We start from the raw sequence: 113837 nt of genomic DNA on the forward strand, positions 1-113837 counted from the left end.
CATGGCTGGCGATCGCGTCGATTTCCTCGGCCGCCGAACGTCGCGCGAGGCGGCTGGAGTACCAGCCGGAGACCAACGCCAAATCATATGGACGCAACACGTCCCCGACGCCCTTGGCATCCTTGGGGAATTTGCCGTTGAGCTCAAAACCTTCGTAGCCGATTTCCTTGCCTTCGCTCAGCGCCGTGCTCAACGGCGTCTCGCCACCCAGGGACGGCAAGTCGTCGTTGCTCCAGGAAATCGGGTTGATGCCAATTCGAATAGCGGGCATGGCTGCACCTTTTTTGTTGTTTTCTCTAATGTTCAACCGATCACCTGTGGCGAGGGAGCTTGCTCCCGCTCGGCTGCGCAGCAGTCGCAAACTTATGGTTGCGGTTTATCTGTTGAATCGGGGTGGCTGACTTTGGGACTGCTTTGCAGTCCAGCGGGAGCAAGCTCCCTCGCCACAAGAGCCGGCGCAACATCCATCAAGCACGGGCGCTGCGCCAGGCCTCGATCAATTCCACAAACCTGCCCTGCACGTCCCGAATCAACGTTTCATCATCGATTTCCCCGGCCAACCAGGCCCGGCTCGGTTCTTGGAAAATCGTCCGGCCCACGGCAAAACCCCGGCACGTGGTGCTTTGGCTGGCTTGCCGAAAACCTTCGGCCAGCGCGGCGGCGGGCGCGTTGAGGCCCAGCAGCACCACGCCCCGGCAATACGGGTCACGCGCCTGGATCAGTTCGTCGAGTTGCTTCCACTCATCGCAGGTCTGGGCTTCGATTTTCCACCACGCCGGGAAGATCCCCAGGTTGTAGAGGCGCTTGAGCGCGCGATAGAGCACGTCCGGATGGGCCGAGGGGTGATCCTTCGGCGGAATGACTTCCAGCAGCAATTCATGGCCGCTAACCTGGGAGGCCTTGTACAAGCCCATCAGTTGCGCCTCCTGTTCCAGGCGCAGCAGCGGCTCGTCATCGGGGTGGAATTGCACCAGGCACTTGATAATTTGTTCCTGCGGCCAGGCGATCAGGTTGCTGCCAATGGACCGTCCATGCTCGAAGGCCAGTGGCCGCGAACCTTGGACCTCCACCGGACGCGCCACCCACCAGCCACGTCCGGTGGCGGCGTTCAACGAGTCCTGGCCGAAACGCTGGTCGGCCAACAGGCCGACGTCGGCATCGATGCCCTGGCGTTGCAGGTCGGCCTCGACCCGCTCCACGGCCTGGATGAACAGTTGTTTGAGCTGGCCGATGCTGTCGAGGTCGCGCCCGCTCTTCTGGGCCAATTCCACCAACTGCCAACGATGGTCGAAGGCAAAAACGAACAGCTGCTTCCAGATCTTGCGCGGTACGCTGACCTGATGCAGTCGTTGCAACACGACGTCCTGGTCCGGCCGGGTGATCGGTACCGGGCTGTCGAATAAGTACTCGAGTTCGGCCCGGGTCGGCATGGCCGGGGCACAGGCGTGGCGCGACACCACCAGACCACCACAGGCATTGGCCAACTGGCAGCAGCGCTCATCGCTCGCGTCCTCCAGCCAACCGGCGAGGAAGCCCGACATGAACGCGTCACCCGCGCCGAGCACGTTCAGCACCTCGACCCGCACGCCGGGATAGATGTCGCCGTCCTCCAGTCGGTTCGCAATCTCGCCGTGGATCACCGTGCAACCCTGCGGGCCGAGCTTGACCACCAGGGTGGCCGCCGTCAGCGAGCGTACGGTGCGCAGCGCGGTCAGCAAGTCTTCGCTGCCGCCGGCAATCAAAAACTCTTCTTCGGTGCCGACGATCAGGTCGAAACGCGGCAGGATGCCTTGGACGTGCTGGCTGACTTTGCGGTCGGCGACAAAACGGGTTTCCCCATCGGCCTTGCTCGCCAAGCCCCAGAGCACCGGGCGGTAATCGATGTCGAGGACGCGCTTGACCTGATGTTTCTCGGCAAAGTCCAGCGCCTGGATACTCGCCTCGTAGACGCCTTCGGTGGAGAAATGCGTGCCGGTGATCAGCAGCGCCTTGCTGGACGCGATGAACGCCTCGTCGATGTCTTCGGCCCGTAGCGCCATGTCCGCGCAGTTTTCCCGGTAGAACACCAGGGGGAAGGTTTCCCGGTCCTTGATCCCCAAAAGGACCATGGCCGTCAGGCGTTCAGGATCGACTTTTATGCCGCTGACATCGCAACCTTCACGCGCCAGGGACTGGACCAGAAAACGCCCCATGTGATCATCGCCTACCCGGCTCAGCATCGCCGACTTGAGTCCCAGGCGGGCCGTGCCGAAGGCGATGTTGGCAGACGAGCCGCCGAGGTATTTGGCAAAACTGCTGACATCTTCCAGGCGCGCGCCGATTTGCTGCGCGTAGAGATCGACGCCCAGGCGTCCGAGGCAGATCACATCCAATTGACGCCCACTGGCAAAACGAGTCTGGCCCATGCTGGCTCCTGTTATTTTTATCAGCCTGCGCTTGGCGCCGGAACCGACGCCAACGCTTTGTTGGAAGCAGACTAAAACGAGCGGGCGGCAATAATCAATATTTATTCCATAAATTTTTATCATGGAATATTTTTTCCAATACGCTACTGCTCAAGCGAGCCAGACGCAGTGCATCGTTTCAGCAGGCGTTACAACGTTGTCTGCCGCTGATTTTCCCAGCGCCTACGCTGTAGACTGCGACCAGCCAACCTATTGTCGAGGGCCTACCCGATCTGCGGGGTGCCCTATAAGAACAAGCCAGAAGGATTTCCTATGACCCGCCCCGATCTGCCGGCGCCGTCCGAGAGCGCGTCCGAAGCCGCCCTCCCCAGCCCACCGGTCAACGCCGAGCGGCTGTTGCAACTGATTACCGAGGAATACGAAAGCCTGCCGCGCCAGCTCAAACGCATCGCCAGCTACATGAGCCAGCAAAGCGACCGGATCATGGTCGACCGCATCAGCGACATCGCCCGGGAGTGCGAAGTACACCCGTCGGCCATCGTCAGGTTTTCGCAACGCTTCGGTTTCAGCGGCTTCAGCGAAATGCAGGCACTGTTTCGCGAGGCGTATACCCACAAGACCACGCCGGTACAGAACTACCAGCAACGCATTCGCAGCATGATCGCCAACAAGTCGCAGAAAGCCAGCGCCGGCGACCTGGCACGCGAATGCGTCAATGCCACACTGTCGGGCATCGAGCGCCTGGGGCTCGAGCTGGACGACGAAGCGTTCGAAAAGGCCGTCGACCTGGTGGTCAACGCCGATAACATCTATGTCGTCGGTGTACGCCGTTCATTCGCGGTGGCCGATTACCTGGTCTACAACCTGCAACACACCAACAAGCGCATCCATTTGGTCTCCGGCCTGGGCGGCAGTTATCGCGAGCAGATGCGCAGCGTGCGGGCCAACGACCTGGTCATCGCCATCAGCTTTACGCCCTACGGCAAGGAAACCCAGCATTGCCTGCGCATCGCCCAGCATCACCAGGCCAAGACACTGATCATCACTGACAGCAACCTGTCGCCCCTGGCCAAGCGGGCCAATGCGGTATTGTTGGTGAATGAAGGCAGCTCGTTCGCGTTCCGTTCCTTGAGTGCCACGTTGTGCCTGTGCCAGGCGTTGTTCATTGCCGTGGCGTACCGGCTGGAACTCAAGGTCGATGAAATCCATGAACAGGTCGGGTTCGAGGATTGACCCCTGACCTGCCAAACCGCTGAAGGGAAAACCATGAAACTGATCGGCATGCTGGACTCACCCTACGTACGACGCGTCGCCATTTCCGCCAAACGCCTGGGAATCGCCTTGGAACATGAATCGGTCTCGGTGTTCAGGCACTTCCAGCACTTCCAGAGCATCAATCCGGTGGTCAAGGCACCGACGCTGGTGCTTGACGATGGCTCGGTGCTGATGGATTCCACCTTGATCATCGATTATCTGGAAACCCTGGCCGGGCCCGGGAACAGCCTGATGCCGACCGAGCCAGGGCAACGGTTGCGATCGCTGCAGTTGATCGGGCTGGCGTTGGCGGCGTGCGAGAAGTCGGTGCAGATCTATTACGAACGCACCCTGCGACCGACGGAAATCCAGCATGCGCCATGGGTCGAGCGGGTATCCGGCCAACTGCTCGCGGCCTATGAGGCGCTGGAACAGGCCCTCGCCAAACAACCGCTGCCCACTGACGGCTCGCTCGATCAGGCCGGTATTACCGTTGCGGTGGCCTGGACCTTCACTAATCTGTTGGTCGCGGACCAGGTGCAAGGCAAAGCGTTCCCGCAGATCAGCGCGTTTACCGGCTATGCCGAAGGGCTGGAAGCGTTTGTCAGCACGCCGGTGGAATAACGAATGGATACGGCGGGCTCCTTGTCGGCGTCCATGAACTTTTTTTCAGAAAGCCGACAGGTATTATTTGGCAGAATGCTGCGCAGTCGCTCCAATTTCCTCACCCGGAACTGCCCATGAACCGCATCCTGACCATCGAAGACGACGCCGTGACCGCCCGTGAGATCGTCGCCGAACTGACCCGCAACGGCCTGGACGTCGATTGGGTCGACAATGGCCGCGAAGGCCTGGAACGGGCCGTCAGCGGTGACTACGACCTGATCACCCTGGACCGCATGCTGCCCGAGCTCGACGGTCTGGTGATCGTCACCACGTTGCGGACCATGGGCGTGGCCACGCCGATCCTGATGATCAGCGCCCTTTCCGATGTCGACGAACGCGTGCGCGGGCTGCGCGCCGGCGGCGACGATTACCTGACCAAGCCGTTTGCCACTGACGAAATGGCCGCCCGCGTCGAAGTGCTGCTGCGGCGCAACAATGGCGCCCGCGAACCGGAAACCGTGCTGCGGGTGGCAGACCTGGAGCTGAACCTGATCAGCCGCGAAGCCAGCCGCAACAGCCAATTGCTGAGCCTGCTGCCCACCGAGTACAAGCTGCTGGAATTCCTCATGCGCAACAGCGGCCAGATCCTCTCGCGCATGATGATTTTCGAGGAAGTCTGGGGTTATCACTTCGACCCGGGCACCAACCTGATCGATGTCCACATCGGTCGCCTGCGCAAGAAGATCGACCCGCCGGGCCTGGAACCGCTGATCCGCACGGTACGAGGTTCCGGCTATGTCATTGCTGAACCCCGCTAAGGGCTGGCGCTCCTCTAGCAGCCGCCTGCTGGCGCTCTACAGTGCGCTGTTCGTGCTCTGGAGCGCGATCCTGATGGGCGTGATGTATTACGAGGTATTCGGCTATCTCGACAGCCTCGCCAAGCATTCCCTGATGCAGCGCCAGCATCTGTTTGCCCGCATCCACGGCGATCAGTTGGAAGACGCGCTGATGGCCAGCCTGACCCTGGATGAGCGCGGCGTCGACGCCTACGGCCTGTTCGATCCGCAACTGCGTCATTTGAGCGGGCCGATCCAGCGCATTCCCGCCGACCTGCCCCTGGATGGCAAGATCCACATGCTTGGTGGCTGCGTCGATTCCGACGATCCGGGCGTGCCGTCCGACAGTTGCGATGCGGTAGCGACCCGGACCCAGGACGGTCGCTGGCTGGTACTGGCACGGGACAACGGCTCGCTGTTCGCGGTGACGCGGATCATCCTGCACGCCTTGTTCTGGGGCGTGTCGCTGACCATCCTGCCAGGCGTTGCCGGCTGGCATCTGCTGCGCCGCCGTCCGCTGCGGCGCATTCGTGCCTTGCAGGCGAGTGCCGAAGCAATCGTCGCCGGCGATCTGAAGCATCGCCTGCCGCTGTCGAGTCGTCGCGATGAGTTGGACATGCTGGCCGCCATCGTCAATGCCATGCTAGACCGCATCGAACGATTGATGAATGAAGTAAAAGGCGTGTGCGACAACATCGCCCACGACCTGCGGACACCGCTGACACGCCTGCGCGCCCAGCTTTATCGCATCCAGCAAGAGGCGGCGGACGGCTCTGCCGAAGCGCTGCAGATGGACCAGGTGATCGCCGAGACCGACACGCTCATGGCGCGATTCCGCGGCTTGCTGCGAATTTCCGAGCTGGAGGATCAACAGCGCCGCTCTGGCTTCGTGCGCCTCGACCCGTTGCCGCTGTTGCAGGAATTGCACGACTTCTACCTGCCGCTGGCTGAAGAAGGCGAACTGGTCTTCATCCTGGAAATACCCGACAGCCTGCCCTTGCTCAACGGCGATCGGGCCTTGCTGTTCGAAGCGGTGTCAAACCTGTTGAGCAACTCGATCAAGTTCACCCCGCCGGGCGGCAAGGTGATCCTGCGAGGCGTCGATCAGGGCGACAGCACGCGCATCGAAGTAATCGACTCCGGCCCCGGTATCCCCGAGGCAGAACGCAAGGCGGTGTTCCGGCGCTTCTATCGCGCCGAGGGCAGCAGCCAGCACGGCGGATTCGGCCTGGGCCTGTCGATCGTCGCCGCGATTGTCAGCTTGCACGGGTTCACGCTGGAGGTGGACCGCAGCGAGTCGGGAGGCGCGCGTCTGGTGCTCGATTGCCGGGCGACGTTGTTGTAGGGTCCCGGCACCTGTGGCGAGTTCAGCTTCAGGCGGGATCGCTGCTGCGATGCAACGGCGTGTTGTGCAGCTCGTACCGCAGTTCATCGATCAGCTTGGCCAAGCCTTCCTCGGACCGGATGCTGTCGACGCTCATACCGCTGACCACCAGGTCAACCTCGCCGCTTTCCCGGTGATACAGGCGGATGGTGAGCGTGCCATCGCCGTTGAGGTTGCACTCGCAGGACAGAGGGGCAAAGTTTGTTTCGAGACGGGCGCGCAGAGGAGCCAGATGGGTCATGGCGTGCACCTCAGCTTCGGCGTCGTAAGAGAGCGGTGGATGCCCCTTGCCTCCTGGCTTGTCCAGACGTCCTTTCGCGCTCGATTTGAAGGGGTTTGCTGTACATCGTGGCGTATTCCTTGACTGTTTCGTGGGGGACGCGGCATCAACAGGAACACCGCACCCTTTCAGCCTAAGGAGGTTACAGTCCGAGCAAAACCCGAATTTGCACCAGCGCGCCAGGTGCATTTGCACTGGCTATCATTGTGCCTTCATCCGCCATTCATTGGCGAACAAGCCGCGTTCCCGCGCCCATACAATCGCCTCGCTGCGGCTGTGGACGTCGAGTTTCGAATAGAGCGTTGCCACATGATTGCGCACGGTATTGGGGGCCAACTTCAAACGCGCGGCAATTTCCTTATCCGCCAGTCCCTCGCAAATCAGCCCCAGCACATCACGCTCCCGGGCCGTCAGTTCGGTGAAAGACGTCGTCGGCGACTGCGCGTTGATGCTTTTTACATTGGCCAGTTTTTCGATCAGGGTCCGGCTGAACCATGAGGCGTCCTTCATCACTTCCTCGATGGCGGCCACCAGCTCCAGCTCCGAGCGCTTGCGTTCGGTGATGTTCATCAGCACCAGCAAGTAGCACGGTTTGTCCTGGATGAGCACGGTGTCGGCCGCCACTTCGCAATCGATCTGTTCGCCGCCCTTCTTGTGCACCTTGACGTCGACGCGGGACACCGTGGCCGTCTTCTCCAGCCGGGCAAAGAGTGTCGCGCCCGCCCCTTTGTCAAGAAACCCGATTTCATCCACGGTCTTGCCCAGCAGCTCCTCGCTGCTATAACCCGTCGTCTGGAGGAACGCTTCGTTGATTTCCAGCAGCTGCTGCTCACCGCTGCAGATCAAGGTCGGCACCGGGGACAGGCGAAACGATTTGGCAAAACGCTCCTCGCTCTGGCGCAACGCCGTTTCCGCCTTGCGCCGCGGTTCCATGTCCATGAAGGAAAACAGCATGCAGTCCTCGTCGTGCAGGTCCAGCGGCTGACCGGCAACGATCACCTGTTTATTGGTGCCGTCAGGCAAGCGCATCTCCGCCTGCATCTGCGGAATGGTCACCCCCTGCCCCAGGCGCTCGATGGCCAGGGCGCGCTTCTCGGCCGCCTCGAGCACATCCAACTCGTACACCGAACGCCCGATCACCTGCTCGCGACTGTAGCCGGTCATTTCCAGGAATCCCGCGTTGACCTTGATGTAGCGCAGGTCACTGAGACGGCAGATCACCGCCGGCGCCGGGTTGGCGCCGAAGGTCTTCTCGAAACGCTGTTCAGCGCTGGCCCACTCGGTGGCGTCGCTGAGAATAAGCACCAGGTATTCCGGTTCGTCGTTACGGTCGGTCAGCACCATGCTGCGGATGCGGTGCACCCAGGTGCGGTCCGGATCCGCCACCGGTGTGACTTCCACCAGCACGTCGGTGAATTCATCGCCGCGCGCCACGCGGGCGATCGGGTAGTTTTCCTCGGGCAGCGAATGATTGTTGCGGTAGCGCAGGTTGAAGCGTTGGGCGTACGCCTTGGCATTGCGACCCAGCTCTTCAAGCTCCTTGACGCCGTGCATGGTCAAGGCGGCTTCGTTGGCCCAGGCGATGGTCTGGTCGACCTCCACCAGGATCACGCCGTCAGACAGCCCGGCGATGATCTGCAGCAATTGGCGGCGATTGGTATCGGTGTTCGGGACGTCCTGATTCATTGGGTCTCCATGGGTCATAACGTTCAAGCACGGATGCGTTGAAGGTTACGACCACATGGGCTGGCGATAGTGCGCCAGGCCCTCAAAGCGCCGAAGCGATAGCCTTGCCGACGTCCTGGGTCGAGCCTTGCCCGCCCAAGTCCGGGGTGATCGGTCCTTGGGCAATCACCTGCTCGATAGCCTGGAGAATCCCGTCATGGGCCGCGCGATAACGTTCATCGCCATTGCCGAGGAAATCGAGCATCAGCGCGCCGGACCAGATCATCGCGATCGGGTTGGCGATGTTCTGCCCGTAGATGTCTGGCGCCGAGCCGTGCACCGGTTCGAACAGCGATGGAAAGCGGCGCTCCGGGTCGAGATTGGCCGACGGCGCGATACCGATGGTTCCGGCGCAGGCCGGGCCCAGGTCGGAGAGGATATCGCCGAACAGGTTCGAGGCAACCACCACGTCGAAACGGTCCGGCTGCAAGACAAAACGCGCGCAGAGGATGTCGATGTGTTGCTTGTCCCAGGTCACCTCGGGGTAGTGCTCGGCCATCAACGCGGTGCGTTCATCCCAGTACGGCATGCTGATGGATATCCCGTTGGACTTGGTCGCCGCCGTCAGGCGCTTGCGTGGTCGAGCCTGGGCCAGGTCGAAGGCAAACTTGAGGATCCGGTCGACGCCTCGGCGGGTGAACACCGATTCCTGCAGCACGAACTCATGCTCGGTGCCCTCGAACATCTTGCCGCCGACCGATGAATATTCACCCTCGGTGTTCTCACGGATCACCACGAAATCGATATCCCCCGCCTCTCGTCCGGCCAACGGGCACGGTACACCTGGAAACAGGCGCACCGGGCGGATATTCACGTACTGGTCGAAATCGCGGCGGAACTTGAGCAACGAGCCCCACAGGGAAATATGGTCCGGGACCTTGTCCGGCCAACCCACGGCGCCGAAGTAGATGGCGTCGAAACCCTTGAGTTGCTCGAACCAGTCGGCGGGCATCATCTGCCCGTGCTCCAAGTAATAATCGCAGTGGGCCCAATCGAGCACTTCAATGTTCAAGTCCAACTGCCACTTCTTCGCGGCCTGCTCCAATACGCGCAGGCCTTCGGGCAGCACTTCCCTGCCAATGCCATCACCGGCAATCGCAGCGATTCGAAAGGGTTTGCTCATCAATCATGACTCCCAAGGGTCCGTTCAAACGATGGCCACATCACAACCCACCGATGTGGAAGGCTTTGACTTCAAGGTATTCATCCAGGCCGTACTTGCTGCCTTCGCGGCCCAGGCCCGACTGTTTGATACCGCCGAAGGGCGCGACCTCCATGGAAATGATCCCGGTGTTGAGGCCGACCATGCCGAACTCCAGCGCCTCGCCGAACCGCCATGAACGGCGCAGGTCCTGAGTGAAGTAATAAGCGCCCAGGCCATAAGGCGTGGCATTGGCCAGGGCCAGGGCCTCTTCCTCGGTGGTAAAGCGCATCAGCGGGGCAACGGGGCCGAAGGTTTCTTCGTTGGCCAGCAGCATCCCGGCATGGGCGTCGCCCAGCACCGTCGGCTCGACAAACTGGCTGTCGCCCTGGGGAATGCCGCCACACAACAATCGCGCGCCCTGGCTCAGCGCATCGTCGATATGCCGGGCGACCTTGCTCACCGCCGCCGGGTTGATCAACGGGCCGATCATGACATCGGCTTCAAGGCCATTGCCGACCTTGAGCTTGCGCACCTCCTGCACCAGGCGCTCGGCGAAGCGTTCGTAGATACCGTCCTGCACCAGGATGCGGTTGGCGCAGACACAGGTCTGGCCGGCGTTGCGAAACTTGCTTTGCATGATACCGACCACGGCCTGCTCCAGGTCCGCGTCGTCGAACACAATGAACGGCGCGTTGCCGCCCAGCTCCAGGCTCAGCCGCTTGATGTGCTCGGCGCTCTGGCGCATCAGCAATCGGCCGACCGCCGTGGAACCGGTGAAGGAAATCTTCCGTACCGTGGGGTTGCTGGTGAGCTCTTCGCCAATACCGACAGGCAGCCCGGTCACGACGTTGAAGACCCCAGCCGGAATCCCGACCCGCTCGGCCAGCACCGCCAATGCCAGCGCCGACAAGGGCGTCAGGTCCGAAGGCTTGACGATGACCGGACACCCCGCCGCCAAGGCCGGCGCGCACTTGCGGGTGATCATCGCATTGGGGAAATTCCACGGTGTGATGGCGGCGCAGACACCCACCGGTTGCTTGAGCGTGAGCAGGCGACGGTCGCCGCTGGGGGCCGGTATGGTTTCGCCATAGATCCGGCGGGCTTCTTCGGCGAACCATTTGACGAACCCGGCGCCATAGCGAATCTCGCCCTTGGCTTCGCTCAGCGGCTTGCCCTGCTCATAGGTCATGATCAGCGCGAGGTCGTCGAAGTTGTCCATCATGGCTTGATACCAACGCTCCAACAGCCCCGCCCGCTCCGCCGCCGGACGCGCCCGCCACGCCGGCCAGGCACGCTCGGCGGCCTCGATGGCGCGCCGGGTCTCATTGCCTTGCATCGCGGGGACGCGGGCAAGCGTTTGGCCAGTGGCTGGGTTGATGACGTCGAGGGTGGCGCCATCGTCGGCGGCGATCCACTGTCCATCGATATAGGCCAGTTCCGCCAGCAGGCTGGGGTCTTTCAGGTGTTGTGTGAGCATGGTCGTGTCCTGTTCCGAGGTAGTTCCAGTCTAGGGAGACGCTGCGGCGCAGGATGCTGAAAGTGGGGGTTGGGCGGTGTTGGATGCTGAAGTTTTGGGGTGGGACGGCAGGCTATACCGAGGGGCTGCGGTTGCGTTTTTTCTGAGCGTCCCCGGTAATTTGGGTGTATATCCGTTTTTTGGTGATGGCTGATTATGGTTTCGCTTTTACAGCGACTCACTTTCGAAGAGCGCGAAAGTAACCAAATGTATGGTCAGCCTACCTTTTGCTACTCAGTCACGATGAACGGTAAATCAGGCTTGCGCTAATGTATCCGGGCTCCATGTGAGCGCGGGTACGCGCTCGGCCCTTGATGAGTATTCGCTCCTGCCTGTCCTTAAAAGCGCTTCAGCTTCGAAAGCTTCTTTGCTTATCAGGTTCTCAGCCAGGATATTTGCCGTTTATCGCCATCACTTACTGACGTCGCAAAAGCCGGTGGTAAAACTGGATCACGCAGTGAAATGCCCGTTGTAGGTGCCACCTTTGGTCAACAGCGCCCAGACGATCCTGGCCATTTTATTAGCCAGAGCACAGGCAACTTTGTTGATTGGTTTTCGGGCCAAAAGGTTTCTAGCCCAGACGCCGAGCGCATCGTTTCGTTTATCGATTCGGTAAAGCAGGGTTTGGGCGCCCTGCATCAACAAGGTTCGCAAATACCGATCCCCACGCTTGCTAATACCCAGTAACGTGGTTTGCCCCCCAGTCGAGTATTGCCGCGGCACTAACCCCAGGGAGGCCGAAAAGTCTCGGGACGATTTGTACATCGAAGCATCCCCGACATCGGCCACCAACGCGCTAGCGATGAGGGGGCCGATGCCGGGGACGCTCTGTAATCTTTTGCCGGCGTCACTCCTGTTTACCTGCTGCTTGATCTCGGTATCCAGCGCTTTGATTTCGCTGGTCAATTGACGAATGTCATCAAGCATCCGATTAATAGCCTGCCTCAGGCGCAGAGGTAGATTGTGTTCTTCCATCAATGTAGGAACCCGATCCAGCGCGGCATAGCCGGCGGGAAAGATAACGCCAAACTCCAATAAGAACCCGTGCACCTGGTTGATCACGCCGGTGCGTCGACTTACCAGTGATTTACGCAATTTATGCACCGTCGACAATACCTGCTGGTCGACCGACTTGACCTGCACAGAGCGCGTTCTGGGGCGTGATGCGGCTTCGCAGATAGCTTCGGCATCAATGAAATCGTTCTTGTTGCCCGTGACGTAAGCTTTTACATGCTGTGGCGCAATCAGTTGGACCTGATGGCCGAGCTTGGTGATTTCTCTCGCCAGAAACTGTGACCCGCCACAGGATTCCATGGCGACTTTGCAGGGTGGTATTTGTGCTAGCCACGGTAGCAACTGGCTGCGATTAAGCTTCTTGCGCAGAACCATGTGGCCTTGCGCATCTTGGCCATGCAAGTGGAAGCTGTTTTTGCCAATGTCGATGCCTAGAAGCGTCACGCTGTTCATGAGAAAGCCTCCTCAGGAAAAGGGAGAACCTCAGAAGTTTAGACCTGAGATTCTCGCCGGGCTGACCATCTCATTAGCGCTTTTGCCCCACCACTCGGCACCTCGCCTCGGCTCGGTGTGCCCTCACTCCGGCATTGCTCCGTGGGCCCGCCGCGAAGGCCCATCCATGGGCCAGCGCGGCTATCCCGGCATCCATGCCGGGATGCCCACTGCGCAATGCCTGCGTTCGGCCAGCGTGGTTAACGGGGCGCCGAGATCAACGTCCACCGCGAGGCGGCCTGATAGCCGACCTGGTTTGGGTGGGATTGCGTTTTTCCTGTGCGGGCCTGCTTGCTGCGGCATTCAAGAAAAACGATACCCGTGGCGAGGGAGCTTGCTCCCGCTCGGCTGCGCAGCGGCCGTAAAACGCAACCCTGCGATTATCCAGATACACCTTGCTGAATGGTTTTGGGTCTGCTGCGCAGCCCAGCGGGAGCAAGCTCCCTCGCCACAGGTTTATCGTTTGCTCTCGAAAGCGGCGTTTGCTTGTGGGAGTGAAGATCAAGGTACTTTCGTCATCCTGCCAACTGCGACTGCCAACTGCCATCGCGAGCAGGCTCCCCCAGAAGAAACGCGGTTCCAACCAAAACCAGGTCGGCTATCAGGCCGCCTCGCGGTGGACGTTGATCTCGGGCGCCCCGTTAACCACGATGGCCGAACGCAGGCGTTGTGGAGTGGGTATCCCGGCATGGATGCCGGGATAGCCGCGCTGGCCCATGGATGGGCCTTCGCGGCGGGCCCACGGAGCAACGCCGGAGTGAGGGCATGCCGAGCCTTAGCGAGGCACCAAGTGGTGGGGCAAAAGCGTTTTGCTTACTTTTGACTGGGCCGGCTTCCGGGCTTCACAAAAGTGAGTCGCTGTAAAAGCGAAACCGCCAGCAGCCGTTACCAAAAAAATGGATATACACACATAGCGCTAGAGCTTTAGAGAACCGAGCACCTGCGCCAAAAACCGCTCCCCCGCCTCCATCTGACTCACCTCGATAAACTCATCAGGCTTATGCGCCTGCTCAATCGAACCTGGCCCACAGACCACCACAGGCACATCCAACCGCTGCTTGAACAACCCACCCTCAGTCCCAAAAGACACCTTCGCCGTCCCCGTACCCGGCGCAGCAAAGTCCTTGAGAAAACGCACCGCCTCAACACTCGGATGCGTATCGAGCCCCGGATAGACATTCAACGTCTGGATCTCGATGTCCGCCACGCTCGAAAGCTTCTTCGCCTCGCGAACGATCACCTCGGCCTGCTCACGCAGGTGCTCCAAAAATTGATCCAGATCATCGGCCGGCAGATTGCGCACTTCGAAATCCAGCGTACACAGGTTCGGCACGATGTTCAGCGCCTTGCCGCCGACGATTTGCCCGACATGCACGGTGCTGTAGGGCACGTCGTAATCCGCATCCTGGGCGCCCTGCTCCTGCAATTGCTGCTGGCTGCGGCGCAACGCCGCGATGAAGTCGCACGCCACGTGGATGGCATTGACCGAGCGCGGCGCCAGGGATGAATGGGCCTCCAGGCCACGGCAGTAGGTGTGGTAGGAGCCCTTGCCCTTGTGGCCCAGTACGAACTGCATGTTGGTTGGCTCGCCGATCACGCAGAGGAACGGCCGCACCGGCGCCAGGTGCAGCACGTCGAGCAGGCGTCGGACGCCCACGCAGCCGATTTCTTCATCGTGGGAAAGCGCCAATTGCAGCGGCCGGTTCAACGAATGATCGGCGGCGTCGAGCATGGCGTCGATGGCCAGGGCGATGAAGCCCTTCATGTCACAGCTGCCACGCCCGTAGACCCGGCCATCGCGGAACGTCGCCTGGAACGCCGGGACGGTCCAGGCCTGCCCCACCGCCGGGACGACGTCGGTGTGTCCGGACAACAGGACACCGGGTAATTCCCGTGGACCGGTGCTGGCGAACAGGTTGGCCTTCTTGCCGCTCTCGTCCTTGACGATCAGCGACTCGATGCCCTTGCCCAGCAGCACATCGCGCACGTATTCGATCAGCGCCATGTTCGACTCCGAAGAGACCGTTTCGAACGCCAGCAGACGTTCGAAGATGGCTTGCACACGGGGTTTCATGAGGCCTTGCTCCGTTGTTCGACGGATGGGGCGAACCGGCGGATGGAGAACGGTTCGATTGACGTGCTGGTGCTGCCGGTGCTGATCAGTTCGGCCATGACGTCACCGACGCCCGGGCCGAGTTGGAAGCCATGGCCGCTGAAGCCGAAGGCGTAGTACAAGCCGTCGACGTTGCCGCTGGCGCCCATGATCGGCAGGTTGTCGGGCAGGTAGCCTTCGATGCCGCTCCACACGCGGATGATGTTGAGGTTGCCGACGCCCGGCAGCAGGCGCCGCATCTGCTCCAGTTGGTTGAGAATACTGCGTGGCTCGACGTAGGCGCGGCGGTTGAGCATGTCCGGCACGCGGCGATAGCCGCCGCCGATGATGATGTTGCCCCGTGGAATCTGGCGAAAATAGATCACTTCTTCAGGGATCTTGGTGAACACCCCGATCACCGTCGGCAAGGCGTAAGGCACCGGTTCGGTGACGGCCATTTGCGGGCCGTTCGGCGCCAGCGGCACCGGCTCGCCGAATTGCTCCGAGAGCTTTTGCCCCCAGGCGCCCGCCGTGATCAACAGCTGCGCGGCGCTGAACCGGCGGCCATCGGTGGTGGTGACGCTGAATTCACCGTTGGCCTTTTGCACCTCGGCGACTTCCGTGCGTTCCTCGATCCGCGCCCCCAGTCGTCGGGCCGCCCGGGCGAACGCCGGTGCCGCGAGGCGCGGGTTGGCGTGACCGTCGTGGGGCGCGTAGGAACCGCCCTTGACGTCTTTGCCGAGGAACGGAAAGCGCGTATGCAATTCGTTGCCTTGATAGATCTGCAAATCCAGCTGCCGGGCTTCGGGCGCATCGGCGTAGGCTTGCAGCTCAGCGACTTCATCCTCGCGATAACACACGCGCAGATGCCCGCTGGGGATGAATTCCAGGTCGTCGTCGATCAGCTCCGGTAACCGCTTCCACAGCGCAAAGGAACGGTTCGCCAATTCAAGCTGGCCAAGAAATCGTCCTTGGCGCCGCACGTTGCCGAAGTTCACACCGCTGGCGTACTGACCGATCTGGTCGCGCTCCAGCAAGATCACCGACTGGCCCCGTTGGCGCAGGAAAAACGCCGACGCCGAGCCCATCACCCCACCACCGACAATGATCACGTCGGCTTTATCAACGGTCATGGTGTCACCTCCCGGGTCGACATCGAAAGCGGTTTGACCGGTGCCTGACCACGCTGACGCCCGACCTGTTGCACCGGCACGCCCGCCGCTGCGGCGATCACTTCGGCCCCGGCCTGGGAGCAATAGCGCCCCTGGCAGCGGCCCATGCCGACCCGGCTGAACGCCTTGGCCCGGTTGACTTCACACGCGCCTTTTTCACTCACGGTGCGGCGTAGCTCGCCGGCGGTGATCATTTCGCATCGGCAGACGATGGCCTCGTCCGGCAACGCCTTGGCCTGCGCCGCCGGCCAGGGAAACGCCTGGGCCAGGCCGAGGCGAAATTCATCCATCACGCCCAAGGCCCGCCGTGCCTCGGCCATCCGTACCGCGTCCACCGGTTGTTGCAGGTCACTGAGCAAGGCCATGGCGACTAGGCGCCCGGCGTGCTCGGCGGCATCCGCGCCACGGATCCGCGAACCATCACCCGCCGCATAGACACCGCTGACCGTGGTCCGGCCCTCATCATCGGTTTCCAGCAGCCATTGCCCAGACGCCTCGTCGAAGCGCAGTCGACACCCGGCCAGATCGGCCAGTTGAGTTTCCGGGCGCAGGTGATAACCGAGCGCCACCGCGTCGCAATCCACCGTCAGCGTCTCGCCGTTCGCGGTGCGCACGCGAACGCCACTCACGCCTGTGGCCGGCTCACCGAGCACCTGCAACGGCGAAACCCCGAGGTGCACCGCGATCTTCGCCCGATACAACTGCGCCAGCAGTTTCATGCCGGTGAACAGCAATCCAGGACGCGCCATGAGTTTGGGCAAGGCCTGGATGCGCTTGCCCAGCGGCGAAGTGTCCAGCACCGCCGCAACCTGGGCCCCGGCTTTCACATACTGGCTCGCCACCAGGTACAGCAACGGCCCGCTGCCCATGAACACCACCCGATGACCGATGGACACCGCCTGGGCCTTCAAGGCGATCTGAGCGCCGCCGAGGCTGTAGGTGCCGCCCAATTGCCAACCCTTGATGGGCATCAAGCGGTCGGTGGCGCCGGTGCAGAGGATCAGCGCGTCGTACTCCACCGTTGAATGCTGGCCTTGGCTGACGCAGCACAGTTGCCCTGGCGTCAGGTTCCAGACCAGCGTGTCCGGGCGGTAATCGATCTGTGGGCGCAGGCGATCGAAGCTCTCATGCAGGTCGCGGGCCTTGTCGGCTTCGGTGCCGTACAGCGTTGCGTAGTCGCGGGTGAACCCTTCAGGCTGGCGACGGTAGATCTGCCCGCCGTCACGCCGGCTCTCGTCGACCAGGACCGGTTTGAAGCCCGCCGCGACCAAGGTCTGGGCGCAACGAATGCCGGCCGGCCCGGCGCCGACGATGACTATCCGCGCAGTGGCCATACTGCCTCCGGTTGTTGAGTGATGATGTCCAGCCCCTCACGGACTTCCTGGGAGCAGGCGCGCAAGCGTTCGCCGCTGCGGGTCCAGACCCAGCAATCCTGGCACGCGCCCATCAGGCAAAAACCGGCACGGCTGCCCGGGTCGAACTCCGACTGGCGCAGCGCCGGGCCGCGGGTCAGCAAGGCGACCATCAACGTGTCGCCCTGCAACGCTTCGATGGGCACGCCATCCACCTGCAAGTTGACGACGGGTCGGCCTTGCTCGGCCAACCTCACAAAACGCGCGTTCATGCGTAGGCTCCCACGATCATGCTGTTCGTATCCTGTTGGCTCTTGAGCAGCTCGCCGCTGTCGTGATGACAGAGCACTTCGCTGCCGCCGTCGATCACCCGTCGAGGTGGCGCGGTGCGGTTGCACAGGCCATCGACCCGCACCGGGCAGCGGTTGAGGAAGGTGCACAGCTCTGGTTCATTGGCCTTTGGCCCCAACGATGGAAGCGTGCCGCAGGTGGTGGCGCCGCAGGTTTCCAGCCAGCCCTGGCGCAACTCCGGGACCGAATGAATGAGCAAATCGGTGTAAGGATGAAACGGCGCCTGGGCGAACGATTGTCGGGTGCCCGCCTGGACCTTGTGGCCGCTGTACATCACCACAATGTCGTCGCACAGGGCGCGGACGGTGGAGATGTCGTGGCTGATGAACAGGTACGAGACGCCCAGTTGCTGGCGCAGGTCGCGCAGCAACTCCAGGATCGCCGCGCCGACCACGGTGTCGAGCGCCGACGTCACTTCATCGCAAAGGATCAGATCCGGCTTGGCCGCCAGCGCCCGGGCCAGGTTGACCCGCTGCTTCTGCCCTCCGGACAACTCGCTCGGGCGGCGCTCGGCCAAGTCCCGTGGCAGACGGACAAGGTCGAGCAACTCGCCGATGCGCTCGCGCAGGGCCGCGCCCTTGAGGCCAAAATACATCTTCAGCGGCCGGCTCAAGATGGCGCTGATGCTGTGCATCGGATTGAGCGCGGTGTCGGCGTTCTGGAACACCATCTGGATGCGCCGGAACTGGTCAGCGGTGCGTTCGGACAGGCTGCCGCCCAGCGGCGCTCCATCAAATGTCAGCCCGCCGAGGGCCGGAGGCAGCAGCCCCGCAACCACTCGGGCCAGGGTCGATTTGCCCGAGCCGGATTCGCCAATCACGCCGATGGCCTGGCCTCGCCGCACGGTCAGGTCAATGCCTTCGAGCACGCGGATCGCCGGCATGCCCTGCGCGTTCTTGTTGCCGTAGCCGGCGGTCAGGCCTTGGATGGTCAACAGTGGCGCATCCTCGGCCACGCCGCAGGGCGGACGGATCGTCGTGTCCGGCCGCGCCGCCGCCAGCAGGCTGCGGGTGTAGGCATGAGCCGGGCCCTTGAGCAGCGGCGTGGTGGCGCTCTGTTCGAAGATCTGTCCGCCGTTGAGCACCACGATCTGATCGGCCATCTGCGCCACGACCGCCAGGTCATGGGAGACATAGACCGCCGTCGCGCCACGCTCGCGCACCACGCGCTTGAAGGCGCGCAACACGTCGATCTGAGTCGTGACATCGAGGGCGGTGGTCGGTTCGTCGAGCACCACCAGCAGCGGATCGCTGATCAGCGCCATGGCCGCCATCACTCGCTGCAATTGCCCGCCGGAGACTTGGTGGGGGTAGCGCTGGCCGATGCGCTCGGGGTCGGGCAACGCCAGGTCGCGGAACAATTCGATGGCCTTGGCTTCGAGCACCGCCCGGCTGCCCAGGCCGTGGATCAAGGCGCCCTCCACCACCTGATCAATGAGTTTTTTCGCCGGGTTGAACGCCGCGGCGGCGCTTTGGGCGATGTAGGAGACGCGATTACCGCGCAGCCGTTGCAGCTCGCCTTCGCTCAGCGCGAGCATGTCATGCTCGCCGATCCGCACCACGCCGCCAGCCAGCCGACAGCCGCGTCGGGCATAGCCGAGCAGTGCCAGGGCGATGGTGGTCTTGCCGGAGCCGGACTCGCCAATCAACGCCAGCACCTCGCCTTTTTCCAGGGAAAAGCTGACGCCCTTGACGATCTCCACTTCACTGCGTTCGCCGCAGGCGACCACTCGCAGGTTTTCGACTCGAATCAATTCGCTCATCTCAATGACCTCCCGAACGTCGATTGCGCCGCGAGGACAGGCGGTCGATAAACAGGTTGACGCCAATCGTCAGGGTGCCGATGGCCAAGGCCGGAATCACGATCGCCGGCGCGCCCTGGTTGAGGCCGCCGATGTTTTCCCGCACCAGCGAGCCCAGGTCGGCGTCCGGCGGTTGCACGCCGAGGCCGAGAAAACTCATGCCGCTGAGCAACAGCACGATAAAACCGAAGCGCAGGCCGAGGTCAGCCAACACCGGGTTGAGCATGTTTGGCAGGATCTCTACGCAGGCAATGTACAGCCGGCGCTCGCCACGGGTGCGGGCCACTTGCACGTACTCAAGGGCCTCGATGTTCACCGCCATGCTGCGAGCGATGCGGAACGCGCCCGGGGTGAAACTCAGCACCGCCGTGCAAATCAACAGCGTTACCGAGGAGCCGAAGGCCGAGACCATGATCAGCGCGAGCATCTTGCTCGGAATCGAGATGAAGGCGTCCATCAGGCGGCTGATCAGCTCGTCCAGCCACTTCGGCGACACCACCGAGAGCAGCGCGCAACTGGTGCCCAAACCGCTCGCCAACACTGCCGCCACCAAAGCCAGGCCGACGGTAAACCGCGCGCCCACCAGGATCCGGCTGAGCATGTCACGGCCCAAATAATCGGTGCCCAGCGGGTAAGCAGCACTGAGGCTGTCAAAGACGTTGTCGGAGACCACTTCGCCAACCGGATGTGGTGCCAGCCAGGGGCCGAAGATCGCCACCAACAACCAGATCAGACACATCGCGGCACCGAGCAGGCCGAGCCAGGCGGTGCCATGGGAAACCTTGCCATAAGCCAGTTCAGGCGCGGCAGGCGGGGCTTTCACAATGAGATTGTTCATTGGTTTCTCAGCCTCGGATTGGACAGGATCGCGCACAGGTCGGCAATCAGCACCAGCATCAGGTACGCCGTGCAGAACAGCATGGTGCAGGCCTGGACCAAGGCCATGTCGCGGTTCGTCACGGCGTCGACCATGAGGCTGGCGATGCCCGGATAATTGAAAATCGTCTCGACGATCACCACCCCGCCCAGCAAGTAGGAAAGGCTCAAGGCGATGGCATTGGCGATGGGACCGATGGCGTTAGGCAAGGCGTGGCGCAAGACCACCCGCATCGGGCTCACGCCTTTGAGGCGGGCCATTTCCACGTAGGGGCTGTCGAGCTGGTCAATCACCGCCGCCCGGGTCATGCGGGCCATCTGCGCGACGATCACGCAGCACAGCGTCATGACCGGCAAGGCGTAGGTGCGCATGAATTGCAGCGGCGACGTGACCTCGCTGGAATAGGACAACGCCGACAGCCAGCCGAGGTTGACCGCGAAGATCAGCACTGCCAGCGTGGCGACCAGAAACTCCGGCACCGCCACCATCGTCAGGGTGAAAAAGCTCAGCACGCTGTCGATGCGCCCGCCCCGGCCCATCGCCGAGCCGATGCCCAGGATCAGCGCCACCGGCACCGACACCAGCGCCGTCGCAGCGGCGAGCATCAGGGTGTTGGGCACGCGTCCGGCCATCAGCTCGCTGACCGGCACGGCGTTGGAAATCGACACGCCCATGTCACCACTGAGCAGGCTGGTCAGCCAGTGCAGGTAACGCAACACACCTGGCTGATCGAGGCCCATTTTCACCCGCAGGGCCGCCACTTGTTCAGGCGTGGCGAACTGTCCGAGGGACTGTTGCGCCGCGTCTCCCGGCAATACCGCCGTGATGGCGAACACCACCATCGAGACGATCAGCAGGGTTACGATCGCGGCGCCGAGGCGCCGGCCGATCAACCACAATGTGTTGCTATTCATCATCCGATCCTCTTGCCAGGTCGCGGAGCCAGACAACGCTCATCAAGCATCCAGCCAGACTTGCTCGGAGAACATGTAGCCCATGAATCCGCCCAGCGGGTTGGTGCCATAGCCCTTGACGCGCTGGTCGACGCCGTCAATGTTGCTGATGAACACGGGGATGCCGATGCCACTGTGGTCATGCACCAGCGTCTGCATGTCGGCGTACATCTTGCCGCGCTTGGCCTCGTCGGTTTCGCCCCTTGCCTGCACCAGCAGTTGGTCGAATTGCGGGTTTTTCCAGCCGGATTCGTTCCACGGCGCCGAGGACTGGAAGAACTGCGAGAACAGCATGTCGGCATTCGGCCGCGGGTTGATGTTGCCGAAGCTCAGCGGGTGCTTGGCCCAATGGTTGGACCAGTAGCCGTCGCTCGGCAGCCGGTTGACGTTGAGCTTGAGCCCGGCTTCCTTGGCCGATTGCTGCAGCAGCACGGCGACGTCCACCGAACCGGTGGCGGCCGGCGAACACATGACTGGCATGCTGATACTTTCCATGCCGGCTTTCTTCAGCAGGAAGCGCGCCTTCTCGGGGTCGTAGGTGCGTTGTGGCAGGTCGGCGTTGAAGAAGCGCGCACCGGGGGCGATCGGGTGATCATTGCCGACCCTGGCGAAGCCCCGGAAGATCGCCGACTTGACCTGCTCGCGATCGAGCAGCAACTTCATCGCCTCGGTGAATTCCGGGCTTTGGCCTGGCATCTGGTCCTGGCGAATGATCAAGTCGGTGTAGTTGCCCGACGGCGAATCGACGACCCGGTGGCCAGCGCTGTCCTTGATACGCGTGGTCGAACGCGGGTTGACCTCGTTGATGATCTGCACGTCGCCGGACAGCAGCGCGTTGACCCGTGACGGCTCGTCGGCAATACCGATGAATTCGATCTCGTCCAGATAGGGCAAGCCGGGTTTCCAGTAGTTGGCATTGCGCGCGCCGATGGAGCGCACACCGGGCTTGAATTCCTTGACCTTGAACGGACCGGTGCCGATGCCCTGGCTGAAATCGCTGGTGCCCTCGGGCACGATCAACATATGGGAAACGGCGAGGATCGACGGCAGCTCGGCATTCGGACCGCTGAGGCGGATCTGTATTTCGTGGGTGCCGTTGGCCTTGACCTCCTCGAACTGCGACGCCAGTGGCAAGACCTTGGATCCGGTGATCGGATCCTTGTGCCGCATCAGCGAAAACACCACGTCCGCCGCCGTCAACCCTTTACCGTTGTGGAACGTGACTTCCTTGCGCAGGGTGATCACCCAGAGCGTGGCGTCGGTGGTATCGATGCGTTCAGCCAGTTCCAGTTGCGGCACCATGTGGCTATCGAAACGGGTCAGGCCGTTGTAGAACATGTAGTGGCGCACATAATCGGTGGACGATGAGCCTTTGGCCGGGTCCAGGGTGTCGGCGGTGGAACTGGTGATGCCGGCAACGCGGATACGTCCGCCGGGCTTGCCCTTGCCGGGGCTTGCGGTGTCATCGGCCAACAGCTTGCCGGCCGCGCCAAACAAGCTGCCGGCACCTGCTGCCGCGACCCCGGCCAACCCCAGCATCTGCAACGCGTGGCGGCGTGACATGCCGCGGTTGAGCCCTTCGAAAACACGCAGACTTTCTGTGCCGGTAATCAACTGGCCGTCGATGCTGTTCTTATTGTCAGTCATGTCAGTTCTACCTTCCGCAAGTGATAGGGGCTCGGTTGCGCACGGTCGACGCAACGGGATGTTGAAACGGCTGTTGAAACGCAAAGCGCAGCCTTGAAATCAGTGTAGGTAGTCCTGCAGGCGGTAATACGCGCCTACCAGCGGCAGGAACCAGGGCTTGCCGAAGTGCCCGGGAATCGCCGGCCAGTCGAGTTCCCGCCAGGGGTTTGCCTCGACATTCCCGGCCATGACATCCGCCATGACCTGGCCCATGTGCACCGACATCTGCACGCCGTGGCCGCTGTAGCCCATGGAGTGATAAACCCCGCCGTGCTGGCCGGCCCTGGGCAGGCGGTCGGACGTCATGTCCACCAGCCCGCCCCAGCAATAGTCGATCTTCACGTCGGCCAGTTGCGGGAACATCTGCACCATCGCCGCCTGCAGCACCTTGCCGCTCTTGGCATCGGAAACACTGTCGGACATGGCAAACCGCGCACGACCGCCAAACAGCAAACGGCTGTCGGGGGTCAGGCGAAAGTAATTGCCGATCATGCGGCTGGTAACGTAGGAGCGGCGTGCCGGCAGCAAGCTGTCGATCAGCGACTGGGGCAATACCTCGGTGGCGACCACGAAACTTCCAACGGGTACGATGCGCCGTCGGTACCAACCGAGCCCGCCTTGCTGGCAGGCGCCAGTGGCCAGCAGCACCTGGGACGCGTGCAGCACGCCTTTGCTGGTATTGACTTGGTAGCCGCTGCCGCTGGCTTTCCAATCCTTCACCTCCACGCCCTGGAAGATCAACGCGCCGTGACGCGCCGCCGCCTCGGCCAGGCCGACACCAAAGCGCCCAACGTGCATCTGCACACCGTTGCGCTGCAGCAGGCCACCGTGGAACTGGGCCGAATTGACCTCGGCGCGAACCTCCTGCGCGGACAGCAATTGCACCTCGGCGTCCACTTCCTTGCGGATCAATTCACAGGTGCGCGCCAACCCTTCGTAGTGCATCGGCTTGGCGGCCAATTTGAGCTTGCCGTTGCGCGTCAGGTCGCAGGCAATCCCCTCCTGCTCCACCAACGAGACCACGCTGTGCACGGCGCTTTCGTAGGCCTGGTAATACGCCCGGGCTTTCTCGGCGCCGAGGCTGGCGGTGAGCGAGGCATAATCCTGGGCGACACCCGTATTGCACTGCCCGCCGTTACGCCCCGACGCCTCGCCGATCACCCTTCCAGCTTCCAGCACCGCCACGCTCGCGCCCTTCAAGGCCAGGGCACGGGCCGCGGCCAGGCCGGTGAAACCGCCACCGACGATCGCGACATCGACCTGCCCGGGCAACCCGCCGAGCTGGGCACCGGTGAAGGCCGGTGCGGTATCGAGCCAATAGGACTCACTGCCCATGTCTAACCCCTTACCTTGAAGAGTGCGCTCAACTCAGAGCCCGACCAGACCGGGCAACCCGCCGATGTCCGGAATCTGGTGGTAGCCATAGACCGCATTGCCTGGTTGCTCGTGACCACGGGCGACGAAGGCCTTGTTCTTGATCTTCATGTCGTGGGCCGGCATCAGGTCGTAGCGAAAGCTCGACGACACATGCAAGACGTCCTCCGGCCCGCAGCCAAGGTTATCGAGCATGAATTCGAACGCCGCCAGGCGCGGCTTGTAGGCCTGGGCCTGCTGGGCCGTGAAGACTTTGTAGAAAGGCGCGCCGAGCTTGTCGACGTTGGACATGATCTGCTCGTCCATCGCGTTGGAAAAAATCACCAGGGGGATCTTGTCGGCGATTTTCGACAGGCCCGCCGGCACATCGGCGTGGGGGCCCCAGGTTGGAACGGCATCGTAATAGAGCTGGCCTTCACCGCGGTATTCGACGCCCCAACGCTTGCAGACCCGCATGAGGGAGGTCTTGATGATTTCATCATACGGCCGCCAGTCACCCATCACTTGGTCCAGGCGATAAGCGGCGAAATCCTTGACGAACTGGTCCATCTGCCCGGCATCGACGCGGTCGGCGAACAGCTCGCGCGTCATGCTGCCCATCTGGAAATTGGTCAACGTGCCGTAGCAGTCGAAGGTGATGTACTTGGGTCGAAGAAAGCTCATGTGTGCGGTCCTGGTTTGTTGTTGAAGGCATGACGAGGCAAACATTGACGCCGTTCGTGAAGCATCGGTGCAACGCTGCATCACGTTTTCATTACAACACCATGAGACCGTGGAAAAACCGTTAAAAAGAGTGGCCGCTTGGTACAAACCACCGTTTTTCAGGGCCCGCTCAGCAGACTTTGCGGGATGCTCCAGACACGGGCGTTGCACCCGTGTTTGTGTGGGTTTGAGGGCAGTTATGGTGCGTAAAACGCCTCATCAGGGCGGCTTTTACGGCAGATTCTGCGCCACCGCGCGAGGGCCCGGCCGCGCGAAACCTCCACTGGGGGACGGTGACGAGTGCGCGCATGGTTCACTCCTGGAAGGGTTGCCTGAGCATGGAGCGGTCATGCGCAAACCCATCAGCCCTCATCAAGATGGCGATACTCAGCCCCCAACTGGCCCGCCAACTGCTTCGCCCGGCCCAGGCGAATCGGCCCGCGCTCGATGTCGATCAACAGGCTGGGGCATTCGAGCAACGGCAGCGACGTGCCTGCTTTCACCCGCCCATCGGTCATCAGCAGCACCCGTTGTTGCTCCGCCGGGAAGCGCTTGCGCCGGGCCGCGAGCCAGCGCCCGGCCTCGTTCACCGCCGCCAGCAACGGCGTGCCGCCACCGGCGCCCAGCGTATCGAGCCAGTCACGTAGGCCAATGGCGGCCTTGAGACCTTGCACATGCCAGACCGGAGCGCCACCGCTGGCCGTCAGCAACGCCAATCGGGCGCGTTGTCGGTAGGCATCGTCGAACAGTTGCGCCAGCAGACCCTTGCCGTCGCTCAAGGCCTGATGGCGACGGGTCGAAGCCGAGGCGTCGACGATCACCAGCCACAGCTCATGGGCTGAGCGCTGGCGCCATGTGAAGCGCAGGTCCGCAGGCAGGCGTGGACGGCCGTTGAGCAAGGTGCCCGGCCAGTCCACCACGCCGCCGGTTGCGGTTTTGCTTCGGCCTTGACGGCCCTGGTCCAACCGTCCCGGACGGGGTCTGGCATTCGCCCCCGCCAGCGAACGGGGGCGAATGCCTAGGGCTTTTTTGGCCAGCTCGGCACATCACGCCGGGCGCCGATGGGCAACGCCCTGGCCGGCAAGTCGCCCCATTGGCCCTGGCCTTCGCTGGGCCTGCTCGCCTCGTTCGGACTCGACTGCGGGGCCTGGGACGGTTCCGGTGCCGGCGCGGTGTGGCCGCGTCGGCGATGACGCAGGGCAAACTCGGCGACCGCATCGATGTCCTCGTCGGCAATGGCATCCGCGCCACGCCAGGCCGCATGCGCGCGGGCGGCGCGCAACCAGACGAGGTCGGCGCGCAGACCATCGACTCCGGCGGCAAAGCAACGCTCGGTAATCTGCCCCAGCGCCGCGTCATCCAGCGGGATCTGCGCCAACCGCGCCCGCGCCTGCTCGCAACGTTCGCGCAGTTGCTGCTGGGCCGGTTCCCACTCGGTGCAAAACGACGCGGGGTCGCTGTCGAAATCCAGTCTCCGGCGAATGATCTGCCCGCGCTCGGAAGGTGCGGTGTGGCCGTCCAGCACTACGTTCAGGCCGAAGCGGTCGAGTAGTTGCGGACGCAATTCACCCTCTTCCGGATTCATGGTGCCGATCAATACAAAGCGCGCCGAATGCCGATGGGAAATGCCGTCGCGCTCGATCAGGTTGGTACCGCTGGCCGCGACATCGAGCAGCAAGTCCACCAGGTGATCGGGCAGCAGGTTCACTTCATCGACATACAGCACGCCCCCGTCGGCCTTGGCCAGCACGCCGGGGGAAAACTGCGCGCGCCCCTGCGCCAATGCCGCGTCCAAATCGAGGGTGCCCACCAGCCGCTCTTCGGTGGCGCCCAGGGGCAAGGTGACGAACTGCCCGCTCGCCAGCAGGTCCGCCAGCCCCCTGGCCAGGGTGGACTTGGCCATCCCTCGCGGGCCTTCGATCAGCACGCCGCCGATCTTCGGGTCGATGGCGGCCAGGCACAGCGCCAGCTTCAGGTCATCGGCGCCGACCACGGCGGAGAGCGGGAAATGGGGGGTATCGGTCATGTGAGATGTCTCATGAAGTATGAAGATCCCCTGTGGCGAGGGAGCTTGCTCCCTCGCCACAGGGGCCCGCGTCGATCATCGATAAGTCAGCCATCTTCTTCAATGTCCAACAACAGATGTTCCAGCGCCTCGCGGTATTCACCGGGATCCTGCCACATCCCCCGCTGCTGCGCCTCGAGCATGCGCTCGGTCATGTCTCGCAGCGCGTCGGGGTTGTGCTGGCGAACGAAATCCCGGGTATCCGGGTCGAGCAGGTAAGCGTCGGCCAGCAAGGCGTATTGGTGGTCGTCGATCAACTGCGTGGTGGCGTCGAAGGCGAACAGATTATCCACGGTCGCAGCCAGTTCGAACGCGCCTTTGTAGCCGTGGCGCTTGACCCCGGCGATCCATTTCGGATTGGCCGCACGGGAGCGGATGACCCGGTTCAGTTCTTCCTTCAGGGTGCGAATCCTGGGCAGGTCAGGCTGGCTGTGATCGCCGTGGTAACTGGCTGTCGGCTGACCGCTCAGGGTTTCGACCGCCGCGAGCATACCGCCTTGGAACTGGTAGTAATCGTTGGAATCGAGCAGGTCGTGCTCGCGGTTGTCCTGGTTCTGCAACACCGCTTGGACCTGGCTCAGGCGCCGGGAGAATTGATCTCGCGCCGCAGTGCCCTGATCGCCTGAGCCATAAGCGTAGCCGCCCCAATTGAGGTACACCTGCGCCAAGTCTTCTCGGCTCTGCCAGAGACGACCGTCGATGGCGCCCTGCACACCCGCGCCATAGGCACCGGGCTTGGCGCCGAAGATCCGCCAGCCGGCCTGGCGCGCGGCGTCTTCCAACGGCACGCCCGATTGCAGCAAGGCTTCGCGCTCGCCACGGACTTTCGCCGCCAACGGGTTCATGTCGTCAGGTTCATCAAGGGCCGCAACGGCTTGCACCGCCGCATCGAACAAGCGGATCAGGTTGGCGAAGGCATCCCGGAAGAACCCGGACACCCGCAGCGTGACATCGACCCGCGGCCGGTCCAGCAGGCTCAACGGCAAGATCTCGAAATCATCGACCCGCTGGCTGCCCGTGGCCCACACCGGGCGCACGCCCATCAATGCCATGGCTTGGGCAATGTCGTCGCCGCCAGTGCGCATGGTGGCGGTGCCCCATACCGACAGGCCAAGTTGGCGCAAGTGGTCGCCATGGTCTTGCAAATGCCGTTCGAGGATCAGGTTCGCCGACTGGAAGCCGATGCGCCACGCGGTGGTGGTGGGCAGGTTGCGCACATCGACGGAAAAGAAGTTGCGGCCGGTAGGCAGCACGTCCAGGCGCCCGCGACTCGGCGCGCCACTGGGGCCGGCCGGGACAAAGCGACCGCCCAAGGCGTCGAGCAAGCCGCGCATTTCCGCTGGGCCGCAAGCGTCCAGGCGCGGCGCGACGACCGAGCGCAGATGCTCGATGATGTCCGCGACAGCTTCCCAGCCCGGCGCGTCGAGCCATGCGACTTCGCCTGCCAGTGCTTGTTCGATCAACCCTGCGGCGAACAGCTCCAGGCGCTCGCGGGTGTCGCCGACGGTGCGCCATGGCTCGTCGCTGACCTCGCGCAACGCCGCGGGACGGTCCGTTTCCCAGGGTTCGGCCAGGGCACAATCGAGCGGATCGAACCCCAACCCGAACGCCTTCGCCAACGCCCGCAGCAAGCTCGATTGAGCGCCCTTGCCGTCGCCTCGGGGGATGCGCAGCAACGCCAGCAAGGTGTCGATGCGCAGCCGCCCGGCGGGCGACTCGCCGAAGATGTGCAGCCCATCGCGGATCTGCGACTCCTTCAAATCGCAGAGGTAAGTGTCCAGGCGCGGCAGCCAGATCGCGGCGTCGGCGTCGCTGTCGAGCGCGGCATCGAGTTGCAGTTCGCGGTCGATGTGGGTCTCGCGCACCAGGTTCAAGATGTCCCGTTGCAGCTCCCGGGCGCGGCGCGGGTCGAGCAGTTGCGCCTCGTAATATTCGTCGGCCAGCAGCTCCAGGTTACGCAGCGGCCCATAGGTTTCGGCCCGGGTCAGCGGCGGCATCAGGTGGTCGATAATCACTGCCTGGGTCCGACGCTTGGCCTGGGCACCCTCACCCGGGTCGTTGACGATGAACGGGTAGATGTTCGGCAGCGGCCCGAGCAACGCATCCGGCCAGCAGTTCTCCGACAGCCCGACGCCCTTGCCCGGCAGCCATTCGAGGTTGCCGTGCTTGCCGACATGAATCACCGCGTGGGCGCCGTAGGTGTGGCGCAACCAGAAATAAAACGCCAGGTAGCCATGGGGCGGCACCAGGTCCGGGTCGTGGTACACCGCGCTCGGGTCGACCTGATAACCGCGCGCCGGCTGGATACCGACGAACGTCAGGCCAAGGCGCAAGCCGGCGATCATCAGTCGGCCGTCGCGGAACATCGGGTCCTGCTCGGGCGCGCCCCAGCGTTCCCACACCGCCTGGCGATTGGCCTCGGGCAGCGCGTCGAACAAGCGTTGATAAGCGTCCAGCGCCAGGCTTTGATGGCAGGGCCGCAGGTCGAGACTGTCCAGGTCGTTACTGACACCGCCGAGCAACTGCTGGATCAACGCAGTGCCGCTGTCCGGCAATTCGGTCGCCAGCGGATAACCTTCGGCCTGCATGGCGCGCAGGATATTCAGCGCCGCCGCCGGGGTGTCCAGCCCGACGCCGTTGCCGATGCGCCCGTCCCGGGTCGGGTAGTTGGCGAGGATCAGCGCCACGCGTTTCTCTACGTTGGGCAGGCGCGCCAAGCAGGTCCAGCGCCGGGCCAGTTCGGCGACGAAGTCCATGCGCTCCGGCACCGCCCGGTAGCAGACCACATCGCTCTGGCTGCGCTCGCTGCGCCAGGCCAGGTCCTTGAAACTGACAGGACGGCTGATGATCCGGCCATCCAGCTCGGGCAAGGCAATGTGCATCGCCAGGTCGCGCGGCCCCAGGCCCTGTTCGCTGGCGCGCCAGCCGGGTTCATTATCCTGGGCGCAGATCGCCTGGATCACCGGGATGTTGCGGCGAAACGGCCGCAGGTGCGGTGCTTCAGGGCTCGATTGAGCGAAGCCGGTGGTGTTGAGAATCACGCCCGCCTCTATCTCTTCCAGCCAATCTTCCACCTGTGCCAGGCAGCCGGGTTCCTTGAGGCTGGCCACGGCAATCGGCAGCGGATTCAGCCCTGCCGCTTGCAAGCGCTGGCAGAACACGTCGATGAACGCCGTGTTCGCTGCTTGCAGGTGAGAACGGTAGAACAGCACTGCCGCGACCGGTTGATCGGCCTGCCAGTCGGCTTGCCAATCGTTCAGGGTCGCGTTGGTTTTCTCGGCATGGTAAATAGCCGTGCGCGGCAGCGGCTGCGGTTCGGCCCACGGGTAATCGCGGCCAAACCATTGACTGCCCAGGTGGTGAAACAAGTTGAGGGCGTTACCCAATCCCCCCTGGCGCAGGAACTGCCAGAGCCGGTCGCGATCCTCGAAGGGCACATTGCTCAGGTCGCTGAGCTCCGGATCGGGGCGATCATCCCCCGGCACCAGGATCAGCTTCACGCCGCGCCCGGCGAGTTCCATCAGCCGCTCGATGCCGTAGCGCCAATAGCCGATGCCACCGTGCAGCGACAACAGAATGACCTTGGCATGACGCAGCACGTCGTCGACGTACAGGTCTACCGAGGCGTGGTTCTGCACCTGCATCGGGTTGGCGAGGCGAAAATCCGGGAAGTCGTCCGGCAACTGTCGCGCCGCTTCGGCCAGCAGCGCCAGGCTGGAATCGCCGCTGCACAGGATCACCAGCTCGGCGGGGGTTTGCCCGAGGTCGGCAATGTTGTCATCCGACACGAAACCGCCGGGCTGGGTCCTGAGCAGGTGCATGGCTTAGGCGCTGAGGGCAGCGCGCAACTGCGCTTCAAGCAACGCGGCATCCAGCGCCTGGCCGATCAGCACCAGCCGGGTGACCCGCGCTTCATCGGCGCCCCACTGGCGGTCGAAATGCTTGTCGAAACGCGTGCCGACGCCCTGGATCAGCAGGCGCATCGGCTTGTTCGGGATTGCCGCAAAACCCTTGACCCGCAGCACGCCGTGCTGGACCACCAGTTGCGTCAGCGCGTCCAGCAGCAGGCTTTCATCGGCCTGGGGCAGCTCGATGGAAATCGAATCGAAGGCGTCGTGATCGTGATCGTGGTCGTCTTCATCGCCGTCATGGTGGTGATCGTGATGACTGTGGCGCCCATCGATGTGTTCTTCGGAGCCGGCGCCCAGGCCGATCAGCACGTCCAGGGGCAGGCGACCGCTGCTGGCCTCGATGACCTTGACCGCTGGCGGCAGTTCTTCAGCGACTTCCAGACGGACTCGGGCCAGGTCTTCGGGGCTGATCAGGTCGGCTTTATTGAGGATCACCAAGTCGGCGCTGGCCAGTTGATCGGCGAACAGCTCGTGCAGCGGTGATTCGTGGTCCAGGTTCGGATCGAGCTTGCGCTGGGCATCGACCTGATCGGGGAATGCGGCAAAAGTGCCGGCGGCCACGGCCGGGCTGTCGACCACGGTGATCACCGCATCGACCGTGCAGGCGCTGCGGATTTCCGGCCACTGGAAAGCCTGGACCAAGGGTTTTGGCAATGCCAGGCCGGAGGTTTCGATGAGGATGTGGTCAAGGTCGCCGCGCCGGGCGACCAACTCGCGCATCACCGGGAAAAACTCTTCTTGCACCGTGCAGCACAGGCAACCGTTGGCCAGTTCATAGACGCGGCCGTTGGCTTCTTCTTCGGTGCAACCGATGGAGCACTGCTTGAGGATTTCGCCGTCGATGCCCAGCTCGCCGAATTCGTTGACGATGACTGCAATGCGCCGGCCCTGGGCATTGTCGAGCATGTGCCGGAGCAAGGTGGTCTTACCCGAGCCGAGGAAACCGGTGACGATGGTGACGGGGAGTTTGGCCAGTGTTTTCATCGGATGCCCTTTGGCAAGGTGGCGGGCAAACGGGACGACAACCGCAGGCAGGCACGCGCGGAAGATTTCGCCACCGGATCACCCCGCCCGGTTGTAGTGAGAATCTGTTGTCGAGGCAGGTCTCCTGGCTTTCGGCGGGCCAGTCCGGGCTTGTCTTGCAAAGCCTTGCACTGGCGTTTCCTGCGCCTTCCCGTGCGCCTTTTTTTAAAGGACTTGCACAGTGGCCTGGCAGGAACGGCACCGTTCACAGTTGCGGGGGCAGCCGCGGCTTGGACCGCGTTCCCTTCTTAGCTTTGGCACACGCCAAAGAACCTCGAAGACGCAAGGCTACGCAGGGTGTGCAGGCGGGTCAATCTCTGGAAGGCAATCTGCCGGCGGCCGAGGCGGCGCGGCGAGATCAACGGGCCGCGACGCGCCAGAGCCGGGCGATGTCCCGCGCCCGCTCGCTCAACAGGCGTGGCGCATCGGTGCAGGCTTCTTGCAACGTCATCGGTCCGTTCGCCAGGGCAAAGGCCGCATCGATGCCGTGCTCGTACAGCGCCTGGTAACCCTCCCCCAGCGTGCCGGCAATGACCAGCACCGGTACGCCGTGGCGTCGGGCGATGCGGGCCACGCCAAAAGGCGTCTTGCCGCGCAGGGTCTGGGCATCGAAACGGCCTTCACCGGTGATGACCAGGTCAGCGCCGTTGATCGCGTCGGCCAGGCCGGTCAACTGCGCAACGACTTCCACGCCGGTACGAAACTGCGCTTGGAGGAACGCCTTGGCGGCAAACCCCAGGCCGCCGGCGGCGCCGCTGCCCGGCTCGTCGCGTACGTCGCGGTTCAACACCTGGGCGCAGTGTCCGGCGAAGTGCCCCAGCGCGCCGTCCAGCCGTTGCACCTGCTCGGCGGAGGCGCCTTTCTGCGGGCCGAACACGGCTGACGCGCCATGGGGCCCACACAATGGGTTATCGACATCGGCGGCGATCTCGAAACGCACGCCGGCCAGGCGCGGGTCCATTTGGCTCAGATCGATGCGCGCCAGGTTGGCCAGGGCGAGGCCGCCGGGCGGCAGCGAGTGCCCGTGTTCGTCCAGCAAGGCGACGCCCAGCGCTTGCATCGCACCGGCACCGCCGTCGTTGGTGGCGCTGCCGCCAATCGCCAGGATGACTCGCTCGGCGCCTTCGTCCAGCGCTGCGCGGATCAGTTCGCCGGTGCCAAAGGTGCTGCTGGAACAGGCGTCGCGCTGCTCCGGCGGCAGCAATTGCAAGCCGCTGGCCTCGGCCATCTCGATGATTGCGGTGCGGCTGTCGGGCAACCAGCCCCAACGCGCGTCGACAGCGGCGCCCAGCGGACCGCGAACCCGAGCCTCACGCCACTGTCCGTTGCAGGCAGCCAGCACGGCTTCCACCGTCCCCTCCCCGCCGTCCGCCATCGGGCATTTGATCAGCTGCGCGTCTGGCCAGATCTCTGCCAGCCCTCGGGCGATGGCTTCGGCGACGCCTTGGGCGCTGAGGCTGTCCTTGAACGAGTCGGGGGCGATGATTATTTTCATTTTTTGTTCTCCGGTTCCGTGCACAGCATGCTGCCAGCTGGCCGCAGCCCTGACGCCGGTCCGCCGCACAAAACGGCTTGGACATTATTGTTCAAATTCACAAAGGCCTGGCTGCGCAGTCCAGCGCGAGCAAGCGTCCTCGCCCACGGGCGGCTACGTAGATGACTGCGGCAATAGCTGCACGCCCAGGTACAACGCCAACATTCCGTCCAGCCTGAGGGGGTCGACGCCGCTGAGCTCAGCGATGCGCTCCATGCGATAACGCAAGCTGTTGCGGTGGATCCCCAGGGCGTCGGCGCAGGCCTGGCTCTGGCCGTCGTGTTCGCACCAGCTTCGCAAGGTCGCCAGCAACTGCCCGTTACTGTCCTTGGCGATCACTTTGCGCAACGGCGTCAGCAGTTCATCGAGTGCATCGTCGCTGCGATGCCGCCAAAGCATCACCGGCAATCGATAACGGTTGAGGATCAGCAAGCGCGATTGCGGCAGGACATCGCGCCCATAGGCGAGCAGGTCCGCCACGCGCCGGTAGCAGCGGCGCAAGCCCGCCAACCCATCGGCCTGGCCACCCACCGCCACCCGCAGGATGTTCCAGCCGAGCCCATCGAGTTTGGCCAGCAGCCGCTCGTTTTCCACCGACGCTGTGACGGGCCGGCACCAGAGCAACGACGATTTCGACGAGGTCAGGCACCAACTGTCCGGATAGCGCGACATCAGCCATGCGCTCAGCGCCTCGACCGTCTGGCCGGGGCCATGCTCCAGGCCCAGTTCAAACAGATAGGGTACCCGCGGCAATTGCGGCTTGAGGCCCATTTGAAGGGCTTCGTCGAGCAGCCGTGGCGAATCCCCGGCGTCACCCAGCAACAAGGCCAGCAAATCATCGCAGCGCTGGCGGCGCCATTGCTGCTCGGCCTGTTGGTTGCGCTGGCCGAGCAGCATTTCGGCGGTCATGCGCACCAGTTCGGCGTAGGTGCGCAGGTGTGCGGGATCGCCGGTGATGCCTAGCACCCCGATCAATCGTTGATCGAGCATCAGCGGCAGGTTGATCCCCGGCTGCACGCCCTTGAGGTGCACCGCGGTGTGCTCGTCGATTTCCACCACCCGACCATTGGCCAGCACCAGCTGCGCGCCTTCATGGCGGGTATTGATGCGCTCGCGCTCGCCGCTGGCAAGGATCAGGCCCTGGTTGTCCATGACGTTGACGTTATAGGGAAGAATCGCCATCGCCCGGTCGACGATGTCCTGCGCCAGGTCGTGATCGAGTTCGAACATGGGCGATGGTCCTTGCAAGCGGCGTGATTGTTGTTTTAGGCGTGGGTTTGGTCAGGCGCACAGGGTCGGCATCCAAACCCTGTGCCCTGGCACAAAGACACAGGACCTTGGCCTGGCCGAGACTCAAGGTGCGGTCAACGTTACCCCTTGGCACGCCAAAATCATAATAAAGAGAGACCCGCCATGTCCCAGAGCGCAGCAGCCCTCCTGGCTACCCCCGACGAAAAAAATACCGTCTACAAGCGCATAACCCTGCGCTTGATCCCGTTCATTTTCATCTGCTACCTGTTCAACTACCTTGACCGGGTCAACGTTGGCTTCGCCAAGTTGCAGATGCTCGACGCGTTGAAGTTCAGCGAAACCGTGTACGGCCTCGGCGCCGGGATCTTCTTCATCGGCTACGTGCTCTGCGGCGTGCCAAGTAACCTGGCCCTGACCAAATTCGGCCCGCGGCGCTGGATCGCGCTGATGATGATCACCTGGGGCACGCTGTCGACCTGCCTGCTGTTCGTCACCACGCCGACCGAGTTCTACACGTTGCGGCTGTTCACTGGCGCCGCCGAGGCCGGGTTCTTTCCTGGCGTGGTGCTGTATCTCTCGCAGTGGTTTCCGACGTTCCGTCGCGGCCGGATCATGGCGCTGTTCATGTCGGCCATTCCAGTGTCCGGCCTTTTGGGCAGTCCGTTTTCCGGTTGGATCCTCAATCATTTCGCCGCCGGTCAAGGTGGCCTCGCGGGTTGGCAGTGGATGTTCCTGTTGCAGGGCGTCCCGACGGTGATCCTCGGGGCACTGGCGTTTTTCCTGCTCAGCGACACCTTCGCCAACGCCAAATGGCTGACTGACCATGAACGCGCCGTGCTCACCGCCGACCACGCGGAAGACTTGGCCAACAAGCCGAAAACCACAACCGACTCCTTGGCGGCGGTGTTCAAGAATCCGGCGATCTGGGCGTTCGGCCTGGTGTATTTCTGCATCCAGAGCGGCGTGTACGCGATCAACTTCTGGCTGCCGTCAATCATCAAGAACCTGGGCTTCAGCGATAACCTGGTGATCGGTTGGCTGAGCGCGATTCCCTATCTGCTGGCGGCGGTGTTCATGTTGCTGGTGGGCCGTTCGGCGGACTTGCACAAGGAGCGTCGCTGGCATTTGGTGGTGCCGATGCTGATGGGCGCGGCCGGGCTGCTGATCGCGGTCAACTTCGCAACCACGCCGGCGATCGCCATCCTCGGCCTGACCATCGCCACGATGGGCGCCCTCACCGGCCTGCCAATGTTCTGGCCGGTGCCCACCGCCCTGCTCAGCGCCGGCGCGGCGGCCGGCGGGTTGGCGCTGATCAACTCCATGGGCCAAATGGCCGGTTTCCTCAGCCCCTATCTGGTCGGCTGGGTCAAGGACGCCACCGGCTCGACCGATGCGGCGCTGTACCTGCTGGCCGGCGTGATTGTCTGCGGCAGCCTGCTGGCGTTGCGCATGACCCGTACGCTTCGGGCCTGACCCCGTTACCCCGTGGGAGCTTGCTCCCACGTTGACCAGAGGATTTGATAAATCAGTTGGATCCAAGCGGCGGTTCTGGTATTTGATTGGACCTTTCCCATCGATAAAAAGGATCTTGTCCATGAGCTATCGCACGCTGGGTCATTCCGGGTTGCAAGTCTCGACGCTGACCCTGGGCACCATGATGTTCGGCGAACAGACCAGCACCGAGGATTCACTGCGGATCATCGGCAAGGCCTGGGACCAGGGCATCAACTTCATCGACACGGCCGACGTCTATACCAACGGCCGCTCCGAGGAAATCGTCGGCGAGGCGATTGCCCGTCATCGCCAGGAGTGGGTGCTCGCCACCAAGGTCGGTTTTGGCCCGCCGGACGGTGTGCCCAACCGCAGCGGCCTGAGCCGCAAGCATCTGTTCAATGGCATCGAGGCCAGCCTGACGCGCCTGGGCACCGATTACCTGGACATCTATTACCTGCACCGCGAAGACCACAACACGCCGTTGCAGGTCACGGTGTCGGCCATTGGCGATCTGATTCGCCAGGGCAAGATCCGTTACTGGGGCCTGTCCAACTACCGCGCCTGGCGCATCGCCGAGGTGATTCGTATCGCCGACGATCTGGGCGTCGACCGGCCGGTGATCAGCCAGCCGTTGTACAACATCGTCAATCGCCAGGCGGAAACCGAACAGATCACCGCCGCGCAGAACTACGGCCTCGGCGTGGTGCCCTACAGCCCCCTCGCCCGTGGCGTGCTCAGCGGCAAATATGCGCCGGACGTGGCGCCGGATGCCAACAGCCGCGCCGGCCGCCAGGACAAGCGCATCCTGGAGACCGAATGGCGGGTCGAGTCCTTGCGCATTGCCCAGCAGATCCAGCAATACACTCAGGAACGCGGCGTGGGTATCGTCGAGTTCGCCATCGCCTGGGTGCTGAACAACCGCGCCGTCACGTCGGCCATCGTCGGGCCGCGCACCGAGGAGCAGTGGGACGCGTATACCAAGGCGCAGGCGGTGCAGATCACGGCGGACGACGAAGCCTTCATCGATTCATTGGTGACACCGGGGCATGCTTCGACACCGGGCTTCAATGACATGAGCCACTTCGTGCCGGGGCGCGTACCGCGCACGTAGTAGTATGCAACCCATATAACCGTGGCGAGGGAGCAAGCTCCCTCGCCACAGGTAAAACGGTAGTCCCAATAACAAGAGGCACCCGTGTCCAAAGGCATCGTTCTATCGGTCTCGGCTTCCGCCCTGTTCGCCGTCATGTACTACTACACCTCGCTGCTCACGCCCCTGACCGGACTGGAGATCTTCGGCTGGCGCATGCTGCTGACGATGCCGTGCATGACGGCCTTCATGCTGATCTCGCGGGAGTGGAAACTGGTCTCGGATCTCGTCCAGCGCCTGGTCGCCACACCGCAACTGCTGCTCGGGGCGATGGCCTCTTCGGCGTTGATGGGCGCGCAGCTGTGGCTGTTCATGTGGGCACCGCTCAATGGCTACAGCCTGGATGTGTCGCTGGGGTACTTCCTGTTGCCGCTGTCGATGGTGCTGACCGGCCGTATTGTCTATGGCGAACGCCTCTCGCGCTTTCAGAAAATCGCCGTGTTCTTCGCCACCCTCGGAGTGCTCAACGAGCTCTACCAGGTCGGCGGGCTTTCCTGGGCGACGTTGCTGGTGGTGGTGGGTTACCCGATCTACTTCATCTTGCGCAAACGCCTGCGCACCGACAACCTGGGCGGGCTCTGGCTGGACATGACGCTGATGCTACCCTTGGCATTGTGGTTCGTGCAGAGCGGTGAACAGGGTTTCGGCGTCTTCGATCAATACCCGTGGCTGTCGCTACTCATCCCGGTGCTGGGCGTCATCAGTGCCTCGGCGCTGGTGGCCTACATCGTTGCCAGCCGGCTGCTGCCGTTCAGCCTGTTCGGACTGTTGAGCTATGTCGAGCCGGTGCTGTTGCTGGGCGTCGCGCTGCTGTTGGGGGAAAGCATCGAGGCGCAAGAGTGGCTGACCTACATTCCCATCTGGATGGCGGTGGCGGTGCTGGTGTTCGAAGGGTTCAAGCATCTGGTGCGACAGCGGCGCAGGGCCTGAAGGCCAAGCACCCACCGGAAATAAAAAACCCGCCAGGCATCACAGCCAGGCGGGTTTTTTCATGGGTCAGGCATCACTCGGTGGCAAGCACGCCACGACGCACCTGGTCACGCTCGATCGACTCGAACAGTGCCTTGAAGTTGCCTTCGCCGAAGCCGTCGTCGCCCTTGCGCTGGATGAATTCGAAGAACACCGGGCCCATCAGGGTTTCCGAGAAAATTTGCAGCAACAGGCGCTTGTCGCCCTGCTCGGAAGCGCCGTCCAGCAGGATGCCGCGCGATTGCAGTTCATCTACCGGTTCACCGTGGTTCGGCAGGCGGCCTTCGAGCATTTCGTAGTAGGTGTCCGGCGGTGCGGTCATGAAGCGCATGCCGATCTTCTTCAGCGCATCCCAAGTCTTGATCAGGTCGTCGGTCAGGAAGGCCACGTGCTGGATGCCTTCTCCGTTGAACTGCATCAGGAACTCCTCGATCTGCCCGGCGCCCTTGGACGACTCTTCGTTCAAGGGAATGCGGATCATGCCATCCGGGGCGGTCATGGCCTTGGACGTCAGGCCAGTGTATTCGCCCTTGATGTCGAAGTAGCGGATCTCGCGGAAATTGAACAGCTTCTCGTAGAAGTTCGCCCAATAGGCCATGCGTCCGCGATAGACGTTGTGCGTCAGGTGGTCAATTATTTTCAGGCCGGCACCGACTGGATTGCGGTCTACGCCTTCAAGGAAGACGAAATCGATGTCGTAGATCGAGCTGCCTTCGCCGAAACGGTCGATCAGGTACAACGGCGCGCCGCCGATGCCTTTGATCGCCGGCAGATTCAGTTCCATCGGGCCGGTTTCGATATGGATCGGCTGGGCGCCGAGTTCCAGGGCGCGCTGGTAGGCTTTTTGCGAGTCTTTGACACGGAACGCCATGCCGCACACCGACGGGCCATGCTCGGCGGCGAAGTAGGACGCCACGCTATTGGGCTCGTTGTTGAGGATCAGGTTGATCGCGCCCTGGCGATACAGGTGCACGTCCTTGGAACGGTGCGTGGCAACTTTGGTGAAGCCCATGATCTCGAAGATCGGCTCCAGGGTGTTGGGTGTAGGGGACGCGAATTCGATGAATTCAAAGCCCATCAGGCCCATCGGGTTTTCGTATAGATCTGCCATGTTGGCGCCTCATCATGCTTAATCAATTAACAAGAAACGTTAGTTGCCAGTGATGCTGAGGGCACGCGGCGGCGCGCAGGAAATACCACGAACGCTGCGGGCGAGGTAGTCGCCGTAGATCAGTTGAAACCCAAGTATCTTCATTGTCGACCCAAGGCTCTTGCGGGCGAGGCTTCTGCTGCCAGAAGACGTTATTCTTATATGCGTAAACGGATTCTACACAGCGTAACCCTGTTTGTCCGTCTTGGGTATCAAATCGCCTTTGCAGCCGAACGCGCAAGCGGTTTGTTGCACAGGAAAATTCCCGTCAGGATCAGCCCCCCGCCCACGCACATCATCGCCGTAAGCCGTTCGTCGAGTAGCAACGCACCGAGCAATACCGCCGTCAGCGGATTAAGCGCGATGAACACCCCGGAACGGGTCGCGCCGATTTTGCGGATACCGTCATACCAGGCGATATAGGCCAGCGCCGAGCCCAGCACGCCGAGATACAGCAGGCTCAGCCATTGCCTGATATCCAGGGCTGACAAAGCACCAAAATGGATATCGCCACTGGCGGCACAGGCCACCCACAACATCAAGGTGCCCAGCAGGATCGACCAGGTGACAGTCTGCAGAGGGCCCAGACTCTCACTCAGGCCCTTGGAAAACAGCGAATAGATCCCCCAGCCCAGCACGCAGCCAAAAATCAGCACGTCACCCATCCAACCCTGTCCCGTGGTCTGCAGCACGGACGGATCACGGTTGACGATCACCAACCCCGCCCCGCCGATGCACAACAGGATGCCGGCGACTTTCAAGCGACCCAGCCGCTCCCCGAACAGGCACCAGGACGCCAACCCGATCACCGCCGGGTTCAACGCCACAATCAGCGAGGCCCGCGACGCATTGATGTGCTGCAAGCCGTAAAAGAAGCACAGGTTGTAGACAAAGATGCCGAAGAAACCCAGCACCGCCAACCAAAGGCCCTGCTTCAGGCTGGGCTTGGCCAGGGGGATGCGGGCCAGGCCGAGAAACATCAGCAACGCGATACTCGCCAGCAGAAAGCGCAGGCTGGCGGCAAACATTGGGGCCAGGGCATCGGAGAGGATCCTGCCGGCGACGAAGGTCCCGCCCCAGATCATGGTCACCATGGCGAGCTTCAAGTAGACCGGCAGATCGGAAGGTGTTGGAACGGCGTGTTCGCCAGAGGTCATCGCTTCACCTAATTTGAGATTTATCCGAGTCCCGTATCACTGGGATGATGTATCGTTACTCTCATGTCTCATCATCGTAAAATGAGCTTTTACTCATGACCCTGACCCAACTGGAAATCTTTTCGCTGGTCGCCGAACTCCGCGGCTTCACTCCTGCGGCAATACGGTTGGGGATCGGTCAGTCCGGGGTGTCGCACGCCATCAAATCCCTGGAACAGGAATTGGGCGTCGAATTGTTCCGACGCCATCAATCCCTTGTGGAGCCCAGCGACATCGGCCAGCAACTGTTGTTGCGAGCCAGGGCGATGCTCGGACTAGCCGATACCTTGCGCCAGGAAGCCGCCGACGCCCGGGGCATGCGACGCGGGACCTTGCGCATAGGCTCGTTCGGCCCGACTTCCTCGATGAAATTGCTTCCGACCATCCTGCGGCGCTACCGCGCCTTGCACCCGGGAATCGAGGTGCATGTCGACGAAGGGCCGGACCGTCAGGTGCTCCAATGGCTGGATGAACGGCGTATCGACGTTGGTTTCGTGGTGCTACCCGAAGAACGCCTCGATACGTTCGCCTTGATGGAGGACCAGATGGTCGCCCTGTTGCCCGCCGCCCACCCCTCGCCGCCCGAACCAGCGTTGAGCTCAGGGATCTGTGCGACGACCCCTTCATACTCACCGAGGCGGGCTCGTCGGAATTGGTCTGGCGGCTGTTCAATAGCGCGCGACTCACTCCGAACGTACGCTATCGCTGCTCGCAACTGCTCAGTACGCTGGATATTGTCAGCCGCGGGGACGCGGTGAGTGTGGTGTCTGAAGGCTCGTTGCCTTCCATCGAGAATCCAGGGTTCGTTTTTCGGCCTCTGTCGCCTCCGATTCCAAGGCAGATCGGCCTGGCGGTGCTCGACCGCCGCCAGTCCTCGCCGGCAACCCTGGCGTTTATCGAGCTGGCCAGGACGCTGCTCCCGGTCTAACGTCAAGCATGCCCGCTGCGGCGAAGCTTGCTCACTTGGCGGGCATGCTTGAGTTATAAATAAATCGAGGGGAACAAGATCATAACTTTCGATAATCTTACCAGCATGAATCTAATAGCCAGATTCCGCCGCCAAGGTCTTGACGTTGGTGGCGTGCCTGAGGTGAATCCGTGCTGTTGTTACATAACGAAAAAGTTACGATTTACACTTTTTGGTTTAACTACTACAATTTTTTCTGCCTGTACCAGATAGCAGGAGAGACATTAGTCACCGAGTCGCTACAAGGCGCTGGGCTTATAGCTTTGTTTGCGGTTGGTATCAGCCATATATTTTGATTGGAGTAATGATATTGTCCAGACTCGCTGAATTTCGCAAAGCCGAAAAGGCCCTTCAAGAGCAGCTCGCGCAGCTGGAAGCCTTGAAGAATGACGCCGGGCTCAAGAAAGAAATCGAATTCGAAGAGAAGCTCCAGGGGCTGATGAAGACTTATGGCAAGGGCCTGCGCGACATCATCGCGATTCTCGATCCGAATCCATCCAAGTCAGGCCTGTCGCCGGCCAAGACGCCGAAGACCCGGCGTGCCCGTGTCGTCAAGGTGTACCAGAACCCGCATACTGGCGAATTGATCGAAACCAAGGGCGGCAACCATCGCGGCTTGAAATCCTGGAAAGAGGAGTATGGTGCGAGCACCGTTGATTCCTGGTTGCGCAGCTGAGAGCCACTACAATGCAAAAGCCCTGACGTAGACTCAGGGCTTTTTTATGGGCTGAACTTCTGGCTTGCTTCGAGCGCATTACGCCGAAGGTCTTATAGTTTCAGGCTATTTCGTACTGACTGTATTTCATCCTGGCTTTCAGCAAATACCTGCGCCTGTCCAGCGTAGGACAACACGTAGGCGCTCCCCTCGCTTAATGCTGCAACCAACGTCTGCGACAATACATGACTGCCGTTCTGCGTGATTGTGCAAGTGGTTTCCAAAGCGTTGACGCCGCCCAACATGGAAGGGTGAATCTTAGTGCATGCACTTTGATATCCGCCTTGAAAAAAATCTTTTTGGATGGATTTGCGCATTTCCAGCAACACGCCTTGCAAGTTGACTTGGTGACCGGCCTCCACGGGTGTGGCGGTCAGCTCCATGACCATTACCGCGTTGCCTGAAGGGTCGTTCTTGGTCGCACGCTGCCGGGTGGTGCCCGGTGGTGTCACGGGAGCTGACGCGTCGCCAGGGAGCGACTCGATGAGCCAGCCCTGGGGCCAGGTAACCTGCGGTTCGGCCGCACTGGCCCCAAGACTTGCAGCGATGACAAACAGCGGGACAACCAGCGAAAGGAACGGTCGAAACATTGCGTTGCACTCACGGACGAATCGTCAAGTCTGAAGCGCGTCGCACCGCGAGGCAATAGCCAGGTTTGGCGATGTCGCCCCCCTTGCGTATCATGGACACACCTGCAAGGAAGCCGTCTGACGCAAGCCCAGGACCGTCGCGCCAAGCGTGCGACGCCGTTTGCCCCACTTATTTTCCGGAGGGCCCATGAGCCTGCACGAACTCAACACTTTCCCTGGCGTCACCGCCCAGCCCGACGCTGCAACGGCCAAGTTCGTCTTCAACCACACCATGCTGCGGGTCAAGGACATCACCAAGTCTCTCGATTTCTACACCCGCGTGCTGGGTTTTTCCCTGGTGGAGAAACGCGATTTCCCGGAAGCCGAATTCAGCCTGTATTTCCTTGCGCTGGTCGACAAGAGCCAGATCCCGGCGGACGCTGCGGCGCGTACCGAGTGGATGAAATCGATCCCCGGCATCCTCGAACTGACCCACAACCATGGCACCGAAAACGACCCGGCATTTGCCTACCACAACGGCAACACCGACCCACGTGGCTTCGGCCACATCTGCATCTCGGTGCCGGACGTCGTCGCCGCCTGCGAGCGCTTCGAAGCGTTGGGCTGCGACTTCCAGAAGCGCCTGAGCGATGGCCGCATGAAAAGCCTGGCGTTCATCAAGGACCCGGACGGCTACTGGGTCGAAATCATCCAGCCCGCACCGCTGTAAACGCCTCGCCGGATAAAAAAACCCCATGGGCCGAAGCCCATGGGGTTTTGTTTTTCCAACGGCTGGCGTCAGGCCGGCGCGGAGGTGCGGATCAGGTGATCGAAAGCACTCAGCGAAGCCTTGGCGCCCTCGCCCACGGCGATGACGATCTGCTTGTACGGCACGGTGGTCACGTCACCGGCGGCGAACACGCCAGGGATCGAGGTTTCACCCCGGGCATCGACGATGATCTCGCCACGCGGTGACAGCTCGACGGTGCCCTTGAGCCAATCGGTGTTAGGCAGCAGGCCGATTTGCACGAAGATGCCTTCCAGCGCGACGTCGCGCACTTCACCGCTTGGACGGTCCTTGTAGCGAAGGCCGTTGACCTTCTGCCCGTCACCCGTCACTTCGGTGGTCTGGGCGTTGGTGATCACCGTCACGTTCGGCAGGCTGTGCAACTTGCGCTGCAACACCGCGTCGGCGCGCAGTTGGACGTCGAACTCCAGCAAGGTGACATGAGCCACGATACCGGCCAGGTCGATCGCCGCTTCGACGCCGGAGTTGCCGCCGCCAATCACCGCCACGCGCTTGCCTTTGAACAGCGGACCGTCGCAGTGCGGGCAGTACGCCACGCCCTTGTTGCGATATTGCTGTTCGCCCGGCACGTTCATTTCGCGCCAGCGAGCACCGGTCGCCAGGATCACGGTCTTGGCCTTGAGGCTCGCGCCGCTGGCGAACTTGATTTCATGCAGGCCGCCATCCTTGCCTGGCACCAGGCCGCCGGCACGTTGCAGGTTCATGATGTCGACGTCGTACTGCTTGACGTGCTCTTCCAGGGCGACGGCCAGTTTGGGGCCTTCGGTTTCCTGGACCGAGATGAAGTTCTCGATGGCCATGGTATCGAGCACCTGGCCGCCAAAACGCTCGGCCGCAACGCCAGTGCGGATGCCTTTACGGGCCGCGTAGATTGCCGCCGAAGCACCGGCCGGGCCACCGCCGACCACCAGCACATCAAAGGCATCCTTGGCGCTGATCTTCTCGGCCTGGCGTTCGATGCCGCTGGTGTCGATCTTGGCGAGAATCTCTTCAAGGCCCATGCGGCCCTGGCCGAAGTTGACACCGTTCAGGTAGATGCTCGGCACGGCCATGATCTGGCGCTCATCGACTTCGGCCTGGAACAGCGCACCGTCGATGGCGACGTGACGGATGTTCGGGTTCAGCACCGCCATCAGGTTCAGCGCCTGGACCACGTCCGGGCAGTTCTGGCACGACAGCGAGAAATATGTCTCGAAGTTGAACTCACCTTTAAGGGAGCGGATCTGTTCGATCACTTCGACACTGGCCTTCGAAGGGTGGCCACCGACTTGCAGCAGGGCCAGCACCAGCGAAGTGAATTCATGCCCCATGGGGATACCGGCGAAACGCAGGCTGATATCGGCGCCCGGGCGATTCAACGAAAACGATGGCTTGCGCGCATCGGTGCCGTTGTCGAGCAAGGTAATCTGGTTGGAAAGACTGGCAACGTCTTTGAGTAACGCGAGCATTTCCTGGGATTTCGCACCGTCGTCGAGGGATGCGACGATCTCGATCGGCTGGGTGACCCGTTCCAGGTATGACTTCAACTGAGCTTTAAGATTGGCGTCCAACATACGGGCGATTTCCATGTTTGAATTTCAGAAAAAACAACGCCCGAGCGAATCTCGCCCGGGCGTTTTTTGGGGCGAAGCGGCTTACTTGGTTAAGAGCGGATCGCCCTCGGATAACGCACTGGCTTAGATCTTGCCGACCAGGTCCAGGGACGGAGCCAGGGTGGCCTCGCCTTCTTTCCACTTGGCTGGGCAGACTTCGCCTGGGTGAGCAGCTACGTACTGAGCGGCCTTGATCTTGCGCAGCAGCTCGGAAGCGTCACGGCCTACACCACCGTCGTTGATTTCAACGATCTTGATCTGGCCTTCAGGGTTAATCACGAAGGTACCGCGGTCAGCCAGGCCAGCTTCTTCGATCAACACGTCAAAGTTGCGGGAGATGGTCAGGGTCGGGTCGCCGATCATGGTGTACTGGATCTTGCCGATGGCTGGCGAAGTGTTGTGCCAGGCAGCGTGAGCGAAGTGAGTGTCGGTCGAAACGCTGTAGATCTCGACGCCCAGCTTCTGGAATTCGGCGTAGTTGTCGGCCAGGTCTTCCAGTTCGGTTGGGCAAACGAAGGTGAAGTCAGCTGGGTAGAAGAATACGACAGACCACTTGCCTTTCAGGTCGGCGTCCGAGACTTCGACGAAAGCGCCGTTTTTGAAAGCGGTGGCTTTGAACGGTTTAACTTGGCTGTTGATGATAGGCATCGTTGACTCTCCGTCAGGGGTTGAAAAGTTGATGAGGTGAATCTTAGCCACTCATTCCGCTGAAGGCTCATTGGCAAACCTCATGCGAATGATTGGTTTTGGCTATCAGGAATCTATATAGATAGAAGAAATCTGTAGGCGCTGCCAAAGGTGGCGATCTGTTGATCGTGGCAATCGACGAACAGTTCACAAGGCTGGACCGATGGATCGCAGCCTTGTATTTGACGACGTTGAGTCAGGCGGTTGGTGTACGCATGGTGACGAATTCTTCGGCGGCGGTGGGATGAACGCCGATGGTTTCGTCGAAGTCGCGCTTAGTGGCGCCAGCTTTCAGGGCAATCGCCAGTCCTTGGACGATTTCCCCGGCATCCGGCCCGACCATATGGCAACCCAACACTTTGTCCGTCTTGGCATCGACCACCAGCTTCATCAGCGTGCGTTCCTGGCATTCGGTGAGGGTCAGTTTCATCGGCCGGAAACGGCTTTCGAAGATTTGCACTTCGTAGCCCTCTTCGCGGGCTTGCTCCTCGGTCAGGCCAACGGTGCCGATATTCGGCAAGCTGAACACGGCCGTGGGGATCATCCGGTAATCCACCAGGCGATATTGCTCGGGCTTGAACAGGCGGCGCGCCACGGCCATGCCTTCGGCCAGCGCGACCGGTGTCAGCTGCACGCGACCGATCACGTCGCCAATGGCCAGGATCGACGGCTCGGCGGTCTCGTACTTTTCATTGACCTGCACAAAACCTTTCTCATCCAGCGTGACGCCGGTGTTCTCCAGGCCGAGGTTGTCGAGCATGGGGCGCCGGCCGGTGGCGTAGAACACACAATCGGTAAGCAACGTCTTGCCATCCTTGAGCTCTACCCTCAGGCTGCCATCCTCCAGTTTTTCGATGCACTTGATGTCCGCGTTGAACTGCAGATCCAAGCCGCGACGCTCCAGCTCTTCGGCCAGATGCTTGCGCACCGCGCCGTCGAAGCCGCGCAGGAACAGGTCACCGCGATAGAGCAAGGAAGTTTGCGCGCCCATGCCATGGAAAATCCCGGCGAACTCCACCGCAATGTAACCGCCGCCCACCACGAGGATGCGCTTGGGCAGTTCCTTGAGGAAGAACGCCTCGTTGGAACCGATGGCATGCTCGCGCCCTGGAATGTCCGGAATCACCGGCCAGCCGCCCGTGGCGATCATGATGTGTTGGGCGGTATGGCGTTGGCCGTTGATCTCGACTTCGTGCGGACCGGTAATCTTCGCGTGGCCTTCATGCAGCGTGACGCCACTGTTGGCCAACAGGTTCCGGTAGATGCCGTTGAGTCGATTGATTTCGCGATCCTTGTTGGCGATCAGCGTGGCCCAGTCGAAACTTGCCTCGCCTGCCGTCCAACCATAGGCTGACGCCTGCTCGAAGTCCTCGGCGTAATGCGCGCCGTAGACCAGCAGTTTTTTCGGCACGCAGCCCACGTTCACGCACGTACCGCCCAGGTAACGGCTTTCCGCCACGGCCACCTTCGCGCCGAAACCGGCGGCAAACCGCGCCGCCCGCACACCGCCGGAACCGGCGCCAATCACATACAGATCAAAATCGTAGGCCATCTTCTATCTCCTTCGGCAGGTCATCAGCATACCTGCTGTTCCTGCATGGGAGCAGCCAGATTGGGCAGCGATGGAAATGATTATGGGGGCGCAAGCGCAAAAGCCAACCGGCATTTTGCAGGTCGCCTTTGTGGCGAGGGCTTGCTCCCGCTCGGCTGCGAAGCAGACGCAATTCAACGGGGCGCTTCGCGCCCAACGGGAGCAAGCTCCCTCGCCACGGGAATTCAGCGCCTGGAACGGCAGGCAAAAAAACGCCCCGAACCAGGCGGGGCGTTTTTTTTCAAGGCATGGCGCAGGCTATCAGTAAGCCTTGCCGGTCTTGTAGAAATTCTCGAAGCAGAAGTTGGTCGCGTCGATGTAGCCTTCGGCGCCGCCACAGTCGAAACGCTTGCCCTTGAACTTGTACGCCATCACGCAGCCATTCTGGGCTTGTTTCATCAGGGCGTCGGTGATCTGGATTTCACCGCCCTTGCCTGGCTCGGTCTGTTCGATCAGGTCGAAGATGTCCGGGGTCAGGATGTAACGACCAATGATCGCCAGGTTCGACGGGGCGTCTTCCGGCTTCGGCTTTTCAACCATGCTGTGAACGCGGTAGATGTCGTCGCGGATCATTTCACCCGCGATCACGCCGTACTTGTTGGTTTCCTGCGGATCGACTTCCTGGATCGCCACGATAGAGCAGCGGAACTGCTTGTACAGCTTGACCATCTGGGTCAGTACGCCGTCGCCTTCCAGGTTGACGCACAAGTCATCCGCCAGCACCACGGCGAACGGTTCGTCACCGATCAGCGGGCGGCCGGTCAGGATCGCGTGGCCCAGGCCTTTCATTTCAGTCTGACGGGTGTAGGAGAACGAGCACTCGTCCAGCAGTTTGCGAATGCCGACCAGGTATTTCTCCTTGTCGGTGCCCTTGATCTGGTTTTCCAGCTCGTAGCTGATGTCGAAATGGTCTTCCAGGGCGCGCTTGCCACGGCCGGTGACGATGGAAATTTCCGTCAGGCCTGCGTCAAGGGCTTCTTCGACGCCGTACTGGATCAGTGGCTTGTTCACCACCGGCAGCATTTCCTTGGGCATGGCTTTAGTCGCTGGCAGGAAGCGAGTACCGTAACCGGCTGCTGGGAACAAGCATTTCTTGATCATATAAGTCCTTGAAAAGGCGGTATGTACGAGTTTCGGCGCAGTCTAATCAGCCAGCAGGCGCCTTACAATGCCTGCACTGGCCAACCGATGCCATCATAGAGAAATAAACCGTCGGATAGTTCAATCCCCTTTCGTTCCGATGGTTCCAGCGGTCCCACTGTACGCCCCTGAGCGCTGTTTGCGAGCATTTGGCGTATCATGGCCGCCTTGATCACGCCAACGAGGCAGCTAGATGTCGGCAACACAGAACGCAAACGGTTATTCGGTCACCCAGGACAAGGACGGCCAATGGTGGATTACCAACTACCATGGTGAACAAGTCGCCGGCCCCCTGCCCAGTAAAGCCATGGCGGTTGAAGTGGCCGCAGTTTTCCAGGACGAACGCTCTGCCCCGGCCCCTCGGGAGCGTGAGCAGGCGCCCGCGCGCAATAATCGCCGCAAGAAGTAATCGATCGATCCCCATCGAGGCCAGGTTGTCTTGATGGGGCGCGTGGTTTAGCTGTACCGGAATGGCCATTCGCTATAATCTCGCGCCATTCCTCCCCTTCTCGATGACGATCCCATGAAAAAAATCCTGGCGCTGTTCGCAGTCCTGGCCTTGGCAGGCTGTGCCTCGGCACAAAAGACCTATCTGGATAACGGCGAACAGGGCCTGACCATCGATTGCTCGGGCGAGGCCAACTCCTGGGCGACTTGTTACGAGAAAGCCGATGCGTCCTGTGCCGGTACGGGCTACCGCATCGTCGGCACCGACGGCACGCCACAGGCCAAGGAAAGCGAGAAAACCCTTGGTGTCGACATCGGCAACTTCACCAGCCGTAGCGTGCTAGTGGTATGTAAATAATCTAGATGTGGATCTCGGCGAACTTGATGCCCAAGCCCCTCAGGGTCTCGATCAGGTCGTCGAGCCGGCTGAAAGATTCGACTTCGTCCTGGTCATCCACCAGGAAATAACTGCGCCCGGCGCTTTTCTTGAAAAATACGATCCACTCGCCCGGGCTTCCAGGGTTCTGGATCACATGGGTGGCGTGGATCAACCCTTCTGCGTGGCGCTCGCGCACCTGCTCGCGTTTCATCGACTCAACTCCATAAATGACAATGCCGCCAACGTTCACCGTGGCGGCATTATTTTTGTCGAGGGCGCAGCTTAACCGATGCCCGGCCTGCTCGTCAGGCCGAGCGTGCTCAGCCGGAGATGCAAGCGTTGGCCGCGTCCTGCACATCACCCGGGCGCACCGGCACGTTGGACATGCTTTCGTGCAACTTGATGCTGCTGCCGCTGGAGCGCTCGTCAATGTCAAATACCGCGGCCGGCAGCGCCGACAGCTTGCCGGGGACGATCATCCGGACACCGTTCTTGTGCGGCTCCATCTGCAGCGGGCCACGGGTCTTCAGCAACTTGTCGGCCACGCACTTGGCGTATTCATGGGGTTTCTTCCCGGAGATGACGCTCATGGTGGGAGGCGACTGGTTGATGTCCGATACCGATGCACATCCACCCAAGGCCAAGGCCAATACCCACACGCTGCGCTTCATATGATTCCTCCGGTAAAGACCCTCCGACAATGCAAACGCCGTTTTTCTCCGGCGCCCTGCGCTTTTTTATCCATCCCGCGCGCAGTAAATGGACGGCACCTGGAACGGGGGACGGATATTAACCCGCGGTGCTGATAAACTGCGCGCCATAATTATTGCTCCACCTTACCGTCTTGATTTGCAAGAAATGCCCTTCTGGAGGCGCCCATGAAATTCATCCACCAGCGCGAGCACCTCAACGAGGACGATATCGTCGTTATCGAATGCTCCCAAATGTGCAACATCCGTTTGATGAACGACGCCAATTTCCGTAGTTTCAAGAACGGTGGCCGGCACACTTACCATGGCGGCGCATTCGACACGTTCCCGGCCAAGATTACCGCGCCTAGCACCGGTTTCTGGAACATCACCATCGACACCGTCAGCCATCGCGCCATCAGCGTCACACGCAAGCCGACCCTGACCCACAAAATCAAGATCATCCGGCGCTCCAGCTCGAAACTGAGCTGAGCCGCCCCGTGCCAAAGACAGGACAGACCGTGGCCCAGACAACCAAATACGTGATCAAGTACAAGCTCAACGGCGAACGCCGCTTCGAGTTCGCGCAGTTGCAAGATGGCACCGAAGAAGAAGCCAAGGCAGAGCTGGAGAAGCTGCATGGCGAGAGCGATGAGATCAGCGAGGTCAAGGTCACCAAGGCGCTTTAAAGACGCAGCCATATGCATCCGTGGCGAGGGGATTTATCCCCTCACCACAAAAGCTTTTCAATACCGCAAGAATCGGGGTGCCCGACAACACAGCACTTTCCAGACTGAGCAGTCCTTCCATCAAGGGTTGCAATAATGTTCCCTACGCTCCCCCTGCCCCGCCCCATCGCCGACCTCGACTGGCCCGCCCTGGAACAAAGCCTCGACCTGGACGGCTGCGCAATCATCCGCAATCTGCTGCCGGCCGCGCTTTGCCTGGAACTCAGTGGCTTGTACGCCCAGCCCGGGCTGTTTCGTTCCCGGGTGATCATGGCGCGTCATGGATTCGGCCGTGGTGAGTACCAGTATTTTCGTTACCCGCTGCCTGAGGCCATCCAACAACTGCGTCAGTCGCTGTATCCGCTGTTGGTGCCGCTGGCTAACCGCTGGAATGAATGCATGGGTTTGCCAGTACGATATCCCGACCAGCACGCCGATTTCGTCCAGCGCTGTCACGCTGCCGGGCAACAACGTCCCACGCCCTTGCTGTTGCAATACGGCCCGCAGGATTACAACTGCCTGCATCAGGATCTGTACGGTGAGCACGTGTTCCCTTTGCAGGTGGCGATCCTGCTGTCGGCACCGGACCTGGACTTTACCGGTGGCGAGTTTGTCTTGACCGAGCAACGTCCGCGCATGCAGTCGCGTCCCCAGGTCATCGATCTGAAACAGGGCGATGCCGTGGTGTTTGCCGTGCACCAGCGCCCCGTCAAAGGCGTTCGCGGTTATTATCGGGTGAACTTGCGCCACGGCGTCAGCCGCGTGCTCAGCGGCCGCCGGCATACACTCGGGATCATTTTTCATGATGCGCAATGACAATACGCCCATCACCTTGGACCTGTTCGCCGACCAGGCGCCCACCACGCCCGGCCAGGCCGAACAGATCGGCGAGCAGTCCTTCGTGCTGCGCGGGTTTGCCTTGCCCTGGCTCGACCGGTTGCTGCCGGCGCTGGATGCAGTGTTGCAGGCCGCACCGTTCCGGCAAATGGTCACGCCCGGCGGCTTTACCATGTCGGTCGCCTTGAGCAGCTGCGGCGCGCTCGGCTGGACCACTGACCGCAGCGGCTACCGTTACACAGCCCATGACCCGCAGACAGGCCAACCCTGGCCGGACATGCCGGCGGTTTTCCGCGAACTGGCGCGCGCCGCTGCCCGGCAGGCACAGTTCGAGCATTTCGAACCCGATGCCTGCCTGATCAACCGCTACGTGCCCGGCGCGAGGATGTCGCTGCACCAAGACAAGAACGAACGCTCCCTCAGTGCCCCTATCGTCTCGATGTCCCTGGGTCTGCCGGCGGTGTTCCAATTCGGCGGCTTCGAGCGCAGCGATAAAAGCCTGCGGATCCCGCTGTTCCACGGTGACATCGTGGTCTGGGGCGGCGTGGATCGGTTGCGTTATCACGGCGTGCTGCCACTCAAGCAGGGAGAGCATCCGCAACTGGGCGCCCAGCGGATCAACCTGACGTTTCGCACCGCCGGCTGAAGGTGCCGAATTCAACCGCAAGACCCGGAGTGTTGCCGCCATGCGGGCTCGCTACTGTAGGCAAAACGGGCCAATGGATAGAACGACCATGAACAACACTTCCAACACCCTCGCCCCTGAACTCGACCCTCGTTGGGCCGCCGTGCTCGCTCGGGACCCGCGCGCCGATGGGCAATTCGTCTACGGTGTGAGAACCACCGGCATCTATTGCCACCCCAGCAGCCTGTCGCGCCTGCCCAACCCGCGCAACGTCGAATTCTTCGATACGCCGGAACAGGCCCAGGCAGCCGGGTATCGTCCCAGCAAACGCATCGCCAGGGACCAGACGCAGATCGCCGCGCAGCAAGCGGCGCGGGTCGCGGCCGCTTGCCGGCAGATCGAGGCAGCTGAAAACCTTCCTGGGCTCAGTGAACTGGCCGAAGCCGCGGGCCTGAGCCCGTTCCATTTTCATCGGGTCTTCAAGGCCGTTACCGGCCTGACGCCCAAAGCCTATGCCGCCGCCCACCGCTCACGCAAAGTGCGCGAACGCCTGGCCGATGCCGGGACAGTCACCGAAGCGCTGTACGACGCGGGGTTCAATTCCAACAGCCGGTTTTATGAAGCCGCCGATAAAGTCCTCGGCATGAAACCCGCCGACTACCGCGCCGCCGGGCAGAACACCGACATTCGCTTCGCCGTCGGCCAGTGCTCCCTCGGGGCGATCCTGGTGGCGCAAAGCGAGCGAGGCGTGTGCGCGATCCTGCTGGGGGACGACCCGGATGTCCTGGTGCGCGACCTGCAAGACAAATTCCGTCGCGCCAACCTCATTGGTGCCGACCGGGAATTCGAGCAATTGATTGCCCAGGTGGTGGGCTTCATCGAAGCACCGGCGCTGGGGCTGGACCTGCCACTGGATCTACGCGGCACCGCTTTCCAGGAGCGGGTCTGGCAAGCCCTGCGGGAGATCCCGCCAGGCAGCACCGCCAGCTACGCCGAGATCGCCCAGCGCATCGGCCTGCCCAAGGCGGTGCGCGCCGTGGCCCAGGCCTGCGGCGCCAACAGCCTCGCGGTGGCGATCCCCTGTCACCGGGTGGTGCGCAGCGACGGCAACCTGTCGGGCTATCGCTGGGGCGTCGAGCGCAAGCGTCAGTTGCTGGCGCTTGAACGCTCGTCCGAAGACTGAACGCCGATGTAGATCGCGACCGAGTCGGGGGCGTTGTACACCTCGAAATCGGTGGTGAAACGACGCAGGGTCTGCGGGTTATCGGCGAAATACGCCCAGATCAAGCCCCAAGCCTCGATCACGCAGTCAGGCATCGGCCCCTTGGCCGAGAACACCAGGTAATCCCCGCCCTCGACGTTAACGGCGGGGTAGCCTGCGCTGGTGGCATCGACCTGCACACCGGCAGTCACGTTGAAGTAGCCGGTGGCGTCGGACTCATAGTCGGAGTACACCCCATAGACGAACGATTCCGACTGCCTGGCCGGGATCTGGTCGAACAGCCCTTCGGTGAAGAACCGCTGCCACATCGGGCCGATCCTGGCCGTGTCGCCCTGTTGCTCCTCGGAGTTGCGGGTGCGCACCTGCAAGCCGGCAACGGTGAACGGTTCGACTGTCTTGAGTTTCACATCCATGGGTCAGGCTCCTTGATGAGTGAAGCCGCATGGTACCCATCCCATCGCCAGGAACAACCCCGCGTACCGATTGAAAAACTCGACTGGCCTCGGCCGGGTCACTCCTGCTAAAAGCGTTGTTTCCTTCTGCCGTCGGAGACCCGTACATGAGCCAGTGGCCAGACACGCGCATTGTTGACCTGCTCGGGATCGAGCTTCCCATCATCCAGGGGCCGCTGGCCGGGGTGACCGGTCCGGCCATGGTGGTCGCCACCTGCAATGCCGGGGGGCTGGGCTCGATGCCGGCGGCAATGCTGGATGTGGAGCAACTGCGCCAGGCGCTGACGACGATCAGCGAACAGACCGACAAACCCTTCAACGTGAATTTTTTCTGCCACCAGCCACCGGCGTTCGACGCGCAGCGGGCCGAGGCCTGGAAGCAACACCTCAAGCCTTATTACCAAGAGCTGGGCGCCGATTTCGAGGCGCCGACACCCGTGTCAAATCGCACTCCGTTCGACGATGCGGCCTGCCGGGTGCTGGAAGAAATGCGCCCCAGGGTGGTGAGCTTTCATTTCGGCCTGCCGGAAAAATCGTTGCTGGATCGGGTCAAGGCCACCGGGGCGAAAATCCTCTCTTCGGCCACCACCGTCGACGAAGCGATTTGGCTCGAACAGCACGGTTGCGACGCGATCATCGCCATGGGCTATGAAGCCGGCGGGCATCGCGGGATGTTCTTGAGCGACGACCTCAACACCCAGGTGGGCCTGTTCGCCTTGCTGCCACAGGTGGTGGACGCGGTGAAAGTGCCGGTGATCGCCACCGGTGGTATTGGCGATGCACGGGGAATCGTCGCGGCGTTTGCCCTTGGCGCGTCGGCGGTGCAACTGGGCAGCGCCTATCTGTTCACGCCAGAAGCCAAGATCAGCGACTCCCATCGCCGGGCGCTGCACACGGCCAAGGAAAGCCAGACCGCCATCACCAACCTGTTCACCGGTCGCCCCGCCCGGGGCATCGTCAACCGGGTGATGCGTGAAGTCGGCCCAATGAGCCCGCTCGCGCCGGCCTTTCCTCTGGCGGGCGGTGCATTGATGCCCCTGCGTGCCAAGGATGACGCGGACTTCGCCAATCTCTGGGCCGGCCAGGCTTTTCCCATGGGTCGCGAGCTGTCGAGCGGCGAGCTGACCCGGCGCTTGGCCGAGGAAGCGCTGGCCCGTTTCAAGGGCTGACTGGACGGCGACGTCTACACGAGCAAGGCCGCTCCCGCAAATGCAGCGTTCCGTTTGTGGTGTATTCGCTATATATTCCGCTATATAGCGATACCGCCCCACGGAGCCTCTTTCATGCGCCTCACCCGCTTTGCGCCGTTGCTGCTGATCCCGCTGCTGGCCATTGGCGCTGCCCAAGCCGAGGAAGTCCAGGTCGCCGTTGCGTCCAACTTCACCGCGCCGATGCAAGCTATCGCCAGCGATTTTGAAAAGGACACCGGCCACAAACTGACAGCCGCCTTCGGCGCGACCGGGCAGTTCTACACCCAGATCAAGAACGGCGCGCCGTTCGAGGTCTTCCTCGCCGCCGACGACACGACGCCGGCCAGGCTGGAAAGCGAAGGCGATACGCTCAAGGGCTCGCGCTTCACCTACGCCATCGGCACGCTGGCGTTATGGTCGGCCAAGGCCGGTTATGTCGACAGCGAGGGCCAAGTCCTGCGCGAGAACGGATTCCAGCATCTGTCCATCGCCAACCCGAAAGCCGCGCCCTACGGCCTGGCCGCCACTCAGGTACTGGAAAAACTTGGGTTGACCGCGCAAGTCAAAAGCAAAATCGTCGAAGGCCAGAACATTACCCAGGCCTATCAATTTGTCTCCACGGGCAATGCCGAGTTGGGCTTCGTGGCCCTGTCCCAGGTGTACAAGGACGGCAAGCTGGCGAGCGGTTCAGCGTGGATCGTCCCGCCCGAGCTGCATGATCCGATCAAGCAGGACGCGGTGATTCTCGGCAAAGGCCGGGACAACCCCGCCGCGCTCGCATTGTTGGAATATCTCAAGGGCCCAAAAGCCGCCGCGATCATCCAAGCCTACGGTTATCAACGCTAAATGCCGCTGACCAGTGCCGACTACGCCGCCATCTGGCTGACCCTGAAACTGGCGTCGCTGACCACGGTCATCCTGCTGCTCATCGGCACGCCCATTGCCCTGTGGCTGTCGCGCACCCGGTCATGGCTGCGCGGGCCTGTGGGCGCGGTAGTCGCCCTTCCGCTGGTGCTGCCGCCCACAGTTATCGGCTTCTATCTGCTGCTGGCGTTAGGACCCAATGGCTGGATCGGCCAGTTTACCCAAGCGCTCGGGTTGGGCACCCTCACCTTCAGCTTTACCGGACTGGTGATTGGCTCGGTCATTTACTCCATGCCCTTTGTGGTGCAGCCGTTGCAGAACGCTTTTTCCGCCATCGGCAGTCGTCCGCTGGAAGTCGCCGCCACCCTGCGCGCCGGCCCCTGGGACACGTTTTTCAGCGTGGTCGTGCCCCTGGCCCGGCCCGGCTTCATCACTGCGGCGATTCTCGGTTTCGCCCACACCGTCGGCGAATTTGGCGTGGTGCTGATGATCGGCGGCAACATCCCGGAAAAGACGCGGGTGGTGTCGGTGCAGATCTACGACCATGTCGAAGCCCTCGAGTACGCCCAAGCCCACTGGCTGGCGGCGGCGATGTTGGTGTTTTCCTTCCTGGTGCTGCTGGCGTTGTACTCCAGCCGCCGGGCACGCGCAGGTTGGAGCTGATCGATGATCCAGGCGAAATTTCAACTCAGCCATGGAGATTTTTCCCTGGACCTGGACGTGCGGCTGCCCGGCAATGGCGTGACGGCGCTGTATGGCGAGTCCGGCTCCGGCAAGACCACGTGCCTGCGCTGCATCGCCGGGTTGGAGCGGCCGGCGCAGGGTTTCATCGAGGTCAATGGCCAGGTGTGGCAGGACAGCGAGCGCGGCGTATTCGTGCCGCCCCATCAACGCGCGTTGGGGTACGTCTTCCAGGAGGCAAGCCTGTTCGAGCACCTTTCGGTAAGCGACAACCTTTCGTTCGGTCTCAAGCGGGTGGCACCGGCGCAGCGACGCGTGGACATGGACCACGCGACGCAACTGCTGGGCATCGGTCATTTGCTCGACCGGCGACCGTACAACCTGTCCGGCGGCGAACGCCAGCGCGTGGGCATCGCCCGCGCCCTGCTCACCAGCCCCCGCTTGTTGCTGATGGATGAGCCGCTGGCGGCTCTCGATACGCGGCGCAAGAATGAAATCCTGCCGTACCTGCAACGGCTGCATGACGAGCTGGACATACCGATCCTCTACGTCAGCCATTCCCAGGACGAAGTGGCGCGCCTGGCTGATCACATCGTCCTGCTCGACGCCGGCCGCGCCCTGGCCAGCGGCCCGATCGGCGAAACCCTGGCCCGGCTCGACCTGCCCCTGGCTCAAGGCGATGACGCGGGCGTGGTAATCCAGGGCAGCGTCAGCGGCTATGACCCCGCGTACCAATTGCTCACCTTGACACTGCCCGGCAGCCAGCTCCAGGTGCGCGTCGCCCATCAGCCAATGGCTGTCGGCCAGCCGCTGCGCTTCAAGGTCCAGGCCCGGGACGTCAGCCTGAGCCTGGCGAACGACGCGCAGACCAGCATCCTCAATCGGTTGCCGGTCACGGTGGTCAGCGAACTGGCCGGCGACAACGCCGCCCATGTCCTGATCCGACTGGAAGCCGCCGGCACGCCGCTGCTGGCGCGCATCACCCGTTACTCCCGGGACCAGTTAAAGCTTCAACCCGGCCAGGTGCTGTGGGCGCAGATCAAGGCAGTGGCGGTGTTGGCGTAGAACCTAGGATTGGGGCGACAGCAGAATCTCGGCACGACCGCAACGGGCAGCGGTCAATGAATTCACAGGCCACTGAATTCGTCGCCAAGGATCAATCATGCCCGACACGCTACTGCCCGATGCACTCCCGGCCGACCTCCACTATGTCGATGACACCGCCCCGGGCATCACCCGCAAGAAATTGCGCGGCAAGTTCTGCTATTTCGACCCGTCGGGCCAGCGCCTTACCGACCCTGCCGAAATCCAGCGCATCAACGCCCTTGCCGTTCCGCCGGCCTACACCGATGTGTGGATCTGCACCGACCCGCGCGGCCATATCCAGGCCACCGGGCGCGACGCTCGGGGACGCAAGCAGTACCGCTATCATTCGCGCTGGCGCGAAGTGCGCGATGCCGACAAGTATTCACGCATGCTGGAATTCGGACGCACCCTGCCCCGCTTGCGCAAACGCCTGGAGGAAATCCTCGCCACACCCGGTTTCAGCCGCGATAAAGTCATGGCGACGGTCATCACCTTGCTCGACGTGACGCTGATCCGCGTCGGCAACACGCAATATGCCCGGGACAACCGCTCCTATGGCTTGACCACCCTGCGCAACAAGCACGTCGAGGTCAACGGCAGCGCCATCGCGTTCCAGTTCCGCGGCAAGAGTGGCGTCGAACACCAGATCACCGTAAAAGACCGGCGCCTGGCGCGAATCGTCAAGCGCTGCCAGGAAATTCCCGGACAAAACCTTTTTCAATACCTGGACGAGAACGGCGAGCGTCACGCCATCACGTCTTCGGATATCAACGCCTACCTCAAGACGCTCACTGGCGCGGACTTCACCGCCAAGGATTATCGCACCTGGGCCGGCAGCGCCGCGGCGCTGGACGGGCTGCGGACGTTGCAATGGGAGACCGAAACCGAAGCCAAGCGCCATGTCGCCGAGATGGTCAGGCAGGTCGCACGGCAGTTGGGCAACACGCCCGCCGTCTGTCGCAAATGCTACATCCACCCCGCCGTGTTGGAAGGATTCATGCGCGGTGTCCTGCGCGAACTGCCTAAACCTCGGGTGCGCAAAGGCCTGAGTGCGCAAGAAGCCGCGCTGACGATGTTCCTGCAACGCATGACCCAAGCGGTCGAAGCCTGTTGAGCGAAGCGCTGGATGAGTGACCGCTCTGGATTTGCCCGCGACACAGTGGAACATCCGACAGCAGGCGAACTCCCAACTGTACAGAGCCGCTGATCCGCAGACTCGTCACCGCGTCAAGCCGAGAGGAGTTTCAGATGTCCGAACACATTGTCCATTTCCATTGCCAGATCGACCAGGGAACCACCGAACGCTTCCGGGACAACTGCCTGGAAGCCATCGAAAAAGGCGCCGACTCGCTGATGCTCAACCTGTCTACGGTCGGCGGCAGCACCAATTTCGGCTTCACCCTCTACACCTTCATCAAGTCCCTCCCCGTGCCCGTACGAGCGGTGAATGCCGGCAACATCGAGTCGATGGGCATCGTCATGTACCTCGCCGCCAGCGACCGCACCACCGCCCCGCACTCACGCTTTCTGATCCACCCGATGAATTGGTATTTCGGCCAGAAATCGGTGGACCATTCGCGCCTGCGCGAATACTTGTCCAGCCTGGACAACGACGTGGCGCGGTATGTGGAAATCTATGTGAAGGAAACCGCCGGCGCCGCCACGCAACTGGATATTTTCAAATGTCTCTGCGCGGAGGAGCGCGTGATCCCGGCCGAAAACTCCTTGGCCTTCGGCATTGCCCACCGCGTGGAACAAGTGGTGTTTCCAGCCGAGGCCAAGCATTGGAAAGTCAGCGGCGGCGAGGATTGAAACAACCCGGGAACGATGAACAAATACAATTTGCCAGCGCCAGGTTTATTAACAAAATCGATACTGTATAAGTTCAAGCGAAACGGCTGTCCAAGTTTTACGTTGCGGTATTTTCAACTCGATGCCATTCGTCGCCAGCGAAACGTTTTTTTTAAACTTCCCTGGGCAGTTTTCTTTCACAGTACTGCGAGGCACGATTTACTCGCTTAACCAAAATGAGGAATCTCGAAATGGCTAATAGCGGAAACAAAAACCCAGGTAACTTCGCAAACGACCGCGAGAAAGCATCCGAAGCCGGCAAGAAAGGCGGACATGCTTCTGGTGGCAACTTTGCCAACGACCGGGAAAAAGCCTCTGAAGCCGGCAAAAAAGGTGGCGAACGCAGCCATGGCGGTGGCAGGAAATCGTAAGCTGGAGAACCGTTGGGGCGCGGCCTGACCGCGCCCTGGCGCTTAACCCTGTCGAGGTCACGCATGAGCCAGGATCGATTCATCGTCAGTTTCATCGCCGACGGCCAACCCGACAACCGGGTGCTGGAGTACGATGCCGAGACTCTCAGCCCCAAAAAAGCCGAGGCACTTCTGAGGGTTACGTTTGCAGAACTAAAGAGCGTCAAGATAACTGACGTTCAAGTTCAGAAAAGAACCAAGCCAAACGAAACGGAACATGATGTGCCGGGGCACTTTAAACAGCCGTAGCCTATATAGACCCGCCCTGACCAACTCCCAGCCTATATATCTCCCGCTGGGCTGCACAGCAGCCCTGATAATTATTCAATAAACACATACATCGATCGTTCCCACGCTCCTGCGTGGGAATATCGCCAGGGACGCTCCGCGTTCCGCTTACGGAGGGTGACGCAGAGCGTCACGGGATGCGTTCCCACGCAGAGCGTGGGAACGATCAACTCATCGGAGTAGTAGTCTGGGGACCGCTTCGCGGTCCAACGGGGATAAATCCCCTCACCACAAAAGCATCCAGCAGATTCGCTTTCAGTGGGCATGCCCCGTCGGATCCTTGATCTGCCACACCTGCCCCTTCTGCCAGGCATCCGCGCCCGGATCGATCGTCGGCGCGTTGATACCAGCGCGGGCGCGTTTTTTCGCTTCGCTGTCGATGCCCATCCGGCGGTCGCGCTCACGGACCAGCTGCGGGTCGATCTGGCCATCGGCGGTGAAGCCCATCATCAACTGCGGAACGCCGTAAGGCAGCGCATTGCCTTGTTCGGTGTGCCAGGTGTGCCAGGTCTTGCCGTAGGTGCTGACGAGGTTTTTCATCAAGCGGGTCTCTGCCACTTCGGGTATGCCCGGCGCAACCAACTGCCCCGACTTCACCTCGTGCACATGGCTGTGCCACAGCTGCTTCTCGCTGGCCGGCAAGCCTTCGAACAGCCGCTTGCTGATGATGTATTCCACGCCCATCAGCTTGGCATTGGCGCTGTTGGCATCGAAGATCGCACACTGGAACACCTCTTCGTTCAACGCCGTGCAGTAGTGATGCGCTTCCATTTGCCCGGACATTCGCCCGTTGTAAAAATGAAAGCCATCCAGATAGGTATCCAACGCCTGCAACGGAGGCTTGTTCTGCATGATCCCCGCCCCCGCTTCCAGCGTCGCGGTGGTCGGACTCTTCGCGGCGCCCGGGGCGTCCACCGCTGAATCGCTATTGCCACCCGCGCAGCCCGCCAGTCCCACCGTCGCCGCGCACAGCATGGCCCAGGTTCCATGAACGATCTTGCCTGACATCTCGACTCTCCTTTCCATGATTGTTCATGAGAAAAGCGGCCAAGGTTCGAGGTTTGATTTTTCCCTTTGGGCAAGCGACGAGCGGCGGTTATTCGCGAGCGCTGTAGGCCTGTTTCACCGTATCGATCCAAGAGGGATCCAGGCGCAATTGCTCCGGGTCCAGGCCCAGCGCCTGCATCTTTTGCTGATGCTCGTCGGCTTCGCGATTCAGGGAGGCCTGCTCACTGGAATTGGCGTCCAGCTGGTGCATCTGGGTCAGGCCCAAATGATAGAACCGCAACAGCTTCATCGCCGCCGGGTCTTGCGCCTGCACGCCGGCTTTCACCTGGTGCATCACATTGGTGATGCTCATCAGGCTGCGCTTGAGTTGCCAGCCGTAGACCGCCGCCGCCATCCAAGGCTGGGACCAGAAATACACGCGCATCAGTCCTGCCATCACCAGCACCGCAGCGAATACCCCGCCCACGTTGAAACGAAAATTATCACCCCCAGGGGTTCCGAACAGCATCACGGCCAGGGTGGACAGCAGCATCGCCAGCGCCAGGAACACCACCGCAATGATGAGGGTGCTGCGCCGCGTCTGCTGCCGGTAGGCCGCCGCGTCCCACGGTTTGATCTCGAACATCGCGTCGCAATTTCCTTGTGTGGCGTGAAAAGACTCGCGCATTATCGCCTGCCCGGTCGATTTAGCTATGCTGGGGCTCATTTTGTGAGGCAACCAACCCGAAGGACCCGGATCAAAGTCCATGGCGATACCGCGAGGATCGTGCGATCTTTCTGCGTGGACGTTTTTTTCAAGATGCCGCTCGTCGTGTGTACGGCATCGTTTTCAAGGAAAGCTGAATGACTCAAAGACATGTAATCAACGCCTCGGTAAGCCCCAAGGGCAGCCTGGAGACTTTGTCCCAGCGCGAAGTCCAGCAACTGAGTGAAGCCGGTTCCGGCAGCATCTATGATCTTTTCCGCCAGTGCGCCCTGGCTATTCTCAACACCGGCGCCCATGTCGATAACGCCAAGACCATCCTGGAAGCCTACAAGGACTTCGAGATCCGGATTCACCAGCAGGACCGGGGCGTGCGCCTGGAGCTGCTGAACGCGCCGGCCGACGCGTTCGTCGACGGCGAGATGATCGCCAGCACCCGCGAAATGCTCTTCAGCGCCCTGCGCGACATCGTCTACACCGAGAACGAACTGGACAGCCAGCGCATCGACCTGAGTACGTCCCAGGGCATCAGCGACTACGTCTTCCACCTGCTGCGCAATGCCCGCACCCTGCGCCCGGGCGTCGAGCCGAAAATCGTCGTGTGCTGGGGCGGCCACTCGATCAATACCGAAGAATACAAATACACCAAGAAAGTCGGCCACGAACTGGGCCTGCGCAGCCTGGACATCTGCACCGGTTGCGGGCCGGGCGTGATGAAAGGCCCGATGAAAGGCGCCACCATCGCCCACGCCAAGCAGCGGATCCAGGGCGGCCGCTATCTGGGCCTGACGGAGCCGGGCATCATTGCCGCCGAAGCGCCAAACCCGATCGTCAACGAGCTGGTGATCCTGCCGGACATCGAGAAGCGCCTCGAAGCCTTCGTGCGCGTCGGCCACGGCATCATCATCTTCCCGGGCGGCGCCGGCACCGCCGAAGAGTTCCTGTACTTGCTGGGCATCCTCATGCACCCGGCCAACCAGGACCTGCCCTTCCCGGTCGTGCTCACCGGACCGAAAAGCGCAGCGCCGTACCTGGACCAACTGCACGCGTTCGTCGGTGCAACCTTGGGCGAGGCCGCGCAGAAGCACTACCAGATCATCATCGACGACCCGGCCGAAGTGGCGCGGCAGATGACCCAGGGCCTCAAGGAAGTGAAGCAGTTCCGCCGCGAGCGCAACGACGCCTTCCACTTCAACTGGCTGCTGAAGATCGACGAAGGCTTCCAGCGCCCGTTCGACCCGACTCACGCCAACATGGCCAGCCTGGGCCTGAGCCGCGACCTTGCGCCCCACGAACTGGCCGCCAACCTGCGCCGGGCGTTTTCCGGAATCGTCGCCGGCAACGTGAAAGACAAGGGTATCCGCCTGATCGAAGAGCATGGGCCGTACGAGATCCACGGCGACCCGGCGATCATGGAACCCCTCGATCGCCTGCTCCAGGCGTTCGTCGCCCAGCACCGGATGAAATTGCCGGGGGGCGCGGAATATGTACCCTGCTATCGCGTGGTGAGCTGACCTGAGTCACGAAGCAAGCCTGTGGGTGCAAACGCCCACAGGTTTTAGCGGAGTGTTGAAAGACGCATCGATCCGTCCTCATCAACTTCGACGCCAATGCCCTGGTAGTCCGCGAGCTGGGAATGTAGCGTCACCACCGGGTGCGTATGCGTGGCGGTGACCACCATCACGTCCGCCCCCGCCGCCTCGCCGGCCTTGATGCCGGCTTCGGCATCTTCAAACACCAGGCATTGCTGCGCGGTCACCTGCAAGCGCTGCGCCGCCAATAAATAACAGCTGGGGTTCGGCTTGCCGGCGCTCACGTCTTCAGCGGTCACCATCACGTCGGGCCGTGCAATCCCGGCCGCTTCCATGCGGCGCAAGGCCAATGCCATGGGCGCCGAAGTGACGATTGCCCATTGCGTCGGCGGCAGGCGCTTGAGGAAGGCCGGTGCACCGGGCACTTCGACCACCCCATCCACGTCCTCGATTTCTTCCCGGGTGAGCTGCTCGGCCTCGGCCTGGGCGTCCACGCCTGGCAGACGCTGGCGGGCCACGGTATCGACGGCGCGCACGCCATGGATCGTCGGCAGGAATTTCGCCACGTCCAAGCCATTGCGCAGGGCCCAGCGCGTCCAGATCCGCTCGGTGGCGGCGATGGAATTGAGCAGCGTGCCGTCCATGTCGAAGAGGAAGGCGCGGTAGCTGGCGGATGGAAGTTCTACAGACATCGAAATCCCCATGAATGACAAGATCAACGGCGGGCACTGTAACACCCGCTAAACCCGCTCAAGGTATCTAGACCAAACGCTCGATCCGCTGATGCTGCCAGACCCGTTTGTAATACAGCGTCTGCAACAACAGCATGCTCAGGTACGCCACTGGAAACGCCATCCACACCCCTTGCAGGCCGAAGTGCGCGTCCAGCAAGTAGGCCGCTGGCACTTGCACGCCGAGGATGCAAAAAATCGAGATCGCCACCGGTACCAGCACCGTGCCGCTGGCGCGCATGATGCCGCCGATGATTGCCTGGAAGCCGAACACCAACAGGCTCCAGAGCATGATATGCAACAAGTGTTCAGCCTGGACCCGCGCCGCCGGATCGGTGATGAACAGCCCCAGCAGCCAATGGGACATCAGGTACCCGAGCAGCACCAGCCCACCCGTCAGCCAGACATTGATCAACAACCCGGTTCGCAGGATCGGCCCCAGCCGCTCCAGACGCCCGGCGCCAATGGCCTGGGCGCCAAGGATCGAGGCGGTGATGGCAATCGACAGCGCCGGGAACTGCACGTAATTGACGATCTGCGTCACCGCGCCGTAGGCGGCCGTGGCCTGGGAGCCGTGGGAGTTGACCAACGCCAGGATCACCAGCTCCGACAGCGAAATCACCACCATCTGCAGCCCCGTCGGCAAACCGATGCGCAGCACTTTGCCAAGAATTACCCGGTCCAGGCGCATCGCGGCGAACAACGCACGGTCCGGCGCCAGGGCATGCTTGCGGCGGTTCAGGCGCCACACGAGCATGCCCATGGCCGTCGCGGTGCCCACCAACCCGGCCCACGCCGCGCTCTGGATGCCCATCTGCGGCAATCCCAGCCAGCCGCGAATCAGCGCCGGCGTCAGCATCAGTCCGACGCTGGTGGACACCAGTAACGCCAGCAGCGGCGACAGGGTGTCGCTCACACCGCGCAGCAGCTGGGTGAAGAGCACGAATACCAGCAACATCGGCAGGATCCACATCATTACGCGCGCATAGGAAATGGCATCTTCGAGCACATCGTCCGGCGTCCCCAGTCCTTGCAAGGCCTCACGGGCGAAGACACTGCCAAGGACTGCCGCCACCAACCCGATGATCGCCCCCAGCAACAGCGTCGAACCGGCAATCGCTTTCACCGTGCCGGTCTCGCCAGCGCCGTAGGCCTGGCCGATCAACACCCCCGCGCCGGCGCCCAGACCGATCACCAGGGCGATGAAGAAAAACACGATGGGAAACATGCCCGACACCGAGGCCAACGCCTGCGTGCCAAGCATCTGGCCGATGTAGATGCTGTTGAACGTGCCGGACATCGATTGCAGGAAATTGGACAGGACCATAGGGGCCAGGAACAGCAGGTAGGTTTTCCAGAGCGGCTGGGCAGACATGAGGGCTCGTTGGCAGGTTCAGAATCCGATGCGGGGTAATTTAGCTCAATCTCCGGATATCGTTTCAGTGAATGTCCGCTTTTGTGGCGAGGGAGCTTGCTCCCGCTGGGGCGCGTAGCGGCCCCCATCCTGATTTCTCATACCATGAAATTTTGGGACTGCTGCGCAGTCCAGCGGGAGCAAGCTCCCTCGCCACAGGGTCTGCGTAGACCTGGCTTTCTCGACATTTCTCCGCTTTCGTCTATTCTTAGATAGCAATGTGCCATTATTTTTTCCAGAACCGGACGACTGGTACTCAAGACCAAGTCGGCATTGCAGATAACCAGTTATTCGCAAATATCCTCTTGGCAACACTGTTCAAGGACCGAACCATGACGTCGTATTCCCACGACCACTCCCTCGCCCAAACCCCGCCGCGCATCGTCTGGCACGCCGTTATCGTGGCCGTTGCCGCCAGCGTCGGCGTGCTGGCAGTCAATGGCACGAGTGTGCAGAACATCGGTTTGAGCGTCGTGCTCCTGATCCTTGGCGTGGCCGCCGGTGTCTTGGCCGCGCGGTCGCAACGGCTTCAGCTTGACGAGGCAGTCGTCGCCGCCATCGCCCGTCGCGAGCAGGAGGCCGCCGACTATGGCGCCCATAAAGCCACCGCGCAACTCAACGAAGTGATCCTCGGCGCGATGCCGATCTGGGCCAAGCAAGTTGAAAGTTCGCGCCAGCAAACCGAAACCGCGATCGTCTCGCTGACCAGCCGCTTCATTGGCATTTCTTCGCGTCTGGAAGAGACCGTGCAAGCCTCTGAATTGGCCGCCGGCGAGTTGACCGGCAACAGCAACGGTGGCGCCGTACAAGTCCTGGCGCAGAGCGAAGGCGAATTGGTCAAGGTTATCGACTCGTTGAAAACGACCCAGGCCAGCCGCGATGAAACCCTGGCCCAAGTGCGCAACCTGACCGCTTACACCGGCGAGCTGCGGACCATGGCCGCCGATGTCGCGGCGATTGCCGCCCAGACCAACCTGCTGGCCCTCAACGCCGCCATCGAAGCGGCCCGGGCAGGCGAAGCCGGACGCGGTTTTGCCGTGGTGGCCGACGCTGTGCGCGCCCTGTCGAGCAAATCCAGCGAGACTGGCCAACAGATGTCGGCCAAGGTCGACGTGATCAATACCGCCATCACCCAACTGGTACAGGCCGCCTCCAGCGGAGCCGATCAGGACAGTCAGTCCGTGGTTGTGTCCGAAGGCAGCATCCAGCGCGTGCTCGAGCGTTTCAAAAGCGTCACCGGGCGCCTCGCCGACTCGGCCGACATGCTGCAGCGCGAAAGCTTCGGCATTCGGGACGAGCTCACCGAAGTGCTGGTCAACCTGCAATTCCAGGATCGGGTCAGCCAGATCCTCAGCCACGTGCGCGACAACATCGAGGACCTGCATGTGCATATTCAGCAGGCCAGCCAGTCGCCCGAACAGGCTGTCTCCATCGACGCCCGGCAATGGCTGGCGCGCATGGAAACCACTTACGCCACTGACGAGCAACGCCGTAATCACCACGGCGGCTCGGCTGCGCAACAAGCTTCACAGGAAATCACCTTCTTCTAGGAGCCCCTCATGGCTAAAAGTGTATTGGTTGTCGACGACTCCGCGAGCGTCCGGCAGGTGGTCGGCATCGCGTTGAAAAGTGCCGGCTACGACGTCATCGAGGCCAGCGATGGCAAGGATGCGCTGGGCAAGCTCAACGGCCAGAAAGTGCACCTGATCATCAGCGACGTGAACATGCCGAACATGGACGGCATCACCTTCGTCAAGGAGGTCAAGAAGCTGGCCAGCTACAAGTTCACGCCGATCATCATGCTTACCACCGAATCCCAGGAATCGAAGAAGCAAGAGGGTCAGGCCGCAGGCGCCAAGGCCTGGGTGGTCAAGCCGTTCCAACCGGCGCAGATGCTGGCGGCGGTCTCCAAGCTGATTCTTCCTTGATGGTCGGAGGCTTCAATGCCGCTGCTGTACGAAATAGACGATGACACTGCGCAGGTGCAGATCGAAGGCGAACTGACGATCTACACCGCCGCCGACCTCGCCGCGCAATGGCTGCCGCGACTGGGGGCAACGCCACGAATGGCGGTGGACCTGTCGCAGGTCACCGAGATGGACGGTGCCGGTTTGCAGCTGCTGCTGATGGTTCAGCGCGAAGCCCCCAAGGCCGGCACCGAACTGACGGTGACCGGCCAAAGCAAAGCTGTCACGGAAACACTCGCCCTGTGCAACCTGGTTGCCTAGAGCCTCCGCAACACGTCGGACACGACAAAGGATATGAGCGTGAGCATCAATCTCGATCAGGCACAACAAACCTTCATCGTCGAGGCCCGGGAACAATTGCAGGCGATGGAAGAGTCGCTGCTGCAACTGGAGAACGACCCCGGCGACGATGACGCCATCGGCGCGATCTTCCGGGCGGCCCATACGATCAAGGGTTCGGCAGGGCTGTTCGGCCTGGAGCCGATCGTCAGCTTCACCCACATCGTCGAAGACGTACTCGATCGCCTGCGCGAAGGCAGCGTCACCGTGGACCCGGGCCTGATCGCGGTGCTGCTCAAATCTGGCGATCATATGCTCGAGCTGATCGACGTGGTTGCCAACCAGGGCTCGACGTTGCAGCCCCCTGCCCTGGCCCGGGAAATCGAATTGTGCCAGATGCTGCAGGAATACCAGGCGCCCACGATCGCAACCGAATCGACGCCGACGCAGCAAACCGAAACGACCGAGCCCGGCGAAGCGAGCCTCTGGCACATCTCCCTGCGCTTCGGCCCGGAGGTGTTTCGCAATGGCATGGACCCGCTGTCGTTCCTGCGCTATCTGCAAACCCTCGGTGAGATCCTCGATATCACTACGCTGACTGACGCGATGCCAGCGACCGAAGCCTGGGATGCCGAATCGTGCTACCTGGGTTTTGAGATCGAGTTTCGCTCGGCGGCCGGTCATGCCGCGATCAACGAAGTCTTCGATTTCGTCCGCGAAGATTGCCTGATCGAGATCGTTGCCGCGCAAGACATCGAGCCCGAAGCCAACACGGGCCTGGTTGCCAGCGCCCAGGCGCAGGTCGACGAAAGCACCGCGATGGTGACCACGGGCGAGCTGATGCCGGACCAACGCAGCAGCCCACGCGTGCCAGCCCAGGTCTCGCCTGACAAACAAGCCGTCACCAGTGACAGCAAAGGCAAAGATGGGACTTATGTAAGAGTCAACGCAGACAAACTCGACGAACTGATCAACCTGGTCGGCGAGCTGGTCATTGCCAGCGCTGGCGCCAGCCTGCTGGCCCGCACCTGCCAGAACGATCCGTTGCAGGAAGCCACCTCGTCGGTCTCCGGGCTGGTGGAAGAAATCCTCGACGGCGCCCTGCGCCTGCGCATGATCCCCATTGGCGAGACCTTCAACCGCTTCCGTCGGGTGGTGCGCGATGTCAGTCAGGAGCTGGGCAAGGACATCGACCTGATCATCAGCGGCGCGGAAACCGAGCTCGACAAGACCGTGGTGGAAAAGATCGGCGACCCGCTCATGCACTTGCTGCGCAACGCGATGGACCACGGCATCGAAACTGCCGAGGCGCGGCGGTCGGCCGGCAAACCGGCCAAGGGGCATCTGCACCTCAACGCCTATCACGACTCGGGCAGCATCGTGCTGGAAATCGCCGACGACGGCGCCGGCCTGAACCGCGACCGCATCCTGGAAAAAGCCCAGGAGCGCGGACTGATTGCGCCGGGCGCGAGCCTGTCCGACCAGGAAATCTACAACCTGATTTTCGAGCCCGGCTTCTCCACCGCCCAGGCCGTGACCAACCTGTCCGGACGTGGCGTGGGCATGGACGTGGTCAAGCGCAACATCACCCTGCTGCGCGGCACGGTCGACTTGGACAGCCAGCCCGGCAAGGGCACCGTGGTGCGCATCCGCCTGCCGCTGACCCTGGCGATCATCAATGGTTTTCTGGTCGGCATCGGCCAGTCCACCTATGTGATTCCGCTGGACATGGTCCAGGAATGCATCGAGCTGAGCGAAGACGATGGCCTGGCCAGTCGCGAGCAAGGCTACCTCGACCTGCGCGGCGAAGTGCTGCCGCTGGTGTACTTGCGCGATCATTTCCACCACGAAGGCCCGGCTTCACGTCGGCAGAACGTGGTGGTGGTGCGCTACGCCGATCTCAAGGCCGGGCTGGTGGTGGATGACCTGCTGGGGGAATTCCAGACCGTGATCAAGCCCTTGGGCAAGCTGTTCGGCGCCCTGCGCGGCATCAGCGGCTCGACCATCCTGGGCAGCGGCGCCGTGGCGTTGATTCTCGACGTACCCGCCCTGCTCACCCAGATCGCCCAAACCGAAATTCGCTACACCCCAACTCAATTACAACAAGCCAACGCTCGCTGACGCTTCAACACTCCATGGAGAGGTATTCCCAATGAAATGGTTCTACAACCTTAGAATCGCCACCAAACTGATCACCTCGTTCCTTGTGGTGTTGGCGCTGACCGCCGTCATGGGCGTGTTTTCGATCATTCAGCTGGGCCAGGTGAACGGCACCACCATCGATATCCGCGAAAACTGGATGGCTTCGATGCGTGCAGCTTCGGGCATGCGCTTCTACGCGGCGAACTATCGCCTCAAGGAAAACCGCCACATTTCCGCTGACTCCGAGCAGGAGCGCACCGCCATTGAGCAAGAAGCGGACGAAGCCAAACAGGGTTTCGAAACACGCTTGGCGACCTATGAAAAACTGATCTCCAGTGCCGAAGATCGCCAGTTGTTCGACGCCGCTCGCAGTGACTGGACCGCTTACCTGGTCGTTAGCAAAGACCTGTTTGCACTGTCCCGACAAAATCTCGCCAACGAAGCCCAGACGTTGCTCAGAGGCGAATCCAAACGTCATTTCGACCTGGTAACCGCTGACCTGCAAAAACTGGTCGAACTCAATGCCGCCGGAGCCGACTTGGCCAGCGCCCACGGCACGGAACTGTATGAGGATGCACGCCTGTCGATCATCGCCGTGCTGGCTGCCGCCTTGCTGGTGGGCCTGGGTCTGGCGCTGTTCATCTCGCGGATCATTTCCCGCCCGTTGAAGCAGGCCGCCGCCGTTGCCGAGCAACTGGCCGAAGGCAACCTGAACGCGAAAATCGAAGCAGGTTCCAAGGACGAAACCGGCATGGTGCTCAGCGCCATGCAGAACATGGTCGGCAAGCTGTCGCACATCATCGGCGAAGTGCGCAACGCGGCGGACAACCTCGCGAGCGCCTCCGAAGAAGTCAGCGCCACCGCACAATCGATGAGCCAGGCCACCAGCGAACAGGCGGCCAGCGTCGAGGAAACCAGTGCGTCCATCGAGCAGATGAGCGCCAGCATCAACCAGAACACCGAGAACGCCAAGGTGACCGACGGCATGGCCAGCAAGGCCGCCAAGGAAGCCACCGACGGCGGTGAATCGGTGCAGCAGACCGTGGTGGCAATGAAGAAAATTGCCCAGCGCATCAGCATCATTGACGACATCGCCTACCAGACCAACCTGCTGGCGCTCAACGCCGCCATCGAAGCCGCCCGCGCCGGCGAACACGGCAAAGGCTTCGCAGTGGTGGCCGCCGAAGTGCGCAAACTGGCCGAACGCAGCCAGGTCGCCGCCCAGGAAATCGGCGAGCTGTCGTCCAGCAGCGTCGACATGGCCGAGAAGGCCGGGAACCTGCTCAACGAAATGGTCCCGTCCATCAACAAGACCTCGGACCTGGTGCAGGAAATCAGCGCCGCCTCCGAAGAACAGGCCGCTGGCGTGGCGCAGATCAACACGGCCATGACCCAGCTCAACCAGGTGACCCAGCAGAACGCTTCCAGCAGCGAAGAACTGGCCGCCACCGCCGAAGAAATGAGCAGCCAGGCCGAGCAACTGCAACAGGCCATGAGCTTCTTCACCTTGGACACGCCGGCCAAGTCCGCCATGCAAAGCGCCAGGGTCGATCACACGCCGGGGCCATCCAGCCGTAAACCGACGCGGGCACCGGCTCCGGTGATGCCCAAGGCGTTTGCCTACAACATGGCCAGCGCGCCGGACGAATCGGAATTCACCCGGTTCTGATGGCCCGGTCCCACAGGCTTGCTTAAAGGAGAAAAGGCAATGGGCGCCATCGCGACCACACGTCAAACCGTCAGCGCGGTCGAGGAAGAAGCGCAGTACCTGACGTTCATGCTCGGCACTGAGATGTTCGCCATCGGCATCCTGTGCATCAAGGAAATCATCGAGTACGGCAACCTCACCGTGGTGCCGATGATGCCGGCCTTCGTGCGCGGGGTGATCAACCTGCGCGGCGCGGTCGTGCCGGTGGTGGATCTGTCGGCGCGTTTCGGCCGACCGAATTCCGCCATCAGCCGGCGCAGTTGCGTGGTGATCATCGAGGCCGCCAGCGCCGACGGACAGGCCCAGGACATCGGCCTGTTGGTGGACACTGTGTCGGCGGTGCTGGAAATCCCGGCTTCGCAGATCGAGCCGCCACCGAGTTTCGGCGCGAAGATCCGCGCTGACTTCATCAGCGGCATGGCCAAGGTCGATGGCAAGTTCGTCATCGTGCTGGAGGTAGACCGGGTGCTGTCCATCGACGAGATGTCCGAACTCGCCCAAACCAGCCCCGCCGCGCTGGAAGCGCCTGCCTCATGAGCACAGCCACTTGCAAGGAACGCACGGTGAATTCAATGGCGCTCAGTGACCGGGAGTTCGGCCAGTTCCAATCCTGGCTGTACCAAGCCGCCGGCATCAACCTGTCACCGGCCAAGAAAGCCCTGGTGGCCGGGCGGCTGTTCAAGCGCCTCAAGCACTATGAGCTCGACAGCTACGGTGAGTACTTCGCGCTGATCATGAACGGCCAGCGCGCCGATGAACTGCAGGTGGCCCTGGACCTGCTTACCACCAACGAAACCTATTTTTTCCGCGAACCCAAGCACTTCGATTTCCTCCGCGACCAAGTACTGCCCCATGCGACGCCGGGCAAGACCTTTCGCCTGTGGAGTGCGGCCAGTTCATCTGGCGAGGAACCCTACAGCCTCGCCATGACCCTGGCCGAAAGCCTGGGCACCACGCCCTGGGAAGTCATCGGCTCGGACATCAGCACCCAAGTGCTGGCCAAGGCCCGTTCCGGGCACTATCCGATGGAGCGCGCCCGCAACCTGCCCCATCCATTGCTGGTGAAATACTGCCTCAAGGGCACCGGCCGCCAGCAAGGCACGATGCTCATCGACCGCGCGCTGCGCAACCGGGTCAACTTCATCCAGGTCAACCTCAACGACACCTTGCCGGAGCTGGGGGAATTCGACGTGATTTTCCTGCGCAATGTGATGATCTATTTCGACCAGCCAACCAAAAGCAAAGTGGTCGCCCGGCTGATTCCTCGGCTCAAGTCCGGCGGGTATTTCATCGTCAGCCATTCGGAAAGCCTCAACGGCGTGTCCGATGCGTTGAAGCTGGTCGCCCCTTCGATTTATCGCAAGCCATGAGCGCCGTGATGAAGGAGGTGGCCGAGGTCTATCTCGGGCCGGGTGAGTTTCGCTTCGCGACCTGCCCGACCCGGCTGCGGACGATTCTCGGATCCTGCGTGGCAATTACCCTCTGGCACCCACAGCGCAAGATTGGCGGCATGTGCCACTTCATGTTGCCCAGCCGGGTGCGTTGCTCCACGGCGCTGAACGGGATGTACGCCGACGAAGCCATCGAATTGTTCATTCGCCAGGCACGGGCCCATCACACCAAGCCCGAGGAATATCAGCTCAAGCTGTTCGGCGGCGGCGAGATGTTCCCTGAGCTGCAACGCCACGTGGCATTCGGCGACGTGGCGCGGTCGAACGTCAACGCGGCGCTGGAAATGGCTGCGCTGTATCGCCTGGACCTGATCGCCCAGGACATGGGCAGCACCGGTCATCGCAGCATCATTTTCGACCTCTGCACGGGCGACGTCTGGGTCAGGCACCAACCGATAAGGACCCTGCATTAACCATGTCAGGCAAAAAGATAAATGTATTGCTGGTGGATGATTCCGCCGTGGTCCGCCAGGTATTGCTGGCGATCCTCAGCGACACGCCGGACATCAACGTCATCGGCGCGGCCTCCGACCCGATCTTCGCCATGGATAAACTGGCGAAGGAATGGCCCGACGTGATTGTGCTGGACGTGGAAATGCCGCGCATGGACGGCATCACCTTCCTGAAGAAAATCATGAGCGAGCGGCCCACGCCGGTGGTGATCTGCTCATCATTGACGCCCAAGGGCGCGGAAACCACGTTGCAAGCCATGGCCGCGGGCGCGGTGGAAATCATCACCAAGCCCACCAGCGGCCTGAAGAACTTCTTGTTGGAGTCGGCGCCGGAACTGGTGTCCGCCATCCGCGCCGCCGCCCAGGTCAACGTCCGTAACCTGGGCAAGCGCCCTGCCCCGGCCCCGCTGACACCCGCGACCAAACTCACCGCCGACGCCATGCTGCCCGCCGCCAACGGCCACGCCATGGCCCAGACCACCGAACGCATCGTCGCCATGGGCACCTCCACCGGCGGCACCCAGGCGCTGGAAGCGGTGCTGACCGCCCTGCCCCGCGTGTGCCCTGGCATCGTCATCGTCCAGCACATGCCGGAGAAATTCACCGCGTCGTTCGCCGCCCGGCTCAACAGCCTGTGCCAGATCGAAGTGCGCGAAGCGAAAAACAACGACCGCATCCACCCGGGCCTGGCCCTCATCGCCCCCGGCGGCAAGCACATGATGGTGACCCGCAGCGGCGCGTTCTACCACGTGCAAGTGGTGGACGGCCCGCTGGTCAACCGCCATCGCCCTTCGGTGGACGTGCTGTTTCGCTCGGTGGCCAAGTTCGCCGGCCGCAACGCCACCGGCATCATCATGACCGGCATGGGCGACGACGGCGCCCGCGGCCTCAAGGAAATGCTCGACGCCGGCAGCGCTACAGTGGCCCAGGACGAAGCCAGCTGCGTGGTGTTCGGCATGCCCAAGGAAGCCATCAAGCTCAACGCCGCACAGCGGGTGATGCCGTTGCACGAGATTGCGCAGGTGATATTGCATCGCTGATCGACGCCTGACACGTGGCGAGGGAGCTTGCTCACTCGCCACAAAAGCTTTCTACACTGGCGAAATCGTCGCCAGCACACCGATCAGCAACGTCAACGCCAGGAACCCACCCAAAAAAATCGCCATCTTCGCCATGAGCTTTCTTCCAATAGAGTCATTGCGCCGTGACCGAATTGTGGAGCGGGAACTGATACCGTTACAGATGCACCTGCCGCCAAAAAATGCGGATCAGCGCATAAACCCAATGACCCGGGAAACCAGGAATGGACAAGTACGCCATGATCCCCGCTATCATGCCGCACGCCCATCCGAGGGGCGTGTTGCAAGCCACCCTAAAGGACTCAGGTATGACCCTTCTGCCGTCACGCGCCACCCTCTTCTTCTCCGGTATTTTGCTCAGTTCCGTATGCCTGGCCGAAGGCGAGCCGGCAGAAAGCGTTATCAAGGACTCGACCAAATCTGCGGTCTCGTCATTCATCACCGCCGGCAAGAACCTCTTGGGCGGCGTCAGCGAAGGCGTGCTCGATGGTCGCGAATCAGTCCAGGGCACCGACGGCGCAGCGATCATCTCCTCCGACGAGCAGATGAAAGATCGCATCAATGTTGAAGTGCTGAAGCTGGAGTCCAGCGATGAAAACGTCACCATCACCCTCGGTTTCAAGAACAGCACCGACACCCAACTGCGCCTGATCAACCTCGGGCAAACCGGTGCGCTGCTGGCCATCGACCAAGCCGGTTACGCCAACCGACTCACCGGGCTGGACAACGCTGACGAAGTCACCGTCCCACCGAAGACCGCCGTGCGACAGAAGTTCGTGTTTGAAGGCATGAACGAGGCGATCAGTTCCGTGCGTGTTTGGGGGAAGGATTATTCGGTGAAAAAGTAGTCCGGTTTACGACGATCGCGCAGAGCAACCATTGCGCCTTCAGGGCAAGGGATCATTGATAAACCCCCTGCCCGATGCGGCTCAGGTAGCCCATCACCGACTCAAAGCCCAGCGAGTTTTTGGTCAGTTCCAAGGGCTCCTGACCGTTCAAGTACTTACAGGGTTTGTTCAGCCAGTCTTCGGCCAATGATTGGCTGCCAAATACCTCAATGGCATGTTCCAAGGCTCGGGCGTATTGAGTCTTCGCATCCTGGCTCTCAGGCATTGATCTGTCCTCACAAATGAGATCACGCCGAATCGTAAGTGCAGTACTTCCGAAGGCCAACCCTAAAAACTCGTCGGAGATTTCGTCCATCTACCGAAAATGCTGCCATCTTCCGTAGGACGCACACCACCGGTGGCGAGGGAGCTTGCTCCCGCTGGGCTGCGCAGCGGCCCCCCTTGAACCCTCTGTATCCACGACACAGAGCAATACAAACACCCTGCTAAATGACATATCCCAGATACACGGCAAGGGCCAAATGGCCCCGTCCGAACAGGCCTGTCCCGCTTGCTTCGTCCCGACGCGCTCAACGCATCGCCGGGTCGCAAGCAGCGTGACAACCGCCACGGCACGCCCCGCGCAACGTTGCCTTGGGGCACACCCCTTCTTATCTGGAGAACTGTCATGACCCGTACAAAAAACTCGAACGCCGCTCGCTTCGCCCTTGCCGCACTCGCCCTGTCCGGCGGCTTGAGCCTGGCCCAATCCGCCTTCGCGGTGGACGCCCTGCCCCAGGGTTATCAGCTGGCTTCGGCGGAAAAAACCTCCGAAGGCAAATGCGGTGAAGGTAAATGCGGTGCTGCCGAATCGGGCAAAAAAGTCACCGACGCGGAAGGCAAATGCGGCGAAGGCAAATGCGGCGCCGACGAATCCGGCAAAAAAATCACCGCGGCGGAAGGCAAGTGCGGTGAAGGCAAATGCGGCGACGCGTCCTTTGCCCGTACCGACATCGACGACGATGCGCGCGTGTCGCTGAAAGAATTCCTCACCGTCGCGCCGACCCAGCAAGCCGAGTTCGAGAAGATGGACACCAACCACGACGGCTACCTGTCCGAGGCGGAAACCTACAAATACCGGACTGGCCAATACACCGCCAACGGCAAGAAAGTGCCCACCGAGCTGTTCATCCACATGAGCAAAGCCAAGGAGTAAATCCTTCGCTCCCGCCCTCCCGGTGGATCACACCGGGAGGCATTGGTTATCCCTGGAGAACAGCGATGAGCACTTTCACCTCACCCAACGGCGCCGGGCTCGGTCTACGCCGAGCCATGCTTGGCGATCTGCTGGAAATGGCCCCGGGGGCCGTGGACTTCCTCGAATGCGCCCCGGACAACTGGATCGGCGTCGGCGGCGTCTACGCCGAGCAACTGGACCAACTGGCCGCACAGCACCCCATCACCTGCCACGGCCTGTCGCTGTCCCTCGGCGGCCCGCAACCACTTGACCTCGACCTGCTGCGCGGCACCCGGCGTTTTCTCGATCGCTACGCCGTGGCGATCTACAGCGAGCACCTGAGCTACTGTTCCGACAGCGGCCACCTCTACGACCTCCTGCCGATCCCCTTCACCGAAGAAGCCGTCCACCACGTCGCCGCCCGCATACGCCTGGCCCAGGACATACTCGGCCAACGCATCGCCGTGGAAAACATCTCCTACTACGCCGCGCCCTTCCAAGCGATGGGCGAAATCGACTTCGTCACCGCCGTGCTCGAAGAAGCCGACTGCGACCTGCTGCTGGACGTCAACAACCTCTACGTCAATGCGATCAACCACCGTTACGATGCCCAGAAATTCCTCGCCGCCCTCCCCGCGCAACGCGTCAGCTACCTGCACGTCGCCGGTCATTACGACGAAGCCGACGACCTGAAAATCGACACCCACGGCGCGGCGGTCAAGCAAGACGTCTGGAGCCTCCTGTACCAGACCTACCAACGATTCGGACCCGTGCCGACACTGTTGGAACGCGACTTCAACTTCCCGCCCTTGTCGGAATTGCTCGCCGAAGTCGAGCAGATCAAACAGCTGCAACAACTCGCCTGCCCGGCCACACCGGAGGCCCGCCATGCCTGAACAACTGCTCGAACAACTCAACTGCATGGCCAATTACGTCCGCAACCCCCATAACCCGCCCCCGCCAGGGCTCGAAGCCCGACGCCTGGCCATCTACCGCCGATTGTTCATCGGCAACATCGAATCACTGCTGGCGGCCAGCTTCCCGGTCATCCACCGAACCCTGCCGCGCGCCGACTGGCAACGGTTGGTCCACGACTTCTACGCCAACCACCGCAGCCAGACGCCCCTGTTCACACAGCTCGCCGGCGAATTCGCCACCTACCTGGAACAATGCCCGGACCTGCACGACTTCCCCGCCTGGCTGCCCGAACTCGCGCAACACGAATGGAGCGAAAGCGCCCTGCTGCTGAGCGACGCGGTGGAGCCGTCCCACAATCCCCACGGCGATTTGATCGACGGCGTGCCCGTGGTGTCCGGATTGGCTTGGGTACAGGCGTATGAATGGCCGGTGTGCGACATCGGGCCGAATTACCAGCCCACCGAAAAGCCTGCGGCTCCGACGTTGGTCCTGCTCCAGCGGCGCGCCGGGCGAGTGACGTTTTCGCGCCTTGCGCCGATGGCTTATGCGTTGTTGGTTTCGCTGATAGAGAACCGACGCAGCGGACGGGAGCATCTGGTGGCGCTGGCTGATGCGGCTGGGGTGACGGTGCGGGAGTTGATGCCGGCGGGGGTGTCGGCGCTTGAGGGGTTTAAGGTGCAGGGGATTGTGTTGGGGACGCGTTGGGGGTGAGCAGCCAGTTTCGAAGAATTGTGACTATTCCTACACAACGCTCGGAATCGGTCACCTATGCGGCTCAGAGGCTCGACCCTATAGTCAGTCGCGTCGCCCCGAACGGCGATCAGGTTTGGCGACCTGAATATCGGATTGCAAAAGTACTGCGTTTTTGACGAAGGCTTTGGCACACTTGCACGGCTGCCCGTTATGGCAGTTGTGCGTGGGAGACCCTCGGGTCTGCCGGTAATCCGATCCCGGTTCGCCAACCTGCGTACAACTGCCACCCAATTGTTTGGCGACGATTGAGTGGTTAACCCTCATTTGATCGGAGTTTCAAACATGGAAAGGTACGTTCCCATCACTGGCATAGACTGCACCCCCGCTTCCCTTCTCATTGATACACAGGCCCCGCTTGATGTTTTGCATGCGACGGCTGATTACCGTATCCGGGTCGTGACACAGGTTCTGGAAAATATTGCGTTTCGTGCTGAGCTTGGTAGCGACACGGTGGTGCTAACGGATTTCGCGCAGTTGCTGGCGATTCCGCTTAGGGATGGGTGTGATTTGTTGGAAGTAATTGGACGGCGGCTTCAGGAGCGGGTTGAGGGTTGATGAGGGAACGGGCGTTTGCAGGCGCCCGTTTTTAGGGCTTCAGATGGGCGCTTTGGAATGGCGTGCCTGAACGTTCTATACGCTTGGTGCTTCGGGCATTTTGGAGAGTACTGAACGGCAGCAATCGGCCAAAAGCGGACGCTCCAGGCCAACCCTTTTTCGACCCAAAGCGGTCATCATCATATTCCAGTATTACTACGCCGATGCTCAGACTGTTCATAGGTAGGTTGATGTATGGCCAGAAGCGTTAGGCTTCAAAAGAAACTTCATTCAAAGTATCTCTTTGAGATAGCGGGAGAGGTGGTGCTTGATGACTGCCTTGTTGAAAAGCTATGGGCCCTCAACAGAGGTGACAGGTTTGAGTTGAACGCACGCTCCTTCAGTTTTGGACCTGTTCAAAAATACCGCTTGGAATACGTGATAACGAGAGGCCCGATTCCTGGGCACAGGCTCTACAAAGAATTTGCCCCAGAGGAACTGACATTATTTTTTACGGCAAAAGACTCGGCATTTGCCATGGCTGGACCTTGTTTGACGAGTGACCGCTTAGCATTAGCCTTCTGGGAGGCAGCTTCTTGCCGATTCTGTTGAAAAAGTCGGTCCTTCCAGACTGACGGGCAGCAATTGGCCGATTTCTGCCTGTCGCCAAGGGCAGGAACGGCCAAAAGCGGTCTCTCGACAACCGCACTCACAGTGTTGAAAATGAGCCGGGCTCTCAGCGCCGTCTATCAACAATTTTCAGGGAAGAACCATGCAACCATCACTCAACCGGATAATGCTGTACGTCAGAAATGTTCAGGAGACTTGCGATTTTTATCAGCACCATTTCGGCTTTGTCAGCACGCGTGATGCTGATGACCGGGTCGTCGAATTGAGGTCTGCGAACGGCGGTGCGATTCTAATGGCCCACCTAGCGGCAAAAAGCGTCAAGACAGGCCAAGTCACCGTCAAACTTGTCTTTGACATCGAGGATGTCGATGGCTTTAAGGAAAAATGCCTGATGCAGGGACTGAAGTTTGGAGCCACACACAAGGCCGACGGCTATACCTTCGCCAATGCCAAAGACCCCGACGGAAATTCAATTTCCATATCTAGTCGAGCGTTTGCCGCACGCTACAACTAGTCACTGCCATCCGGAGTTGAGTCTGCTGGGAACGTTTTCTGCCTCTCGCGACGGGCGGAAACGGCCAAGAACTGTCAGTTGCGAAGGGGCGCTTTGGGTCGATTGCAGCCCTTAACACAGGCCGCTTTTGGCCGAAAGCAGACACTCAAAACAGGTTGATATCATCTCGCGCTACTACCGCGTAGCTAACAGCCGGCGCGTAACGATGAAAATCTACCGCCCTTGCTTTTCATCTCGCAGAATGATGACCAAGTGACGATGCCCGCGAATAGCGGGCACCGCTTCCTATGGGAAAAAGTCTTACACGCCTACCTACCAATTGTAACTCACTTTGGCGGTAATCTCGCGACCCGGGTTGTAGAAGTTCGCTGTGCCGGAACCGACCACGTGCTGTTCATCCAGCAGGTTGCTGACGTTCACCGCAAGGTCGGTGCCCTTGGCGATCTCGTAGTTGAAGGCGGCGTCGAACAGCGTGGTGCCATCACTTTTGCCGGAGTTGGCTGCATCGAAGTAATAAGAGCCGACGTAGCGCGCACCCAAGCCAACGCTGACATCGGTGCCGGGCACGTCGTAGTAACTCCAGAGCGAAGCGGAATGCTTGGGTGCCGTGGTGAACTCATTGCCCTTCAGGGAGCTGCCGTCGTACAACGAACCGCGCAATACCTCGGACTCCATGTAGGAGTAGCCACCAATCAGGCTGAGGTTCTGCGTCACCTGCGCCTTGGCCTCCAGGTCGAGGCCACGCACCTGCGATTCGCCCACTGTCTGTTGCTCAATGATGCCGCTCGGCAGCACCACGGCGATGGTGACGTTTTCCTGGGTCAAGTCATACACGGCTGCGGAGAACAGTGCGTCCATCCCCATCGGCGCATACTTCACGCCCACTTCGTACTGCCTGCCCGTCTGCGGCGTTACGCCAACCTGGGGCGGCGAGACGGATTCCACCATGCTCACATAGGTGGACACCTCATCGTTGACGATATAGGTCAACGCACCTCGGTAGGAGGTTTCGGAGAAGTTGTCTTTCTCAGTGGATTGCAAGCCTTTGCTGGTAAGGTCCATCGAGTCGTTGCGCATACCCGCGGTGACGATGAAACGCTCGTAGAACGACAGGTTCTGCTGAAGGAATACGGCCTTGGTGGTCGCGTCTCGCTTGTTGACGGCATACGGCGCGATTGAGCGTGAGACGCCAGTAAACACCGGATTTGCAATGTCAATCGGGGTCGTCAGGGCGTAGACCGAGCTTTCCTTGGTGGTCGAATCGAGGTACTCCACGCCCACCAGGCTGCTGCTGTCGATGTTCTCGAAGCGGGCATCGTATTGCAGCATCAGATTGCCGTTGAACTGGTCGGCCTCAGTGTCCGTTCCAAACAGAAACCGGTCAACGGTAGTACCGACACGTGCGGCGCTGTCGCTGATGTAAACGTAGCCAAAATCATCGGTCAATTTGCTGTAGCGCAGGTTGCTGCGCAGTACGAAGCCGTTGTCGAAGTCATGGGTGACGTTACCGCTGAGGCTGGTGCGCTCGACATCGTGAAAGTTGTAGCTGGGCTCACCATAAAACTTGCTGCGGTCGTATTCCTTGTCCAGCGGATAGCCGCCACTGTTGGGCGAACTTTCAGTTTTCAGATAGTCCAGGATCACGGTGGCTGACGTGTAGTCCGTGGGTGCCCAGGTGAGGCCACCCATCACCAACTGGTTGTCGTCCTGTGAGTGATCGTACTCGCGGTCGCTGTTTTGGCCTTTGGCAGTAAAGCGGCCAGCCACGGTTTTCTCGTCGTTCAGCGCATCCCCCACATCGATGCCTGTCTCGACATGGTCAAACGAACCGTAGGTCACATAGCCTTGGCCAAACTGCTCGAAGCGCGGCTGTTTGGTCACGAAATTCACCGAGCCGCCCGGGTCCGCTGGCCCAAACAGCGTGGAGTTGGCGCCGCGCAGAATCTCTATGCGTTCATAAGCGAACGGATCTTCGCGTACGCCGCGCATCGAACTCAGGGTCAAGCCGTCACGGTAGGTGGTGGCCTGGAAGCCCCGGATCTGGAAATAGTCGTTGCGGTCATCCGTACCATAGAAGTCACTGACCACGCCCGGCGTATATTGCAGCGCCTCTTCCGTGGTGCTGACGCTGCGTTGCTCCATTTCCTTGTTGGTAACAACCGACACCGAGGCCGGTGTATTGAGAATGCTGGTTGCCACCTTGCCGCCAACCCAGAGCTCCTTGGCGACTACCGAGTTGGCATCGTCGTCGGCACTGACCCTGACCTTGGCATTGATGATGAGGGGTGCAAGACGGTATTCCTCGACGTCCGCTGCGTCGAGCTCCAGCGGGCCGGCGGGCTTTGGTTGAGGCGACAGTAGATAGGCATTCGGGCCTTGCTGTTCGATTTGCAATTCGCTCCCCTGCAGCAACGATGACAGCGCAGCCGACGTATCGAGCGTGCCATTCACGCCAGCCGTGGTGCGGTTCGCTACACTCGACGCGTCGAACGAAAGACTGATGCCAGCCTCGCGGGCAAAGCGGTCAAGCGCCGGCGCCAGTGGGCCGGCAGCGATGTTCCACTGCTTGGCTTGATTGCTGTGGTCAACGCTCGACGTCTGTGCCAGCGATGGCAATGCGTAGCTGCTTACGATCAAACCCAGAATCGCACCCTGCAAGGCACGATTTAATGGATGGCGCTGTGAAACCGGGGACGAACTCATTTTCTCGCTCCAAGAAAGGACATCGGCAGACTGGCCTGTATTCCGGCCTTCCTTAGAGGTCGAACGAGAATGAGAAGCTACCTCATTATTTTTCAGATAACGCGAAGTTTTTGATGGGCTCAGGTGGCAGCGGTCACGGTCACCCAATAACGGGTTCGATAATCAATGTTCAGGTGCAGTGACTGCGCGATCAATGCCAGGACCTGATCGTTGTCGGCGAGCTGGAAGGTGCCGGAAACGCGACGATCAGCGACCTCTTCGGCGCAGCGCAGTACCCCGGGGCGATAACGCGACAACTCCACGATGAAATCATCGAGGCGCATATTGCGCGCACTGATCACCCCGTCGCCCCAGCTCCATAGATCAAGGCCGTTGTCCCTGAACACTCGGGCGCCACTGGATGTGAACAGCAGCTGGTTTCCTGCCTGGACGCTGCGGCTCGCAGACGTTTGACTGGAGCCGGGAAAAACCGTGACTGATCCTTCCTGAGCCGCGACCAGCGTGCCATCGTCAAGCTCGCGTGCCAGAAAGCGGGAACTCTGAGCGCGCATGATCCCGTCACGGGATTGCACCCAGAACGGTCGCGCTTGAGGCGAGTGTCGATCCGCGCCGACATTCACGATGATTTCACCACGTCGCAGGATTATCAGGCGTCGCTGGGCGTCGAAATCGCTGTCGACGGCGCTATCGCTATTGAGTTGGATAAGGCTGCCATCATCGAGTTGGAAGCGTCGCTGCTCGCCGGTACTGCTGCGCTGCTGCGCAAGCATGGCGGGTACGGGCGTATAGTCCCGGCCGAGCCAGGCTGCAGTGCTAACAGTGGCCAATAGGCCCAGTAGCTTCAGGCTTTCCCGCCGGCGCATTCCATGATGGGCGCCGTTAAGGGTTTGTCGAGCCAGTTGAGCTGGCACGCCGGCGAATTCATCCCCAAGCGTTTCCACACGCTGCCACGCCAACACATGCTCCGGGCTCTGCTGCAGCCAGTGCTCAAAAGTGCGCTGTGTTTGTTCATCGGCTTGATTGAAGCGAAGGCGCACCAGCCATTGGATCGCCTGCTCGACAATGGCCGGATTGAGCGCCTGCGGCTCACGCCTCGACATAACGCAAGCGATAGCAGTGTTGCAGGGCCGTGGCCAGGTCGCGTTCCACCGTCGCCCGGGAAACACCCAGCTTTTCGGCTATTTGCGCGCAGGTTAGACCGTCGAGTCGGGCAAATAAAAATGCCTGGCGAACTCTTGGTTTAAGCATGCCGAGCATGCGGTCTATGCGCTCAAGCGCATCAAGAATCATCAGCCGGCTTTCTTCCGAGGGAACCTCGTGTTGAGGCAGCAACATGACGCTTTCCAAGTAGGCGCGTTCGAGTTCGCGGCGACGATACTGATCAATCATCAGTCCGCGGGCGATACTGCTCAAATAGGCGCGTGGTTCACGCAAGGGGCTGGACTGCCGGGATTTGAGCAGACGTACGAAGGTGTCCTGCGCCAAATCCGCTGCGTTATCGCGACATCCAATGCGTCGGATTAGCCAGCCCTGTAACCACGAGTGGTGGGTTCGATAGAGCAGCCCTAGATCGGCAGTACCTAGTGTTTCATCGCTGCGCATCGGAATCCCGGCAAGTACATGATTGATAATTAATCGCATTCTACTCAGGCGATAGGCCTTAGGCAAATACGTGGCGCTCAGGTGTCCGCTTTTGGGCGACCGCTAGCCTTGCGCCCCACCCCAAGACAAAACATCTTTCGATAATCAGAAGGCGACGTTCCCAGATGCATCCCAAAATGCTGCCTCAATGACAATGACGTCCCGAATCCCACCTCCCCTGCGATGCATTCAATAGACAACTCAGTCGTTTCCAGCAACGCCTGCGCTCTAGCCACTCGTTCTGCGGTCACCCATTTGGATACGGTTGTGCCAGTCGTTTCCTTGAACCGACGGGTAAAAGTCCGCCTGCTCATTTTCGCCATCCCGGCCAGAACGTCGAGGGAGAGGTCGCTGGACAGGTTCATGCGGGCCCATGTCAGGACGTCGGACAGATGCGTTTCGCCAGGTAATTGCGGCACCGGATGCTCAACATACTGCGCTTGGCCTCCGGGCCTGTGGGGTGGTGTCACGAGCATTTTCGCGGTGCGATTCGCCACGTCCGCGCCGAGTCGCTCGCGTACCAGGTGCAGGCAGCAATCGATTGCCGCGACGGTTCCGGCGGACGTCACGATGTTATCGGCGCTGACGTAAAGCACCTCGGGTTTGAATCGAACCTTGGGAAAACGTTGCGCAAATTCGTCACGGACGGCCCAGTGGGTGGTTGCCTCCTTTCCATCGAGCAGCCCGGCATCGCCGAGGACGAACGCTCCCAAACACAATCCGACGATGAGCTTGCCTTGCGCGTTGGCGAGCTGCAGCGCTTCCACGAGTTGGGGCGATGCGATGAGGGATTGATCGCCCCACGCGGGGATGATGATGACGTCGCAGGCTTCCATCAGTTCCAGGCCGAGGCTTATCGCCAGGCCGACGCCTTGGTCGGTACTGACCATCCCGGGCAGTTCTGCGCAGTAATTGATTTCATACCGGGGCTCATCGGGCGCGGATTGGACGGTTCCCAATACCATTCCGGGCACGGAAAGGTGGAAAAGGCTGACGCCTTCAAAAGCTAGAACGGCAACGCGTATGGGGAGCATCAGGCAGCCTCAGTTCGCCCCGCAGGGCTCAAGCCGAACAACGTTGATCAGTTGGCCCGATTATATCGAATTATGTCATTTGGGCCACTGTTGGCCCCGGAGGCATTCGGCAAGAATGGATGCCTCGATGCAACCAACAGGATTGATTCCCATGAAACTCATAACTTTACCGCTTGCCTTCAGCATTGCTTGTGCCGTCGCCGCTACACCGTCCTTTGCCAGTTCAAACGCGCCCAAGGCGCCTGACGCCTCCCATAAGTTGGATCTGCAGCAGGTTCGTAACGCCACGGTGAAAATCACTTACGGTGGTACCACGTTCTTGATTGATCCGATGCTGGCAAAAAAAGGCGCCTACCCGGGTTTTGAAAATACTTATCGAAGCAACCTTCGCAATCCCCTGGTTGATCTGACGGAATCGCCAGAGAAAGTTATCGCCGGGGTCGACGCTGTCATCGTCACCCATACGCACCTTGATCACTGGGACGATGCCGCGCAAAAAGCGCTGCCTAAAGACATTCCGTTGTTCGCCCAGCATGAAGAAGATGCGCAGCTGATCCGTTCCCAGGGTTTCAAGAACGTACGCGTGCTGACGGATGAAGCGGAGTTCGGCGGCGTCAAAATCACCAAGACCGGCGGCCAGCATGGCACCGACGAAATGTACGCTGTACCTGCACTCGCAAAACCGCTAGGCAAAGCCATGGGCGTGGTTTTCCAGGCGCCGGGCTACAAGACTCTCTACCTGGCCGGTGACACGATCTGGCGTAAAGAGGTCGACCAGGCCATCAACCAATACCACCCGGAAGTTATCGTGCTCAATGCCGGCAAGGCAAAAATGGCGGGGTTCGACGGCTCGATCATCATGGGTGAGGAAGATGTGCTTCGCGCTTCAAAGGCCGCGAAAAACGCGCAGATAGTCGCGGTGCACATGGACGCAATCAACCATATGTCCCTGACGCGTGAAGAGTTGCGCGCCTACGTCAAGAAGCAAGGGATTGAGGGTCGTGTAGACATTCCGGAAGATGGGGCTTCGCTGGAGTTCTAAAAATCGAAAAGGGACGGGTCTATTTGGCAAGTAAATCCGTCCGCTTTTCCGAATAGCGATTTCACGCTTTCAAGGGAATATTACGCATAGTAACCAAGGCGGTGGCGCAGAGTGTTTCCTTACCTTGTTTTACGGCAAACAAATCGGCGGCCGCAACCGTGGTGCTATTCGATGCGTTGATGACCCTCCCCCTGGCTAGGAGCTTCTCGCCGTCAGCCGGGGCTATTAATTTGACGGTGAAATCCGTAGTCATATTTATCCAGCCCGGCGGCAGCAGGGTCCCAGCGGCCGATCCCCCCGCAAAATCGGCCAATGCTCCGACGATGCCACCTTGAAAATAGCCATTATGCTGGGTGAGCTCTCTGCGCGCCGGCTGTTCGATTTCACAATGACCCGGCTTCAAATAATTGTAATGAAACCCCAATAGCTTTGCCGCCGGCATAGTAAGTACTGCGCCTTGTACGTGCTTATCAAAGTCAGGATTGCTTGCAGCGAAATCTTCCATGGCGTTAATCCTTCAAATAATGACCAGGCCTTTTATTTCGACGCGCAACCTATAACGCTCCTTGGGCGATAAGTCCAAGGCGTTGCGAAATGAATAAGGCAGCTGAATGTCCGTTGATAGGAAATCTGTTCCCGAAAATCCCAATGCAATTGACACTCACGCCTGCGCCGAAAATCGCTCCGCAGCCCGCCTCTCAAACATCGCCTGCTCCGTCTCCCGCGTCGCCCGCTCGCCCTTGTACGCCAGCTGATTGAAAAACAATCCGTCCGAATATTCCTGTATGGACACCGACCCACGGTCTTTCAGCAGCGGGGCCAGATCGATCGTGTTGGCGAAGTTTTCCTTGGTCAGGCTGTAGAGGCCCAGGTAGCTGCCGGACCATGGCGAGTCTGCGTCGACCAAGTCGATGGAGGCGTCGCGGACTGCGATGGCGGCGGCTTTCAGGTCCTTCGAGTCGTTGAGCAAGTCGGTCAGCCGCTGGATATCGGAGGTGCTGAGCTGGCCGGCGCTGTTGAGGACTTTCAGGCTGCCATCGGCTTCGACGGTGAAGCCGTATTTCTTGCCAGCCAAGTCTGGATGGGTCGCCGAAAGCGTGGATTGAAAATCCTCGAACGAGAATTTCAGCGTACTCGTCGCGCCTTTGAGAATCTCGGCGTATCGAGGAAAGTCCGGTGATTGGGATCGACCGACCCAGGTCTCGATCACCACGGGCATTGGCATCGTCGCCTGGGCTTCTTCGCTGGGATGGAAGATGGCCGCTGGGCTTGCGTTGGACAGGGCTAGTTTTGCCGCGTCTGTCGGCGCCTGGGTCACGAGCGGTTGCTCGGAGCGCGTCAGGTTGGTGTTGGCGGGTGGGATATAAGCGGAGCTGACGGAAAGTACCATTTCATCGGTCCATGATTGGGGGATTCAGAAGGTTATCGACGGCAACGGATCCAACTTTAGGAATCGCTCCATTTCGCCTGTTGCAGCTGCGATTCGCTAAATGGCCCCGTCATCCCGCGCCGCACCGACTAAATATGCTCCGCCCCTCTGCACCAATGCTCCCAGAGCGTTTCAAGCTTTATCCCTCAGACAAATCCTGCGAAACTTAAACGCTAATCGTTCTCAACATTATTAGCACCTCAGGATTCGCTCATGCCGACTTGCACCACCGCGCCGCTTCATTTCATCCCTGCCCGCGATCTTTTGGCCATGGCTATCTGCATGGCCACCCTCGCCCCCGCCTACGCCGAGGACAGCAGCGCCAACCCGCAGAATGCGCAACCGGTCACGCTGGAACTGGGCGCGACTGAGGTCACCGGCAATCAACTTTGGACTACCACGGAAGGCACCGAGTCCTACACCACTGGCGCGATGTCGACAGCAACCAAGCTGCCGCTGACGATGCGTGAAACCCCACAAGCCGTCACTGTCATCACGCGCCAACGCATGGACGATCAGGCGATGACCGACATCAACGACGTGGTGGCTGCGACGCCCGGATTGTTCCTGGATTTTTCCGGTGGCCCTGGCCGGCAGACCTACAAGGCGCGCGGTTTTGATATTGATAACCTGATGTATGACGGCATCCCGACGGGCTACGACGGCTATTCCGCCGGCTCCCAGCCTAACCTGGCGATGTTTGATCGGGTCGAGATCGTGCGCGGTGCCACCGGTCTGGTGACGGGCGCGGGCAACCCATCGGCGGCGATCAATCTGGTTCGCAAGCGGCCACTGGCCGAGCAGAAACTCACCTTGACCGGTGCGGCCGGCAGTTGGGACGACTACCGTGGCGAGGTCGATGCCTCCAGCCCGCTCAACGACAGTGGCACGCTGCGCGGCCGGGTCGTGACGTCTTACCGCGACGCCAACAGCTTCATCGATAATGTCGAAGAGGATCACGGCCTGTTTTATGCGGTCACCGAAGCAGACCTGAGCGAAGACACCACCCTGACCCTGGGTTTTTCCCATCAGAAGGACAAGACCAATCACTTCTGGGGCGCCTCGATGATCGGCCAGGACGGCCATCACTTGGACCTGCCGCGTTCTTACAATCCGGGCACCGATTGGGAGAACAAGGATCAGGAGATCAATACGGTATTCGCCGAGGTCCGTCATCGCCTGGCCAACGACTGGAACCTTCAGGTCAACGCCAACTATTCCGAACAGGACGCATTGTTTTCCGGCTCCTACCAATCGCGCTGGGTCAACAACACATTGGCCCGCACGGTCTACCAAGCGACCTACGATGAAAACCAGGCCGGCGTGGATGCCTTTGCCAGCGGGCCCTTCGAGGCGTTCGGGCGTACGCATGAACTGGTAGTGGGCGCCAGCAAGCGCATCAAGGACAAGACTACCCACAACTACAGCCCGTACAACCTCAATTGGCCGATCAACGCGGGTAAACCGGACTTCGTCCACACCAACAACCAGCGCGACGTGACCACTCAGGACGGTGTCTACATCACCACTCGCCTGAGCTTGGCCGACCCTTTGAAGTTGATTCTCGGCGGACGCCTGGACTGGTACGAATACGATAACCGTGATGGCGACGGCGACTTCAAAGTCACTCGCAACGTCACCCGTTACGCGGGTTTGATCTACGATGTGGACGACCATCATTCGGTCTACGTGAGCTACAGCGACATCTTCACGCCGCAGACCGAAAAGGACATCTCTGCCAGCCCGCTCAAGCCAATCATCGGCAAGAACTACGAGATCGGCATCAAGGGTGAGTACTTTGACGGCACGCTCAATGCGAGCCTGGCGGTGTTCCGCATCGACCAGGAAAACCGCGCCGTGTCGATCGTCACGGGAAACTGCCCCCAGGCAACCTGTAGTGAAGCCTCCGGCGAGATCCGCAGCCAAGGCATCGACTTCGAACTGCAGGGCGCCTTGACCGAAAACTGGCAGGTCGGCGGTGGCTATACCTACGCGCGAACCCACACCATCAAGGACGCCGCCAACCCGCAGAAGGTCAACAAGCAGTTCGACCCCGACGTGCCTGAGCATCTGTTCAAGCTGACCACCACCTACAAGTTCCAGGGCCCGCTGGAAAAACTGCGCGTAGGCGGCAACATCTCTTGGCAGAGCCGCCTGTACAACGACATTAAGCTGGCAGATGGCAGCCAACACCGCCTCGAACAGGGCAGCTACGCGGTGACGGACTTAATGGCCGGGTACAGGGTCAGCGAGAACCTGGATTTGCAGGTCAATGCCAACAATATCTTTGACCGCCGTTACTACTCGGCGATTGCCACGTCCGCGGATTATGGAGGGGATTCCTATGGCAATCCGCGGAATATGATGTTGACTGCTAAGTACAGTTTCTAGCGGGCGGCTGGCTTGGCAGGGTTGGTTAGTTCCGATTTTGCCAAGCCTTCGCTGCATCAAGGCTTACCCATTCCCAAGTTACCAACTGTCTCGGTAATCGAAGGCTATTTGATAGTCATAGCGCCCCCAATCAATCGAGTGCTGAAAATGTGGTTGAAGGATTGCTACCCAGTCCACGAGGACATCGAATCCACCATTATTTATATTGTTTTCGAATGGAATACCTAAAGCCTCAACGACAGCGCCGTCGTCACCTAAATCTTCTGAGTACTCCTCCCCCTCGAAAGATTCGGTTTGCTTGCTATACCACTCAAGTCTCAGTTTGAGTCCCATTTGATCCTCACAAGTATTTTTTTATGCTGCGGTTTTTTTTGGCGCCATCGGTCTGCTCGCCAGTAATAGGATCGAATGCCCCTAGATGGCTTCCATCACTCGAGCGATAAGCTTCCAGTTCACCATGTGAAGCGTCCCATTCGTAGATTGTTCTGCCTTTCACATCAAACCAGCGATCCCGTAAGCCTCCACCTCCTTGCATGGGAGTCTTCTTTTTACCCCTCTTCAAGCCAGGAAAGCCTGTAATTTCATGTGTTTTCGGAGCGGGATGATAGCTATGTCCGCTCTCGGCTAGCCCCTTTCGGCGAACACCCAAAACCACATAAACCGGCCGAACCCCAGAATCCGCCGGAAACACCAGGATGAAATCCTTGTACTCCGGCGGATAGATCGGGTTGACGATGATGCTGTCTGCCACTGGCGTCGGCGGGTAGATCCAGATATGCGGGGCTTGGGGCGCGGCCTCCAGGGCGGGGATGCCGAGGGTGTCGGAGGGGTCGATGGCCGGGGTCCAGATCAGTTCGATGCCGTCGCCTAGGTCGGCGACGTATTGGTCGGCGCGAGGCGTGAATTGGACGACGTCGACCATTTCCCAGTCGCGGTTCTGCCCGGTGTAGAAGCCATAGCCCTTGAGGCTGCCGTCGGCCTGTTGCTCGATAGTCAGGCGCATGCGGCTGCGGGCCTGCTTGAGGTTGCGCAGTTGTTCTTCGCTGTAGAGGGCGCTGTCGCCCAGGCTGGACGGCCAGAGCAAGGCAACGATGCCGGTCAACAGTGCCGCGCCGACCGTGCCGCCAACTGCTCCAGTCGTTGCCACAGCGGAGCCGCTTAGCGCGAGTCTGCCCAAGGTAACGGGGATTGCACTTGCGCCGATCTGCTTGAGGGGAATGGTTCCTGCAGCGTCGGGGCTTCTACCGCCCAGCCACGTCAGCTCACCGTACTGCTTGACCAGGTCCGGCGGGATGTAACCGTTGGGGTGGCTGTAATCAATGATCCCGTTGGGTAACGCGCAGCTTTTGGCGAATACGGACCCGATAGTGACGAGGGGCTTTTTATCCACCTTGGCCCAGCGTTCTTGCTCATAGGCGGCTTGGCGGGCAAGCATGGCTTCATGACCGCGTTGGAGCGCTTCGTACTCGGCCACTTCGCTGGAGGTCATGTCTCGATAGGAAGCGGTGTGCCCTTCGCCGGAACGTGGGTTACGGATCCTGGGCAGGTCTTTTGGGCGTGTGGTCACGAGTCGCGAATCTCATCCTGAAAATCCAGGACGGACGCTAACGCAGGCAATAAAACCGGCGATGTAGGAGGTTTCCTTTACTACTAGCTCCGTTTTCATCAAGCGTTGTAGGGCCGGGAATCAGCGCTCAAGACTCGCCGGCGAAAACACGGCCTGCCCCACACGAACATGGCCGGCATGCGGTATCCTGCGTTGCGTAAAACACCATCGCGGCCCGCGGCACGCAATTGCTGTTCACGGCCTTACAAGCAGCCTTAAAGGTTGCTCCAGGATGTCTGCATGTTGATAGGTCATCGGTTCGAACGCACCGCGCGGGATGACCTGCACATCCACTCGATTAACCGGGTGCAGAGCGGGTTCGTGCTGCTGACAAGCGCGATGGCTTTGATCTTTCCAGTGGCGGCCGTCCTGGCGATTGCCACAGCAGATTCGCCACTGGCGAGTGTGGACCCGCTGGCTTCACTTCTGACCGTGCTCGGGCTGCTATTGATTCCTGCCGCTGGCCTGCTCCTACTGATTTACTCCGGCACCCACGAGACCTTGCTGTTATCGCGCCTGGACGCTGAAGGCAAACGCCGCACCCGAAATTTTTTCGGACGTCGCGAGCGAGTGCATTCGGTGTTCAGGATCGATGCCGCCAAATACCTCGAACTTCGCCGCCGCCCCGAGGCCGAGCCAGCCCGCACCCAGTTATGGCTGGTGCTGCGCGATGGCACCGAGCATCGCCTGACGACCGACAACGTTCCGGTAACGCCGGGACGCAAACACACCGACATGTGGTTGAACGAACTGGCCGACTATTTGAAGGTGACAGTCCCCACCGAAGTGGTCATGGGTTCGGCGACCGGCGCGCCGGCTGCCTATAGGCCAGCTCCAACCCCCGCGAAGATCGCCAGGCAGCGCAAAACAAAGACACCCATGCCTTGCGCTGATACGAGTGATCGACTAGGCATCCCCGCACGCGCCCTCCTCGCCTTGCTTGGCACCTTCCTCGCAGTGTTCGAGCTGACCCGGATCATCGCATTGATGAGCGCGCTGTTTACCGGGCGACTGCGCATCGGCATCTCCCGCCCGACGACCTTCTACTGGACCGAGCAACCGATGGCCTTCTCATTCCACGTGCTGATCGGCATAGCCGAGTTGCTGGTTATTGGCGTCATCGCCTGGGGTTGCCTGCGCGTGGCGATCCAGGGGCGGATGAAATCCGATCCTGGATGACGAGCACGCTTACCGACTGCCCTCTTCCACGCCCGGCGACTGCGCCAAAAACTCCGCTATCAGCGACACGACCTGCTGTTGAATCACCTCACGAGCACGACCGTTGTCGCCGTCCCGGCAGATGATGCCATCGCCCGGCACTTCCTCCTCTAGCATTTCCTGCGCGCCAGGTTTGCACCGCGACATGAAGCTGAAATGGCTGGCATCGCTGATCTCCACGTAACGGCTGGATGCCGCCGGCAAGCGTTTGGCGAGGTTGGCCGATTCCAGCTCGGCGGGAAGCTCGTGCGAGGGCACGCCCGCCGCGATCACCAGAGCGGGCACCGGCAATGCGGCGAGGCTTTTGTCGGTCATGCCCCGGGAAAGGCCCAGGTCCAGCGTCACCACGGCAGTGACGCGTTTATCGCGCCAATCGGCGGCCAGTGCGGCCCGTGATTCCGGAGTGCTCGCCGGGTTTATCTGGTCGTAGACGGTGCAACTGGATAACTGCGAATGGGCTTTGCAATCCTGGGCGAAGCGGTCGGGATCGAAACGAGCACCGGCAATCTCCAGGGCAGTCCAGCCGCCAAGCGAATGGCCCACGACTGCAATTCGGCCATTGGCGACCTGGCCAAATTTTTCCGGTTGGGTCGTGATCCCATCAATGGCGCGGCGCAGGTCAATGGGTCGCTGCCAAAGCTGCGCCGCTGCCTGAGGGCTGCGGTCATGGGTGGTGGTGCCTGGATGATTGACGGCGGCGACGATATAGCCCTTATGAGCCAAGGCGCTCGCCAGCCAGGCCTGGTTGCTCCAGTTCCCTCGGTATCCGTGGGAAAGCAGTACCAGTGGATGCTCGCCAGCTGAAGGCGGCGCGTCCTGAACGGCAGAAGCACCGACAAACACCGCGTTATCGGCGATCAGTTGCGGGGCGGCTGCAGTTGCGCTCGGGTACCAGACAACCATCTCCAGGGGACGGTCGTTGGGGGAACCCGACAGGGTGAAAGCGCGGAAGCCGATAGGGTTTTCGCCAGCGAGCGCGGGCGAGGCCAGGCACGCCAACAACAAAGCGCCAAAAGCAATTTTCAATGTCGTTCTTCCTTGATCGGATCAGCAGAAATCTGCGTGAGCATTAAAGCCCACTTTCGGATCGCCGTGGCTGTTGCTCAGAAAACTTAATTCATCCCTCAGACCCGCCACGGCGCAATAGGCGACCCGGAGTAGATCAGATGCACCGCGCGCGCAGTGCATCAGCGCCACTGCGCAGAGAGCTTCGCATCGGCAAACACCTGCTCGCCGGTGGTAACCCGCTAACTGCGTCTAGCGTCTTTCTCCGCCCGCGCCCGACACGCCTCCCCAAACGCGCGAAAAATCGCCCGGTAATCGGCGTTCTCCATCACCTCCCATTCCGGATGCCATTGCACGCCCAAGGCAAACGCTCGACTGCCTTCTACCGAAAGCCCCTCGACCAATCCGTCCTCCGCCACGGCCTCGATGCGCAAGCCCTGCCCCACCCGCGCGATGCCTTGGCCGTGGACGGAGTTGACTTCAATTACGTCCTTGAGGCCCAACCGCGTCAGCACGCCACCCGGCCGCACCGTCAGGGCATGCGTGCGGGCGTACTGTTCCTGGACGGGTTCGTTGCTCGGGGGTTCGTGATCGGCGCCTGGGCCGTCGAGTTGCTGATGGAGCGTGCCACCGAAGGCGACGTTCATTTCCTGGAAGCCCCGGCAGATTCCGAGTACCGGCAAGCCGGCTTCGACAGCGGCGCGCCAGAGCGGCAGCGCCAGGTTGTCGCGGGCCGGGTCGTGCTCGGTGCCCGGTGGGCTGGGCGGGCCGCCGTATTGATGGGGTTCGATATTGGAAGGCGATCCGGTGAACAGCAGCCCATCCAGGCTGGCGATAATCTGGGCCGGGTCAAGCAACGCTGGGAACACCGGCAGGATGACAGGCAGCCCTTCAGCTGCGGTGGCGACGGCCTCGGCGTATTTGTCGTTGCTGAGTTGGACGGTGTGCGGACCGATTTTGCCTGAACAGGCGATGACTCCGATCATGGGTGGACGAGACATGGGACTCCCTGACCGTTTAGGTCTCAGACGTTTATGAATCCGATCGTGGCGCGGGTTCGGTTGTTCCATTTCGATGACGACCACCATGGATCGATCCCAGGGCTGAACGAAGCTCGCGACACAACGGTCGGAACAGCAATCCCCGGCAAAGAAACCTCACTCATGCGCTTACGATCCGCCGCCTTCGTCACGTTGTTCACCCTGTCCGCCAGCACGTTTGCAGTGGCACAAGAACCGTTGCGCCTGGAAAGCCTGAAGCGCTGCGGCGACCTGCTCGAAAGCCAGCACCAGGAATGGTGCCTCACCGCGCGCGGGCTGGGTGACGCAACGCCGCAACTGAAACTGGGTGAAAAAACGATCCCCGCCGAGAGTATCCAACGTGAAGGACAGAACCTGCGCGTGCGCTTGGACAGCGCCGATTACCAGAGCGGCCCACTCTGGCTAGAAGAGGGTCCGCGCGCCAGCAATGCCGTCTGGTTGACCCTGCGCAACAGCCACGTGCTGGCCGCCGGGCCGAATGAAGTGGCGAAGAACATGGACGGGCTGACCACGTACGTGGATCTGGTCAGCGTGCTGATCGAGGAAAGCCACGATGGCCGCCAGGAGGCTGAGCGCCTGGCGGGTAAGTACGGGGCGAAAGTGGTCGGGGGCATCGCGCCGCTGAACGTCTATCAGCTGCGCCTGCCGGCCAAGGACTTGGTAGAGCGTGATGCGCTGGTGCTGCGCCTGGGCGGCGAGACCAGTGTCGATGCGGTGGTGATCGAGGAATCCGCAGCCGAAGAGGCCGAGCAAGCGCCCGCCCAGCCCGAGGAACCGAAAAAACCGGATCAGGACTCTGATGAATGGTCCGCGAACCGCTTCCTCGACGCCGTGCATTATTACCAGCGGCGCGTCCCCGGTCAGCAGGCGCCGATCCGAGCGCAGCCGGTGCGCATCGGTTTGATCGAGCGCGACGTGGATTTCGACACGGCGGATTTCGCCGATTACCTCGGTGCCTGTTCGGTGCCGCGCACCTGCGTCTATGCCCGCGACGCGGACAAGCCGGACAACCATGGTACGACCGTCGCCGGCATTCTCGCCGCACGCTGGAACGACGGCGGCAATACCGGTTTCCTCCGTGGCCTGGACAAGGCCAGCGGCGGTTTCGAAGTAATCGTCGAGCGTAACTCCGATGCCGGTATTACCGCCAACATCGCGGCCTCGGTCAACCTCGTCGAAGACGGCGTGCGTGTGCTCAATTGGAGCTGGGGCATTCACCGCGTTGGCGCCAAGGACGTCAAGGGCGATGACGTGGATTCGCTGTTGCGTTCGGGCATCGCCATGGGCGGCTACGAAGAACTGCTGGAGGAATTTTTCCTGTGGCTGCGCAAGGAGCATCCCGACGTCGTGGTGGTGAATTCCGCCGGCAACGGCTCATCATTCTCCGGCACCGACGAGTACCGCCTGCCCTCCTCGTTCATCACCGAGCAACTGCTGGTGGTCGGCGGGCACCAGCGCAGCGAACGCGCCGGGGTGGCCGTCGACGACCCAGGCTATGCGGTCAAGCGCAACTCCTCGAACATCGACATGCGCGTCGACATCACCGCCGCCGCGTGCACCCATGCCTCGACGGTCAATGCCGGCCAGGACGGCGCGGTGCATTGCGGCACGTCCTACGCCACGCCGATGGTCACGGGCTTGTTGGCCGCGATGCTGTCGATCAATCCGCAACTTCATCCCGAGCAACTGCGCATGCTCCTGCGCCGCAGCGCCATGACCATCGGCGACAATCACGACTTCGAGCAAATGGATGGCGAAGACCTCACCGCGCCCATCTTGCCGTCGGAGCGCAACTACCAGCTTAACGATAAGGACGTCGGCCGTTCGGCGCGGCTGGACATGCAAAAGGCCTTGGACCTGTCAGTGCAGAGTCGCAGCCGGGTGCGTTGAGGCGGCAACTGGCGGTATGATCCGCCCTACATGACTTTCGCGGAACCACGCCTATGCCGGCCCCACACGTGCGACCTACAATCGCGCCACTGCTCGAACCCGGCGAAACGGTGGTTCTGTTCGACGGCGTGTGCAAGCTCTGCAACGGCTGGGCGAGGTTCCTGATACGCCATGATCAACAACGGCGGGTGCGGCTGGCGGCGGTGCAGTCGCCCGAGGGCCAGGCCCTGCTTGCCTGGGCTGGTTTGCCGGTGGACCGGTTCGACACCATGGCAGTGATTCGCGACCAGCATTATTGGGAACGTTCCGAGGCTTTTTTCGAAGTCGTCTCGCAGTTGCCCACCCGCTGGCGTCCGGTGAAATGGCTGCGCCTCTTCCCGTGCCGGCTTCGGGACTGGGTCTATGATCGCATCGCGCTGAATCGCTATCGGCTCTTCGGCAAATACGACACGTGCCTGCTACCCAATGCCGACCATGAAAAGCGTTTCTTGAAAATGCCTGCAACCGAGGGTTAAATCCCTCAATTCCCAGCGCCTGCGAGCCCGAGTAGACAACATGAATCGCCGTAAAAAAATAAACCAGTTGCTCAAGGCCAACGCCAAGAAGGCCAGCGCCAAGTTGGCGCCCAAGAGCAAGGATAAATACATCAGCAAAGCCGACCGATTGAAACTGGCGGCTGAAGACAATCCAGACACGATCGTGTCCCCTGAGAGCTGATCACGACCTGTGACAGCTCAACAGCAGCCTGTCAGACCTCCCTCAAATGGACTTACCGGAGACACCCGTGAAACGCCTCATCCTGTCTATCGCCTTCATGGCACTGGCCGCTTGCGCCAGCCAGCCAACGCACACACGCCCTGTCAACGCGCCGGTATTGAAGTTCCGCGCCGTACCGGTAACGGCCGATGGTCTTCCGGTCATCAACCCGGACGTCTTGAAAAGTATCGAGCAACTCAACATGCCTGCGCCGGTCAAGACGCTGACCTATATAGAACTGGCCGGCACCGTCAGCTTTCCCAAGGAAAGCAGGCCGGAACGTACCGAATACTTCCTCTCCACCGACCCCACCACCCGTCAGTTGCGCATGATCCACAAGAGCGAACACCTCAATGGCAGCAAGATCAGCTGGCGTGGCCTGCTCACGCTTTCCGGCCTGGAGCAGGCCGATCTGTCGCGCAATACCGCAGTGATCGACAGCCTGAGCTTTCGGGGCGACTGGCAACACATGCCGGTGGGCAGTCAATTGGGCTTCACCCGACAAGGCAGCAACACCAGCAACATTATCGGCACGCTGGGCACGGAACCGAAAGTCGTTAATTGTCGCATCGACCGTGAATTGCCGGCCAAACAACTGAACCCGGCGCTGAGCGGCCAAGCCAAGGCCATGAGCTGTCAGGAACAGCGCCCCAGCACCTCCCCCGTCCCCTTCGATCATTATTTCTATCTGGTGGACTATGGCTTTTTTTACCGCGCCAGTAACGACAAGCACGACGGGGTTTCCATCGACATGCATATACAGCGCGTGAAGTGAATGACTCCGAACCCCATCGATCCGCTGTCGCTTCAACGCATCATCGCTGCCCACGGCAAACCCGAGGGCGCGAGCTATTTCGATGCGCAGGAAAGCCTCGTTCACGACATCTTCCCCGACCGCATCATGTTCCAGACCAATTACCTGGACCACAGCAGTTATGAAGTGGATGTCGCCGAGGGCGCGGTCCGTGTGCGCAAGACGCGCCTGGACAATTACCACCGAGGCCACAACGCCCAGGTGATCGACGATGACATGGACGATGACGATTGGGTGGAGTTGGCCAGCCTTTGGCAACGCTTGAGCGGCGACCTGGACACTCAAGGGCAAGCACTGGGACCGGACCTGACCGACACCTTGGCGGACCTGTTCGACTGTCTGTTCGACGAGGCGCATGCGCAGGCGCTGATCGAGAATATGCCAGCCCCTACCGGCCAATGGGACTGGGCCTGGACGCAAGTGCAATCGGCACTCAGCGAGGCCCATCGGTTGGCTGAGTTCGAATGGAAGGAATGGTCGTTGTCCGGCGTCTACGCCATCAACGCCCTCGCCCCGCTGCAGGAGCTGGGCATTGAAATTGCTGTGCCTGACAGCAAAACCGTGGACGCGATCAACCGCGCCAACGATTGGGAACGCGCGCTGCTCCAGTATTTCAACGCACGATTGGAAACCCACGATTTGAAGCTGCTGGCCATCGGCACGCACTTCGATGAGTACCAGGCGTTTGCCTGCCTGCCGATGAACGGCCTGGGTTTGGCCAATGCGTTGGAGATCCTGGGCAGGCTGGGCATCGTCTACAAATACTGAGCCTCTGGTGCGGCGATTCCTGCCGCTGAATAAGTGTCCTTGACCTTCGGATACGACATGAAGAACTGTGAATATTGCGGGGCCCTTATCCTTGCCGACGACGGTGCGTGCAAACGTTGCTCCGAAGCAATGCGCCTTATGGCCGAAGCTCCCGTGCCGAGGTCCGGGCCGTCGAGGGGGCTAAAAATCTTCAAATGGGTGCTTATCGGTTTGCTGGTCGCGGTGCTCGTCGCTGTGGCAGGGATCATTTGGGTTCTGAAGACGTTGGGACCCATGCCTTCTTTAGGTTGATCGCTGCGCCGATGCCGTTGTGACGAGGGAGTCCCCGCCTCTGCAGTTGATCGTTCCCACGCTCTGCGTGGGAATGCATCCCGTGACGCTCTGCGTCACCCGCCAGAAGCGGAACGCGGAGCGTCCCTGGCGGCATTCCCACGCAGGAGCGCGGGAACGATCTGTATGTATTTTTAGCCTTAAAAATCAGTTGGTTGCAATTTCTAATTTGCCCACCAAGACCCACAAGGATCGTCTCAATCAAGACCTGCTGACTTTCCTCAAGGAATAACGCAGCCAGTACACTGAGCCCTTCTTCGGAAGGGCTTTTGGACCAACTCTCATCAATGCCGCAACAGCTTACGCAACGGGACTTCGTCCTTGCGCACCGGCGACTTGATGACGATGTAGCTGAAGTACTTGGAGATGCCGATGTTCTTGTCCAGCAGGCCTTCCATTACGTCCTGGTAATCCTGGATGCTGCGGGTCATGAAACGTACCAGGTAATCGTAGCCGCCGCTGATCAGGTGGCATTCGAGCACTTCGTCCACCAGGCGGATATTGGATTCGAACTTGGCGAAGTCCTCACGCTTGTGGTCGCTCAAGGTGACCTCGGTGAACACCGTCACCGAATCGGTGATCTTGGCGAGATTGAGATGGGCCTTGTAGCTGGAAATATACCCCGCCGACTCCAGCCGCTTGACCCGTTGCAGGCAGGGGCTGGCGGACAGGCCCACGGCGTCGGCCAGACTGACGTTGGTCATGCGACCGTCTTTTTGAAGCTCGACCAAAATGCTGATGTCGATCCGGTCCAGTTTCGCTACACCTTCCATCGCCTACCTCTTGCCTGGTGTGTGTAAGACCATCTTCTAACAAAATCAGCGCCGTAAGGACAGCTGATGCTGAGCCACCAGATCCGCCATGCTGTTGATGCAATAGTCCGCCGCGCAAGGTGCCGGGGAGCTGTGGAGTTCGCGGCAGATCAAGCACATAGCCCCCACGGCTCGTGGCCGGCCGCCGGGACGGGTCACTTGGAGGATCGCTTCGGCGTCAAGATCATTGGCGGCCAGCCAATCGTCATCGTGCAACGGGTCGCTCGCCAACGAAATGAAATCCTCCGGCTCGATGCCCAGGCGCTCGCACAACACGCCACGGTCCTCGGCATCGCGATCACCGAGCACCAACAGGCGATAGAACTTGCGCAGGTACAGCATCGCCCCTGGCGCATCCTCGAACAGCGTCCAGCCCGCGGCTGACCGGGCAAAGCTCATGCCCTCCTCCCAACTGGCCTTGAGCTGCCAACGCTCGGCCAACTGACGATGGGCAAAACACAGCAAGCCACTGAAACCCAGTTCGCCAAAGCGCGGGTACAAGGCTTGCAGAACCTCGTCGAACTCAGCGAGCACGGCGATCTTGTCCAACGGCCCGGCATGGCTTTCCAGCAGCGGCTGCAACGCCGTCCAGACGCCGGAGTCGCGATCTACCAGGACTTCATCGCAGTCGATCAACAACGCCCGATATTCAGTCAGCCTCATCTGTACCGCCTCCGATGATGTCCATTTATCAACGCTCCATTAACCGACGCTGACGCGCGCCAAGGCGCCCTCGAGAATCTGCAACGCTTCGTCGATCTGCGCTTCGCTGGTCACCAGCGGCGCGAGGAAACGCAAGACGTTGCGGTACACCCCGCACTTGATCACCAGCAGTCCGCCGGCGCGGGCTTCGTCGATCAGCCGTTGGTTCAGCTCGGCATCCGGGGTACGTGCATCGTCCTTCTTGATCAGCTCGATTGCCAGCATGAAACCACTGCCGCGCACATCGCCGATGAACGGATAGCGGGCCTGCAAACCCAGCAGGCCCTGGCGCAGCCGTTCGCCCAAGGCTTCGCCACGGGCCAGCAATTGTTCTTGCTCGAAGGCATCGATCACCGCCAGCGCCGCCGCGCAGGAAAGCGCATTGCCGCCGTAAGTGCCACCGAGTCCGCCGGGCAACGGCGCGTCCATTATCTCGGCCTTGCCGACCACACCCGACAACGGCAAGCCGCCGGCGAGGCTCTTGGCGACGGTGACCAGGTCCGGCTGGATGTCGGCATGCTGGAAACCGAACCACTTGCCGGTACGGCCGAAACCGGTCTGGATTTCATCGAGAATCAACACAATGCCATGTTTCTCGGTCAAGGCGCGCAGGCCCTGGAGGAACTCGACGGGCGCGCAAAGGAAACCGCCATCGCCTTGCACCGGTTCGATGATGATTGCCGCGACCCGCTCTGGCGCTACCTGGGTCGCCAGCAGTTCGTCCAGCGCTCGCAGCGCCATTTCGCTGGTGACGCCGCGATAGGCGTTCGGATAAGGCGTGTGGAAGACTTCCGGCGCGAACGGCCCGAAGTTCTGCTTATAAGGCTGGCTCATTCCGGTCAGCGTGGTGCCCAGCAACGTCCGCCCGTGAAACCCACCGCGAAAGGCGATCACTGCCGAGCGGTTGGTGTGGGCGCGAGCGATCTTCACGGCGTTTTCCACGGCTTCGGCGCCGGAGGTAAAAAACGCAGCTTTATAGGCGTGTTGGCCGCCGATCATCTCGCACAGGCGCCGGGCCAGGTCCAAGTAGGGTTTATAGGCCACGACCTGGAAGCAGGCATGGGAAACCTTCTGCAACTGGGCCTGCACCGCCGCGACAACCTTGGGGTGGTTATGGCCGATATTCAGCACGCCGATGCCGCCGACAAAGTCCAGGTAGCGCTTGCCGTCCACGTCCCATAATTCGGAGCCTTGGGCTCGATCGATCACCAGCGGGTGCGCCGTCACCAGCCCACGGGGCACGTATTGATCACGCTGACGGAGCAGACTCGGGGTTTCTTCGACTTTACTGTTCATTGGCATTTCCCATCGTGAGCCGCGCAACCTGGAAGCGGCTGCGGTGTCACCACAGGTTAAGCGTTCGGCACGATTGTCTAAGCCGAACTTGGTCGTCGAGAAATCCGGATCGACTGTTTACCCCCCGGCAAACAGCAGATTCCTCCATGGACCTCGCACCCCAACGATTCTGCCGCCCGGGGCGCTCTAAACACCGCGCCATGCGTCCCTGCGCCCTGCTTTCGAAAGATCCTGCTTCGCCGTTGAGGCATGCTTGAGACTCCCGAATTTCAGATGAGAACCGACCCATGGCGCTGCTTTATAAGGCTGATCCGGTACGCGGCGAACACTGGCGACGCTTGTTCGCCGAACAGGCGCCGGACATCGAATGGCGAGCCTGGCCGGATATCGGCGATCCAAGGGATATCCAGTACCTTGCGGCCTGGCAGGCACCGGACGAGATCGAAACGCTGCTGCCGAATCTGCAAGTGCTGTTCGCCTTGTCGGCAGGCGTCGATCAGCTCGACCTCGGTCGTCTGCCGCCATCGCTGCCGGTGGTGCGACTGCTCGATCCGGGCATCACCCAGGGGATGTGCGAATACGCCAGTTTCGCCGTGCTCAGCGTACACCGGGACATGTTGCGCTATCGCCAGCAACAGGCCGAACGTTGCTGGCAGGCCCATCCCCTGGTGCCTGCCCGGCAGCGTCGGGTCGGCGTCATGGGCTTGGGTTTGCAGGCGCGGCAGATACTGGCGACGCTGGCGCCCTTTGGCTTCGCCTTGTCCGGCTGGGCCCGCAGCGAACATCACATTGACGGCGTGGCTTGTCATGCCGGCCCCGAGCAACTGCCGGCCTTTCTTGCCCAGTGCGATATCGTGCTGTGCGTGCTGCCGCTGACCGAACAGACCCAAGGCATTCTCAACCGTCAGCTCTTCGAACAACTGCCCAAGGGCGCTGCCTTGATCAACATGGGCCGGGGCGGTCATCTGGTCGAGGCGGACCTGCTCGACGCGCTCGCCAGCGGCCAGCTCAGCGCGGCGGTGCTCGACGTGTTGACGCAGGAACCGGCCGCGCCGGAGCATCCGTTCTGGCAGCACCCGCAAATCCTGCTGACGCCCCACATCGCGGCGATGACCCAACCCGAAACAGCCTTTGGCGTCTTGCTGGAAAACATCCGTCGGCATCAACGGGGCGAATCGATGCTGGGGCGGGTTGATCGCGAGCGCCGCTACTGACTGTTCATTTGTCGCTGGTGAATCGGCTCGGTATTTCCTGCTGGGCGGACGTCTCGTTTGGGCAAGAAATTCGGCCTGCGCCGCCGCTGCTTAGCGAACCTGCCGAATTCATTTTCGGCCCTTGTCAGCCCCGATGGCAGGTGAGATACAGGCAACCACCACGGACGATTGCGTCCGGCTCGACATCAATTCCATGGGGACCCGCCATGTCCATTTCGCAACGCCCTGCTTATCTTTATCGCGCCATGACCGCGGCCGATGTCCCGGCGGCCCACGCCTTGTCCGTGCAATTGAAATGGCCCCATCGCCTGGAAGACTGGGCGATGCTGCAGCGCGTCGCCCAGGGGTATGTCGTGCTGGACCAGGAGCGGCTGATCGGTACCGCGTTTACCTGTGGCCAAGGCGACTACGCCACCATCGGCCTGGTCATCGTCAGTGACGAGTACCAGGGCCAGGGGATCGGCCGCAAATTGATGGAGTTGGCTATCGAGGCGTGCGGATCACGGACCGCCGTTCTCAACGCGACGCTGGCCGGCGCACCGTTGTACGCCAGCCAGGGCTTCGTTGAGTTCGGGTATATCCAGCAACACCAAGGGCAAGCATTGGCGACCGTCCCGCCGGAGCTGGCCAGCGGGCAACGCTGTCGCCCACTGACATCGGCCGATCACGCCGAGCTGATCAGGCTGGCCAATGCCGGCAGCGGTCTGGACAGAGCGGCGGTATTGAACGATGTGTTCGCCGATGTTGAACAAGGCGTCGGCATCGAGCGGGACGGCCGCCTATGTGCCTTCGCCCTGATGCGCCCCTTCGGCCGTGGGCGCTGCATCGGCCCGGTCATCGCTCAAGGCCCTGAACAGGCCCGGCATGTGATCGCAGCGCTGGTGGCCCAGGTGCCGGAGGCGTTCGTGCGCATTGATATTCCCGCTGACTGCGGCCTGGCCCCCTGGCTGGAAGACATCGGGCTCAAGCGCGTCGATACCGTCACCCAAATGGCTCGCGGCACGCCGCCCCAGGCCACCGGCGGCGTGCACCAATTCGCGCCGGTGACCCAGGCCATCGGCTAACGCCCTATCCACAGCACTTCTCCGGAGAAAAAAATTGATGCTTGAGCCCACTGCAATGCTGTTGGCACGCGCCGACGGTAGCCCCACTGCCACGCCTTTTCGTCCAGGCTCGCTGGGCACCAACGACCCGTTCGACCGGCTCATCGCCCATGCCGGAGCCGACGGCATGGCGGCCGGTGTGGTCCAGGCCAATGGCCGGTTCGGCAGCGATGCGTACCCATTCAGCGAAACCATCGTCGTGCATGCCGGGGCCGTCACGCTGCGCAGCCCGGCGCAGACGCTGCACCTGCAGCCTGGGGAAAGCGCGGTGATCGCCCGGGGCACGGCCCTTGAGATTGAGGCGCAGCCCGCTTCCCTCTGGGCATTCTGTGCCGACACGCAGTCTGTCGCGACCAAGCAGCCCGGACTCACCGCCCTGCCCGCGTCTACCTTGCTATCGCCTTCGGCGGCACCCGATGAAGCGATCCTGCTCGGCCCAACACCGCAGTGCCGCTCGCACAATCTGTTTGTCGAGGAAGCGACCGACCTGCGCATCGGCATTTGGGACTCGACGCCCTACACCCGCAAGTCGCGGCCGCACAAGCTGCATGAACTGATGCACCTGCTCGAAGGCAGCGTCACCTTGCAGGCAGCCGACGGAACCGAGCTGGTGGTCAGAACCGGCGATACGGTGTTCGTGCCGCTGGACGCGCCCTGTGCCTGGAAAAGCAGCGTCTATGTGCGCAAGGTTTATGTCGTGAGATAAGCCTGCGTCGTCATGGCTAACTAGCTCCACGTTTCGCCCTATTGCATGCAAACAGATGGACGCAGTCGCTCTAGTGGCGAGGGAGCTTGCTCCCGCTCGGCTGCGCAGCAGTCGTAAATCCGGCTGACGCGATGGATCGTTCCCACGCTCCTGCGTGGGAATGTTGCCAGGGATGCTCCACGTTCCGCTTCTGGAAGGTGACGCAGAGCGTCACGGGATGCATTCCCACGCAGAGCGTGGGAACGATCTAAGTTCGCTGCGCGACAGCGCAGCGCCGAAGACGCGGCGGCCGCTCCCTCGCCACAAGAGCTTCTAAGCCCCTCCGCCCCCCAGCATTCGACTAATGTCTTAGGCCAGTCATCGCATAACTTCGCCCGTTGAAAGCTACCCTGGGGCGAGTTTTTTTCCCAACCCAGAGCCCTCTCCGCCCGAGTTTCCTACGCGGCAAGCATCCGAATGCCTCAGGCCAAGGCCCATCAGCGATGAAAAAAACGCAGTAATGGCCAGTTGACAATGACGGAGCGCCGCCAAATAATCCACGCCATGTTGTACGACGACGTATGACAAATAAAAACAACAAAAAAGTAGGGAGCGCCAGAGTGAGCAAACGTGTCCGTTTTTCGCCCGACAATCGTCCAACCCGTAATTCCCTCAATTCTCGTCATGCCCTAGGGCTCATCAGCTGCAGCAGCCTGGCGCTGTTTCTTCCGATGACCGCCAACGCCGAAGGCTTTGTCGATGATGCCAAGGCCACGCTGAACCTTCGCAACTTCTACATCAACCGCAACTTCACCAACCCGAACAATGCCCAAGGCAAAGCCGAGGAATGGACCCAGAGCTTCATTCTCGACGCCAAGTCCGGCTTCACCCAAGGTACAGTCGGTTTCGGCCTGGATGTGCTGGGGATGTACGCGGTCAAGCTCGACGGCGGCCGTGGCACGGCGAACACGTCCCTGCTGCCGATTCATGACGATGGCCGCCCCGCCGACGATTACGGTCGCCTGGGTGTAGCCCTAAAGGCCAAAGTGTCGAAGACCGAATTGAAAGTCGGTGAATGGATGCCGGTGCTGCCGATCCTGCGTTCCGACGACGGTCGTTCCCTGCCGCAAACCTTCCGTGGTGGCCAGGTAACCTCCACCGAAATCAGCGGCCTGAGCCTCTACGGCGGTCAGTTCCGCGCCAACAGCCCGCGCAACGACGCGAGCATGGAAGACATGTCGATGAACGGCCGCGGCGCGTTCACCTCCGACCGCTTCAACTTCGGCGGCGGCGAATACGCCTTCAACGAAAAACGCACCCAGGTCGGCGTCTGGTACGCGGAACTGTCCGACATCTACCAGCAACAATATTTCAACCTGACCCACAGCCAACCGATGGGCGACTGGACCCTGGGCGCCAACCTCGGTTATTTCACCGGCAAGGAAAATGGCAGCGCGTTGGCCGGCGACCTGGACAACAAAACCGCCTTCGCCATGCTCTCGGCCAAATACGGCGGCAACACCTTCTACGTCGGCCTGCAGAAAGTCGGCGGCGACGATGGCTGGATGCGCGTCAACGGCACCAGCGGCGGCACCCTGGCGAACGACAGCTACAACTCCAGCTACGACAACGCCAAGGAAAAATCCTGGCAGCTGCGCCACGATTACAACTTCGCTGCTGTCGGCGTGCCGGGCCTGACCCTGATGAACCGCTACATCAGCGGCGACAACGTGCACACCGCCACCGTCGACGACGGCAAGGAATGGGGCCGTGAAAGTGAGCTGGCTTACACCGTACAGAGCGGTGTACTGAAGAGCCTCAACGTGAAATGGCGTAACTCGTCGCTTCGTCGTGACTTCAGCACCAACGAATTCGACGAAAACCGAATCATCTTCAACTATCCGCTTTCGCTCCTGTAACACCGAGGAACCCTTGCCATGTGCGCCTGCCAGCGCCATGGCAAGCCCCGGCAAGGATGCCGACCTAGAGCGGTTCGTCGATCAAACGTTGACAAGGTAGCGGAAGGATAAGGATATTCCCTCTCGGTCGTACGACAACTTATAACAACTGTACCTCTCATTGTTTGCTCAGGTAATGCCATGACCACTACACAGATTCGCCAACCCTTCAATCGCCTGCTGTTGACCGGCGCTGCCGGCGGCCTGGGCAAAGTCTTGCGCGAACGCCTCAAGCCTTACGCCCGCCAGATTCGCCTGTCGGACATCGCCAACATGGCCCCGGCCATTGATGAAAGTGAGGAAGTGGTGCCATGCGACCTGTCGGATAAACAGGCCGTGCACCAACTGGTGGAGGGCGTTGATGCCATCCTGCATTTCGGTGGTGTTTCGGTAGAGCGTCCGTTCGAAGAGATCCTCGGTGCCAATATCAGCGGCGTTTTCCATATTTATGAGGCTGCGCGCAAGCACGGCGTCAAGCGCGTGATTTTCGCCAGTTCCAACCACGTCATCGGCTTCTACAAGCAGGACCAGACCCTCGACGCTCATTGCCTTCGCCGTCCGGATGGCTACTACGGCCTGTCCAAGTCCTACGGCGAAGACGTCGCCAATTTCTACTTCGATCGCTACGGCATCGAGACCGTGAGCATCCGCATCGGCTCGTCGTTCCCGGAACCACAGAACCGCCGGATGATGAGCACCTGGCTGAGTTTCGACGACCTCACCCAACTGATCGAATGCTCGCTCTATACCCCCAAAGTCGGCCATACCGTGGTCTACGGCGTGTCCGCCAACCGCGACGTCTGGTGGGACAACAGCCACGCCGCGCACCTGGGCTACCAACCCAAGGACACTTCGGAAATCTTCCGCGCCAAAGTCGAAACGCAGCCGATGCCGGCCGCCGATGACCCGGCCATGGTCTACCAGGGCGGCGCTTTTGTAGCGACCGGCCCGTTCGACGACTGATTCGCCTGTTTTACATGGGATACGAACGAACCAAGGAATCGCCATGCAAGCCGAATTGATTGTCGATGCACGCAATGCCGTCGGGGAAAGCCCGGTGTGGGTCCCCGAGGAAAACGCCCTCTATTGGGTGAACATCCCCAGCGGCGGCCTGCAACGCTGGAACGCCAGCAGCGGAAAAATCCAGGGCTGGGAAGCACCGGAAATGCTCGCCTGCATCACCCGGCACCAGGACGGTGGCTGGGTCGCGGGGATGGAGAGCGGTTTCTTCCGCCTGCATCCCCATGACGACGGCAGCCTCGACAGCGAGCTGTGCGCGAGCGTCGAGCACAGTCGCACCGACATGCGCCTCAATGACGGCCGATGCGATCGCCAGGGCCGTTTCTGGGCCGGCAGCATGGTGCTGAACATGGGCGCCAACGCCGACGAGGGCCGAATGTACCGTTATGAGGCTGGTCAACGTAGCCCGGTCGAGGCGCAACTGAGCGGTTTCATTGTGCCCAATGGCCTGGGCTTCAGCCCGGACGGCCGGACGATGTACCTTTCCGATTCGCACCCGTTGATCCAGCAGATCTGGGCCTTCGACTACGACATCGACAGCGGCACGCCGTCCAACCGCCGGCTGTTCGTCGACATGATGCCTCTGGCCGGTCGCCCGGACGGCGCGGCGGTGGATGCCGACGGTTGCTATTGGATCTGCGCCAACGATGCAGGCCTGATCCATCGCTTCACCCCGGATGGACGCCTCGACCGTTCGCTGGAAGTGCCGGTGAAAAAACCGACCATGTGCGCCTTTGGCGGCAGCCGGTTGGACACCCTCTACGTGACCTCGATCCGTCCGGGCGACGACAACGATCCTCAGTCCTTGGCCGGTGGCGTGTTCGCGCTCAACCCCGGCGTCAAGGGCCTGGCTGAACCTGCGTTCGGAGGACGGAAACACTCCGCGACCTGATCTGCTTTACCGCTTCACATCGATAGACATAAAAACAACAACACTGGAGATTGACCATGAATTTTAAACGCACGCTTCTGATCGCGGCCCTGCCCCTGGCCTTCCTGGCGCAGGCGGCACAAGCGCTGGACATCAAGATCGCCGACATCCACCCCAAAGGCTACCCGACCGTGGTTGCGGAGGAGTCCATGGGTAAAGCCCTGGAAAAAGAAAGCAACGGCGAATTGAAGTTCAGGTACTTCCCAGGCGGCGTACTGGGTTCCGAAAAAGAAGTCATCGAGCAGATGCAAGCCGGCGCGATCCAAATGTCTCGCGTCAGCCTCGGCATCGTCGGTCCTGTGGTGCCGGACGTGAACGTCTTCAACATGCCATTCATCTTCCGCGACCAGGCCCACATGCGCGCGGTCATCGACGGAGAAGTCGGCGATGAAATCCTCAGCCGGATCACCAATTCCGAGTTCGGCCTGGTGGCATTGGCCTGGATGGACGGGGGCACCCGCAACGTCTACAGCAAGAAACCGGTGCGCACGCTCGAAGACATGAAAGGCATGAAACTTCGGGTAATGGGCAATCCGATGTTCATCGAGACCTTCAACGCCATGGGCGCCAACGGCATCGCCATGGACACCGGCGAGATCTATAGCGCCCTGCAGACCGGCGTGGTGGACGGCGCGGAAAACAACCCGCCGACCATGCTTGAGCACAACCATTACCAGAACGCCAAGTTCTATAGCCTCACCGGTCACCTGATCCTGCCTGAGCCGATCGTGATGTCGAAGATCACCTGGAACAAGCTCACGCCAGAGCAGCAAGAGATGGTGAAAAAACACGCTAAGGCTGCCCAAATGGAGGAGCGCAAGCTGTGGGACGAGAAGTCCGCCGCCAGTGAAGAAAAACTCAAGGCCGCTGGCGTCGAGTTCATCACCGTCGACAAAAAACCCTTCTATGACGCCACCGCGCCGATCCGGGCCAAATACGGTGCTCCGTATGCCGACCTGATCAAGCGTATCGAAGCCGTCAAGTAACACCTCTGAATCTGTACTCATGAAAAGGCTGGGCGCGCCGCAGGTGAAGGCGCGCCCGGTTACGGTGGAACCCGATGAAGAATTTGCTGCTGCGTATCAACGACACGATTTACATGACTTGCATCTGGGTGGCCGGCCTTTCTGTCCTCGCCGTTGCGCTGATGATTCCGTGGGGGGTGTTCGCCCGCTACGTACTCGGTACCGGCTCAAGCTGGCCGGAGCCCACCGCCATCTTGCTGATGATCGTATTTACCTTCATCGGTGCCGCCGCCAGCTACCGCTCCGGCTCGCACATGGCCGTGGACATGGTCACCAGCCGCATGCCCCCGCACTGGCAAACCCTGGCTTCGGTTTTCACGCAGCTATTGATGGCGGCGGTGTGCATTTTCATGACCGTCTGGGGCACCAAGCTGTGCATGACCACCTGGAATCAATTCATGAGCGCCATCCCCACCCTGCGCGTCGGCATCACCTACATGCCGATCCCGATCGGTGGTTTCCTGACCCTGATTTTTGTCCTGGAAAAACTCTTGCTGGGTGATCAAAGCAAGCGTCGGGTCGTGCAGTTCGACCTGGTTGAAGAAAACGAAGGTGCCGCTTAATGGACGCGCTGATTCTGCTGGGCAGTTTTTTGTTGTTGATCCTGATCGGCATGCCGGTCGCCTATGCGCTGGGCGCTGCCGCCCTGATCGGGGCGTGGTGGATCGATATTCCGTTCCAGGCCATGATGATCCAGGTAACGGGCGGGGTGAACAAATTCTCGTTGCTGGCCATTCCGTTCTTCGTGCTGGCCGGTGCGATCATGGCCGAGGGCGGCATGTCCCGCCGACTGGTGGCGTTCGCCAGTGTGCTGGTGGGCTTCGTGCGCGGTGGCCTGTCTTTGGTCAACCTCGTGGCCTCGAGTTTTTTTGGCGCGATCTCCGGCTCCTCGGTGGCCGATACCGCCTCGGTCGGCTCGGTGCTGATCCCGGAAATGACACGCCAGGGCTATCCGCGTGAATACGCCACCGCCGTCACCGTCAGTGGTTCGGTACAAGCGCTGCTGACACCGCCCAGCCACAACGCGGTGCTGTACTCCCTCGCCGCTGGCGGCACCGTCTCCATTGGTTCGCTGTTCATGGCCGGCATCGTCCCCGGCATCATGATGAACCTGTGCCTGATGGCGCTGTGCCTGGTCTTCGCGAAAAAGCGCAATTACCCCAAGGGCGAAGTGATTCCGCTCAAGCAAGCGCTGAAGATCTGCCGGGAAGCCATGTGGGGCATGATGACCCTGTTCATCATCCTTGGCGGCATTCTCTCGGGTGTGTTCACCGCCACCGAATCGGCCGCCATTGCCGTGGTGTGGGCGTTCTTCGTGACCATGTGCATCTATCGCGACTATAAGTGGAGCGAGTTGCCGAAACTGATGCACCGTACGGTACGCACCATCTCCATCGTGATGATCCTGATCGGCTTCGCCGCCAGCTTCGGCTACATCATGACGCTGATGGAAATCCCGGCGAAGATCACCACCGCGTTCCTGACACTGTCGGACAACCGTTACGTGATCCTGATGTGCATCAACGTGATGTTGCTGCTGTTGGGCACCGTGATGGACATGGCGCCGCTGATCCTGATCCTGACGCCGATCCTGATGCCTGTCATCGTGGGCATCGGCGTGGACCCGGTGCAGTTCGGCATGATCATGTTGGTGAACCTGGGTATCGGGCTGATAACGCCACCGGTGGGCGCGGTGTTGTTCGTCGGCTCCGCCATCGGCAAGGTCAGCATCGAAAGTACTGTGAACGCGCTGCTGCCGTTCTACGGCATGCTGTTCCTGGTCCTGCTGCTGGTGACTTATGTCCCTGCCATTTCGCTGTGGTTGCCGAATCTGGTGTTGTAACCCTTTAAGCGAGCAAGCCCCCTTGTGGCGAGGGAGCTTGCTCCCGCTCGGCTGCGAAGCAGACGCCCGAGTCCAGACCGGATGGGCCTGCTACGCAGTCCAGCGGGAGCAAGCTCCCTCGCCACAAGAGCTATCTGCCCTTCCCAAAAGCTATCTGCCCCCTTCCGAACAGAAGCGACTACCATGACGCAGCCCCTCCTGTACCTCGAAGACGAACTCACCCGCCTGACCCTGGCCCCGCACTTGGGCGCCAGTCTCGTTGAATGGACCTTGCGCAGCACCGGCGCCCCGCTGCTGCGTCCGCCCGCCCCGCAAGCGCTGGAAAATGGCCTGCCGGGCAAGCTGGGTTGTTTCCCCTTGATTCCCTGGTCGAACCGGATCGCCCAGGGCGGTTTCGATTGCCCCGGTGGCTGGCTTGCACTGGAAGCCAACAGCCCCAACGACCCGTTTCCGATCCATGGCAGCGCCTGGCAGCAACCGTGGCAAGTGATCGAGCAAAGCGGCCAGGAAGCATTGCTGCAACTCGACAGCCTGCACCCGTTCGCCTACTGCGCCAGCTTGCGGATTCGCCTCAGTGGCGGCCAACTGCAGATCGCCATGCTCGTTACCCACACAGCCAAACAGCCTGCCTGGCATGGGCTGGGCTTGCATCCGTATTTTCCACGCACCGCCCGCACGCGCCTGCAAACCCGGGCGAGCGAAGTCTGGAAATGCGACGCCTCGAAGTTGCCGACCGAGCTTAGCGACATTCCTGCCGAATGGGATTTCCAGGAGATTAGCGCCCTGCCCGATACCCTCGTCGACAATGGATTTGGCGGCTGGGACGGGCAGTGCCTGATCCAGCAACCGGACTTGGGCTATGAGTTGGAATGCCGCGCCAGCGGCAGCAAATACTTCCTGCTGTACTGCCCAGTCGGGCTGGATTTTTTCTGCATCGAACCGGTCAGCCACCCGGTCAATGCCCATCACTTGCCCGGGCGGCCGGGGTTGCGTTTGCTGGAGCAAGGGCAATCGGTGGCGTTGGGGTTTTCGATGCAGTGTCGGTTGCTCTAGCGCCCATATCCCTGTGGTGCTCGCCACAAAGGATCTGCGTAGAGCAGCTAAGCCCGCAGCAGCATGAACACC

At 61.2% G+C, this 113837-nt stretch carries 110 protein-coding genes, 1 pseudogene and 1 riboswitch (2 of these 112 running past the window's edge); of the genes and pseudogenes, 59 read left to right on the forward strand and 52 right to left on the reverse strand.

Annotated features, from left to right (window positions below; genetic code table 11):
• Together iolE and HU742_RS15190 are read right to left on the reverse strand one after the other, a co-directional pair.
• Positions 1-271: the start of a myo-inosose-2 dehydratase gene (gene iolE / locus HU742_RS15185; protein WP_186644639.1), read on the reverse strand. It extends 623 nt beyond the left edge of the window; only the first 271 of its 894 coding nucleotides appear in the window; its start codon is at positions 269-271; the stop codon falls past the left edge of the window.
• A gap of 196 nt (positions 272-467) precedes the next feature.
• A complete protein-coding gene (locus HU742_RS15190; protein WP_186644641.1) occupies positions 468-2405 on the reverse strand; it encodes a bifunctional 5-dehydro-2-deoxygluconokinase/5-dehydro-2-deoxyphosphogluconate aldolase in 1938 nt (645 codons plus the stop codon).
• A 312-nt stretch (positions 2406-2717) separates the two neighbouring features.
• Here HU742_RS15190 and HU742_RS15195 point away from each other — a divergent pair, with 312 nt between their 5' ends.
• The 4 genes from HU742_RS15195 (at position 2718) to HU742_RS15210 (ending at position 6446) form a co-directional block, all read left to right on the forward strand.
• A complete protein-coding gene (locus tag HU742_RS15195; protein ID WP_186640038.1) occupies positions 2718-3638 on the forward strand; it encodes a MurR/RpiR family transcriptional regulator in 921 nt (306 codons plus the stop codon).
• Positions 3639-3671: 33 nt separating this feature from the next.
• A complete protein-coding gene (locus HU742_RS15200; RefSeq protein WP_186644642.1) occupies positions 3672-4283 on the forward strand; it encodes a glutathione S-transferase in 612 nt (203 codons plus the stop codon).
• A gap of 116 nt (positions 4284-4399) precedes the next feature.
• Positions 4400-5083: a response regulator transcription factor gene (locus HU742_RS15205; RefSeq protein ID WP_186640034.1), complete on the forward strand. Its 684-nt coding sequence runs from the start codon at positions 4400-4402 to the stop codon at positions 5081-5083.
• On the forward strand, positions 5061-6446 hold the full coding sequence (locus HU742_RS15210) for a sensor histidine kinase (protein WP_186640032.1): 1386 nt from the start codon (positions 5061-5063) through the stop codon (positions 6444-6446). The genes HU742_RS15205 and HU742_RS15210 overlap by 23 nt, the downstream gene beginning before the upstream one ends.
• 28 nt (positions 6447-6474) lie before the next feature.
• Here HU742_RS15210 and HU742_RS15215 read toward each other — a convergent pair whose 3' ends face one another.
• The 21 genes from HU742_RS15215 to HU742_RS15315 form a co-directional block, all read right to left on the reverse strand.
• On the reverse strand, positions 6475-6726 hold the full coding sequence (locus tag HU742_RS15215; RefSeq protein WP_186640030.1) for a DUF1652 domain-containing protein: 252 nt from the start codon (positions 6724-6726) through the stop codon (positions 6475-6477).
• A 240-nt stretch (positions 6727-6966) separates the two neighbouring features.
• Positions 6967-8451, reverse strand: coding sequence for a helix-turn-helix transcriptional regulator (locus HU742_RS15220; RefSeq protein ID WP_186640028.1), 1485 nt, complete (start codon positions 8449-8451; stop codon positions 6967-6969).
• A gap of 82 nt (positions 8452-8533) precedes the next feature.
• Positions 8534-9613 carry a tartrate dehydrogenase gene (locus HU742_RS15225; protein ID WP_186640026.1) on the reverse strand — a complete coding sequence of 360 codons (1080 nt, stop codon included), beginning with the start codon at positions 9611-9613 and terminating at the stop codon, positions 8534-8536.
• 40 nt (positions 9614-9653) lie between these two features.
• Entirely contained in the window at positions 9654-11111 is a 1458-nt protein-coding gene (locus HU742_RS15230) for an NAD-dependent succinate-semialdehyde dehydrogenase (RefSeq protein ID WP_186640024.1), read from the reverse strand.
• A gap of 489 nt (positions 11112-11600) precedes the next feature.
• Positions 11601-12617, reverse strand: a complete 1017-nt coding sequence (locus HU742_RS15235) for an IS110 family RNA-guided transposase (protein ID WP_186645355.1) — start codon at positions 12615-12617, stop codon at positions 11601-11603.
• 955 nt (positions 12618-13572) lie between these two features.
• Positions 13573-14730 carry an acetylornithine deacetylase gene (gene argE, locus HU742_RS15240; RefSeq protein ID WP_186645297.1) on the reverse strand — a complete coding sequence of 386 codons (1158 nt, stop codon included), beginning with the start codon at positions 14728-14730 and terminating at the stop codon, positions 13573-13575.
• Positions 14727-15881, reverse strand: coding sequence for an NAD(P)/FAD-dependent oxidoreductase (locus HU742_RS15245; protein ID WP_186641825.1), 1155 nt, complete (start codon positions 15879-15881; stop codon positions 14727-14729). The genes argE and HU742_RS15245 overlap by 4 nt, the downstream gene beginning before the upstream one ends.
• Positions 15878-17254, reverse strand: coding sequence for an FAD/NAD(P)-dependent oxidoreductase (locus HU742_RS15250; RefSeq protein ID WP_186645299.1), 1377 nt, complete (start codon positions 17252-17254; stop codon positions 15878-15880). The genes HU742_RS15245 and HU742_RS15250 overlap by 4 nt, the downstream gene beginning before the upstream one ends.
• On the reverse strand, positions 17236-17544 hold the full coding sequence (locus HU742_RS15255) for a (2Fe-2S)-binding protein (protein ID WP_186615525.1): 309 nt from the start codon (positions 17542-17544) through the stop codon (positions 17236-17238). The genes HU742_RS15250 and HU742_RS15255 overlap by 19 nt, the downstream gene beginning before the upstream one ends.
• Positions 17541-19385, reverse strand: a complete 1845-nt coding sequence (locus HU742_RS15260; RefSeq protein ID WP_186645301.1) for an ABC transporter ATP-binding protein — start codon at positions 19383-19385, stop codon at positions 17541-17543. Before HU742_RS15260 ends, HU742_RS15255 begins: the two co-directional genes overlap by 4 nt.
• Position 19386: 1 nt before the next feature.
• Positions 19387-20262: an ABC transporter permease gene (locus tag HU742_RS15265; protein WP_186641828.1), complete on the reverse strand. Its 876-nt coding sequence runs from the start codon at positions 20260-20262 to the stop codon at positions 19387-19389.
• The gene (locus HU742_RS15270; RefSeq protein WP_186615531.1) at positions 20259-21215 is read right to left on the reverse strand and encodes an ABC transporter permease; all 957 of its coding nucleotides are present in this window, start codon (positions 21213-21215) and stop codon (positions 20259-20261) included. Before HU742_RS15270 ends, HU742_RS15265 begins: the two co-directional genes overlap by 4 nt.
• A gap of 42 nt (positions 21216-21257) precedes the next feature.
• Entirely contained in the window at positions 21258-22901 is a 1644-nt protein-coding gene (locus tag HU742_RS15275; protein ID WP_186645303.1) for an ABC transporter substrate-binding protein, read from the reverse strand.
• A 99-nt stretch (positions 22902-23000) separates the two neighbouring features.
• On the reverse strand, positions 23001-24275 hold the full coding sequence (locus HU742_RS15280; protein WP_186645305.1) for an NAD(P)/FAD-dependent oxidoreductase: 1275 nt from the start codon (positions 24273-24275) through the stop codon (positions 23001-23003).
• A gap of 33 nt (positions 24276-24308) precedes the next feature.
• On the reverse strand, positions 24309-24977 hold the full coding sequence (locus tag HU742_RS15285; RefSeq protein WP_186641833.1) for a haloacid dehalogenase type II: 669 nt from the start codon (positions 24975-24977) through the stop codon (positions 24309-24311).
• Between the two features lie 401 nt (positions 24978-25378).
• Complete coding sequence (locus HU742_RS15290) at positions 25379-25981, reverse strand: vWA domain-containing protein (RefSeq protein ID WP_225923581.1); 603 nt, start codon at positions 25979-25981, stop codon at positions 25379-25381.
• A gap of 53 nt (positions 25982-26034) precedes the next feature.
• The gene (locus HU742_RS15295; protein ID WP_186645307.1) at positions 26035-27042 is read right to left on the reverse strand and encodes a magnesium chelatase ATPase subunit I; all 1008 of its coding nucleotides are present in this window, start codon (positions 27040-27042) and stop codon (positions 26035-26037) included.
• Between the two features lie 86 nt (positions 27043-27128).
• Positions 27129-30902: a cobaltochelatase subunit CobN gene (cobN, locus tag HU742_RS15300; protein WP_186645309.1), complete on the reverse strand. Its 3774-nt coding sequence runs from the start codon at positions 30900-30902 to the stop codon at positions 27129-27131.
• Between the two features lie 3 nt (positions 30903-30905).
• Positions 30906-31976, reverse strand: coding sequence for a cobalamin biosynthesis protein CobW (gene cobW, locus HU742_RS15305; protein ID WP_186645311.1), 1071 nt, complete (start codon positions 31974-31976; stop codon positions 30906-30908).
• A 97-nt stretch (positions 31977-32073) separates the two neighbouring features.
• A riboswitch (cobalamin riboswitch) is annotated at positions 32074-32307 on the reverse strand.
• Between the two features lie 66 nt (positions 32308-32373).
• Positions 32374-33510, reverse strand: coding sequence for a glycerate kinase (locus tag HU742_RS15310; RefSeq protein ID WP_186645312.1), 1137 nt, complete (start codon positions 33508-33510; stop codon positions 32374-32376).
• Positions 33511-33663: 153 nt separating this feature from the next.
• On the reverse strand, positions 33664-34779 hold the full coding sequence (locus HU742_RS15315; protein WP_186645313.1) for a sugar diacid recognition domain-containing protein: 1116 nt from the start codon (positions 34777-34779) through the stop codon (positions 33664-33666).
• 183 nt (positions 34780-34962) lie between these two features.
• On the opposite strand from HU742_RS15315, the gene HU742_RS15320 reads away from it, so the two are divergent.
• The 3 genes from HU742_RS15320 (at position 34963) to rarD (ending at position 38374) form a co-directional block, all read left to right on the forward strand.
• The gene (locus HU742_RS15320; protein WP_186641845.1) at positions 34963-36273 is read left to right on the forward strand and encodes an MFS transporter; all 1311 of its coding nucleotides are present in this window, start codon (positions 34963-34965) and stop codon (positions 36271-36273) included.
• Between the two features lie 121 nt (positions 36274-36394).
• On the forward strand, positions 36395-37405 hold the full coding sequence (locus HU742_RS15325; RefSeq protein WP_186641846.1) for an aldo/keto reductase: 1011 nt from the start codon (positions 36395-36397) through the stop codon (positions 37403-37405).
• Positions 37406-37489: 84 nt separating this feature from the next.
• Positions 37490-38374, forward strand: coding sequence for an EamA family transporter RarD (gene rarD / locus HU742_RS15330; protein ID WP_186645314.1), 885 nt, complete (start codon positions 37490-37492; stop codon positions 38372-38374).
• Between the two features lie 73 nt (positions 38375-38447).
• On the opposite strand, the gene hppD is transcribed toward rarD, so the two are convergent.
• Together hppD and HU742_RS15340 are read right to left on the reverse strand one after the other, a co-directional pair.
• Entirely contained in the window at positions 38448-39524 is a 1077-nt protein-coding gene (gene hppD, locus HU742_RS15335) for a 4-hydroxyphenylpyruvate dioxygenase (protein WP_186615560.1), read from the reverse strand.
• Positions 39525-39775: 251 nt separating this feature from the next.
• Positions 39776-40720 carry a DMT family transporter gene (locus tag HU742_RS15340; RefSeq protein WP_186641848.1) on the reverse strand — a complete coding sequence of 315 codons (945 nt, stop codon included), beginning with the start codon at positions 40718-40720 and terminating at the stop codon, positions 39776-39778.
• A gap of 95 nt (positions 40721-40815) precedes the next feature.
• Here HU742_RS15340 and HU742_RS15345 point away from each other — a divergent pair.
• Both HU742_RS15345 and HU742_RS15350 read left to right on the forward strand, forming a co-directional pair.
• A pseudogene (locus tag HU742_RS15345) lies at positions 40816-41687 on the forward strand (LysR family transcriptional regulator).
• Between the two features lie 349 nt (positions 41688-42036).
• Complete coding sequence (locus tag HU742_RS15350; RefSeq protein WP_186641221.1) at positions 42037-42402, forward strand: histone-like nucleoid-structuring protein, MvaT/MvaU family; 366 nt, start codon at positions 42037-42039, stop codon at positions 42400-42402.
• A gap of 92 nt (positions 42403-42494) precedes the next feature.
• On the opposite strand, the gene HU742_RS15355 is transcribed toward HU742_RS15350, so the two are convergent.
• Complete coding sequence (locus HU742_RS15355) at positions 42495-43031, reverse strand: DUF4946 domain-containing protein (protein WP_186643315.1); 537 nt, start codon at positions 43029-43031, stop codon at positions 42495-42497.
• A 187-nt stretch (positions 43032-43218) separates the two neighbouring features.
• Here HU742_RS15355 and gloA point away from each other — a divergent pair, with 187 nt between their 5' ends.
• Positions 43219-43740, forward strand: a complete 522-nt coding sequence (gloA, locus tag HU742_RS15360; protein WP_186614634.1) for a lactoylglutathione lyase — start codon at positions 43219-43221, stop codon at positions 43738-43740.
• Positions 43741-43808: 68 nt separating this feature from the next.
• On the opposite strand, the gene ahpF is transcribed toward gloA, so the two are convergent.
• From ahpF to galU, 4 genes are all read right to left on the reverse strand, one after another.
• On the reverse strand, positions 43809-45371 hold the full coding sequence (ahpF, locus tag HU742_RS15365; RefSeq protein ID WP_186643335.1) for an alkyl hydroperoxide reductase subunit F: 1563 nt from the start codon (positions 45369-45371) through the stop codon (positions 43809-43811).
• Positions 45372-45494: 123 nt separating this feature from the next.
• A complete protein-coding gene (gene ahpC, locus HU742_RS15370) occupies positions 45495-46058 on the reverse strand; it encodes an alkyl hydroperoxide reductase subunit C (RefSeq protein WP_020294651.1) in 564 nt (187 codons plus the stop codon).
• Positions 46059-46293: 235 nt separating this feature from the next.
• Entirely contained in the window at positions 46294-47649 is a 1356-nt protein-coding gene (gene gorA, locus HU742_RS15375; protein ID WP_186643314.1) for a glutathione-disulfide reductase, read from the reverse strand.
• Positions 47650-47949: 300 nt separating this feature from the next.
• The gene (galU, locus tag HU742_RS15380; protein WP_003182953.1) at positions 47950-48789 is read right to left on the reverse strand and encodes a UTP--glucose-1-phosphate uridylyltransferase GalU; all 840 of its coding nucleotides are present in this window, start codon (positions 48787-48789) and stop codon (positions 47950-47952) included.
• 232 nt (positions 48790-49021) lie between these two features.
• Here galU and HU742_RS15385 point away from each other — a divergent pair, with 232 nt between their 5' ends.
• Entirely contained in the window at positions 49022-49237 is a 216-nt protein-coding gene (locus tag HU742_RS15385; protein ID WP_186643313.1) for a hypothetical protein, read from the forward strand.
• A 114-nt stretch (positions 49238-49351) separates the two neighbouring features.
• The gene (locus HU742_RS15390) at positions 49352-49633 is read left to right on the forward strand and encodes a hypothetical protein (protein WP_186641229.1); all 282 of its coding nucleotides are present in this window, start codon (positions 49352-49354) and stop codon (positions 49631-49633) included.
• 1 nt (position 49634) lies between these two features.
• Here HU742_RS15390 and HU742_RS15395 read toward each other — a convergent pair whose 3' ends face one another.
• Together HU742_RS15395 and HU742_RS15400 are read right to left on the reverse strand one after the other, a co-directional pair.
• Positions 49635-49865 (reverse strand): hypothetical protein, encoded by a 231-nt coding sequence (locus tag HU742_RS15395; RefSeq protein WP_186614642.1) that lies wholly within the window; start codon positions 49863-49865, stop codon positions 49635-49637.
• A 109-nt stretch (positions 49866-49974) separates the two neighbouring features.
• Positions 49975-50325, reverse strand: a complete 351-nt coding sequence (locus HU742_RS15400) for a hypothetical protein (protein ID WP_186614644.1) — start codon at positions 50323-50325, stop codon at positions 49975-49977.
• A gap of 207 nt (positions 50326-50532) precedes the next feature.
• On the opposite strand from HU742_RS15400, the gene HU742_RS15405 reads away from it, so the two are divergent.
• From HU742_RS15405 to ada, 5 genes are all read left to right on the forward strand, one after another.
• Positions 50533-50835 carry a DUF1883 domain-containing protein gene (locus HU742_RS15405; protein WP_186614646.1) on the forward strand — a complete coding sequence of 101 codons (303 nt, stop codon included), beginning with the start codon at positions 50533-50535 and terminating at the stop codon, positions 50833-50835.
• Positions 50836-50864: 29 nt separating this feature from the next.
• Positions 50865-51032, forward strand: coding sequence for a hypothetical protein (locus HU742_RS15410; RefSeq protein ID WP_186643312.1), 168 nt, complete (start codon positions 50865-50867; stop codon positions 51030-51032).
• A gap of 135 nt (positions 51033-51167) precedes the next feature.
• A complete protein-coding gene (locus HU742_RS15415; protein ID WP_186643311.1) occupies positions 51168-51887 on the forward strand; it encodes a 2OG-Fe(II) oxygenase in 720 nt (239 codons plus the stop codon).
• Positions 51874-52554 (forward strand): DNA oxidative demethylase AlkB, encoded by a 681-nt coding sequence (alkB, locus tag HU742_RS15420; RefSeq protein ID WP_437179885.1) that lies wholly within the window; start codon positions 51874-51876, stop codon positions 52552-52554. The genes HU742_RS15415 and alkB overlap by 14 nt, the downstream gene beginning before the upstream one ends.
• 88 nt (positions 52555-52642) lie before the next feature.
• Entirely contained in the window at positions 52643-53716 is a 1074-nt protein-coding gene (gene ada, locus HU742_RS15425) for a bifunctional DNA-binding transcriptional regulator/O6-methylguanine-DNA methyltransferase Ada (protein WP_186641235.1), read from the forward strand.
• Here the strand turns inward: ada and HU742_RS15430 are convergent.
• Positions 53680-54168: a GyrI-like domain-containing protein gene (locus tag HU742_RS15430; protein ID WP_186643310.1), complete on the reverse strand. Its 489-nt coding sequence runs from the start codon at positions 54166-54168 to the stop codon at positions 53680-53682. The two genes, ada and HU742_RS15430, sit on opposite strands and share 37 nt — an antisense overlap.
• 146 nt (positions 54169-54314) lie before the next feature.
• On the opposite strand from HU742_RS15430, the gene HU742_RS15435 reads away from it, so the two are divergent.
• The 8 genes from HU742_RS15435 (at position 54315) to HU742_RS15470 (ending at position 60538) form a co-directional block, all read left to right on the forward strand.
• Complete coding sequence (locus HU742_RS15435; protein WP_186643309.1) at positions 54315-55376, forward strand: NAD(P)H-dependent flavin oxidoreductase; 1062 nt, start codon at positions 54315-54317, stop codon at positions 55374-55376.
• A 114-nt stretch (positions 55377-55490) separates the two neighbouring features.
• Positions 55491-56243 (forward strand): molybdate ABC transporter substrate-binding protein, encoded by a 753-nt coding sequence (modA, locus tag HU742_RS15440; RefSeq protein WP_186643308.1) that lies wholly within the window; start codon positions 55491-55493, stop codon positions 56241-56243.
• Entirely contained in the window at positions 56244-56924 is a 681-nt protein-coding gene (gene modB, locus HU742_RS15445; protein ID WP_186641243.1) for a molybdate ABC transporter permease subunit, read from the forward strand.
• A 3-nt stretch (positions 56925-56927) separates the two neighbouring features.
• Positions 56928-58007, forward strand: a complete 1080-nt coding sequence (modC, locus tag HU742_RS15450) for a molybdenum ABC transporter ATP-binding protein (protein ID WP_186643307.1) — start codon at positions 56928-56930, stop codon at positions 58005-58007.
• Between the two features lie 97 nt (positions 58008-58104).
• Positions 58105-59142 carry a DNA topoisomerase IB gene (locus HU742_RS15455; RefSeq protein WP_186641247.1) on the forward strand — a complete coding sequence of 346 codons (1038 nt, stop codon included), beginning with the start codon at positions 58105-58107 and terminating at the stop codon, positions 59140-59142.
• A 134-nt stretch (positions 59143-59276) separates the two neighbouring features.
• Positions 59277-59840, forward strand: coding sequence for an ATP-dependent Clp protease proteolytic subunit (locus tag HU742_RS15460; protein WP_186643306.1), 564 nt, complete (start codon positions 59277-59279; stop codon positions 59838-59840).
• Positions 59841-60070: 230 nt separating this feature from the next.
• Entirely contained in the window at positions 60071-60250 is a 180-nt protein-coding gene (locus HU742_RS15465) for a con-10 family general stress protein (protein ID WP_186614672.1), read from the forward strand.
• 63 nt (positions 60251-60313) lie between these two features.
• Positions 60314-60538 carry a hypothetical protein gene (locus HU742_RS15470; RefSeq protein ID WP_186643305.1) on the forward strand — a complete coding sequence of 75 codons (225 nt, stop codon included), beginning with the start codon at positions 60314-60316 and terminating at the stop codon, positions 60536-60538.
• 294 nt (positions 60539-60832) lie between these two features.
• Here the strand turns inward: HU742_RS15470 and HU742_RS15475 are convergent, their stop codons facing one another.
• Both HU742_RS15475 and HU742_RS15480 read right to left on the reverse strand, forming a co-directional pair.
• A complete protein-coding gene (locus HU742_RS15475) occupies positions 60833-61585 on the reverse strand; it encodes an OBAP family protein (protein ID WP_186643304.1) in 753 nt (250 codons plus the stop codon).
• A gap of 88 nt (positions 61586-61673) precedes the next feature.
• Positions 61674-62210 (reverse strand): DUF3087 domain-containing protein, encoded by a 537-nt coding sequence (locus HU742_RS15480; protein WP_186641253.1) that lies wholly within the window; start codon positions 62208-62210, stop codon positions 61674-61676.
• Positions 62211-62428: 218 nt separating this feature from the next.
• Here HU742_RS15480 and ppnN point away from each other — a divergent pair, with 218 nt between their 5' ends.
• Positions 62429-63802: a nucleotide 5'-monophosphate nucleosidase PpnN gene (gene ppnN / locus HU742_RS15485; RefSeq protein WP_186641255.1), complete on the forward strand. Its 1374-nt coding sequence runs from the start codon at positions 62429-62431 to the stop codon at positions 63800-63802.
• 44 nt (positions 63803-63846) lie between these two features.
• Here the strand turns inward: ppnN and HU742_RS15490 are convergent, their stop codons facing one another.
• A complete protein-coding gene (locus HU742_RS15490) occupies positions 63847-64512 on the reverse strand; it encodes an HAD family hydrolase (RefSeq protein WP_186643303.1) in 666 nt (221 codons plus the stop codon).
• Positions 64513-64579: 67 nt separating this feature from the next.
• Entirely contained in the window at positions 64580-65926 is a 1347-nt protein-coding gene (locus tag HU742_RS15495) for an MATE family efflux transporter (protein ID WP_186641259.1), read from the reverse strand.
• Between the two features lie 677 nt (positions 65927-66603).
• Here HU742_RS15495 and HU742_RS15500 point away from each other — a divergent pair.
• The 10 genes from HU742_RS15500 (at position 66604) to HU742_RS15545 (ending at position 75891) form a co-directional block, all read left to right on the forward strand.
• Positions 66604-67515, forward strand: a complete 912-nt coding sequence (locus tag HU742_RS15500; protein WP_437179902.1) for a methyl-accepting chemotaxis protein — start codon at positions 66604-66606, stop codon at positions 67513-67515.
• A gap of 9 nt (positions 67516-67524) precedes the next feature.
• Entirely contained in the window at positions 67525-67893 is a 369-nt protein-coding gene (locus HU742_RS15505; protein WP_003203044.1) for a response regulator, read from the forward strand.
• 15 nt (positions 67894-67908) lie between these two features.
• Positions 67909-68193 (forward strand): STAS domain-containing protein, encoded by a 285-nt coding sequence (locus HU742_RS15510; protein WP_186643301.1) that lies wholly within the window; start codon positions 67909-67911, stop codon positions 68191-68193.
• Positions 68194-68232: 39 nt separating this feature from the next.
• Positions 68233-70332 (forward strand): chemotaxis protein CheA, encoded by a 2100-nt coding sequence (locus tag HU742_RS15515; protein ID WP_186643300.1) that lies wholly within the window; start codon positions 68233-68235, stop codon positions 70330-70332.
• A 31-nt stretch (positions 70333-70363) separates the two neighbouring features.
• Positions 70364-72022 carry a methyl-accepting chemotaxis protein gene (locus HU742_RS15520; RefSeq protein ID WP_186643299.1) on the forward strand — a complete coding sequence of 553 codons (1659 nt, stop codon included), beginning with the start codon at positions 70364-70366 and terminating at the stop codon, positions 72020-72022.
• A gap of 39 nt (positions 72023-72061) precedes the next feature.
• A complete protein-coding gene (locus HU742_RS15525) occupies positions 72062-72598 on the forward strand; it encodes a chemotaxis protein CheW (RefSeq protein WP_186641269.1) in 537 nt (178 codons plus the stop codon).
• On the forward strand, positions 72595-73431 hold the full coding sequence (locus HU742_RS15530) for a CheR family methyltransferase (protein ID WP_186641271.1): 837 nt from the start codon (positions 72595-72597) through the stop codon (positions 73429-73431). Before HU742_RS15525 ends, HU742_RS15530 begins: the two co-directional genes overlap by 4 nt.
• On the forward strand, positions 73428-73925 hold the full coding sequence (gene cheD, locus HU742_RS15535) for a chemoreceptor glutamine deamidase CheD (protein WP_186614697.1): 498 nt from the start codon (positions 73428-73430) through the stop codon (positions 73923-73925). The genes HU742_RS15530 and cheD overlap by 4 nt, the downstream gene beginning before the upstream one ends.
• Before the next feature lie 2 nt (positions 73926-73927).
• Positions 73928-75004: a protein-glutamate methylesterase/protein-glutamine glutaminase gene (locus HU742_RS15540; RefSeq protein WP_186643298.1), complete on the forward strand. Its 1077-nt coding sequence runs from the start codon at positions 73928-73930 to the stop codon at positions 75002-75004.
• 347 nt (positions 75005-75351) lie between these two features.
• On the forward strand, positions 75352-75891 hold the full coding sequence (locus HU742_RS15545) for a hypothetical protein (RefSeq protein ID WP_186643297.1): 540 nt from the start codon (positions 75352-75354) through the stop codon (positions 75889-75891).
• Between the two features lie 52 nt (positions 75892-75943).
• Here the strand turns inward: HU742_RS15545 and HU742_RS15550 are convergent, their stop codons facing one another.
• Positions 75944-76156, reverse strand: coding sequence for an MbcA/ParS/Xre antitoxin family protein (locus HU742_RS15550; RefSeq protein ID WP_225923582.1), 213 nt, complete (start codon positions 76154-76156; stop codon positions 75944-75946).
• A 402-nt stretch (positions 76157-76558) separates the two neighbouring features.
• Between HU742_RS15550 and HU742_RS15555 the strand changes: the two genes are divergently transcribed.
• The 5 genes from HU742_RS15555 to HU742_RS15575 all read left to right on the forward strand — a co-directional run bounded on the left by HU742_RS15555 (position 76559) and on the right by HU742_RS15575 (position 80456).
• Positions 76559-77086 (forward strand): HvfA family oxazolone/thioamide-modified RiPP metallophore, encoded by a 528-nt coding sequence (locus HU742_RS15555; protein WP_186643296.1) that lies wholly within the window; start codon positions 76559-76561, stop codon positions 77084-77086.
• A 65-nt stretch (positions 77087-77151) separates the two neighbouring features.
• Positions 77152-78003 carry an HvfB family MNIO-type RiPP peptide maturase gene (locus tag HU742_RS15560; protein ID WP_186643295.1) on the forward strand — a complete coding sequence of 284 codons (852 nt, stop codon included), beginning with the start codon at positions 77152-77154 and terminating at the stop codon, positions 78001-78003.
• Positions 77996-78736, forward strand: a complete 741-nt coding sequence (locus tag HU742_RS15565) for an HvfC family RiPP maturation protein (RefSeq protein ID WP_186643294.1) — start codon at positions 77996-77998, stop codon at positions 78734-78736. The genes HU742_RS15560 and HU742_RS15565 overlap by 8 nt, the downstream gene beginning before the upstream one ends.
• A 324-nt stretch (positions 78737-79060) precedes the next feature.
• Positions 79061-79333, forward strand: coding sequence for a hypothetical protein (locus tag HU742_RS15570; protein ID WP_186643293.1), 273 nt, complete (start codon positions 79061-79063; stop codon positions 79331-79333).
• A gap of 751 nt (positions 79334-80084) precedes the next feature.
• The gene (locus tag HU742_RS15575) at positions 80085-80456 is read left to right on the forward strand and encodes a VOC family protein (protein WP_186643292.1); all 372 of its coding nucleotides are present in this window, start codon (positions 80085-80087) and stop codon (positions 80454-80456) included.
• Positions 80457-80768: 312 nt separating this feature from the next.
• Here HU742_RS15575 and HU742_RS15580 read toward each other — a convergent pair whose 3' ends face one another.
• From HU742_RS15580 to HU742_RS15595, 4 genes are all read right to left on the reverse strand, one after another.
• The gene (locus HU742_RS15580) at positions 80769-83159 is read right to left on the reverse strand and encodes a TonB-dependent siderophore receptor (protein WP_186643291.1); all 2391 of its coding nucleotides are present in this window, start codon (positions 83157-83159) and stop codon (positions 80769-80771) included.
• A gap of 119 nt (positions 83160-83278) precedes the next feature.
• Entirely contained in the window at positions 83279-84259 is a 981-nt protein-coding gene (locus tag HU742_RS15585) for a DUF4880 domain-containing protein (RefSeq protein ID WP_186643290.1), read from the reverse strand.
• Entirely contained in the window at positions 84246-84761 is a 516-nt protein-coding gene (locus tag HU742_RS15590; protein WP_186641333.1) for a sigma-70 family RNA polymerase sigma factor, read from the reverse strand. Before HU742_RS15590 ends, HU742_RS15585 begins: the two co-directional genes overlap by 14 nt.
• A gap of 77 nt (positions 84762-84838) precedes the next feature.
• Positions 84839-85834, reverse strand: a complete 996-nt coding sequence (locus HU742_RS15595) for a GlxA family transcriptional regulator (protein ID WP_186643289.1) — start codon at positions 85832-85834, stop codon at positions 84839-84841.
• A gap of 151 nt (positions 85835-85985) precedes the next feature.
• Here HU742_RS15595 and HU742_RS15600 point away from each other — a divergent pair, with 151 nt between their 5' ends.
• Positions 85986-86876: an MBL fold metallo-hydrolase gene (locus tag HU742_RS15600; RefSeq protein ID WP_186643334.1), complete on the forward strand. Its 891-nt coding sequence runs from the start codon at positions 85986-85988 to the stop codon at positions 86874-86876.
• Positions 86877-86937: 61 nt separating this feature from the next.
• Here the strand turns inward: HU742_RS15600 and HU742_RS15605 are convergent, their stop codons facing one another.
• Together HU742_RS15605 and HU742_RS15610 are read right to left on the reverse strand one after the other, a co-directional pair.
• Positions 86938-87381: a PaaI family thioesterase gene (locus HU742_RS15605; RefSeq protein ID WP_186643288.1), complete on the reverse strand. Its 444-nt coding sequence runs from the start codon at positions 87379-87381 to the stop codon at positions 86938-86940.
• Positions 87382-87537: 156 nt separating this feature from the next.
• The gene (locus HU742_RS15610) at positions 87538-88266 is read right to left on the reverse strand and encodes a hypothetical protein (protein WP_186643287.1); all 729 of its coding nucleotides are present in this window, start codon (positions 88264-88266) and stop codon (positions 87538-87540) included.
• A gap of 252 nt (positions 88267-88518) precedes the next feature.
• Between HU742_RS15610 and HU742_RS15615 the strand changes: the two genes are divergently transcribed.
• Entirely contained in the window at positions 88519-90696 is a 2178-nt protein-coding gene (locus tag HU742_RS15615; protein WP_186643286.1) for a TonB-dependent siderophore receptor, read from the forward strand.
• A 78-nt stretch (positions 90697-90774) separates the two neighbouring features.
• Here the strand turns inward: HU742_RS15615 and HU742_RS15620 are convergent, their stop codons facing one another.
• A complete protein-coding gene (locus tag HU742_RS15620) occupies positions 90775-91029 on the reverse strand; it encodes a colicin E3-like toxin immunity protein (protein WP_186643285.1) in 255 nt (84 codons plus the stop codon).
• 7 nt (positions 91030-91036) lie between these two features.
• Positions 91037-92263 carry a colicin E3/pyocin S6 family cytotoxin gene (locus HU742_RS15625; RefSeq protein ID WP_367616100.1) on the reverse strand — a complete coding sequence of 409 codons (1227 nt, stop codon included), beginning with the start codon at positions 92261-92263 and terminating at the stop codon, positions 91037-91039.
• Between the two features lie 279 nt (positions 92264-92542).
• On the opposite strand from HU742_RS15625, the gene HU742_RS15630 reads away from it, so the two are divergent.
• Positions 92543-93481 (forward strand): hypothetical protein, encoded by a 939-nt coding sequence (locus HU742_RS15630; RefSeq protein WP_186641302.1) that lies wholly within the window; start codon positions 92543-92545, stop codon positions 93479-93481.
• A gap of 9 nt (positions 93482-93490) precedes the next feature.
• On the opposite strand, the gene HU742_RS15635 is transcribed toward HU742_RS15630, so the two are convergent.
• Positions 93491-94546 (reverse strand): alpha/beta hydrolase family protein, encoded by a 1056-nt coding sequence (locus tag HU742_RS15635; RefSeq protein WP_186643283.1) that lies wholly within the window; start codon positions 94544-94546, stop codon positions 93491-93493.
• A gap of 221 nt (positions 94547-94767) precedes the next feature.
• Positions 94768-95526, reverse strand: a complete 759-nt coding sequence (locus tag HU742_RS15640; RefSeq protein WP_186641306.1) for a gamma-glutamyl-gamma-aminobutyrate hydrolase family protein — start codon at positions 95524-95526, stop codon at positions 94768-94770.
• Between the two features lie 162 nt (positions 95527-95688).
• Here HU742_RS15640 and HU742_RS15645 point away from each other — a divergent pair, with 162 nt between their 5' ends.
• The 5 genes from HU742_RS15645 (at position 95689) to HU742_RS15665 (ending at position 99793) form a co-directional block, all read left to right on the forward strand.
• Complete coding sequence (locus tag HU742_RS15645; RefSeq protein WP_186643282.1) at positions 95689-97455, forward strand: S8/S53 family peptidase; 1767 nt, start codon at positions 95689-95691, stop codon at positions 97453-97455.
• Between the two features lie 53 nt (positions 97456-97508).
• A complete protein-coding gene (locus HU742_RS15650) occupies positions 97509-97970 on the forward strand; it encodes a thiol-disulfide oxidoreductase DCC family protein (RefSeq protein WP_186643281.1) in 462 nt (153 codons plus the stop codon).
• Positions 97971-98010: 40 nt separating this feature from the next.
• The gene (locus HU742_RS15655; RefSeq protein ID WP_186641312.1) at positions 98011-98172 is read left to right on the forward strand and encodes a DUF2986 domain-containing protein; all 162 of its coding nucleotides are present in this window, start codon (positions 98011-98013) and stop codon (positions 98170-98172) included.
• Between the two features lie 67 nt (positions 98173-98239).
• Positions 98240-98986: a hypothetical protein gene (locus tag HU742_RS15660; protein ID WP_186641314.1), complete on the forward strand. Its 747-nt coding sequence runs from the start codon at positions 98240-98242 to the stop codon at positions 98984-98986.
• A complete protein-coding gene (locus HU742_RS15665; RefSeq protein ID WP_186643280.1) occupies positions 98987-99793 on the forward strand; it encodes a DUF6630 family protein in 807 nt (268 codons plus the stop codon).
• A gap of 614 nt (positions 99794-100407) precedes the next feature.
• Here the strand turns inward: HU742_RS15665 and HU742_RS15670 are convergent.
• Genes HU742_RS15670 through gabT form a run of 3 tightly spaced genes read right to left on the reverse strand, consistent with a single transcriptional unit; the run spans position 100408 to position 102933 of the window.
• Positions 100408-100896 (reverse strand): Lrp/AsnC family transcriptional regulator, encoded by a 489-nt coding sequence (locus HU742_RS15670; RefSeq protein WP_186614744.1) that lies wholly within the window; start codon positions 100894-100896, stop codon positions 100408-100410.
• Positions 100897-100941: 45 nt separating this feature from the next.
• Positions 100942-101598 carry an HAD family hydrolase gene (locus tag HU742_RS15675; RefSeq protein WP_186643279.1) on the reverse strand — a complete coding sequence of 219 codons (657 nt, stop codon included), beginning with the start codon at positions 101596-101598 and terminating at the stop codon, positions 100942-100944.
• 39 nt (positions 101599-101637) lie between these two features.
• Positions 101638-102933 carry a 4-aminobutyrate--2-oxoglutarate transaminase gene (gabT, locus tag HU742_RS15680; RefSeq protein WP_186641320.1) on the reverse strand — a complete coding sequence of 432 codons (1296 nt, stop codon included), beginning with the start codon at positions 102931-102933 and terminating at the stop codon, positions 101638-101640.
• Between the two features lie 287 nt (positions 102934-103220).
• Here gabT and HU742_RS15685 point away from each other — a divergent pair, with 287 nt between their 5' ends.
• From HU742_RS15685 to HU742_RS15730, 10 genes are all read left to right on the forward strand, one after another.
• Positions 103221-104147 (forward strand): 2-hydroxyacid dehydrogenase, encoded by a 927-nt coding sequence (locus HU742_RS15685; RefSeq protein ID WP_186641322.1) that lies wholly within the window; start codon positions 103221-103223, stop codon positions 104145-104147.
• 206 nt (positions 104148-104353) lie between these two features.
• Entirely contained in the window at positions 104354-105211 is an 858-nt protein-coding gene (locus tag HU742_RS15690) for a GNAT family N-acetyltransferase (RefSeq protein ID WP_186641324.1), read from the forward strand.
• 37 nt (positions 105212-105248) lie between these two features.
• A complete protein-coding gene (locus HU742_RS15695; protein ID WP_186641326.1) occupies positions 105249-105956 on the forward strand; it encodes a cupin domain-containing protein in 708 nt (235 codons plus the stop codon).
• 599 nt (positions 105957-106555) lie between these two features.
• On the forward strand, positions 106556-107854 hold the full coding sequence (locus HU742_RS15700; RefSeq protein WP_186643278.1) for an OprD family porin: 1299 nt from the start codon (positions 106556-106558) through the stop codon (positions 107852-107854).
• A 180-nt stretch (positions 107855-108034) separates the two neighbouring features.
• On the forward strand, positions 108035-108856 hold the full coding sequence (locus tag HU742_RS15705) for an NAD-dependent epimerase/dehydratase family protein (protein WP_186643277.1): 822 nt from the start codon (positions 108035-108037) through the stop codon (positions 108854-108856).
• A gap of 43 nt (positions 108857-108899) precedes the next feature.
• Entirely contained in the window at positions 108900-109805 is a 906-nt protein-coding gene (locus HU742_RS15710) for an SMP-30/gluconolactonase/LRE family protein (protein WP_186643276.1), read from the forward strand.
• Positions 109806-109861: 56 nt separating this feature from the next.
• Positions 109862-110830 (forward strand): TRAP transporter substrate-binding protein, encoded by a 969-nt coding sequence (locus HU742_RS15715; protein ID WP_186640448.1) that lies wholly within the window; start codon positions 109862-109864, stop codon positions 110828-110830.
• Positions 110831-110904: 74 nt separating this feature from the next.
• Complete coding sequence (locus tag HU742_RS15720) at positions 110905-111432, forward strand: TRAP transporter small permease (protein ID WP_186640446.1); 528 nt, start codon at positions 110905-110907, stop codon at positions 111430-111432.
• Positions 111432-112712, forward strand: coding sequence for a TRAP transporter large permease (locus HU742_RS15725; RefSeq protein WP_186643275.1), 1281 nt, complete (start codon positions 111432-111434; stop codon positions 112710-112712). The genes HU742_RS15720 and HU742_RS15725 overlap by 1 nt, the downstream gene beginning before the upstream one ends.
• Positions 112713-112895: 183 nt before the next feature.
• Positions 112896-113765, forward strand: a complete 870-nt coding sequence (locus HU742_RS15730) for an aldose 1-epimerase (protein WP_186643274.1) — start codon at positions 112896-112898, stop codon at positions 113763-113765.
• Between the two features lie 47 nt (positions 113766-113812).
• Here the strand turns inward: HU742_RS15730 and HU742_RS15735 are convergent, their stop codons facing one another.
• Positions 113813-113837, reverse strand: the end of a protein-coding gene (locus HU742_RS15735; RefSeq protein WP_186640440.1) for a sulfite exporter TauE/SafE family protein. Its footprint extends 776 nt past the window's final position; 25 of the gene's 801 nt are visible here — the last part of the coding sequence; the start codon falls outside the window, past its right edge — the gene reads right to left on this strand; the stop codon is at positions 113813-113815.

It is taken from the genome of Pseudomonas marvdashtae, from assembly GCF_014268655.2.
Classification (GTDB): domain Bacteria; phylum Pseudomonadota; class Gammaproteobacteria; order Pseudomonadales; family Pseudomonadaceae; genus Aquipseudomonas; species Aquipseudomonas marvdashtae.

Excerpts from the sequence above, each read along its gene's own strand:
- HU742_RS15255 (WP_186615525.1), bottom strand. The coding sequence starts at position 17,544 with ATGAACGCGCGTTTTGTGAGGTTGGCCGAGCAAGGCCGACCCGTCGTC.
- HU742_RS15575 (WP_186643292.1), top strand. The coding sequence starts at position 80,085 with ATGCAACCATCACTCAACCGGATAATGCTGTACGTCAGAAATGTTCAG.
- HU742_RS15610 (WP_186643287.1), bottom strand. The coding sequence starts at position 88,266 with ATGGTACTTTCCGTCAGCTCCGCTTATATCCCACCCGCCAACACCAAC.
- HU742_RS15245 (WP_186641825.1), bottom strand. The coding sequence starts at position 15,881 with ATGACCGTTGATAAAGCCGACGTGATCATTGTCGGTGGTGGGGTGATG.
- HU742_RS15490 (WP_186643303.1), bottom strand. The coding sequence starts at position 64,512 with ATGTCTGTAGAACTTCCATCCGCCAGCTACCGCGCCTTCCTCTTCGAC.
- HU742_RS15545 (WP_186643297.1), top strand. The coding sequence starts at position 75,352 with ATGACCCTTCTGCCGTCACGCGCCACCCTCTTCTTCTCCGGTATTTTG.
- HU742_RS15730 (WP_186643274.1), top strand. The coding sequence starts at position 112,896 with ATGACGCAGCCCCTCCTGTACCTCGAAGACGAACTCACCCGCCTGACC.
- HU742_RS15465 (WP_186614672.1), top strand. The coding sequence starts at position 60,071 with ATGGCTAATAGCGGAAACAAAAACCCAGGTAACTTCGCAAACGACCGC.
- HU742_RS15600 (WP_186643334.1), top strand. The coding sequence starts at position 85,986 with ATGAAACTCATAACTTTACCGCTTGCCTTCAGCATTGCTTGTGCCGTC.
- HU742_RS15400 (WP_186614644.1), bottom strand. The coding sequence starts at position 50,325 with ATGAAGCGCAGCGTGTGGGTATTGGCCTTGGCCTTGGGTGGATGTGCA.
- HU742_RS15480 (WP_186641253.1), bottom strand. The coding sequence starts at position 62,210 with ATGTTCGAGATCAAACCGTGGGACGCGGCGGCCTACCGGCAGCAGACG.
- HU742_RS15435 (WP_186643309.1), top strand. The coding sequence starts at position 54,315 with ATGAGCCAGTGGCCAGACACGCGCATTGTTGACCTGCTCGGGATCGAG.
- HU742_RS15505 (WP_003203044.1), top strand. The coding sequence starts at position 67,525 with ATGGCTAAAAGTGTATTGGTTGTCGACGACTCCGCGAGCGTCCGGCAG.
- HU742_RS15670 (WP_186614744.1), bottom strand. The coding sequence starts at position 100,896 with ATGGAAGGTGTAGCGAAACTGGACCGGATCGACATCAGCATTTTGGTC.
- HU742_RS15645 (WP_186643282.1), top strand. The coding sequence starts at position 95,689 with ATGCGCTTACGATCCGCCGCCTTCGTCACGTTGTTCACCCTGTCCGCC.
- ahpF (WP_186643335.1), bottom strand. The coding sequence starts at position 45,371 with ATGTTGGACGCCAATCTTAAAGCTCAGTTGAAGTCATACCTGGAACGG.
- HU742_RS15640 (WP_186641306.1), bottom strand. The coding sequence starts at position 95,526 with ATGTCTCGTCCACCCATGATCGGAGTCATCGCCTGTTCAGGCAAAATC.
- HU742_RS15540 (WP_186643298.1), top strand. The coding sequence starts at position 73,928 with ATGTCAGGCAAAAAGATAAATGTATTGCTGGTGGATGATTCCGCCGTG.
- galU (WP_003182953.1), bottom strand. The coding sequence starts at position 48,789 with ATGATCAAGAAATGCTTGTTCCCAGCAGCCGGTTACGGTACTCGCTTC.
- HU742_RS15690 (WP_186641324.1), top strand. The coding sequence starts at position 104,354 with ATGTCCATTTCGCAACGCCCTGCTTATCTTTATCGCGCCATGACCGCG.
- HU742_RS15675 (WP_186643279.1), bottom strand. The coding sequence starts at position 101,598 with ATGAGGCTGACTGAATATCGGGCGTTGTTGATCGACTGCGATGAAGTC.
- modB (WP_186641243.1), top strand. The coding sequence starts at position 56,244 with ATGCCGCTGACCAGTGCCGACTACGCCGCCATCTGGCTGACCCTGAAA.
- HU742_RS15560 (WP_186643295.1), top strand. The coding sequence starts at position 77,152 with ATGAGCACTTTCACCTCACCCAACGGCGCCGGGCTCGGTCTACGCCGA.
- HU742_RS15220 (WP_186640028.1), bottom strand. The coding sequence starts at position 8,451 with ATGAATCAGGACGTCCCGAACACCGATACCAATCGCCGCCAATTGCTG.
- HU742_RS15580 (WP_186643291.1), bottom strand. The coding sequence starts at position 83,159 with ATGAGTTCGTCCCCGGTTTCACAGCGCCATCCATTAAATCGTGCCTTG.
- HU742_RS15325 (WP_186641846.1), top strand. The coding sequence starts at position 36,395 with ATGAGCTATCGCACGCTGGGTCATTCCGGGTTGCAAGTCTCGACGCTG.
- HU742_RS15585 (WP_186643290.1), bottom strand. The coding sequence starts at position 84,259 with ATGTCGAGGCGTGAGCCGCAGGCGCTCAATCCGGCCATTGTCGAGCAG.
- HU742_RS15395 (WP_186614642.1), bottom strand. The coding sequence starts at position 49,865 with ATGAAACGCGAGCAGGTGCGCGAGCGCCACGCAGAAGGGTTGATCCAC.
- HU742_RS15525 (WP_186641269.1), top strand. The coding sequence starts at position 72,062 with ATGGGCGCCATCGCGACCACACGTCAAACCGTCAGCGCGGTCGAGGAA.
- HU742_RS15695 (WP_186641326.1), top strand. The coding sequence starts at position 105,249 with ATGCTTGAGCCCACTGCAATGCTGTTGGCACGCGCCGACGGTAGCCCC.
- HU742_RS15500 (WP_437179902.1), top strand. The coding sequence starts at position 66,604 with ATGCCGATCTGGGCCAAGCAAGTTGAAAGTTCGCGCCAGCAAACCGAA.
- HU742_RS15605 (WP_186643288.1), bottom strand. The coding sequence starts at position 87,381 with ATGGAAGATTTCGCTGCAAGCAATCCTGACTTTGATAAGCACGTACAA.
- argE (WP_186645297.1), bottom strand. The coding sequence starts at position 14,730 with ATGAAACCCCGTGTGCAAGCCATCTTCGAACGTCTGCTGGCGTTCGAA.
- HU742_RS15275 (WP_186645303.1), bottom strand. The coding sequence starts at position 22,901 with ATGACTGACAATAAGAACAGCATCGACGGCCAGTTGATTACCGGCACA.
- HU742_RS15210 (WP_186640032.1), top strand. The coding sequence starts at position 5,061 with ATGTCATTGCTGAACCCCGCTAAGGGCTGGCGCTCCTCTAGCAGCCGC.
- HU742_RS15715 (WP_186640448.1), top strand. The coding sequence starts at position 109,862 with ATGAATTTTAAACGCACGCTTCTGATCGCGGCCCTGCCCCTGGCCTTC.
- HU742_RS15415 (WP_186643311.1), top strand. The coding sequence starts at position 51,168 with ATGTTCCCTACGCTCCCCCTGCCCCGCCCCATCGCCGACCTCGACTGG.
- HU742_RS15550 (WP_225923582.1), bottom strand. The coding sequence starts at position 76,156 with ATGCCTGAGAGCCAGGATGCGAAGACTCAATACGCCCGAGCCTTGGAA.
- HU742_RS15320 (WP_186641845.1), top strand. The coding sequence starts at position 34,963 with ATGTCCCAGAGCGCAGCAGCCCTCCTGGCTACCCCCGACGAAAAAAAT.
- HU742_RS15710 (WP_186643276.1), top strand. The coding sequence starts at position 108,900 with ATGCAAGCCGAATTGATTGTCGATGCACGCAATGCCGTCGGGGAAAGC.
- HU742_RS15390 (WP_186641229.1), top strand. The coding sequence starts at position 49,352 with ATGAAAAAAATCCTGGCGCTGTTCGCAGTCCTGGCCTTGGCAGGCTGT.
- modC (WP_186643307.1), top strand. The coding sequence starts at position 56,928 with ATGATCCAGGCGAAATTTCAACTCAGCCATGGAGATTTTTCCCTGGAC.
- HU742_RS15520 (WP_186643299.1), top strand. The coding sequence starts at position 70,364 with ATGAAATGGTTCTACAACCTTAGAATCGCCACCAAACTGATCACCTCG.
- HU742_RS15655 (WP_186641312.1), top strand. The coding sequence starts at position 98,011 with ATGAATCGCCGTAAAAAAATAAACCAGTTGCTCAAGGCCAACGCCAAG.
- HU742_RS15235 (WP_186645355.1), bottom strand. The coding sequence starts at position 12,617 with ATGAACAGCGTGACGCTTCTAGGCATCGACATTGGCAAAAACAGCTTC.
- HU742_RS15725 (WP_186643275.1), top strand. The coding sequence starts at position 111,432 with ATGGACGCGCTGATTCTGCTGGGCAGTTTTTTGTTGTTGATCCTGATC.
- HU742_RS15285 (WP_186641833.1), bottom strand. The coding sequence starts at position 24,977 with ATGAGCTTTCTTCGACCCAAGTACATCACCTTCGACTGCTACGGCACG.
- HU742_RS15190 (WP_186644641.1), bottom strand. The coding sequence starts at position 2,405 with ATGGGCCAGACTCGTTTTGCCAGTGGGCGTCAATTGGATGTGATCTGC.
- HU742_RS15665 (WP_186643280.1), top strand. The coding sequence starts at position 98,987 with ATGACTCCGAACCCCATCGATCCGCTGTCGCTTCAACGCATCATCGCT.
- HU742_RS15455 (WP_186641247.1), top strand. The coding sequence starts at position 58,105 with ATGCCCGACACGCTACTGCCCGATGCACTCCCGGCCGACCTCCACTAT.
- HU742_RS15260 (WP_186645301.1), bottom strand. The coding sequence starts at position 19,385 with ATGAGCGAATTGATTCGAGTCGAAAACCTGCGAGTGGTCGCCTGCGGC.
- HU742_RS15555 (WP_186643296.1), top strand. The coding sequence starts at position 76,559 with ATGACCCGTACAAAAAACTCGAACGCCGCTCGCTTCGCCCTTGCCGCA.
- HU742_RS15250 (WP_186645299.1), bottom strand. The coding sequence starts at position 17,254 with ATGGCCACTGCGCGGATAGTCATCGTCGGCGCCGGGCCGGCCGGCATT.
- HU742_RS15630 (WP_186641302.1), top strand. The coding sequence starts at position 92,543 with ATGTTGATAGGTCATCGGTTCGAACGCACCGCGCGGGATGACCTGCAC.
- HU742_RS15565 (WP_186643294.1), top strand. The coding sequence starts at position 77,996 with ATGCCTGAACAACTGCTCGAACAACTCAACTGCATGGCCAATTACGTC.
- HU742_RS15405 (WP_186614646.1), top strand. The coding sequence starts at position 50,533 with ATGAAATTCATCCACCAGCGCGAGCACCTCAACGAGGACGATATCGTC.
- gabT (WP_186641320.1), bottom strand. The coding sequence starts at position 102,933 with ATGAACAGTAAAGTCGAAGAAACCCCGAGTCTGCTCCGTCAGCGTGAT.
- gloA (WP_186614634.1), top strand. The coding sequence starts at position 43,219 with ATGAGCCTGCACGAACTCAACACTTTCCCTGGCGTCACCGCCCAGCCC.
- HU742_RS15495 (WP_186641259.1), bottom strand. The coding sequence starts at position 65,926 with ATGTCTGCCCAGCCGCTCTGGAAAACCTACCTGCTGTTCCTGGCCCCT.
- HU742_RS15720 (WP_186640446.1), top strand. The coding sequence starts at position 110,905 with ATGAAGAATTTGCTGCTGCGTATCAACGACACGATTTACATGACTTGC.
- HU742_RS15615 (WP_186643286.1), top strand. The coding sequence starts at position 88,519 with ATGCCGACTTGCACCACCGCGCCGCTTCATTTCATCCCTGCCCGCGAT.
- HU742_RS15530 (WP_186641271.1), top strand. The coding sequence starts at position 72,595 with ATGAGCACAGCCACTTGCAAGGAACGCACGGTGAATTCAATGGCGCTC.
- HU742_RS15685 (WP_186641322.1), top strand. The coding sequence starts at position 103,221 with ATGGCGCTGCTTTATAAGGCTGATCCGGTACGCGGCGAACACTGGCGA.
- HU742_RS15215 (WP_186640030.1), bottom strand. The coding sequence starts at position 6,726 with ATGACCCATCTGGCTCCTCTGCGCGCCCGTCTCGAAACAAACTTTGCC.
- HU742_RS15510 (WP_186643301.1), top strand. The coding sequence starts at position 67,909 with ATGCCGCTGCTGTACGAAATAGACGATGACACTGCGCAGGTGCAGATC.
- cheD (WP_186614697.1), top strand. The coding sequence starts at position 73,428 with ATGAGCGCCGTGATGAAGGAGGTGGCCGAGGTCTATCTCGGGCCGGGT.
- HU742_RS15310 (WP_186645312.1), bottom strand. The coding sequence starts at position 33,510 with ATGAAAATAATCATCGCCCCCGACTCGTTCAAGGACAGCCTCAGCGCC.
- HU742_RS15570 (WP_186643293.1), top strand. The coding sequence starts at position 79,061 with ATGGAAAGGTACGTTCCCATCACTGGCATAGACTGCACCCCCGCTTCC.
- HU742_RS15595 (WP_186643289.1), bottom strand. The coding sequence starts at position 85,834 with ATGCTCCCCATACGCGTTGCCGTTCTAGCTTTTGAAGGCGTCAGCCTT.
- HU742_RS15650 (WP_186643281.1), top strand. The coding sequence starts at position 97,509 with ATGCCGGCCCCACACGTGCGACCTACAATCGCGCCACTGCTCGAACCC.
- ahpC (WP_020294651.1), bottom strand. The coding sequence starts at position 46,058 with ATGCCTATCATCAACAGCCAAGTTAAACCGTTCAAAGCCACCGCTTTC.
- ada (WP_186641235.1), top strand. The coding sequence starts at position 52,643 with ATGAACAACACTTCCAACACCCTCGCCCCTGAACTCGACCCTCGTTGG.
- alkB (WP_437179885.1), top strand. The coding sequence starts at position 51,874 with ATGATGCGCAATGACAATACGCCCATCACCTTGGACCTGTTCGCCGAC.
- HU742_RS15430 (WP_186643310.1), bottom strand. The coding sequence starts at position 54,168 with ATGGATGTGAAACTCAAGACAGTCGAACCGTTCACCGTTGCCGGCTTG.
- HU742_RS15270 (WP_186615531.1), bottom strand. The coding sequence starts at position 21,215 with ATGAATAGCAACACATTGTGGTTGATCGGCCGGCGCCTCGGCGCCGCG.
- HU742_RS15295 (WP_186645307.1), bottom strand. The coding sequence starts at position 27,042 with ATGACCGATACCCCCCATTTCCCGCTCTCCGCCGTGGTCGGCGCCGAT.
- ppnN (WP_186641255.1), top strand. The coding sequence starts at position 62,429 with ATGACTCAAAGACATGTAATCAACGCCTCGGTAAGCCCCAAGGGCAGC.
- HU742_RS15230 (WP_186640024.1), bottom strand. The coding sequence starts at position 11,111 with ATGCTCACACAACACCTGAAAGACCCCAGCCTGCTGGCGGAACTGGCC.
- cobW (WP_186645311.1), bottom strand. The coding sequence starts at position 31,976 with ATGAAAACACTGGCCAAACTCCCCGTCACCATCGTCACCGGTTTCCTC.
- HU742_RS15475 (WP_186643304.1), bottom strand. The coding sequence starts at position 61,585 with ATGTCAGGCAAGATCGTTCATGGAACCTGGGCCATGCTGTGCGCGGCG.
- hppD (WP_186615560.1), bottom strand. The coding sequence starts at position 39,524 with ATGGCAGATCTATACGAAAACCCGATGGGCCTGATGGGCTTTGAATTC.
- HU742_RS15590 (WP_186641333.1), bottom strand. The coding sequence starts at position 84,761 with ATGCGCAGCGATGAAACACTAGGTACTGCCGATCTAGGGCTGCTCTAT.
- modA (WP_186643308.1), top strand. The coding sequence starts at position 55,491 with ATGCGCCTCACCCGCTTTGCGCCGTTGCTGCTGATCCCGCTGCTGGCC.
- HU742_RS15340 (WP_186641848.1), bottom strand. The coding sequence starts at position 40,720 with ATGACCTCTGGCGAACACGCCGTTCCAACACCTTCCGATCTGCCGGTC.
- HU742_RS15265 (WP_186641828.1), bottom strand. The coding sequence starts at position 20,262 with ATGAACAATCTCATTGTGAAAGCCCCGCCTGCCGCGCCTGAACTGGCT.
- HU742_RS15355 (WP_186643315.1), bottom strand. The coding sequence starts at position 43,031 with ATGTTTCGACCGTTCCTTTCGCTGGTTGTCCCGCTGTTTGTCATCGCT.
- cobN (WP_186645309.1), bottom strand. The coding sequence starts at position 30,902 with ATGCACCTGCTCAGGACCCAGCCCGGCGGTTTCGTGTCGGATGACAAC.
- HU742_RS15280 (WP_186645305.1), bottom strand. The coding sequence starts at position 24,275 with ATGGGCAGTGAGTCCTATTGGCTCGATACCGCACCGGCCTTCACCGGT.
- HU742_RS15385 (WP_186643313.1), top strand. The coding sequence starts at position 49,022 with ATGTCGGCAACACAGAACGCAAACGGTTATTCGGTCACCCAGGACAAG.
- HU742_RS15705 (WP_186643277.1), top strand. The coding sequence starts at position 108,035 with ATGACCACTACACAGATTCGCCAACCCTTCAATCGCCTGCTGTTGACC.
- HU742_RS15315 (WP_186645313.1), bottom strand. The coding sequence starts at position 34,779 with ATGTTCGAACTCGATCACGACCTGGCGCAGGACATCGTCGACCGGGCG.
- HU742_RS15205 (WP_186640034.1), top strand. The coding sequence starts at position 4,400 with ATGAACCGCATCCTGACCATCGAAGACGACGCCGTGACCGCCCGTGAG.
- HU742_RS15470 (WP_186643305.1), top strand. The coding sequence starts at position 60,314 with ATGAGCCAGGATCGATTCATCGTCAGTTTCATCGCCGACGGCCAACCC.
- HU742_RS15460 (WP_186643306.1), top strand. The coding sequence starts at position 59,277 with ATGTCCGAACACATTGTCCATTTCCATTGCCAGATCGACCAGGGAACC.
- HU742_RS15200 (WP_186644642.1), top strand. The coding sequence starts at position 3,672 with ATGAAACTGATCGGCATGCTGGACTCACCCTACGTACGACGCGTCGCC.
- gorA (WP_186643314.1), bottom strand. The coding sequence starts at position 47,649 with ATGGCCTACGATTTTGATCTGTATGTGATTGGCGCCGGTTCCGGCGGT.
- HU742_RS15620 (WP_186643285.1), bottom strand. The coding sequence starts at position 91,029 with ATGGGACTCAAACTGAGACTTGAGTGGTATAGCAAGCAAACCGAATCT.
- HU742_RS15225 (WP_186640026.1), bottom strand. The coding sequence starts at position 9,613 with ATGAGCAAACCCTTTCGAATCGCTGCGATTGCCGGTGATGGCATTGGC.
- HU742_RS15195 (WP_186640038.1), top strand. The coding sequence starts at position 2,718 with ATGACCCGCCCCGATCTGCCGGCGCCGTCCGAGAGCGCGTCCGAAGCC.